This is a genomic window from Alkalicoccobacillus plakortidis (assembly GCF_023703085.1).
Classification (GTDB): domain Bacteria; phylum Bacillota; class Bacilli; order Bacillales; family Bacillaceae_D; genus Alkalicoccobacillus; species Alkalicoccobacillus plakortidis.
On sequence record NZ_JAMQJY010000002.1, the window covers coordinates 173,015 to 288,357 of the forward strand.

A 115,343-nucleotide genomic window follows, 5' to 3' on the forward strand; every position below is an offset into this window, starting at 1 on the left:
ATAATAAAGAGCTAGTTCAGCAGCTAAAAGACACGCTTGCACTGCGTCCTTATCACGAACAAAATCACCAATTAAATAGCCATAACTTTCTTCATAACCAAATAAGAAGGTATGTTCACCAGATTCTTCATATTCTTTTATTTTCTCACCGATAAACTTGAATCCTGTTAACGTATCAAGTGAGCTTAATCCAAATTGTTCTGCAATCTTGGCACCAATTTCAGAAGTAACAATTGTCTTTAATACAATACCGTTTTCAGGAAGTGTGCCATTTTCCTTATGTTGACTGAGCAAATAATCAAGCAGCAGGGCACCCGTTTGGTTACCTGTTAAAACTTGATAGTCACCCTCATGATTCTTAACAGCTAATCCAACACGATCAGCATCGGGGTCTGTAGCCAGCAAGATATCTGCTTCTTCTTTCTCCCCATATTTCATTGCAAGCTCAAAAGCTGCATGTTCTTCTGGGTTTGGAGACGATACAGTCGAAAAATTAGGGTCAGGAAGCTCCTGTTCAGGAACAATCGTTAAGTTAGTAAATCCAGAGTCTTCTAGAACACGACGAACAGGAATATTAGCTGTACCATGTAACGGTGTAAATACAATTTTCACTGTTAGCCCTTGATTTCGAACTAAATCAGGTTGAACCAAAATCGTTTGCAGCTGATCATTATAAGCATCATCTACATCTTGAGGTACAACTTGATAGGTAAGTTCACTTTTCAGTTCTGTTTCATCTCCAACTTCTATCAGCAACTCATTTTGAATAGCGTCCACATAGCTAACAAGCTCATCAGCCGGTCCAGGAGGCAATTGTCCACCATCAGGTCCATACACTTTAAAACCATTGTATTCAGGTGGATTATGACTTGCCGTTATGACGATGCCTGCATATGCATTTAAGTGGCGCACGGCAAATGACAACTCCGGTGTTGGGCGCAAATCATTAAACACATAAGCGGTAACTCCTTGTTTGCCTAAAGTTAATGCGGCTTCTCTAGCAAATTGAGGAGATTTGTGACGTGAATCAAACGCAATTACCACACCACGTTTTTTTGCTTCTTCTCCTTCGCTTTCAAGGTAATCCGCCAAACCTTTTGCGGCACGGCGAACTGTATATGTATTCATTCGATTTGGACCTGGGCCAATTTCTCCCCGCATACCGCCCGTTCCAAATTCAAGGTTTTTATAAAAACAATCCTCAAGCGCCGTCTCATTTCCTGAAAGGGCTTTTAGCTCTGTTTTCACATCTTCTTCAAGTGTTAAAAAGCTAGACCACTTCTCATAGCTCTGCTTCCAATCCAAAAAATCTCCTCCTTATTTAGCAACTAATTAACAAATTCACAATGTCTTTAGTTTACTACTTTTTTCCTATGCCTGCTAGTGTTCGTTTACTTTCCGATCAAGCTATTTTTCTTAATTTCTTTTTCCATTTCACTCTGCCAATACAAGCTTTCCTGTTCATCCCATTGGAAACGATCCTGCATATAACGAAAAACCGGATTCATCCATTTCTCCATTAAAACACGATTAAAGTAAAGGGCATGTGTTCTTCGCATTAAAAAATCAACAGGAGAGATTACCATCTCCTCATCTATTGCATACGTCAGCTGGGCAAATAGGATAGGAGGTAGTCCTGACTCTGCAGCTCGTCTTCTGCTTGTCCGTACTCTTGACCATATATTGGTGACATTTGACCCATAAAGGATAGTTAGCGCATACGCTTCTTCATACGCAAGACCAAGCGATTCTCCTTCAGTAGCCTTTGTTTTTAAGTAGCTCTCAAAACGATCTACTCCACCAACTTGTCCACCAGATAATGTGATTGAATCGGTTTGACTTCCTATAGATTGTCCATGTTCCTTCTCGATTGAATCAATGACTCGTTCTGCTAAAAGGCGGTACCCTGCCATGTAATGTCCGCACACAGACCTGAGACCAGAAGAAGAGACTACGAGCTCCTCTGTTTTGTTTGAGCGTTGATGAACATGGTTTCGTTCTTTATCAATCCACAACGATTCAACATGATCTTTAGTTAACTCAACTGACGGAAAAGTCTGATTTACCGAATCAAGTAATAGTTGAGCTGCGATGAGAAATTGATCTTCATCACTTAGTAAACCTACATCGGTTGAACCAATATAGATTTTTTGCCCAAAAGGAATAGCATAAAGCATTTCTCCTTTGCTACTCTCAAAATACATACCTTGATGAATCGGCAGAGACTTTCGGTCAACAACAATATGTAGCTTATTTGTATATGTATGTGGTGGTCCTTCTATTGAACGGTCTTGCTCACGCAAATGATCAATATTCGCCCCAGTTGCATTCACGATATATGTGGCAAATAGTTTATGAGCTTCACCCGTTAATTGGTCAACGGCCATAACACCAACAACTTTTCCTTGTTCGTATAAAAATGACTCTGCCTTAAGATAATTTGCTGCTAGGGCACCTCTTGCCGAAGCAACTTTTAACACTTCAATTGTTAATCTGGCGTCATTAATTTGATATTCAGTATAAAGGCCCCCACCTTTAAGATTATCCATTTTCAAAAGTGGCTCTTGTTTTTGAGTTTGTTTCTTATTTAACATATGCCGACGATCTTTTTTGTTCAACTCAACCCAACGATCATAGATACGTAAACTCAAGGATGCCTGAATTCGACCAAAAGCACCTTTTTTATATACAGGAAGCAACATACTAATCGGTGACACTAAATGTGGAGCGTTATCAAGAATGATAGCTCTTTCTCTTCCTAATTCTGCAAAAGCCTTAACATCTAGATGTTTAAGTTCACTTAATCCACCTTGAATTAGTTTATTTGATCGACTAGACGATCCACCTGAAAAATCATGTTGATCAATAATACCTGTCCTAAAACCCCTTACCTGAGCATCTAAGGCAATACCTGCACCTGTAATACCTCCACCAATAACTAATACTTCAAGTCCTTCTTGTTTCAGTGCTTCAATTTGGTCAAGTCTTCTCTCCCCTGAAAACGTTCCACTCATCGGGCCCACTCCCCCTTACATCCCTATCTACAAGTACTATACGGAATTCCCTAGGTAATTGTTTCAGATTGATTTCCTTTTCTTGTAGTATACATCAAACAAGCCTTTCATTCTATTTTCTATTTTCACTCGGATCCATTTTTGTGGCCCCAGGTTGAACCATTAACGAATACGTAAACTGTTGTTGACTTCGATTGTTAGAAACCTCTATCTGAACTTGCCACTCTCCAGATTCCGTAAATAAATAATCAGTCTCAAACAAACCTTGCTCTACATGATGCATCCATTGTTTTTCAGTAATTCCTGTCTCTACATGACTGACTTCAAACTGCACTTGCCCATTCTCCATAGGACGACCTTGCGTATCTTCAAGAAATAATTGAACCTTTTCAACTCGATATGGACGGTAACCCTCTGCTACATGTACTTCATGGATTTGCCATTGGTCTTCCTGAACCGTTAAAGACGGATAAAACAAGCCATAAAATAGAACAATCATCAGTACAATCATCACTGCTATAATTTGCCCGTATTCTTTTGTTTGTGTTTTTTCTAACATGTCCTATCCCCACTCTGTCTTTTTCCTTTAGTCTCGCCATTAAAGGAGGAATGCAAACAAAAAGAGAAGCACCTACTATAGGTACTTCTCGATTAGTCTTTATATGGTAGTCTATAGTCTCGCAAAAGGAAGCAACGTACATTTGCGTTCCTAAATTCGCTACCGGAACGGGCGGCACGCTTTCCTAGGAAGGGCGTGCCGCTCGTTCCGTCAGCTAAGTATGAGAAAAGCCGTAAGTTTGTCCTTCCTTACTTTATAAAGCTCAGGAAATAGATCTAAGAAACACTGAGAGATAAGGTAAAAGCAACATTATTAAAAAAACAGCAAATCCAAAAAAGGATTCGCTGTATACATAATACGCCTATTAAGGCTGTTTATAAGAAATGTGATACACGTCATGACGGCGATCACGTAACTGATTCACACTGCCTGATCGTCTGTGTCTGCGGAGGATCTCAAGATCGACATCTCCAACAACAACTGTTTCAATGTTAGGATTACACTCTCCAACAATACCATCACGAGGGAATGTAAAATCAGATGGACTGAAAATTCCTGACTGTGCGTATTGAATATCCATGTTTTCAACGTCAGGAAGATTACCAACAGTTCCTGAGATGACAGTATATATTTGATTCTCAATTGCCCGTGCTTGAGAGCAATATCTCACTCGTAGATACCCTTGACGGTCATCCGTACAGAACGGCGTAAAGATGATATTAGCGCCTTTATCAACAGCGATTCTTGCAAGCTCTGGGAACTCAATATCATAGCAAATTTGAATGGCAATTTTTCCACAATCCGTGTCAAACACCTTTACTTCATCTCCGCCAGAAATTCCCCAGAATAAACGCTCATTTGGTGTAACATGAATTTTATATTGCTTTTCAATCGTACCATCACGACGGAACAGATAAGCAATGTTAAAAATCTTGCCTTCTTCTTCCACAAAATGAGACCCACCAACAATGTTAATGTTGTAACGAACGGCAAGCGTAGTAAACAGCTCAATATAATCTTCCGTAAACTCTGTTAGCCTTCTTATCGCTCTACTTGGACTTTTTTCTGGTAGAAACGAGAGAAGCTGAAGGGTAAAAATTTCTGGAAAAATGGCAAAGTCCGAATTAAAACACCGCTACATCTGTGTAATATTCACACTGTACAGCAAATTCTTCAAAAGACGAAATCTTCTTCATTTCATATTGAATTGTAGTAATACGAACCGGGAAAGACGTTTTAAACTTACGCTTTGGAATCGTTGGTCTATAATCGATATTGTTCCATTCCATAAGAGTCGCATAACGCATAGATGCCTTATCATCATCCAGATAGTTAGAATTCACACGTTTTAATGTAAATCCATTTACAACTTGGAAGGTAAGCACAGGATCATACAAATTATGCATGGTCACTTCTTCAACGTATTGTCGTGGAGTTAACTCAGCTGCATGCTTTGAGTAATTGGGAATTCGTCCTCCAATGATAATACTTTTTAGATTCATTTCTCGAGCTAGGTCTTTACGCGCTTCATACAATCTGCGTCCAATTTTCATTCTTCTAAAGTTCGGGTGAACCATTACTTCGATTCCATATAAATTATAGCCTTCAGGATCGTGGTTTGTGATATACCCTTCATCTGTAATCTCGTCCCATGTGTGCTGATCATCATACTCATCAAAGTTGATGATTAAGCTAGAACAGGAGCCAATTATTTCTCCATCATACTCAACACAAAACTGGCCCTCTGGAAAAATTTCAATATGACTACGTAGCTGATCATACTGCCACGGTTCCATATTTTTAAAACATACCTTAGACATTTCTATAATATCATCGAAGTCTTTTGCTTCGATGTTTCGAATAATCATTTTTTTCTCAAACTTTGAAACATCAATTTCTTTCAATGCCGTTCACTCCTTCCAAATCATACAGAGATTACGATAGGTAGTGTACCTCTTTTTAGATCGTTTGAATAGTATTTTCAATTGAATTTAAAAAATCCGCACATTTAGTACGGATTTCTCATTATAAAGTTTTGGAATAAGTGGAAGCACTTCGCTTAGGAGAATTCTCATCATCATCTAGTGTGAAGAATCTAGGTTGAGCTCTAGATATCAGGAATAAGAGTGGGATATCAGGAATAAGCGGCTTTTATCGGTAATTAGAACTCGTTATCAGCAATGAGCCTCACTTATCGGTAATTAGAACTCGTTATCGGCAATGAGCGGCACTTATCGGTATTTAGAACTCGTTATCGGCAATGAGCCTCACTTATCGGTATTTAGAACTCGTTATCGGCAATGGGCCTCACTTATCGGTATTTAGAACTCGTTATCAGCAATGGGCCTCACTTATCGGTTATTAGAACCCGTTATCGGCAATGAGCCTCACTTATCGGTTATTAGAACCCGTTATCGGCAATGAGCCTCACTTATCGGTTATTAGAACCCGTTATCGGCAATGAGCCGCACTTATCGGTTATTAGAACCCGTTATCGGCAATGAGCCGCACGTCCGTAAGACTTAGCGCCGAATCATTCCGCACTCACTGCCTCGACGTGCATTAAGAACCAAAACGACGAACGATCCTATCTTCAGAATCGTTCGTCGTTTTGGTTTGTCATTCATATATTTCTGTCATCCATGCTCTTTACACTTATTACGCTCGAATCGTTTCTTCTACAACCTGAAATGACAGATGAATGTCAATTTGGCCTAACGAGCTATCAAGAGACAACGTTAGATACTTTTCAGACGAGTGAAAGATAGAAGAGCCTTCATTTGTAACCGGAGGCGTCACATCAATTATACATTGTTCATTCGACAACTCTGTCGCCGTAGTACCCGCAATCCAGTTCCCAAATTCCTTCACCGCACTCCAAGCTCATTGCATCTAATTCAGTAACCGTCATACCGCCCATCATTGTACTAACAATATTTAAAGCAGTCTCTTTCTTAAAACTACAAATGATTTGACCAGCTAACTGACCTTTTACACCAAGGATTACAGAAATGTCATTACTCGTGACGCTTGCATCTCCAGCTTAGGAGTTAGTGAGTGTACCTCTGCCCCTAGATGATTCATTAAAATTCCTTTTGTTGCTCGCACAATTGCATTAACATATCTAGCTTCCATTAAATTCCCCTACCTTACTCATTTATATTCGATAATATTCGACATAATTCTTTATGATCATTGTTACCTATTTATCGACCGAGTCCAAGCAAAAATTAAAGGGTTTATAAACTGAACAAGTTGTTTTTTTATAAAGGTTCTTTATAGAGGAATAGAAAGCGGTTACACATTCATACGTATCAATACATATCCACCTAAAAAACATGGTATGAGAAAAAGGGGGAATTACGTGAGCTCTACGGTGAAATGTGTAGCTATGATTTTAGCAGGAGGTGCAGGTACAAGATTAGGAGCTTTAACAAGAGAAGAGTCGAAACCCGCAGTCTCCTTTGGAGGCAGCAATCGCATTATTGATTACACACTAAGCAATTGTATTCATTCTGGGATCAAGCATGTTGGAGTGTTAACTCAATATAAGCCTGAAACCCTGCATTCCCATCTGCAAAATAGTGAACCTAAGGGCTTAACCATTCAATGCCTGCCCTCTACTGATTCATCTTATGAGGGTACGGCAGATGCTGTAGGAAAAAACATAGATTATATTCAACAGCATGATCCAACCCATGTTCTTATTCTTTCAGGTGATCATATCTATCAGATGAATTATCAGGAATTAATTGATTTTCATAGACAAAAAGACGCAGACATGACAGTCGCCTCTATTCAAGTTTCTAAAAGTGAAGCAAGCCGCTTCGGAATTTTGAGTGTTGATCAAAATGGGGCTGTTACGGAATTTGAAGAAAAACCCACACATCCCAAGAGTCAGATCGCTTCAATGGGCATCTATTTATTTAATTGGTCCTTCTTAAAAAAATGTCTTCTGGCTGATGCAAACAATCCAACTTCTAGTCACGACTTTGGCAAAGATATCTTACCAACAATGCTTGCTACTCATTCGAGATTGTTTGCCTATAATTATGACCAATACTGGAGAGATGTTGGGACCATTCAAACCTACTGGGAAACTCAAATGGATTTAAACCGTAGCAAATCACCATTCAAATATAGTCAAAATGAATGGCCGCTATTCACTTCCTATCCTGCTGCTTTTGTTCCGATTTCAATTCAAACTGTTTCTGAGTCAAAAAAACGAAAAATATCTGAATCAGTCATATCCCCTAGTGCATATATTTCAGATGGTGCTGCTATTTATCAATCAATTATTCTTCCAGGTTCATCTGTTGGAAAAAATGTCTATCTCCACAAAGTAATCGTTGCTGAAAACACTCATATACCTGACAATCTTTCATTTGCCTCAAACGACGAAGTGATGTTGATTACTCAAGCAGTTGTGCACCGTTATCTCTCTAAAACAAAAAGCAACGATACAGAGCATTCAGCAACAAATCAACTGTTAAAGAAAATCAAGTAAAAAGGAGCTTTATTGATGACTGACAATTGGACGGATATCTGTCATGTAGCGACAGAGTGCACCCCTTTTTATAAGACGGGAGGATTAGCAGATGTCATAGGATCTCTTCCTCAGGCTCTAGATATGCCCCGCGGTACTGTAACCGTGATTTTACCCAAGCATCAAACACTCTCTGATAAGTGGGGCAGCCAATTAAACTGGATCTATACTCTCTCCGTTTGGGTGAAATGGAGGAAGCAGTCCTGCCAAGTTTACGAGCTGTATCATCAGGAGATTCGGTACTTATTTTTTGAAAATGATTATTACTTTAATCGCCCTGTTCTTTACGGTTGCCACGATGACGGTGAGCGATATGCGTTTTTTTGTCATGCGGTCATTGAATGGATTGATCAGCAAAAGGAGAAACCTTCTATCCTACATTGTCATGACTGGCAGACTGGATTGTTGCCAGCTTATATACGCGCTAGGAATTGGCAAGAGCAAATAAAAACCGTGTTAACGATTCACAATCTTGCTTATCAAGGTCAATTCCCCTCCTCTGTGTTTAAGGAATTACTTCATTTTGATGATTCGGCTTATCCTATTTTAGAGATGGATGATCATGTAAATTATTTGAAAGCAGGCATTGCAGAAGCTGACAAGATCACAACAGTAAGTCCTTCTTATGCGCTAGAAATTCAAGAACCTTCATTCGGGTATAAACTTGATGGACTACTCAGACAACGATCTGATGACCTAGTTGGCATTGTGAATGGAATTGATTTAAAGGATTATAATCCAGCAGAAGATAAAGAGCTTGTAGCACCCTATACAAAACGTTCAAGTGCGTCTGAGATTAATAAACGTAGTTTGCAAGTGGAAGCTGGCTTGTCTATGTCTATTTCTACTCCTTTATTTGCCGTTGTATCAAGACTTGTGCCTGAAAAAGGAATTGGCCTCTTACTTGAGACCTTAAATCAGATGCTCCCTCATGAACGCATTCAAGTTATTGTTCTCGGAAGTGGTTCCCCCGAGCTTGAACACGAGCTACATGTGATGCAAAGCCGATTTCCTAAGAAGCTTTGTTTTTTCCATGGGTTTGATGAAGGTAAAGCTCGAAGAATCTATGCAGGCGCAGACATGCTTTTAATGCCTTCTTTGTATGAACCATGTGGGTTAAGTCAATTAATTGCCCTGCGTTACGGCTGTGTACCTATTGTTAGAGAAACAGGTGGATTAAAGGATACGATACAATCCTATCAACCCCACACCGGTACAGGAAATGGATTCACCTTTTTAAATAGAACATCTGGTGATTTACGTTTGACGATGAATCGAGCCCTATCTATCTTTCATCATAAACATCAGTGGAATAAATTGCTCGCGAGCTTTGCATCCTCTGACCTTAGCTGGCTGGCATCGGCTTCACTTTATCATCTTGTTTATGATGGCCTTCGTGATCGAAAAGGAGTGTTAAATCAACATGCTGATCAACAAGAGAACATTCAAGGAAACGTTATCGAAGCAATTAGTTGATGCTGGCCCTCTACCTTCTAGTCATGTTCTACTAATGATCGCATCAATCATTAAAGAGTTGCTTTCAGACAAGGCAGCATCTGCTCTTGATTTTAAGCAAAAACAAGTGTATTACTTCTCAATGGAATTTCTACCCGGCCGTTTTATTGAGACCAATCTTTTAAACCTGGATCTGCTAGATTCCTGTAAAGAAATTCTTTGCTCCAATCAGTATGATCCAGATCTCATTTTTCAAAGTGAATTAGATGCGGCGCTTGGCAACGGTGGATTAGGTAGACTAGCTGCTTGTTTTTTAGATTCATTGGCTGCCCTAAACTTCGTTGGTCATGGCATGGGGCTTCGTTATCAATATGGTCTGTTTGAACAAAAAATCTCAGAGCAGAAACAGGTCGAACTACCTGATCAATGGTTTAATGGTTCCGGTTATGTTTGGGAAAAGGTTCAAGCAGACAAGGCTTTAATTGTTCATTTTGGTGGGGCAATTCAATCAAGTGTTCAAAATAACCGACTAACTTTCCACGTAAATGATGCTGAAGAAGTAAAAGCAATCCCATATACTATACCGATTTTCGGCTATCAAAATGAACAAGTTAATCAGCTAACCGTTTGGAAAGCCGAAACGATGCCAGCGAGTCCCCATGTTGAGTTTGAAGCGTATGCCAAAGGAAAAAGAAAAGCTGAAGAAATCACTGAATTTCTCTATCCCGATGATTCACACTACGATGGAAAAGTTTTGAGATTACGCCAACAATATTTTTTGGTTTCTGCAGGTTTACAATCGATTTTATCAAGTTTTCTTCATTCTGAAGGTGTCATCGAGAACCTAGCAAAGAAGCTAGCAATCCAAATCAACGACACACATCCAAGCCCTCATTATTCCAGAGTTTATGAGATTATTGATTGATGAACATGAGCTTTCATGGGATGTTGCATGGGGTATTGTTCGTGCAACCGTCTCCTATACAAACCATACATTGATGGATGAAGCCTTAGAAAAATGGCCTGTTTTTTTAGTAAAAGAACAGCTTCCTAGAGTGTATTTGCTAATTGAAGAAATTAATCGCAGGCACTGTCTTGAGGTTGAATATGAGGGATTACACGAATGGGAAAAAATCGAGGATATATCGATTATTACAAACAATGAAATCCATATGGCAAGACTTGCAGTGATAGGTAGCCATTCTGTAAATGGCGTGGCGAAGCTTCATTCAAGCATTTTAAAGAATCGATTAATGAAATCGTTTTCTAGTCGCTTTCCTTCTCGATTTACAAATAAAACAAATGGGATTAGTCATAGACAATGGTTATTAAATGCAAATCCACTGCTGGCAACATTTATTACCGAATTGATTGGAGACGAATGGAAAAGCAATCCGCAATCATTAGAAAAATTACTAGCTTTTACAGAAGACTCTGCCGTTCTATCTGAACTCGCATCGATTAAGTACACCAACAAACAAAGGCTCTCGCAAAAAATCTATGCCAAAACCGGTCAACACATTATGGTTGAATCATTATTTGACGTTCACATCAAGCGACTACATGGCTATAAGCGACAACTGTTAAACCTTCTGCATATTTTGTATCTTTGGGATGTATGTCATGAAAAACCTGAATTAATAAAAGTTCCTCGTACGTTCATTTTTGGGGCAAAAGCAGCGCCAGGTTATCTATATGCCAAGCGTGTCATTTCATTAATTACGTCTGTTTCAGAACAACTTAATCAGGACCCAATAACAAAAGGAAAGCTTCAGGTACTATTTTTACCTAATTACAATGTGACTCAAGCGGAATTGATTATTCCTGCAGCAGACCTCAGTGAACAGATTTCTACCGCCTCTAAAGAAGCATCAGGCACAGGTAATATGAAAATGATGATGAATGGCGCCTTAACAATTGGCACAATGGATGGGGCAAATATTGAAATGACAGATTTAATCTCAACTGAACATTTTTTTGAATTTGGCATTGGTGCGGAGGAAGTGCTTGCGTATGAACAAAACGGACGATATTCGCCTCGTGAAGTATATAACCAGGACCAACGTCTACAAAAAGTATTGAAAAAACTAGTGGATGGCACAATTAAAGGGGATCAGGTTGCTTTTAAAGATATCTATTATTCTCTCTTGTATAACGGCGATGAATATTTCCTATTGAAAGACTTTGGCAGCTATGTACACGCACAAAACCAGGTACAGAATCAGTATCTCGATTCACATACCTGGCAAAAAAAATGCTTAATTAATATTGCCCATTCAGGCTATTTTTCAAGCGATCGAACCATCTCTGAATATGCAACTGATATTTGGGGCTTAGGAACCTAATCTCCTTTTATCGCGCACATCTAGAGCCAAATCAGGGTAATCCGTGAAGATCCCTTCACTGCCCCATGCATAAAATTGGTTCATTCGATCAACCGTGTTTACTGTGTATGGACGAATTCGATAGCCTTGCTCTTGTAGCTCTTGAGCCTCATGCATAAGCAAAGTAGATGATTTAAAATGAATACCCTCTACCTTTAACATCTGCAGATACTCACCAGGATCCACCATTGCCTGATGAACAAGAGCAGCCGCCTCAATATGCGGCTTTTCTTGTTTCGCCAGATAAAGCGCCTTGTGATCAAAGGAAGACAGGATTGTCCGCTCTTCAACACCATATGTCTCAAGCAATGGTAGAATTAGCTCTTTAATTTGAGAACGGTCAGATAATTCTGTTTTCAATTCAACATTTAGCCTTAATGAATGATTTTGAGTCCAATCAAGAAATTCCTCAAAGGTAGGAATTCGCTCGTCTTCATCTGTAATCATCCTAAGCTTCTGAATCTCTTCTAAAGTAAATGAGCAAACAGATCCCTTGCCATTTGTCACTCGATTTACTGTGCGATCGTGAATGATAACGGGAATGGCGTCCTTAGTCAGTTGAACATCCAATTCTAAACCATCTGCACCTGCTTTGGCAGCCTGCTTAAAGGCTGTCATTGTGTTTTCTGGATATCTCCCTGAAAACCCTCTATGTGCAAAAATCTGAGTATGTGACATGATTCCTCCTCAGTTATTCTGTAAATGAAACGTAAAAGCTTCCCTTTTCTTCTTCTCCCCAATGTAGCGTAAAGTGATCACCTTCTGCAATTGGACCTACGCCCTCAGGAGTACCTGTAAAAATAATATCTCCCTCAGATAATCCAAATGCCTGCTCGCATTCATCTAGTACCTGTTGAAAATCAAATAACATCTCCGTGCTGTTTCCAGACTGAATGATTTCTCCATTTTTTTGAAGAGAGAACGTTGTTTGTTTGATTTCATCCACATTAGTTAATGGCCAAAATGGCGTTAAAATAGCTGAATTACGAAAGCCTTTAGCTCGCTCCCAAGGATGGCCCTTCTTTTTTAGCTTTGATTGAAGGTCACGTAACGTTAAGTCAATTCCAAGAGCAATTTCAACAACACGATCGTTCACTGATTGAGAGTTCGATTTCTTTCCCACTTTCAGCACAATTTCAAGCTCGTGATGGATCTCTCCTTGTCCACTTGGGTAGCTAAGAGTTTGTCCGTTTGCAAAGGCCAAAGCACCTGTAGGTTTTGTGAACAGCAAAGGTGTATCAGGTACCTCATTTCCTAATTCTTTTGCATGCTGAGCGTAATTACGTCCAATACAGAATATATTTTGAATGTCTTGTAAAGTCATGTTCTCTTCTCCCCTTTATCATATGTATTGACTACATAGTTAGTCCCCTAAAATAAGTCCAACTCTGCAATCCTTTGAACTGCTTCTTTAAGTTCATCCTCTTCACACAACAAGCCAAGTCGAACAAATCCTTCTCCGTATGTACCAAATCCGTTTCCAGGTGCCACAACCACTCTAGCCTTATACAATAATAAATCCGCAAATTCCTCAGAAGTGTAGCCTTCAGGAACAGGAAACCATGCAAAAAAGGAGCCTGATGGAGCTGATACCTTCCATCCTATACGCGCCGCTTCTTTAACTAAAACATTTCTTCTTGCCTCATATGTAGCCACCAATTCTGTTACACACGATTGATCAGCTGTCAGCGCATAGGCTGCTGCCTCCTGAATTCCACCAAATAGGCTGCAGTAATAATGATCCTGAATTAGGTTGATCGCTTCAATGATCTGTGCGTTTCCAACAGCAAAACCAACTCGCAGCAAGCCATATTGTAGGTTTTGGAGAGGGTCATCATTTCAATCCCTACATCCTTTGCTCCGGGTACCTCCAGGAAACTAAGCGGTCTCTTGCCATCAAACCCAATCGCACCGTATGCATAATCATGTATGATTGCGATGTTATTTTTCTTCCCAAGTTCTATCGCCTTTTCAAATAGATCATGATCAGCCACAGCACCCGTAGGATTATTAGGATAATTAAGAAACATCATTTTTGCCTGATCTAATACTTCATCTGAAATGATGGAAAAATCCGGTTGGAAATTATTCTTAGATTGAAGAGACATTGTCTCCATTTTTGCACCAAGCCAACGCAATTCCTGACCAATAATCAGGATAACCAGGGTCAGGAACCAAGGCTGTGTCTCCCGGATTCAACAAACATTGACTCACTTCAACAAGTCCTGTTTTTGTACCGGATAGAATGGCTACTTCCGTTTCTGGATTAATCTCGACACCACACTCTCGTTTATAATACTCAGCAACGGCTTCTTTTAAAAATCCATAGCCAGTAAACGGAGAATATTTGTGATAAAGCGGATTAGAAGACGCTTCTTTTAATTTCTCAACGATATGTTCTGGTGTTGGCTGATCAGGGTTTCCCTGCCCTAAATTAATCACATCATCGTGTGTCTTTTTTACTTCGATAGTTTTACGCACTAGCTCTGCAAAAAACTGCTCTGGTAACCGATTAATAGCCTCACTTTTTTCGATGTTCACAGCGTTCCCTCTTCTCTCACCAAGCTTAATCTCTTTACCTTTATTTCAAATCGGTTAAAAAACCTTGCTTCCTCAAAAACTCATTTATATGCGGACGGTTTGGTTTACCCATATAACTAGCCATTTGTTCAGACCACGTCTGTTGCTTTGCATTGGTTTGACGTGTTCCATAATAAGTTAGCATCGTCTCATTATACTCATCAAGTGATTTTGGAATAGAGGTTCTTTGATAGGACTCATAAAAAACAGAAGCATCTTTTGGAAGTCTAGGTTTCTGTGCAATATCCTGATTTGGATAACCTAAACATAACCCCATAACAGGGAACGTACTTGGTGGCAGGTCTAGAAGATTTGTGACTTCTTCTGGTTGATTTCTTATTCCACCAATCATCACTCCACCGAGTCCCATTGACTCAGCAGCCAATAAAAGATTCTGAGCAACAAGTGCTGCATCTACAGCTCCAACAAGAAGCTGTTCCGCGCCTCCTATTTCAAGGGACTGATTATGTCGCTTGCTCGCCTCTTCAATACGATGATAATCTGCACAAATAACAAGAAATACTGGACACTCTTCTACCCAACGCTGTCCGCCTGTTAATGAAGATAGTGTTTCTTTTTTTTCATTGTTTCGAATAACAATAATACTATACGCTTGAACATGATGTGAGCTCGGTGCCCATCTAGCAGCGTCCGTTATTAGACTAATTTGTTCATCGCTTATATCTTGATCTGTAAATTTCCGAATGGAGCGGTGAGCGCTCATTGTTTGAATTAATTCATTTGTCATTGGTTTGAACACCTCATTCATTAAAAATACTATTTCTTACCCTTGCAGATTGTCACCAACACAAATGGATGAAATTGGTGTAAACTGATTTATGAAAGTTTTCTATCTTCTACTTTATCACGACAAAGCCAAGATCGAAACCTTTCCACATCAGAACTACATAATGAAGGAGTTGAATGCATGAATAACCGATCCACCCCAACACTTGAACAGGATCGAATCATCAGTTTGGATATGTTGCGAGGTTTTGCCTTACTAGGTATCATTTTAGCGAATAGTCTGCATTTCCAATTCGGTTTACTGTACGACACAAGTATCACAACACCCTATGCAAATGGGGGGATCGATCGTTTGACTGAAAGCTTCATCTTTATCTTTGTGCAAGCGAGTTTCTACCCGTTGTTTTCATTTCTTTTTGGATATGGAATGGCTTTGCAAAAAGAAAGACTATTAGATAAAGGATTAAACTTTAATGCAGTGTTTTGGCGCCGCACCGCCATCCTTGGCCTTGTTGGTTATTTGCATGCGATGTATCTATGGAATGGTGATATTCTCTTTACGTATGCATGGGCTTCTGTTTTATTGTTCTTTTGTCTAATGATGCCAGCTCGTGGTCTTATTATTACAGGTCTCATTCTGGTTGGTCTACTCGGTTCGTGCTCTTTAGTTCCAGATTCTTTCTATGAGTTTGGTATGAGCGACCAAGAAATGAATCCTACTGATGAATTTAGTGAAAAAGAAGTAGTGGTATTATCAGAGGGCTCTTACGCTGATGTTGTCGAGTTTAGACAAACTGAGAACCCTATTTTTCCTGGGATATTTGGCGACATCGTTTTTATTGCAACTCAAGTTATTGGCGTTATTGGATTGATTTTACTCGGTGCCTATGTGATGCGAAAAGGTTGGATCAAGGACCCCATCACCCATAAGAAAAAATGGAAAATCATCATGTGGGTTGGTCTTGGCGTCGCACTTTTAACAAAATCACCGTTAACTCTTGCTCCTGACAGTATTCAGTTAGCCACTTTACAATCTTATGTTGGAGGACCTTTCCTAACCGCATTTTTTGTTTCTGCGTTTGTTTTAGCGGTCACAACCGAACGAGGAAAAAAAATACTTCAGCCTCTTGCTTACGCAGGAAGAATGGCTTTTACAAATTATTTATTCCAATCACTCATTATGACAACTATTTTCTATCATTATGGCTTCGGCTTATTTAATTCAGTTGGTGTATTTGCAGGTGCCATGATCGCCGTTGCTGTTTTTATTATTCAACTTATTTTAAGTAAGGTTTGGCTGTCTTATTTTAGAATGGGACCACTTGAATGGATTTGGCGTGCAGGGACTTATCTGCAACTACCTCCGTTAAAAAAAGAATCGAAATAAGTTAAAAACAGGATCTCTTTATGTAGAGGTCCTGTTTTTTTATTATGGAGTATGAGAGACAATCAGTGTTGCTCCTCCGGCAATTGAATATGTACCAATTGTAGCTGGATAATAAAGTGTGACCCTTTTTCAAAGCGATAGGAAATCCCATCTACTACTATCTCTCCACTACCATCTAATACACTTGCTAAAAGGTAGTGATTTGGCGCAGTGCGCTCCACCGTACCGCACAGTTTCCATTCATACACACTAAAAAATTCTTCCGCCACTAGCTGTGTATTTTTTAACCCTTCCTGTTCCTGACAAACTCGATTTGTAGGATGGTCAACATGCGGAACGGTTGTAACATTTATTGAAGACTCCACATGCAACTCACGCTTGTTACCGTTATCATCTAGGCGATCAAAATCATACACACGATACGTAGTATCAGAGCTTTGCTGTGTTTCAAGAATTAAGGTCCCTTTACCTAAGGCATGGATAGTCCCACTTGGCACGTAGAAAAAATCTCCTTTTTGAACAGGGACGCGCTTAAGTAATGAATCCCATTTGCCTTGCTCAATTGCCTCTGCTAGCTCTTCCTTGGTAGAAGCATTGTGCCCAAATATAAGTTCAGCACCAGGTTCACAGTCAATCACATACCAACACTCTGTTTTTCCTAGTTCTCCATTTTCATGCTCATTTGCATAGGTATCATCAGGATGAACCTGTACAGACAAATCTGTATCCGCATCTAATATCTTAATAAGTAGAGGGAAACGATCCTCTTTTGCATCACCAAACAGTTCCCGATGATTCTCCCACGCTTCAATCAGTGTCTTCCCCTCAAGTGGACCGTTACGAATGATAGATGGACCATTTGGATGTGCGGAAATACCCAAGCATTCTCCCGTTTGTGGAGAAGGAATGTCATATGCAAAAACATCTCTAAGTTTCGTTCCACCCCAAATTCTCTCTTTAAAAACAGGCTCTAAAAATATCGGTTGATTGTACATGCTTGTTCCTCCAATCCTTAATCGTATGCTCGTCACTTTAATCATTCATTAAATACGATCAGAGTGCAAGAACTATTTGCTTTTAACAGATAAAAGCCTTTGTCTCATAAGTTAGAGACAAAGGCTACACATGACGATATTTTACGTATGGACAAAATCTCCACCATTAACGTGGATGGTTTGTCCTGTCATATACGATGAATCGTTTGAAGCTAGCAAGACGTATGCTCCGACATGTTCAACAGGTTGACCTGGTCGTCCCATTGGATTGTCCTGTCCAAACTCGGCTACCTTCTCCTCTGAGAAAGAAGCTGGAATTAACGGTGTCCAAATTGGGCCTGGTGCGACTCCATTCACACGAATACCTTCTTTAACTAACGATTGTGACATTGAGCGTGTAAAGGCATTAATTGCCCCTTTAGTACTCGTGTAATCAATTAAAGAAGGATTTCCACGATACGGGTTAATTGAAGACGTGTTAATGATTGAACTACCAGGCTTCAAATAGTCAAGTGCTGCTTTTGTAAAATACACATACGAATAAAAATTCGTCGCAAAGGTACGATGCAGCTGCTCTGCCGTAATGTCTTTTAAGCTATCAACCGGGTGTTGCTCTGCAGCATTATTTACAAGAATGTCTAGTCCATTTAGCTCGGTTACAGTTCGCTCAACGGCTTCAATACAAAACGTTTCATCTGCAACATCCCCAGAGATCGTAATACAACTGACTCCTTCTTGCTCTACACGTTGTTTGGTTGCCTCTGCGTCCTCATGTTCATCCAAATAAACAATCGCCACATGAGCTCCTTCTTTTGCATATCCAACCGCTACAGCTCGTCCTATTCCAGAATCTCCACCAGTTATAAGGGCAACTTTCCCCTCTAACTTACCAGACCCTTTATAGTTATCATCCTCAAAAATGGGTAGAGGATTCATGACATGCTCATCACCAGGTTGTTTATCTTGTTTTTGTTTTGGAATTCCATTTGTTAACTGTTCATGTAGCTCCACTTTCATCCGCCTCCAAATATGTGTCTCTACTTAATGGATACCCACATAAAATCTCTTCTTAAACATAAAAAAAGCAGAAGAGGAATTCCTCTTCTACCAGCTTGCTTTTTTAACTCCAGGTATTTGCCCTTTATGGGCCATTTCACGAAACTTAATTCGTGATAATTTAAACTTGCGTAAGACCCCACGCGGTCTACCCGTTACCTCGCAGCGGATCGTTAATCTTGTAGGAGACGAGTCACGAGGTAATTTTCTAAGTGCGGCGTAATCCCCTTTTTCTTTTAATTCTTTCCGTAGCTCTGCGTATTTTGCAACAAGCTCTTGTTTCTTGCGTTCTTTGGCGATTTTTGATTTTTTAGCCATCTATAATTCCCTCCATATCATTACGTTATTTGTTCTGCCCGTGTCACTTGCCACGGGTATGGGTCTTTAAATTGACTCCAATCTGCGTCCATTTCTTCATCTGTCAAAAGACAAAAATCAAGCTCACGACTGATCATCTCTTGATCTAAACCAATGCCAATAAAGACAACCTCCGTTTTCCGATCTCCCCATGTATCATGCCATTCTGTAAGTGCATCTGGATTCATCTGCTTATAATAAACTTGCTCAGCCTTTGGTAGAGACGCAACCCAATAAGCAACAGGTTCAAGTGTGGCAGATGGACCCGCTTGAGATAACATTAAAACTAGATCATTTCTTGTGGCACACCAAACCGTTCCTTTTGCACGAACCACTTCTTTCGGAAAGTAATCGGACCATTTTTCAAATCGTTCTGAGTGAAAAGGACGTCTTCTTTTATACACAAAAGAGTTAATGCCATACTCTTCCGTTTCTGGCGTATGCTCCTCTGCCTCAAGTTCCTTTATCCAACCCGCTTCCGTACTTGCTGACTCAAAATTAAATAATCCCGTATTTATAATCTCTTTTGGATCAACAACACTATGATTTGTTTCAATTAAACGTGCCTGTGGCTGAAGTTTTTTTAGTACTCCTTTTAATAGCTTGAGGTGTTGGTCTTCAAGCATGTCGACCTTATTTAAAATAAGCACATCACAAAACTCAATTTGATCAATCAGAAGATCCACAATATCACGATCATCCGCATCACTTAGTGCCTGCTTCCGATCAAGCAACGTCTCCCCAGAATTAAAATCATGCCAAAACCGATTTGCATCAACAACCGTTACCATCGTATCGAGATGGCAAAACTCACCTAGATTAATACCAGTTTCCTCATCAATATATGAGAAGGTCTGAGCTACAGGCACAGGCTCCGATATTCCCGTTGATTCAATCAAGATATAATCGATATTCCCCTGCTTAGCCAACCTCTCAACCTCTATTAAAAGATCCTCCCTCAACGTGCAGCAAATGCAGCCATTAGACATCTCCACCAGCTTTTCTTCCGTGCGATTAAAGCCTCCCTGCTCGATAAGATCCGCATCCACATTAATCTCACTCATGTCATTTACAATGACTGCAACTCGCAACCCCTGCCTATTAGACAAAACATGATTAAGCAGCGTTGTTTTCCCCGCACCCAAATACCCACTTAATACCGTAACCGGAATCGTCGACACATGTATTTCCTCCTCAAAAGTTCCTAAATCGTAATCATTACGAATTATACATATAGATAGATGAATTGTAAAGCGTAATGATTCTTATTTGTGAGATGAAAGGGTGGTGGTAGCTATTTAGGTGGGGGATTGATTGGTGTACGATAATGGTTTCAGGTGCTTATTATTGTTTGGTTTCTCTTTACTGATATGTGGGGCTCTTTACTGATATCCCGCTCTCTTTACTGATATCTGCTCCTCTTTTTCGATATCTGCTCCTCTTTACTGATATCTCGCTCTCTTTGCTGATATCCTGCTCTCTTTACCGATTTCTGCTCCTCTTTACCGATTTCCGCTCCTCTTTACCGATTTCCGCTCCTCTTTACCGATTTCCGCTCCTCTTTACCGATTTCTGCTCCTCTTTACCGATTTCCGCTCCTCTTTACCGATTTCCGCTCCTCTTTACCGATTTCTGCTCCTCTTTACCGATTTCTGCTCCTCTTTACCGATTCCACCCTCTCATCCTCGATTCCACCCTCTCATCCTCGATTCCACCCACACATTCCGATCCCCTTCCTCCAATCTATTAATCTATAAAAAACAAAATAAAGCGCTTACAAATTTCTCTTACAGGGTATACAATAAAAGGGATTCAAATAATTTACGTTGGAGGGATTTTTCATGGTTTATCAACAGCCTGGAACGACCGACTCTGTGGTTACTTTTAAGCAACGCTATGACAATTTTATTGGTGGTAAATGGACAGCCCCTGTGAATGGACGTTATTTTGAAAATGTATCTCCTGTAACTGGAGATGTATTTTGTGAAATAGCTCGCTCCTCTTCTGAAGACATTGAACTAGCGCTAGATGCAGCACACGATGCGAAAACCAACTTGGGAAAAACCACTCCAACCGAGCGAGCTATTCTGCTCAACAAAATTGCTGATCGAATTGAAGAGAATACAGAAAAATTAGCTGTTGCAGAAACATGGGATAATGGGAAGGCGGTAAGAGAAACATTAAATGCTGACATTCCGTTAGCAGTAGATCATTTCCGCTACTTTGCGGGGATTATACGTGCTCAGGAAGGTTCACTCAGTCAAATCGATGAGCAAACCGTCGCTTATCATTTTCATGAACCGCTTGGTGTAGTTGGGCAAATTATTCCGTGGAACTTCCCAATCCTTATGGCTGTATGGAAACTGGCCCCTGCTCTTGCAGCAGGAAACTGCGTTGTCTTAAAGCCAAGCCGAACAAACACCAGCATCTATCCTTGTTTTGACCGAATTAATTGAAGACTTGCTTCCTGCAGGAGTCATTAACATCGTGAATGGATTTGGTGAAGAGGCAGGCAAACCACTTGCTTCTAATAAACGAATTGCAAAAATTGCTTTTACTGGTGAAACGACTACTGGACGATTGATTATGCAATACGCCTCAGAAAACTTAATTCCTGTCACACTAGAGTTAGGTGGAAAATCACCAAACATCTTTTTTAAAGACGTCATGGACCAAGATGATGCTTTCCTCGATAAAGCCATTGAAGGTTTTGTCATGTTTGCACTAAATCAAGGTGAGGTGTGTACATGCCCATCTCGGACACTGATTCATGAATCGATCTATGATAAATTTATGGAACGTGCGTTAAAACGAGTGAAGGAAATTACATCAGGTAATCCATTAGATCCTAATACAATGATTGGGGCTCAGGCCTCTCAAGAGCAGCTCGAGAAAATTTCATCCTATCTTGAGATCGGAAAAAATGAAGGGGCAGAGTGCTTGATTGGCGGGGGGACTCGTAAAGTAGACGGGATGGAAAATGGTTATTATATTGAACCTACGATTTTTAAAGGCAACAATGATATGAGAATTTTCCAAGAAGAGATCTTTGGACCAGTTCTTTCGGTTACTACCTTTAAAGATGATGAGGAAGCGTTAGCTATTGCAAACGACACCTTATATGGTCTTGGGGCAGGCATTTGGTCTCGAAATATCAATACCGCCTACAAATTCGGACGTGAGATCCAAGCCGGACGTGTATGGACAAACTGCTATCATGTGTATCCGGCCCACGCGGCATTTGGTGGATATAAGCAATCAGGAATTGGTCGAGAGAATCATAAAATGATGCTCGATCACTATCAACAGACAAAGAACCTTCTTGTTAGTTATAGTGAAGATGCTCAAGGATTTTTCTAAGCCATACTTAACAAGACAACCTCTGCGCTTGCAGAAGTTGTCTTGTTTCATTACGCGAGATTTCCCAGACTTCAGTATGGTGGTATATCATTCGCAAGCATATTGCGGAATGTAAATCCAATCGCTGAGAGTAGCAGCAAGGCTGCTGATAACATTTTTTATTTTTCATTCTTTCTCAGACTCCCTATAGCATCGGCTCTACCACACTGCCCATAAATAAAATCGTTTCTGTTTTCTCATCAATAATAGCGAATAGAAACGGACGATCTGCGATAAAATCTTCTTCAATAATTGTCGCAGACTCAACTAATTCCACAGCAGTTACAGCAGCGGCCTCTGTACCTTCTTCATCAACATTTATATAGGTTTTATGAATTACATCGTCTATTCCAAAAATAGAATTTGGTCCAAACAATGGTGAGAAATCAAGCCCTCTATTAAAAAATGGTTCAAGGCCAATCTCTTAAAGTGACGGTATTAATGTATAGTCTGCAGAAAAGGTGAAGCTTGGTAAACGAAGATCTAGTTCTGTTTTTGACCAGTTATCAGTCCAAAAAACAGACGTGTCTAGAGAACCTGCGACTTCATTAAACTCACCTTCTTCCGGTAAAATAACCGCCATCGATATTCCATCATCTTCATAAGGGATTTTTAGAGCTCGAAAAGTTTGTTCCTCCAATAATTCGAAGCCTCCAATTTGGTTCATCATCGGATGCTGAACCGACTCGCCATTTAATAAATAAAATGGTTCAGGCTTTGTCAGATCCTCTTCAAATGGATACTTCCAATTAGCATCAAAATAAACGGCATTAATTAAGTATGCAACGACATTACCTGGTACTTGTTTAATTAATTCATCGATATAACCGTCCGTTTTTTCCTCTACCCATTTATTAATCGCTATTTCTGGCTTGTTTTCTGCAAACGGCTGAACCTCTCCATCAAAATAGGTGTGCAGTAATTCTTGATATTCCTCTTCTACACTTAGATCCCCTCTATGCCAAACTGAATGAGCTGTTTTTAGTTCTGCATAAGGAAGTGTATCAAACGACTCGGTTAGATTTTGTATCTCTTGGTTGATCTCGTTTAAAATCAGTTCCGTCTAAATTCAAGGCTTCAAGCAGTAGATCCCGATCTGCTTCTGCAAGTCCATTTGCTGTCATCAATAAAGCTAGTTGAACACTATAAGGAGAAACCATCACATTTTGGTCTTGATTTTCCTTAAACACCTCTTTACATAGTTCTTCACCCAATGTTGATTGTGCAGATGAAAAATGAGAATCAACATCTACCTGAGGTCGAGGTTTAGATTGTGGTTCTGAATCTCCATTACTTTGTGTGTTAGTCTGATCATATGTTCCGCAACCAGCAAGGATTACGGAAAGCCCTAAAATCATACACTTAAGCCTCATCACAGATCTCCTTGTCTACTCGTTTATAACAGGTTCGATCACACTACCCATAAATAAAATCGTTTCTGTTTTCTCATCAATAATGGCAAAATAATATGGACGATTAACATGAAACAGCTCAGGAACAACCGCTGATATTGTCATTTCCACAGCTGTAGCCGCAGCGGCTTCTGTCCCCTCTTCATCAATTTGAACATACGTTTTGTGGATCACATCCGTAACATCGGCCTGTATACCCTCTCCAAATAACGGCGAGAAATCATACCCTTTTTGAAAAGCACCTAAGTCCTGCAAGCTCTCTAGCAAGGAGTATTCACTACTAAATGTTAGCTTAGGCAAAATGAGGTCCACAGTTGTTTCGTTCCAGTTATCACTAAAAAAGAGCTCTTTATTTAAAGATTGTGCTACCACCTCAAACTCCCCTTCATCTGGAAGAACAATGATCATGGAAAGTCCATCATCTTCATAAGGTAATTTTAATCCTTGCATATTTTCTCCTATTAGAATTTCAAACTCTTCTTGTACTTTCATCATCTCATGATTATGAGTCTCTTCATTTAACAGATGGAAAGCATGTTTTTGCGTATCATTTTCATTAAATTCATGTTTCCAATTTGCATTAAAATAAACTGCATTTAGAATGTATGCAAGTGCAGTTTGGGGAATTTCATCCATCATTTTATTGATATGACCCTCTGTCTTATCTGTCACCCATTGATTCATTGTGTCTGCACCATCTTGCTCATCAAATTCCTCGATGTCTCCATTATAATAGGTATCTAGTATACTTTCGTAAAGATCCTCAACCTCTAGACCTGAACGATGCCAGACTGAATTTGCCGTATTTAGCTGTGCATGCTCCAATGCATCTAATGATTGTAGCTGCTTTTCCACCTGTTCATTTAGTACTTCTATATCGGCTGCTTCCATGTGAAGACTATCAAGTAATTCCTGCCGGCCACTCTCTTCTATTCCATTAGCTGTCATTAGAAGAGCAAGAATTATACTGTAAGGTGAAATGAACATATTTTCATTCATACCTTTTTCCTCAAATATTTGTTGGAATAATTCACTTGCAAATAGTGACTGACCAGACATATATTTTTGATCTAGTTCAACATCGTCTCGAGACTGAGCTTGTTGACTATCTGAATATCCACAGCTATTAACAACTAAAAAAACAAACAAAATAAAGGCATAATCGTTTCACTCCACTCAACCTCCTTACCCACACTTCGACAACCAGAATAGAAAATCCTACATTCTTTACCTTTTCTTTAGAAATGCTTGATAAGATAGACATATAGCCATTGATTGGAGGATGAAGTTATGGATACACAGACTTATCATAAAATAAAAAAACAGTACCTTCTCACATGGAATCTATCCTTTTTACTAATCGGCTGCTTCTATTTGTATTTTGTTACAAGGTATCAAATTGAGCTCGTTTTATTATATGTTGGTTTTTTGGTCATTCTTTCAGGGATTTACGAACTATTAACCTATAAAAAACCATTTTATCTTTTCCCGTGGACTCGTCAATTAGTGGAATTCGCAAGAGAGAAGCTCGGGAAAGAATGGAGAAAACAGAGGCTAGGTGGAGGATTACTTTCTATAGGACTTGGTCTATTCTTTGTGTGGAACAGCAGATCAGTATTCGACGGTCTCGAACCTGCCCGAGAAACTACCGGTACTTTTGTTGTGACTTTAATCATGTTTATCATTTTAATCATTATTTTGAATGCAACTCAGCTGCACTCTCTCAGGCAAATAGAGAAAAAAAGTACAGAAGAATTACAAGGATCATTTTTACGCAGATCTTTGGTTGGTATCGTTATTGGTTTAGTCATTGGATGGGTCATGTTTATTGGTATCATTATTTTTGTTATGTATTTAAGTACAGGAGGGTAATTAAAGCGAACCGTTCACTTAAAAAATGGCTGATCGAGATCATCGTGTTTCTTATTTGTTTTTACATTTTATTTAGAGTGACAAGTTTTTTATGGAATGCCTTTTTGCCAATGAATTTGGGAAGCAATGTATTAAATATGTTAAATATATTAGTCATGATGATATTACTTGTTGTGGCGCTAGTGATTTCCAGAAAAATTGTAGAGCAGTTTAAAATATAAGATTAGATCGTATTTTTTTGACTTTCCAGAATTTCTTTCATAAGTTTGATCTTCTTTCTTTCAGTACGTCTAGCTAATTGATTATGATCTTCCATTCTTTTATTAATCTCAACAAAGATTCTAATATTTTTATAATGAGAAGGAATTCTAATTACGCTTATTAGTATTAGAATAACTAATATGATAAACACCAAAAACTTAAGTAATCCAACAATACCCACTTCCAAAATTAGGACTCCTTTTATACCTTACTTTTTAATTTTTTGATCTCTTCTGCCAGTTCATTTTGTTTTAACAACAATTCTTCCAACAGTTCAACTTGCTTTTGCCGATTTTTTTGCGCTTCTTTTACCATCATTTCATTCTGTTCATTTGTTTTTCTATGTCTACTTGAGTTAGAAAGAAGAAAAAATATAACAGTCACACCAACTGCAAGAGTGACTAAAACCATCGTATCCAAAATATTATATACCTCCAAAATTATGATAAATCCTAAGAAAACGATAACACAATTTATTTTTTGTTTCAAAGGTAAGGAAGGGACTAGAATATGAGAAAAGAAGGTTTAAGGAGGCTCTTCAATTTGGATAATTACATATATCAAGACTTTATAAAGGATTTACAGCTCGGTTACGAGTTTGAGTTCACAATAGATGATCAAACTTATCATATATCTACTCACTCAAATGGTTTATTTCTTACTCATAATGGAGTCAGTCAGTCTTATAGTTCCTACTCTTCTCTTACTAAAAAAGCTCAGATTCATCATAAGACGTTACAAGAACTTTTTGAAACAAATGAAATAACAATTGTGCAAATTTATTAAGTTAAACACTTATGCCCCTTTTAAAAACACAAAAAAACCCGGCATCCACCGGGTCCCTCTCTTACAGGATTGCTTCTTCTTATTTTTTCAAGCAATTAAAACCAAATTCCTATCTAATTTCCATTCACTTAGACCGAGTTAAGAAATGTACACTAAGACCAGGGTTTGGGCTTGTTAACAATGAATATCAAATGCGACCCTTCTCTTTTCTTGATGATTGGTAAAACCGTTTCGCTTTTTCTCTGTTTCCACAAATCTTCATCGTGCACCATTGCTTGCTTTTATTTTTTGTGTGATCAATAAAAAACCATTCACATCGATCACTATTACATTGCTTTACCTTCTGAAATAAATCTGACATTATCAATTCACTAAAAGAAAGTACAACCGTAAAAGCTACTTTTGTTAACCCATCTGACATTGTTAATTGTTTTGAAAACACTCCGTCTTGTCTTAGCAAAATTTCTACTTGCTCCTGTGCCTTCTTTATCCATTTGTTTAATACCCGCATATCTTCTTTATCCGCTATTGTTTGGTTAACTGCATGAAAAGTAATTCTATACATCGCTTCTCTTAATTGGATAAGTTCAGTCAAACTTAGAGTTGAACGGGTGTTGCTCTCTACAGAAAGACCTATAAAATTAGCCCATTCTATGACATCTAGTTCACTCTGAAGCCATTCTTGGTGATTTACATGACCATGAAAGTTTGCTGTATTGATAAAATCTAAACTAATATGACCACTACTATTACTTAGTTCAAAAGGTTTATCTTTGTACATTTGTAATCACCTCTTTATTATAACTTGCTAAACCCATTTTAAAAGGTTAACATATAACTGTCAAAAATACTTTAAGGGGTTATGATATGATTCCCTATTTTCACCTGTTCCTTGCAATCTTGATTGAAGTATTTGCTTCAATTCAATTAAAACGCTCTGAAGGCCTTAAAAATATCGTTCCAAGCCTGTTAACTTTTACTGGTTATGGGCTTACCTTTTATTTTTTAGCAAAATCTCTTGTTTATTTGCCTATGTCTCTCGTTTTTGCAACATGGTCTGGGTTAGGAATTGCTTCCACCGTCCTTTTTGCGATTTTTTTCCTAAAAGAACAAACTAATAAACAAACAATTGTCGCTTTAACTATTTTACTCACAGGTGTTTTCTTATTAAATATTAGCCATTAATTTGATTGAAGGTGAATTGGTTTGAAAAAAGAATATATTTATTTAATCATCGCGATCATATTTGGATTATGCGGACAGGTTTTGCTTCAGTATTCGAACGGTTTTACAAACTTATTCTACACAATTAGTTGTCTTTGTTCTTATTTTTTTGGATTTAGTTTTCTAGCCTTAGCTATCGAGAAACTCCCTTTGTCGATTTCATATGCCATTTGGGGAGGACTTGGTACAGCGATGTCCGTTGTTTTCGGAGTGCTCCTTTTTGGTGAAAGGCTCTCAATCATAAAGATAACGGGGATATTATTAATCATCCTTGGTATTGTTTTGCTTCAATTGAGAAAAAAAGAATTAGTGTCTCACATTGAATAGTTCCTTTTGAATTACCAATTTAGAGGAATAAGATTTTTACCATTCTACAATCTATCCGGAACCTCTGGCATAATCAGCTTGGATTCAAAATCACACAAAAAAACCCGGCATCCACCGGGTCCCTCTCTTACACGATTGCTTCTTCATATTCCTTTTTAAAGAATTCTTTCATGGCATGATAGACGTCTCCCTGCTCCTTCAGAATATAGTGACGGAAGCGTGGGTCATCGATGTTTTTGTAGGCACTCATAAGTGTGGAGTGTCTAGAGTATTGGTTAACTTCACCATAACCAAACATGCTTGATACGCTCATTAGTTGATTAACTAGTTTTACGCAGCGAGCATTGTCGCTTGTGAGGTTATCGCCGTCTGAGAAATGAAATGGATAGATATTATAGCGGCTTGGTTCGTATTTCTCGTCGATGATTTCTAAGGCTTTTCGATAAGCTGACGAACAAATTGTGCCTCCGCTTTCTCCTTTTGAGAAGAAGTCTTCTTCTGTTACTTGTTTGGCTTCTGTGTGATGTGCAATAAATTCGATATCAACGGTCTCATATTTTGTTCTAAGAAAACGTGACATCCAAAAGAAAAAGCTTCGTGCCATGTATTTTTCAAAACGCCCCATTGAACCACTGGTATCCATCATTGCAATAACAACTGCTTTTGATTCGGGTCTAGTGATTTCATTCCATGTTTTGAAACGTAAGTCATCATTAGAAATAGGATTAATGCCTGGTTTTCCTGTTAACGCATTTCGTTTAATTGCAGAAAGGATGGTTCGGCGTTTATCAACGTTCCCCATCAAACCTTTTTTGCGAATATCATTAAATGAGATATCTTCAATGATAATTTCGTCTTCTTCTTTCTTTTGTAGGTTTGGAAGCTCAAGCTCTGAGAAGAGTAGGTCCTGCAATTCAGCAATGGACACTTCTGCTTCATAATAATCTTCGCCAGCCTTGTCACCAGCTCCTTGACCTTTTCCTGGTCCAAGCTTGCTGCTGCCCGTTTGGATCTTTTGCTACGACATCACCAATTTTTGTGTCGCCTTGTCCTTGCCCAACATGTTTGTTTTTGTCATAGTTATAGCGAATTTTATATTCATCTAATGAACGGATCGGAATACGAATGACGTCTTTACCATTGGACATGACGATACTTTCTTCACTGACCAAATCAGGCAAGTTCCTTTTAATTGCCTCCTGAACCTTCTCTTGATGACGTCGTTGATCCTGATAGCCTTTTCGGTGGAGGGACCAATTCTCCTGAGACACAGCGAATCCTTGATAATCGTCTTTTTTCACATGTTTCCCTCCCTGATTATATATGTGTAAACAGACTGCCTGGATATGCACATCTTCAGGCTTTTTTGCATATAGTATGGTGGAGTTGGTTCACTAATATGAAGTGGACTATTTTTAGTGATTACCTTATCTTATGCAGACAAGTGAAAGAGTTGCCAAAAAATTCAGATTGAATGAATCATCTTTCAATAGTGTCTGTTTTTATAGTAGGAATGGACAAGCTTTTGAAGACCAAATAAAAAAAAGCAGACATGATTTATGTCCACTTCTTAAAGTATAAAATTAATACCCTTTCCCAAGTCGTCGCTCAAGCTCTTCAACTAATCCGACTATCTCAGCTGTTCTGGCTTCTTTCTCAGCAAGATCGTTTGCTTTTTGAATTCGTTCCAACGTTTTGTCATCTAGATTAGATAAGCGTTCCTCTTCCATACGTTTATTTTCTGCAAAATCAGCTAGAGCTTCTGCTCCATCACCTATGATCTCAGCTGGACAATTGCCTTCTAAAAGAATGGTTGCTTCATTATCTGTGAATGTACAACCTTCTATATATGGACCTGCCTCCCGGATTTGAATGGCACAATGACCACCCTCCATTATTGTGGTTTGTGCAATCACAGGCTTACTTCCATCTGTAATTTCAAGCTGCGCTAAACCATGGCTCACAAAATGACACTGTTCAATCCGTCCTCTCGCTTCTTCTAAAAACCAGATCGCATTCGATGGACTTTCCGATACGGTACAGTTTTTGAATACTGGATCCGCTGCCCCACGAACAATAATCTGTGGGTAGTCTTCACCATGACGATAGATCTCACAATGCGTTAACTGACCTTTACTTTCCTCTAAAAAGTGAAGTCCATTTTCATAGCCTTCATAAATAGAAGAGGTATCCATTTCTAGAAAGCTTTGTTCTGCCACAACCACTTGAATTTGTTGATGACTATAGATATTCGATTGAAAAATAGCTGCGGATGATTGTTCTGTTAACCACACACCATAATGATCCCCATGGTGAATAGAAGAACGCTCAATAATCGTATTCCCTTGTTCAGATACACAAATCTGAGGAAGGAAGTGTCCCGCAATTTCACTATCAGATATAACCGCTTCGCCACTTGCCGCAATTAAGACTCCATTACCTTTTCCACTTAAAATAGAACATTGTTTAGCCTTCAACTGTCCTCCTTGCACATTAATTTGAGCTTGAAGGTGAGCAACTAAGCGAGTTTGTTCAAGACGCAAATTTGTTCCGTCCAAAACGTGGCATCCAATGTCACCACTATGTATATAAGACTGACTAATAACTGATGTACTATCGCTTAACCTAATCTGATGGCCATTGTTCCGATATAATTCTGAATCCCTCATTAATAAACGGCCACCATTTACTTCTATTCCACCATATTTCCCTTCATATAAACGACTGGAGATCAAAGAAAGTTTCGCGGATGATTGCACGCTAATTTGAGATTTCAAACCAGTATGTCCGTAAACCGAACAATCCTCCAATACCATTTGGCTAGCTCCCTCTAAAATGACAGCCTCCTGCATACCTTGAAAAATGTGAGAATGCTTTAATTTCATCTGGGCACCTTGATGTAGGATTATTTGAACGGCTTTTTGTTTAGACAACGCGCAGTATAAAAGAGACGCTTTCCCTTGTGAAACAATCGCATGTTGATTATTTTGCATAATGACGTCACGTAAAACAGCCTTGCTGTCTTTTTTAATGGTTAAAGCCGACTCGCTCATTCTATTTATGTCACAGTTATCGAGCTCAGCTGAACCATCAGAAACAAATATGCCTGTTTCTCCGTCCTGAATCGTTACATTCTTCAGACGAAAAGTGGCGTGATTCTTTATTTCAAATGAACCCTCAATGATAATGGCATCTTTCTCACCATTTCCACTAATGGTTATCGATTTATCTATAATGTATGTTCCTTTATATGTACCCTCTTCTAACTGGATAGATCCGCCCTCTTCAACAACATCTAATGCCCGCTGAAGCTGTTTATATTTTGATAGAATTTTTTGTGACACGGTAATGACTTTCACACGATCCACCTCACTTAGCTTCATTATAATTCAAATTACATTTTCCTGTCCAAATCGAATGGCCAAAGGTAGTAATAACCAATTAAAAATTCTCGTTGAATAAGAACAAGAGTTCGCATATACTATAAAAAAGGGGGCATTGATATGAACACATCTCTATTGGTTAGAAGCTGCCTAAACAAGGATTTAATTGAACTGATTTATCTTTCAAAAACAAATAATATATCGCATAGAATTATCACTGCAGAGACAATCTCCAATGGAATCTTAACTGGTTATTGTCATCAAAAAAAGCAAGTAAGACGTTTTTTAATTGAGCAAATTCTCTCCGTCTCGCCAGTGCAGCAAAAACAAGCATAGATTTGATTAATCTCTCTTAAAGCTGGCTATGCTTTTATAGCTGGCTTTAATACTAACTTGCGTGTTGCACAAATAAGCGGTATGTTATAATTTTATATAGTAAGTAATGAAAACAAGTTAGGCAGGTAATTGACACATGAAGAAGAATAGATGGTTGATTGTGGCGATCAGCTCGCTTGTATTAAGTAGTTGTTCACAATATAACCAAGAGCCGGCAAATGACGGTCAACAAGAGCAGGAAGAACCATCAGACAACGAGACATCAGCACCAAGTGATTCTTCGCCATCAAATGATGAGCAGGATGAACAAGAGGATCAAGAACCTTCCGAAGACGATGAATTACCTGAAGACGAAACAGAAGATCAAAACGAAGAGGACACGATGTCCCTTCCATCTGAATATTTTAACGAGATTGAGGAAGTTGATGGACAACCTGTCATTCAAAATCCTAATAACATTTTAACATTTGTGAATCACGATTATCACCTTCCAAGTGATTATGTACCAGAAGATCTTGTCATACCTGATGTGAAATTTTCATATGGACACCAGGACATCCCTAAAAGTTATATGCGCGAAGAAGCTGCCGGCGCTCTTGAAGCTTTATTTGCTGGAGCAAAAGAGGAAAACATTGAGTTAGCTGCTGTATCAGGCTATCGTTCGTATGATCGACAACAAGAATTATATGATCAAGCCGTTGCAAGATCAGGAGCAGACCAAGAATTTGTGGCAAATCCGGGCAGCAGCGAACACCAATCAGGACTAGCAATGGATGTTTCGAGTGCTAGTGTCAATTATGGATTGGTTCAAGAATATGAAGATACTGAAGAAGGACAATGGCTTGCAGATAATGCCCATCATTTTGGTTTTATCATTCGCTATCAAAAGGAAAAAGAAGATATCACCGGATATGGTTATGAGCCGTGGCACTTGCGTTATGTTGGGGAAGCTGCAATTGAGATTTATGAAAATCAATTAGCACTTGAAGAATTTTTTGATTTAGTTAAAGAAATTTAATCATTTGAATGGCTCGCTTAATGCGGGCTTTCTTTTTTAGAAATGTTTTAGGAGGGTGGTTGCTCTGAAGATTCTGATCTTAGCTTTTATTCGGTTCTATCAACGTTTTATCTCACGCTACACCCCTCGAACCTGCCGTTTTTATCCAACCTGCTCTCAATATGGAGCAACGGTTATTGGCAGGTTTGGTGCAGCAAAAGGGACGTGGCTCCTTATCAAACGTATGGCTAAATGTCATCCCTTTCATCCAGGTGGAATTGATATGCCACCTGGAGAGGAAGATGAGTCCTCTCATACAAGTTGCAGCCATCCACATTAAAAAAGTCGGAACCGAACATTGGTTCCGACTTTTGCTTATTTACTTCCCATAAAGGTGAATTCAGATAATGGCCAGAAACGTAAGTCTACCTTACCGACAATTTGATCTTCACTGATAAAACCGATCCGGCGACTATCAAGACTACTAGGACGATTATCCCCCATCACAAACACATGCCCTTCTGGAACAAAAACCTCATCAAAATCCTCAGTATATTTACCAGGACCTGGTTTTACGTCATCTAGATAAGGTTCCTCTACTGGTTCGTCATTAATATAGAGCACATCACTCTCAACTCTAATAGTATCGCCCGGCAACCCTATAACTCGCTTAATATAATCTTCGCTCTGTGTAGCATGAAATACAATCAAGTCATCATGGTTTGGTTCACCAAATTGATAGTTTAACTTATTAATAATAAACAGCTCTCCTTCATGAGCTGTTGGTAGCATTGATTCTCCACGCACTTCGTAACTCGTAAAAAGGAAGGTGCGAATAATCACTGCCAGTAAAATTGCAATAACAATTGCTTTTACCCAAGCCAAATAGTTCACTTTTCGCTTTACTCACAATGTTCCTCCGCCATTCTTTTCTTTTCAATTTACCACTTTTAAACAAAGAGAACAACCTAACGCGTACGAATTCACGATGAGAAAAATCTACTGAAAGCCAGATTACCCTTTTTGAACCACGTTCTTCTTATGCTTATGTAAAATTATCGTTTTTTAACAATTACTTTTAAGGAGCATGAGACAGAAGTATACAAAGGCGAACAATTAATCGCTCAATCCAATTACAAATCACGCAGTAGGACATACACGTAGTCTCAAGCACCTATTTCAAGGGTGATTTTACTTGCAGGTGCTGGTGTGGCTGCCCTAATCTCTTATTTTTGATAAAAAAACCGAACCATTATGTGAGTAACATCATAATGATTCGGTGTGCATGATAGTAATATATTTCTTCATGACCTATCGATTTAGCAGACTTCCTACATAACGCAGCAATTCATTGGCTGAGGTTGAGTTATAGCCGTGTTCGTCGATTAGTCGGGCAATGACTTCATTTACTTTCTTAAGCTGAGACTCATCTGGTGTTTTAACTGATGTGGTGATTTTCACAATATCCTTTAGATCAGCAAACAACTTTTTCTGAATGGCCTCTCTTAATCTTTCATGAGAATTGTAATCAAACTTCTTACCTTTTCGGGCATAGGCAGAAATTCGGATCAAAATCTCTTCTCTAAACGCCTTTTTTGCATTTTCTGAGATCCCGATTTGTTCTTCAATGGAACGCATGAGTTTCTCATCAGGTGTCATTTCTTCTCCTGTCAGTGGGTCCCGCAATTTGTTTTTATTGCAATAGGCCTCGACATTATCTAAGTAGTTATCCATAAGTGTTTTTGCCGACTCATCATAGGAATACACAAACGCCTTTTGTACTTCTTTTTTCGCAATATTATCGTATTCCTTACGCGCAACAGAGATGAAGTCCATAAACCGCTCGCGTTCTTCTTTGGAGATTGATGCGTGTTGATCTAAGCCCTCTTTAATGGAACGAAGCACATCAAGTGCATTAATCGATGTTAACTGCTTCCGAATGATCGCTGAGGAGATTCGGTTAATTACATAACGTGGGTCAATCCCGCTCATACCTTCATCCGTATGCTCATTTTTTAATTCTACGAGGTCTTGAGAGTTAAAGCCTTCAACACTCTCTCCATCATAGAGCCGTAACTTCTTAATAATATCTATGCCCGATTTTGTCGTATCCTTTAATCTTGTTAAGATCGTAAAAATAGCGGCTACTCTAAGGGCATGAGGGGCAATATGGACGTGAGACAAATCACTATCATCAATCATCTTTTTATAGATTCTCTCTTCTTCACTCACTTTTAGATTATATGGAATCTTCATCACAATAATCCTTGAATGCAGAGCTTCGTTTTTCTTATTAGAAATAAAAGTTTTGTATTCTGACTCATTGGTATGAGCTACAATGAGTTCGTCTGCTGAAATTAAAGCAAATCGGCCAGCTTTAAAGTTTCCTTCTTGAGTTAGTGAAAGCAAATGCCACAGAAACTTCTCATCACATTTTAACATCTCCTGAAACTCCATCATGCCTCGATTCGCTTTATTTAATTCTCCGTCAAAGCGATAGGCACGTGGATCAGATTCAGAGCCATATTCCGCAATCGTTGAAAAGTCTATGCTTCCTGTTAAGTCAGCAATGTCTTGTGACTTCGGATCAGATGGACTAAATGTACCGATTCCAGTTCGCTTATCCTCTGAGAAGAAAATACGCTCTACCAATACATCTTCAATCCTGCCTCCATACTCTTCTTGCAACCGCATCATATTTAATGGAGAGAGATGGCCCTCAATTTTGACTCCATATTCCTCTTGAAAATCAGAGCGTAGATGTTGAGGAATAAGATGTAGAGGATCTTCATGCATTGGGCATCCTTTTATGGCATACACCGCCCCACGATCTGTGCGTGAGTACTGCTCTAATCCTCTTTTTAGCATGGTTACAAGAGTTGATTTACCGCCACTAACCGGTCCCATTAAGAGCAGAATACGTTTTCTAACGTCTAATCTCTTGGCAGCGGAATGAAAATATTCTTCCACAAGCTGTTCAATTGATTCTTCTAAACCATAAATTTGTTCCTTAAAAAAAGAGAATGTCTTCTTGCCATCCTTCTCCTCCACTCCAGCATCATGAATCATATTAAACACTCTGGAATGAGCGGTTTGTGTCACATAAGGTTTTTCCTTAATTAATTCTAAATAATCCTCAAATGTTCCTTCCCACTTCAACCGTTCTTCTTCTTCCCGAAAGCGTTCAATCTTTTTAAGTATGCTCACAATACCCCTCCATCCTCGTCGATACGAGATTAATATATTCTATGCACTAATAAAGTTGAACATGCCCTTTTTTGTTGACCAAACATCATTGTTAATCCCATATAAAGTCGCAGTTAATTTAGCTCGTCAACTGTAAATTCCAGCTATTCAATGGTATACTTTAGGAAAAGTAGTTTTAAAGAAAGTGAGATTAGTATGAGACAAAGTACAGGCTGGCTAATCATCGTTATGTTATGTGCGTCATTTGTCCTGCTGTTAACTCGTGTAGGAGCAGAAGTTAATGATGTCGAAACATTATCGGAGGCGTTTGATGCGAATATTGAATTAGGTGAGTTGTTTCTCTCATCTAACAGCTATATTCTTGATTCAGAAGGACGATTAGTCTCCGAAATATACAAGGATTCCAACAGAATCTATAAATCCTATGACCAAATTCCCAAGCTGTTTATCGATTCATTTGTTTCGACAGAGGATCGTCGTTTTTATGAGCATGAAGGGTATGATACAGCTGGTATTGCACGAGCATTTGTTGCCAATTCTTCAAGCAGTGAAACTGAACAAGGTGGTAGTACGATTACACAGCAGTTGGTTCGTAATATTTACTTAAGCCATGAGCAAACGTACCAAAGAAAGCTAAGTGAAATTCTGTATTCACGTGAGCTTGAAAAACGTTATACGAAAGATGATATTCTTGAACTCTACTTAAATTCCATTTTTTTTGGTCACCAAGCATACGGAATTGAATCAGCAAGCCAATATTATTTTAGTAAAAGTAGTAATGATCTTTCGATTGCTCAAGTAGCCTTTTTAACAGCTATCCCGAATAATCCAAGTTTTTTTGATCCAATTAATCATCAAGAGCGTACCGAGGATCGTAAGGGCTGGGTTCTTAAAAAGATGCTCGATGAAGAGAAAATTACGGAAGAGGAATATGTTGAAGCGACTGAAGAAACGATTGAACTCGCTGTCCAAAAACGTACAGATATGTTTCCAGATTACGTTACGTACATACGAGATGAGTTCAGGGATCTTGTAGCAGAAGAGGATGGCTTTAACAGCCTATTAGACAAGGCGACAACACCCGAACAAACAGATGAAATCAACAAGGAATTAGATGAACGCATTCAAAGATTGTATGATGAAGGCATTGCGATCAACACAGCATTAAAACCATTAATGCAAAAACAAGCCGTTCAATCAGTAATTAATCATATTCCAAACGAATCTATTCAAGGATCGCTCGCTGTTATTGATAATGAATCAAATAATCTTGTGGCGATAACTGGCGGTAAAGGTTACGAAAAGTTTAACTTTAACCGAGGTTATCAGGATTTTAGACAACCAGGCTCGGCAATAAAACCACTACTTGCATATGCACCATACATTGATGTTACTGGTGTTGGTCCATCAGCTAGAATCGACTCTAAGAACAAATGTTATCCTAACGGTCCCGAAGACTATTGTCCAAAAAACTATGATGGTAAAGAGATTGGTTCGGTAACATTAAGCCAAGGTTTAGCAAGTTCATATAATACAACAGCCGTCGCCTTATTAGATAAAACAGGTCTTGAAACGTCCTATTCGTACCTTGATAAATTTCATTTCGAAAAAGTTGAAGATAGCGACAGAAATTACTTACCTACAGCTTTAGGTGGTTTTAGGAAAGGGGTCTCTCCACTTGAAATGACAAGAGCTTATACAACCTTTGCCCATGACGGAGCATACACTCCAGCACATGGTATTACAGAAGTGAAGGATGGAGCTTGGAACGTATTGTACAGCTGGGATGAACCAGAAACCCAGGTTTGGAGTAAAGCAACCAATGATAAGATGCGACAGATGCTTGCAGGTGTTGTGAAAAATGGTACCGGACGCTCGATTAATGTCTCTGCACCTTACGTTGGTGGAAAAACAGGTACGTCAAACAACTATCAAGAAATCTGGTTTGTTGGTTTAACTGACCAGTATACAACTGGCATTTTAATCGGACGTGATCAAGATTTAGAAGGACCAAAAAGTATTGAAAGTTTTGCTAAGTCAAATCCTCATCAAAAGATTTTTAATGATATTATGAAATAAAAAAAGGGTCCCTATGTGGGATCCTTTTTTTGCTTATTTCTTATGAGGATTGCTGTCGTATCCTGCCGCAAAGATGGCTACTAAAAAGACTGCACATACACCTAAAATTAACGCTGTTCCCATAAATCATTGCCTCCTTAACGGAAAACCATTTTAATTACTTTTATTATACTGAAATTCTCGTCAATTGAAAAGGCTTACTAAAATTAACACCGTTCTCTGCCTAGTTCATATGAAAGAAGCGCTTGCCTATTCTTGCCAATATCTGTACAATTAATACTATACATTACGCACGTTTAAACGTTTAGAACAGGAGTTTATCACTAATGTCAAACCGTTATTTAACAGGGCACTTTGCTTTAATTTCTATTATACTATTTAGCTTATCTCTTTCCTTTTATGCACAATCATTTATCCTTGGACAGTTAGAAAATCTAGGTGTCTATGATGGCATGCTTGAGTTTTTTACGGAAAGCGGCATTAAATTAGCCATCCTTTTTGTCTTTTTACTGATCTTTTTTATGGTCTTCTCCGCGTTAAAACTAATCTCAGATACAACCATCCAATTATCGATGTTGTTCTTTTCAAAGGATGAGGATGGAACAGAGTTAAACAAAGTTCGCGCAGGCTCTTGGATTTTCCTTGGAGCAAGTTTACTTTCACTTTTACTCATGCAGGAAATCTTTTTTATCGGGGTCGTTTTTATTGCAGCATGTATCATTTACTTTATGTTCTTTATCTATAAAATCTATGACTCTCTCAGCATTCTTAGTCTAATCGGGTTCGTTTTTTTCCACGTAGTCTTTTGGGGCGCATTTATATTAGCAGTCGGCTACACAACCTTACGCCTATATAATAGCTTCATCCAGAGTATACCTTTCTAAATGAATATAACGCAAAAAGCCTCTCGGAAACTTATTCTGAGAGGCTTTTTGTGATCTGTATAAATAGGGAAATTATTTAACCCTCAAATAGAGCGGACTGGATGGTAGGCCGTCTCCCGGTAGCATGAAAGAGGGCAAGGTTGCCGGAGCAAGTAATATCGACATACTACTTATTGCTCTCTAAATTCCTTGAAATCCTTGCTGTCTAATCGCCTCATACACAACAATTGCAGCTGTATTCGACAGATTCAAAGAACGAACTTTATCCGTTTGTGGAATACGCAAGCAGTTCTCCTTATATGACTCAATAATGTCATCAGGTAAACCTGTTGTCTCCCGTCCAAACACAAAAAAGATCTCCTCATTTACATCAGAGTAATCAAAATCACAATAGGTTTTTGTTCCAACCGTCTCAATTAAATACACAGATGCCTCTGGAAACTGATCTGTTAATTCTTTAAATGAATCATAATAGTGAATTTTGACATTTGGCCAATAATCACAGCCTGCACGTTTTAACATCCGGTCTTCCGTAGAAAAACCAAGAGGTCTAATTAAATGCAGAGATGTGTTCGTACCGGCACATGTTCTTGCAATATTACCTGTATTTGCAGGGATTTCTGGTTGATATAATACAATATTTAAGCCCAATTGGTACACCTCGTTCTAAAGATAAACGTACAAAAAGTAGTATACCACGAATGAGGTCTAATCTTATATCACAACAATACGAAAAAATTTATACTTAATCTCAGGTGTCCACGCGGTAGAATCCTCGTACGACCAGTACCTCATCCTACTATTCACTGTCTGTGCATTCACAAGTGGCTCATTGTTCTCATCCTTAGCCACAACCATCGTGGTATGCTGCCACCTTCCATCCCCTGTAAAGTCATAACAAATAACATCACCTGGCTGTAATTCCTGCGCAGTTGCTTTTTCTTCTCCCCTAAGTCCAGACGTTGATCCACTTAAATACCACCTTAATGAATGAGCAACCGTCCAGCTTAAACTCCAGCTTGCCCCTTCCGTCCACCACCCCTTGCTTTTCTGACCAGTTCGATTCATTGGAGCTCCACCAGCATGAAGGCATTGTGAAATAAAGTTCGTACAATTATCGGTAAATTTATTGTAAATGGGATTATAGTCATTCCACCAAGCGTTCCGCATAACGAACGGCTTCCCTGCGATTGTATCGGTTTTTTGATCGATATTCATTTTTCTCTTCTAGATGATCTAATGGCAAAGGGGCTTTTGGATCTAACTCAAGTGAGTGACGAATGATTTCATTATCTGTAGTAAGCAGTCTATTCTCAAACGAAGCACGTCTAAATTCCTGCCTCTCCTCCACGTATAACTGTTCGCGTTGTTTAAAAAGCCACTCATAATAGATGGTATAATCAACAATCGTTTGGTTTTCGATTTTTTGCATTCTAGTAATTTCACCTGCTGCCCTAGAATGCACAAGTGATACATGACGACGTTGCTGCGAGGATCTACTCCGCATAAGCCCTGCCATATCCTGTGGCGATGCATCTACAAATAATTGATTACGTTTTTCTGCCAATTGATGAATGGCTTTTACAATCGATTGATCCATAAGCCTTCCTCCTTATATCCCTTATACAGGCTATTCCTTGGCAGCTTGACTCATTCGAATAGATTAATGTATAATAATACATACGATATTATAAATATACAATTACTAGCGGGTGATACCTTGACATATTCCATTCGTTTGGCGAATACGACCGATATTCCTGACATGTGTCATTTAATGCACGAAGCTTTTTCTATCTATTCAGACCCACCATCAAGTGCACTTGATGAAACCATCTCTTCAATCACTAATAACCGTCAGCAAGGTGAACAAGCCGCACTACTCTTTGACAACACCAACACTCTACTTGCGATGATTCGATTTGTGCAAACGGACAAAACCATTAGTTTCCATCGGTTTGCCGTTAAGCCTTCTATTCAAGGCAAGGGGCTAGGAAGTTTGTTGCTAACGTGGTTAGAAGACTATGCTGTTCATCAAGATGTGCTGACATTAACGTGTAAAGTACGAAAGAATCTTTCTCAAAATATATCATTCTACGAAAAAAACGGTTATCAACAGGACAATAATTGGACCCCTTCCATTCAACACTCAACTCCTGTGTTAGCTTTCACCAAATCCATTACGACTACAAACAAAAAAAAGACACGCATAGCCTCTTACTGAAGAGGTGATGCTGTCTTATTTTAATTTAATGAGTTAGTATTTGTTCTCTTGCCCCTTCATGGACAAGAAGCATTTCTTTTTTATCGAGTCCGCCTCCATAACCTACCATGGAACCGTTGCTACCAATGACACGATGACAAGGAATAATGATTGGAACGGGATTACGATTGTTTGCACCACCTATTGCACGTACGGCTTTAGGTGCGCCAATTTCTTCTGCAATCTGTTTGTAGGAGCGTGTTTGACCAAAATCAATTTCCTTTAGGGCTTCCCACACTCGCTTTTGAAAAAGCGTTCCCGTTAGATCAACTGGGACGTCAAATGTTTGGCGCTTTCCAGAAAAGTATTCGCCAAGCTGTTCTTTAGCTACGGAAAGCGTTTCTGAACATTGCTGCCATTCTCCACTCATACCGAGTTTTAAAAGTTTGGCTCTAAGTGTTGAATGAATACTTTCAATCGTTCCAAAATGGAGGTGACACACTCCTTGCTCTGATGCAACAATGGTTAATGGTCCTATTGGGCTGTTCATTTCGTCCACAAAACAAGCGGAGCGATTGTTCATTCCATACTCCCCCTCTCACTATACTCAGGTCTCTATTATTCTACCTCAGGTTATTCAGACAAGCTAGTTCCTTGTTACGTTTGTTTCCAACAAATCCAGACCTTTCTTGATTTCTGCTAGCACTTGCTCATCTTTTTCGTTTAATTTCGCATTTTCAAGCACATTTTCTTCTTCCATCGTCCGACCTATTTTGCCAATCGCCCATGCCGCCGTACCTCTAATCACTGGTCGCGGATCATCCTTAAGCAATGATTTTAAAACAGGTAGTGCGCTCTCTTCTTTAAAATGAGCTAGGGCAATAATTGCATTTCTTTGGATCGGCTTTTTCCCACGCCAAGAACCAGAAATCTCTCCAAACTTCTCTTTAAATTCACGATTGCTCATGGTGAGTAATGGAATCAGACGAGGCTTAGCAATCTCAGGATCTGGCTCCATTTCTGGATGGTTATGCACGTCAATTCCTTTATTTTTAGGGCAAACCTGTTGACAAGTGTCACAGCCATAAATCCGGTTCCCAATTTTTTTACGATACTCATCAGGCAAAAATCCTTTTGTTTGTGTTAAAAAGGCAATACATTTATGCGAATCGAGCTGTCCACCTTGAATGAGCGCTCCAGTCGGACAGGCATCTACACATTTATTACAGCTGCCACATTGATCAGTAATTGGCGTATCTGGCTCAAACGGTAAAGTAGTAAGCAAGTCACCTAAATAGACATAGCTCCCAAATTCCGGAGTGATTATGGCGCAGTTTTTTGCGCTCCACCCTATTCCAGCGCGTTCTGCTACGGCGCGATCAGATAGTGCACCAGTGTCAACCATTGAAACTGTTCTTGCTTCCGGAATTCGTTCATTTAAATAAGTCTCCAATTTCTTCAGGCGATCTCGTAAAATATCGTGATAATCCTTGCCCCAAGAAGCACGACAGAACATACCGCGACGATCACCCTTTGTACCTTTTGGAGGATTTTTCATTTTAGATGGATAGGCAAGGGCAATCGAAATAATCGATCTTGCTTTGGGCAGGCTAAGCTCTGGATTAACTCGCTTCTCAATATCCGGTTCTTCAAATCCAGATTGATAGCCAAGCTCTTGCTGCACCAAGCAATCGGTCCTTTAATGTCAAAAAAGAATCCGCTGAAGCAAACCCAATTTTATCGATCCCGATTGTTTTACTGTATGCAATCAAATCTTGTTTCAACTGGGCGTATGTCATGCCCTTCTCACCTTTCTCCACACTTTTTTCATAAAAAGCGTTTTGGTTAATTTCATTTATCTTTCGTGCTATGCTTATTTAAAAAGGAGGCTTGTCCCGTGTTAGAAGCTACTATTGATCAATCGTTACATAACAAAGTACCATCACTCAAATTTGGCATGATATCTTACCATCATATCGCGATTGGTGCTTCACCACAAATGATACAAGGTCGAATCAGGTATTTTCAAGAGGTACTTGCTGTTTCCCTAGAAGAAAAAGAGTTCACCGATTTTGAGGGAATTGCAGCTTGGAGAGATGTTTTTAAAAAACTTGGCATCTCTGCTTCCAGGTATCGTCCTTCTCATGAGGCCTTATACCGCCGAATCAAAAAGGGGGATTTTCTAGAAGCACCACATTCAGCGATTGATTTGAATAATTTCTTTTCACTTGAGTATCAGATTCCTGTAGGCATTTATGATACTACACATATCGATGGACCGATTCAATTTAAAATGGGTGATGCGGGCGAAAGCTATGATGGGCTAAATGGTCGTACATTTTCAGCAGAAGCAAAGCTTGTGAGTGCAGATAATAACGGACCGTTCGGAAGCCCGATTGTAGATTCAACTCGGACATCAGTTAGTGCAGACACTACGGAAGCTATACAAATTTTTTATCTGAATCCAAATCTGAGTTTGGAAGAAGCAAGCCAACTTTTAGAGCGAGCGGCTCAGATGTTTACACAAGTACATGGCGGAGTTGCCAGTTGGAAGCTAATCGACGTTTAAATCCATTTATTTTTGGGAAACTATTAGTGAGTAATCATAATAGGAGGCCATTATCATGACACAAGAAAAAATTTCTCACATTTTAAACAACCAAGTATCCAACTGGAGTGTGCTTTTTACAAAGCTCCACAACTATCATTGGTATGTAAAAGGACCTCAGTTCTTTACACTACATGAAAAATTTGAAGAATTATATAACGAAGCATCTGGATATATTGATGAACTAGCTGAACGCTTATTGGCACTTAAAGGTAATCCACTTGCAACAATGAAGGAGCACCTTGAAACAGCCTCAGTTAAAGAAGCTGAAAATGGTTTATCTGCGGAATCCATGGTCGAGGACATTGTTGGTGATTTTAGTATATTGATTGAGGAATTAAAAGAAGGTATGGAAGCCGCTGAAAATCTCGGCGATCAAACAACTGCAGATATGCTTCTAGCCATTCATCAATCACTTGAAAAACACAACTGGATGCTACGTTCATTTTTACGCTAATCGTTAATATGAAAAAGCTGACCCAAATGGGCAAGCTTTTTTTATATGACTAATGTAGATTGAACATAATGATAGAGAAGTGTTCCTGTATGATCTAGCGAATCACGGTGTGTACGCTCGTATGCATGAGACGAATCAATTCCCGGACCAACCAATCCATGAACGATATCATGACCGGAGCGGATCGCAGCCGAAGCATCTGAACCATAATAAGGATAAATATCTAACTTGTAATCGACCTGATGTTTTTCCGCTAAACTGACCAGATGTTTACGAAGCAAATAATGATATGGGCCACTCGCATCCTTTACACAGATCGAGGCTGAATATTCATCCGTAGATTGCCCGTCCCCCATAGCTCCCATATCAACCGCTAGATATTCAACTGTTTCCGGGGAAATACTCGCATTGCCTCCGTAGCCAATCTCTTCATTATTCGAGATAAGAAAATGAGTGGTGTAAGGTAAAGATAGCTTTTCTTCCTTTATACGCTTAATGAGTTGAAGAAGCAACGCCACACTAGCCTTATCATCCAAATGTCTCGATTTTATGTAACCACTTGATGTTTCTTCTACCCGTGGGTCAAATGAGATAAAATCTCCTACCTCAATACCTAACTCGCGAACCTCATCAGCAGAATGAACTCGTTCATCTAAACGAATCTCCATATTCGTCTGATTCCGTTCAGCCGTTCCCGCTTCCTTATACACATGAACCGAAGTCTGATGCATTAAAATCGTACCCGTATATGTTTTCCCAGACGACGTTTCAATTTGACAGTACTCCCCTTCGATCGCATTGTAGCGAAAACCACCAATCAAATCCATACGCAGTCTCCCACTCGATTTGATCTCCTTCACAATCGCCCCAAGCGTATCCACATGAGCAGTCAGCATCCGGTGCTGCGACGTGTCCTCACCAGGAATTGTAGCCAGCAGTCCGCCCTTTCGATTTAAGCGATTTTCAATCCCTAAATTATTTAGAAAATCCTGTACAAATTGAATAACCTCAAATGTATTACCAGTTGGACTTGGAATGCTCACAAGTTTTTTTATAATATCTACTGTTTCCGATACCCGATCTACCGTCATCATAATTCCTCCCTATATGTACTCCATTTATACGATACCGTTTTGATGTGGAAGTTTCAACTATAGGGCAGTGGCGTGGATGGAGAAAGTTTCAGGTTTACGCTCTTTTTACCGATATCCGCTTCTCTTTACCGATATCTGCTCCTCTTTACTGATATCCCGCTCTCTTTGCTGATATCTGGTTCTCTTTACTGATATCCGCTTCTCTTTACTGATATCCTGCTCTCTTTGCCGATATCCCGCTCTCTTTACTGATATCCTGCTCCTCTTTACTGATATCCCGCTCTCATCCCCGATATCCCGCTCTCATCCCCGATTCCGCTCCCTCATCCTCGATTCCTCACTCTCTTCCTCGATTCCTCACTCTCTTCCTCGATTCCTCACTCTCATCCCCGATTCCTCACTCCAACGCTGCCTTCCTCCCCCACACAAAAAACTCCAAAGCCACCCAGGCTTTGGAGTTTCGATCCTACTTTTTACGTGAGTTTCACTGAAATATATTTGGTCTCTAGGTATTCTTCAATTCCGTGATGGCCGCCTTCTCTTCCTAGTCCGCTTTCTTTCAGCCTCCAAATGGTGCTTGTGCTGCGGATGGTCCACCGTCGTTTACTCCAACGATTCCGTAATCGAGCTTTTCAGCAAGCTTGATTGCTCTGGTGAGGTCTTGAGTAAATAGATATGCGGCTAAACCAAATGGGGTTGCATTGGCACGTTCAATGGCTTCGTCCTCTGTCTTAAATGTAGAGACAGGGGCAAGCGGGCCAAAGGTTTCTTCGATCATACAAACCATATTATCTGTTACACCGGAAATAATCGTGGGTTCCACAAATTGACCATGTTTACGGTTTCCACCATATACAAGACGAGCTCCTTTTTCTTTTGCGTCTTTTATATGCTCAAGGACTTTATCTACAGCATCATCATCAATAAGTGGGCCGATGTCCGTGTCTTCATTTAGTCCTTCGCCGACAACCAACTTCGAAACAGCGTCAGCAAATTTTTCTAAAAAGACTTCTTCAACTTCCTCAGCAACAAAAATACGATTGGCACAAACGCAAGTCTGACCTCCATTCCTGAATTTTGATGCTACTGCTTGTTCAACAGCATTATCCAAATCCGCATCACTTGTGACGATTAACGGTGCGTGTCCACCTAATTCAAGTGAGAGTTTTTTCATCGTCTCGGAAGCGCCAGTCATAAGCTGTTTCCCAACTTCTGTTGATCCGGTAAATGTCAGTTTGCGCACACGGCTGTCTTTTTGCCATGCTTCTGAGATTTCACTTGAGCTACCTGTCACAATATTGATGACTCCTTTAGGAATACCAGCTTGCTCTGCTAATTTGACTAGCTTAAAGGCAGTGAGTGGAGTTTGGCTAGATGGCTTCAGAACGGTTGTACAACCTACCGCGAGAGCAGGAGCTAGTTTTCGTGTGATCATAGCTGCAGGAAAATTCCACGGCGTAATTGCAGCCACAACTCCAACAGGCTGCTTAATAACAAATAGACGCTTGTCCGCGGCGGAAGCAGGGATCGTCTCCCCATATACTCTCTTTCCTTCCTCGGCATACCACTTGATAAACGCATTCGCATAACCAATCTCGCCAGAAGCTTCTTTTAAAGGTTTACCTTGCTCTTCAGTCATCGTTTTTGCAAGGTCTTCTTGATTCTCCTCAATTAAAGCATGCCATTTTTCTAGAAGAGCACTTCGTTCATATGCAGTCTTCGCTGACCATTCGGGAAAAGCGCCGTGCGCAGCATCCACTGCGGCCTTCGCCTCCTTCTCTCCTCCTTTTGGAACTTGATCTACTGTTTCTCCATTTGCAGGGTTCACAATGTCGATTTTTTCTAGCTGTTCACCAATCCATTCGCCATTTATATATAAATTCATAATCATTTTTCCTCCTTGATTGCATCTTTCATATACTCTTCCTGTTTTCGAATCAATTTAAACCAACTAATAGATCATTTCACCAAGAGGCCCATCATCACGAATGATTGACTGAATCCCATATACGGAAATGGGGAAGTAGGTAAATCCATATACATACGCCTGTAATTCATACAAATCAAAAAACAGGACCAACGATTTATCTGCGATGTACCATTTTTGGTCAGCTGTAATGCCTGTAAATGGGTTCAATAAATCAAGCTGTCTTGCTTTAATTTGTGCCTCGATGATCTTATTTAATGGTTGTGTGTAATTAACACCACCCTTAAACAAGTCACCTAAGCTGTAGATTTTTCCGTTAGCTGTATTCATGGTTAGTGTTTCTTGTACCGTCATTCCGTGAGCGCCGCCGCTATAATAATATAATCGGTTCATCAGGCTAAGAATATTCCGTTGATTGTTTTTGATTTCGTAGCCTCCTGTTAATGTTGTATCTTGAGGCGGCTCGTAATAACCAGAATCCTTAATCATTTTATGAACTTGCTGATTAATCGCTTGGTTTAATTCATGCTGAATATGTGGGGTTGGTAAACCCGTTAGTTCAGGGTAAAAAATATCAAGCCTTGGAGATAACATATGACGAGTGACAATTTGAGTAGGCAAGATCGAGGTGTTCATGCATACACTTCCTTTTTTAGTTTTTATAGAAGTCTATGCAAAAGAACCCACTGATAGCAGCGGGTTCTTAAAATGATCTTATTCAGGTGAAGTAACAAGTTGCTTTCGTGCTTGTTTTGCAGCATCAACCATGACTTGTAGAGCTTCTACTGTTTCTTTTTCCTTACGAGTCTTCAAACCGCAGTCAGGGTTAATCCAGAATAATTTTGGATCAAGTACTGATAGTGCGCGACTAATATTACGATCGATCTCTTCTTGTGCTGGCACACGTGGACTATGAATATCATAGACACCAAGACCAATGCCTTTATTATAGGTAAAGTCTTCAAACGCTGAAATCAGCTCACCATGACTTCTGGACGTTTCAATTGAAATAACGTCTGCGTCCAAAGCATCAATGGATTCAATGATCGCTTGAAAGTCTGAGTAGCACATATGAGTGTGAATTTGTGTTTCTGGTTGCACAGTAATCGTTGATAAACGGAAAGCATCAACTGATTGTGTGAGATAGGCTTGAGATTTACTTTCTTTTAGCGGAAGCCCCTCACGAATGGTTGGTTCATCCACTTGGATAAGATTAATTCCTTCTTTCTCTAGCTCCTCTACTTCCTTACGCAAAGCAAGCGCAATTTGGTTGACAACTTGACCTTCAGGAATATCAGTACGTGGGAATGACCAATTAAAAATTGTAACCGGTCCTGTTAGCATACCCTTAACCGGACGTTTTGTTTGTCTTTGTGCATAAGCCGTTTCCTTTACGGTCATCGGCTCAACAAATGCAACATCACCATAAATAACAGGTGGTTTTACACAACGTGAACCATAGGATTGGACCCAACCGAACTTTGTAAATTGGAAGCCTGCAAGTTTTTCACCAAAAAACTCAACCATATCCGTACGTTCAAACTCCCCGTGAACTAGTACATCAATATCAAGATCTTCTTGGATCTTAATCCATTTATCAATTTCGTCACGAATAAATTGCTCGTACTCAGCTGATTCAAGCTCGCCTTTTCTCCACTTCAAGCGTTGTTGACGGACTTCCTTGGTTTGTGGAAAACTACCGATTGTTGTAGTTGGTAGAAGTGGTAGCTGATACTTTTCTTGTTGTAGACGAAGACGTTCTGGTGCATCAATTGAACGTGTTGGCACTGACTCTCCAACTTCAGCAAGTAGCGCACGAACCTCTTCATTATTTCGACTAGACGAATCATTTAATGCTTTAACTGCTGCAGCGCTTGCTTCTAAAATCTGCTCGTCGCTTGTATCATTGGCTACATTCGTTAAAGCCACTAGCTCTTCAAGTTTCTCATCAGCAAACGAAATTCCTGATTTGAGTATTTCAGGTAATTCCTCTTCAAGCTTCACAGTAACTGGGACATGTAGTAAGCTACATGATGGTTGGAGTATCAATTGGCCCTCTCCAACGACTACAGAAAGCTGATCAACTATTTCTTTAACTTCCTTTAAATCAGCTCTCCAAATATTACGCCCATCAATGATTCCCGCAGCTAAAATTTTACCAGTTGGCAATCCGAATTTAATTACTTGTTTAAGAGATTCGCCAGCATCATGGACAAAATCTAAACCTATTCCTTGTACAGGTAGGTTGACAATAGCCTCGTAATCATCCACTGCTTCAAAGTACGTTTGTAGTAAAATGTTTAGCCTTGGAGCAGCGACGTCAAGCTGTGCATATACCTCTTGTAACAAGTCTAATTCAGAAGATGTTACTTGCCCATTTAAAAATGGCTCATCAATTTGTACCCACGCAGCATCCGCAGCTTCTAGTTCTTGTAGTAGCTGTGCATACAACGGAATAAACGAACGAATCAGTTCCTGCTCTGATAGGTCTGTTTGATTTTTTGAAAGCTTCACAAAGCTAACTGGTCCAAGTACAACTGGTTTTGTATCAATATCTAACTCAGTTTTCGCCTCTTTATATAAATCCAACACACGATTATGTACGAGTGATGTTGGTGCTGAAGTAATTTCAGGTACGATATAGTGATAGTTAGTGTTGTACCACTTTGTCATTTCAGATGCGACTGCTGAATCGGTACCACGTGCGATAGCAAAATACGTATCTACATCTACTTCGCCGCCGTTGTATTCAAAACGATCTGGTACTAGTCCAAATGAAACGGCTGTGTCTAATACATGATCATATAGACTAAAGTCACCTACTGGAATTAAGTCAATCCCTGCCTCTTTTTGTTTCTTGATGTTAGAAAGTCGAATGTCTTTAAGAGAATCAAGTAGCTCAGTTTCAGAGATGTTTTTCGCCCAATAGTTCTCTAAGCTTTTTTTCCACTCTCTTTTTTCACCAATTCTTGGATATCCAATGTTTGAACTTCTTACCTTTGGCATGTTCTCACTCACTCCTCATATAGTCTCTCAACTTAACAAACTCTAATCACAAACCACCTAAGCAGATCACTCCAAGGGAATAGAAAATGCCTCCTTCTATTAAAAGAAAGAGGCATTGAACAATCTCAATAAACGTTCCCCTTATCTTTCAAAGTGTTTCCACCTTGCTTGGATTTAGCACCTTTTCATTTTCTGAATGGTTGCTGAAGCTTCATCGGGCCAGTCCCTCCGCCTCTCGTTATAAGAGCATTTCACTATGTTATGTTGAATTGAATCTACTTTAGCATGAGATAATCCTCTATGTCAAAACAATTTTGAAAGTTTGCTCTTATTCGTCATTATTTGCATTCATCCTATAACTTGTGGGAAAATCAAATAGCTTTACTATTAATCTATGAAAGGTGTGAACCTATGAGCGAGGAACAAACTACTCAGCCTACTTATAACACAAGGGCTAAAGTAGGACTCATTTTAGGACCATTGCTATTTCCTGGCATACTTTTTAATCCCGTCCAGTCAATTAGAGCATGCACCTAGATTTGTACTTGCTATTACTCTTTTAATAGCTACATTCTGGGTTACTGAAGCCATACCAATGGCTGTTACATCATTAATTCCACTAATTGTTATTCCATTAGTTGGAGCTGCGGACATTGATACTATTGCCGCATCTTACAGTAGTCCGACAATATTCATGTATGGTGGAGGCTTTGTTATTGCGATTGCGTTGCAAAAATGGAACCTACATAGAAGAATTGCCTTAAACATAATTGATATGATTGGAACCGAGAGTCAACGGATTATTCTAGGGATTATTATATCAACAGCATTTTTATCATTATTTGTATCAAACGCTGCAACCGCTTTAATGATGCTTCCAGTTGCTCTCGCGTTGATCTCAGAGGTAAAAGAAAAAGAAATTCTAACTGGTAAAAGCTTAAGTCATTTCTCAAAAAGTATATTACTAGCTGTTGCCTATGCCGCAACAATTGGGGGGCTTGCTACTTTAGTAGCGGCTGTACCAAATGCCATTTTTGCTGAAATTGCGAGAACGCAGCTTGATCGTACTGTTGCTTTTTATGAGTGGTTACTCTTTGCAGGACCAGTTGCGTTGCTTATTCTGATTTTTCTATACTTCTATCTGACAAAAATGAAATTTAAAGTTGATTCAGGTAGTCAGAATCAAACGATTGATTTCATTAAGGAAGATAAAAAGAGTCTTGGGAAGATGTCTAGGGATGAAATTTGGGTTGCGATAATTTTCGGGATAACTGTGTTTTTATGGGTTTTCAAATCACTTGTATTCCCAGAAAACATCGCTGCTAATATGCATGATGGAGCCATCTCTATTTTTGGCGCCGTATCCCTTTTCTTTATACCCAGCACTAAAAAAGGTGAAAGAATATTAGAATGGCGCGACCTAAAAGAGCTACCGTGGAATGTGTTAATCCTTTTTGGTGGTGGACTAGCCCTTGCATCTAGCTTTGGAGCTTCCGGTTTAAACGACTGGATTGGCGACACGCTACAATTGCTTGAAAATTTCACCCCATTCATTATTATTTTGTTATTAGTCGTTATTGTATTATCTATTACAGAAATATTGTCTAATACTGCCGTAGCCAATCTTGTGCTTCCGCTTTGTGTAGGTTTAGGAATCGCTGTTGGTATGGATCCATTAGTTCTTATGGCAGCCGCTGCCCTATCTGCCGGTTCATGTTACATGCTACCTGTTGCAACACCTCCTAATACAGCCGTTTTTAGTGCGGGTGTACTAGATGTTGCCGATATGGCCAAAGCTGGCGTCTGGTTGAACATATTCTCGGTAATTGTGATTACCCTTGCCGTATACTTCTGGATGCCAATTGTATTTGGACTGTAATTAATTTTAGCTATATGAAGAGCCGAACCAGAAAATGGTTCGGCTTTTTTTTAGTGCCTCTACTGGTTAATCTTCTTCAAGTACTGGTATTTCATTTTGCTGATGCAGCTTGGCAAAATAAAGCAAGTGATGGACCATCTTTTTCACTTGTGTCATCGTGAACTCATGCTTATGTCCTTCTGCTTCAATAAATGAAGGTCCAGGACCAGCTTCTCCTAGCCAATAGGTTGCAGTCTCTGGAGGCATGGTAAAGCCAATATGAGATAGACCAAACACCACAGAGGCGATTGCATGTTTTGCACCATCCTCGTTGCCTGTTACAACCACACCACCAACTTTATTATAGAAAAAAGGTTGCCCCTTTTCATTTGTCATACCATTGCTGCCATATAAGCGTTCCATCACCTTAGTAGCAATACTAGATTTCTCTCCGATCCAAAGTGGCGTTCCAATGACAACAATGTCAGCCGCTTTTAGTTTTTCGATAATTTGTGGCCACTCATCACCTTCACCCGCATCGTCAACAATTCCATAAGCAACGTTATAATCAGCGACACGAATACTTTCTGTCGTGACATCGTGCTGCTCAAGACGAGATGATACCTCATTCATCAACGCTTCGGTATTTGATTGACCTTCTGAGCTCTTTTTTAGAGAGCAATTTAAAAATAGTGCATGAATAGACATATACATTTCTCCTTTATGTTAGCTACTCTTTCTATTACCTTTTAAAAAGTTGCTAAAACCATAAAAAAAGACAGGGAAATTGTTTCCTCCCTGTCTTTAATAAAGCTTGCCTATTTACCAGGCTGCTACTTCACCGTCTGTTCGATGCTCAGTTCCACCTGCTAACACACCTGTTTTTGGATCGCGCCAAATGATTTGACCTCGTCCGAATCCACCTTCATCCACGGCGATTTCTATTTGATGTCCCTTAGCTACTAGTGCTCTTGTAATCTCAATTGGGAAACTAGCCTCAACCTGTACCTTTTTCCCGTTTGTCCAAAGCCACCTTGGAGCATCAAGAGCTGCTTGAGGATTCAAACCAAAATCAATCGTGTTCATGATTACCTGTACATGGCCCTGAGGCTGCATGAATCCACCCATTACTCCAAATGGACCTACTGCTTCATTTCCTTTTGTCAAAAATCCCGGAATAATTGTATGATAGGTTCTGCGTCCTGGCTTCAGATAGTTGTGATGCTTTTCATCTAGTGAGAAATTATGACCTCTGTTCTGCATCGCAATGCCAGTACCAGGAACAACTATGCCAGAGCCAAAGCCCATATAGTTACTTTGGATAAAAGATACCATATTTCCATCCCCATCAGCTGCGGCCAAATAAACCGTCCCCCCAGAAGGTGGTGTTCCTGGCTCAGGTGTAATCGCTTCTTCCCCAATTAATGCTCGTCTCTCTGCAGCATATTCATCAGAAAGCAACACATCCTTAGAAACCTTCATTTCTCTTGAATCCGTGATAAAAGCCATACCGTCCACAAATGCTAGCTTCATAGCTTCAATTTGTTTGTGATAGGTATCAACAGAATCTTTCCCTTGAAAATCAAAACCTTTAAGGATATTTAATGCTTCAAGCGCAATTAAACCCTGCCCATTAGGTGGAATTTCCCACACATCGTAGCCTTTATATTCAGATTTTATTGGCTCAACCCATTCAGGCTTATATGCAGCCAGATCTTCTTTTGTTAGATGGCCTTTGTGTTCAGCAAAAAAAGCATCAATTTCATCAGCAATTTCACCTGTATAAAAAGCCTCTGCGTTTGTTTCAGCAATTAAGCGTAATGTTTTGGCGTGACCTGGTGATTTCCAAATCTCTCCTTCTTTTGGTGCTTGCCCATTTGGTGTAAAGGTCTCAAACCAATGCTTAAACTCATCGCCAGTAAGTTTTGTACGGAAGCTTTTTGCTGCCTTTGCCCAATACTTAGCAAGAGTTGGTGAAACCGGATATCCATTCTCTGCATAATCAATAGCTGGTTTTAAGACTTCTTTTAAAGAAAGCTTGCCAAACTTATCTGAAAGCTCTGCCCATCCACGTGGTGTTCCTGGAACTGTAACTGGCAGTACGCCATACGTTGGAAGTTCATCTGTATAACCCGCTTTTTTTACGGCCTCTGGAGTTAATCCCATTGGCGCCTGTCCACTTGCATTTAAACCATGCAACTTACCATCAGTCCATACTAAGGCAAACGCATCTGAACCAATTCCGTTAGAGGTCGGTTCTACTACGGTTAAACATGCAGCCGTTGCAATAGCGGCGTCAATTGCATTTCCACCAAGCTTTTAAAATATCTAGCCCAGCTTGTGCAGCCAAGGGCTGAGAGGTTGCCACCATTCCTTTTTTTCCATACACGACATTTCGTTTTGATGCATAAGGATACGCTAAATCTGTCACTGTCTTCACTCCAATAGATTAATTGTTTCTAACATATGTATGATTAAAGTATAGAGGGTTCAATCGAATTTGTCCAAATTGCGAAACAGTTCTAACAAAATGAAAGAGCTAGTGAAGAAAATAAAAACGAATAAAAACGACGACCAATCTCATATTAGGATTGATCGTCGTTCTTCTCAAGATATGTTGTAACAACAGAGGTATCTCCAAATCTCTTCATCCAAATCTAAAAATTCTTCATTGCTCCGGGAAGAATTCGATTAACTGCTAATAAACGACTGCTGCTAAGAGCAAGAAGTAATGAGCAAACAAGTAAAACAAGATCTAATTCAAATCCACCTAGAAATCCTGAGTCTAGTTTCACTTGGATAATAGCTGTAGCCATAATGATAGCGAAAATGATGCTGACTAATCGAGTAAATAATCCAATAATTAAAGCGAGTCCTCCAAGTATTTCAGCAAATGTAACTAGATAAGCAAGAAATCCAGGAAAGCCCATCCCCTCGAACATACCTACTGTTTGTTCAATACCACCATTAAACTTGTCTAATCCGTGAACCAGGAACGTAATTCCCAACACAATCCGTAACAAAAGTAATCCAATTTCAGTTTTCATTTTTTAACAATTCCTTTCTAACAATAATATCTGCTAGTTTCCTATAGCTGTTTAGAAAATAAAAGTACGCACCTTTATGTAACATAGTTTCTTTTTTATACTAATTGATTTATAAGCCTTCGGATACACAGTCAGAAATCTTTACATTATTTTTATAGATTCTTTGTAGAAATTACTCATTTTTTTGATACCATTTAGATAGAGACAGTTAGTTAATCTACTTGTCTACTATAATAAAAACCAATGGAGGTAGTTTATGGATAGCTTGTTAACTTGGCGATCGTCGAAGGTTCTTTCGGTTTTCGCAGCATTGTTTTTGATCTTCTCATTCACTAATCAAGCCCAAGCAAATGAGGAGCTTGGATCTTACCATTTTACATACAAACGATATTCATGCAACGTTTGATGAGTATGCAAAAGTATCTGCTTATGTAAAGCAACAACGCGAGGCATCCGATCATTTCCTATATCTTGATGCCGGAGATGCAGTAAGTGGAAACCCAGTAGTTGACCTAAATAAAGGGAAACCAATTTATGAAGTATTTAATTTAGCTGGTGTGGATGCTTTTACCATCGGAAACCACGAGTTTGATTTTGGCCAAGAAGCATTTTCAGAAAATATGGCACTATCTGAATTTCCGTGGTTAGCTGCAAATATGGATGTTGGTGATACAGATGTAGAGCAAACAAAGCCATATGAGATATTTGACGTTAATGGACTTTCAGTGGCCATTTTCTCAATCACTCAAGCACCACCTGCAACAGCTCCAGCAAATACTGTTGGCCTAGAGTTTGACGGAAATTATGCAGAAGTTGCAAAGAGCTATCAAACTGAACTAGAAGAGCAAGCAGATGTAATTGTTGCTTTGACTCACGTTGGATTTGATTATGACAGACGACTAGCTGAACAAGTTGATTACTTTGATGTAATTATTGGCGGACATTCACACACAACTCTTAATGCTCCAAATGTGGTCAATGGCACTCCAATCGTTCAGACTGGATCAAACTTGAACAATGTTGGAAAAGTAACACTTACGTATGATCAAGCAACAGATAGTATTACAAATACATCCGGTAGCCTTGTATCCGTTTCTTCGTTAACAGATATTGATGAAGACGTACAAGCTGTGATTGATGGGTACAACGAAGATATGGAAGACCTTCTTGGTGAAGTTGTAGGAACCTCTACTAACGGATTAACTAGAGATGGTCGTTTTAATGGCGATGCTCCTCTTGGAAACTTCTGGACAGATGCAATGCGTGATATGGCAAACAGCGATATTGCCTTTACAAACAACGGTGGAATCCGTGCTAGCATTGATGCTGGTGAAGTGACATTAGGAAATATTTATCAAATTGAGCCTTTTGCCAATGAAGTGATGGTATATGAGATGACAGGTCAAGCAATCAAAGATGTGCTTGCTTACTCCTACTCTCGTGATAACCGAAATGAAATTGATTTACAAGTTTCAGGCTTAAACTACAACATTTTGACTGGACCTACAGGAAGTTATCAAGATGTTACCTTAACAATTAATAATGAACCCCTTAACTTAGATGAAACATATACTGTAGCCGTTGCTAACTACATTGGAACTGGTGGTTCTGGCTATAATTTTGAAGGTACCGTTATTTCAGAAACCGTTGGTCTAATGACGGAAGCAATGAAAAATTATGCATTAAAACTTACAGCTGAGGGCAAGACACTTGATTTTCCTAGAGAAGGCCGCATTAAGCTTTCTGTTGACCCGACTGCTCCAGTACCAGGTGAGATTATTGGTTCAACTGAAACTGGACTCTTCTCATCTAATAAAAACAGAAACGACGTAGGACTTGGAAATCTATACACTGATTCCATCCGTGCAAAAGCAGGAACAGATATTGGGCTATTAAACGGATCTTCTGTTACTGGTGAAATCCTACCTGGTCCAATTACTGACCAGCAGATTGAATCACTAGACGGGTTTGGCAATGTTATCGTTTCAGTGGAAGCAACAGGTTCTAGAATCAAAGATGTTATTCTAGAACAAGCAAAATACCGTCGTGGCGTTGACGTTCAAGTTTCAGGAATTGAATATAATTTAATTACTGGTGACAATGGTGCCATAACAGATGTTGAGATTTCACTTGAAAATGGTGAGACATTTGACCCTAGTGCAACCTATACAGTTGCGTATAATGACTACATGCACGGAGCCAATTTTTATAATTTAAATTCAGATACGATTGAGTCCGACTTAGGACCTGTTTGGACCTCTATAGTGGACTATGTCACAGCTCAAGAGGCACCAATTAATCATGAAGAAGGAAGCCGTATTACAATTGATGGTGAAGGCTCTGGAGAAGATCCAACTGGTTCAAAATCAGTTGCAGATGCACTTGCCAATAATAGTGGAACAGCTAAAGTAAAAGGCTATATCGTAGGTTCAATAGTCAATTCATCACCTGTAATTGGTGAAGGCACACACGCTCCTTCTAACCTATTACTTGCTGACTCAGCGGACGAGACAGATCGTTCAAAAATGCTACCAGTTCAACTTGTAAATGGAACAGCTGTCCGTAACGGATTAAACCTGCCTTCACACCCTGAAAACCTTGGCAAATTAATCACAGTTACAGGTTCACTTGAAGCATACTTCTCTACACCAGGAATGAGAGCTCCGACTACCTTCACATTTGAACAGGAAGAAGAGGAACCAGAAATTCCTGAAGAGCCTGAAGTACCAGAAGAACCTGAAGCGCCAATTTGCGAATTTGAAGCATGGGATGCTGCTAAAACGTATGTAGCAGGAGACAAAATTGCGCACGAAGGTAATTTCTACGAGGCACAATGGTGGACTCAAAACCAAAATCCTAATGACCACTCTGGTAACTGGGACGTTTGGCAAAAAGTTGCCGACTGCTACGAAGTACCTGAAGGACCACAAGAATGGAACGAGAAAACGATCTACGACACTGGAGATCAAGTGACAGTAGACGGTCAAGTTTATGAAGCCAAGTGGTGGACGCAAGGTCAAAATCCACAAAACAACTCAGGAACATGGGAAGTCTGGAAAAAGATCAATGAATCTGAACCAGAAGGACCACAAGAGTGGGATACATCAGCTATCTACACAGCCGGTGACCGCGCACTACTTGACGACAAATTATATGAAGCCAAATGGTGGAGCCAAGGCCAGAGCCCTAAGGATAACTCTGGTGAGTGGGACGTTTGGAAGGAAATAAAGGAATAACGAAAGATGAAAGCCAGTACGTACCTATATTGTGGGTGCGTGCTGGTTTTTTTATATGTGGGGGATGAATTTACCAAATTTCATTACTTTCTATTAGTAACTCCTATATACTAAGATCGTAATACTTTTATGTAAAAGGAGAACTTATGTTATTTTTTTATATAATTATGTGCTATTTCATTGGTAATCTCTTGATCGGTCTTTTTATTAGTAATTATAAACATTTGAATGTAAGAGAAAGTGGTTCAGGAAATCCCGGAGCTCGTAATATGGCAAGGGTTGCTGGAAAAGAGCTGCTATCTTCACATTTTTTGGCGATGCTTTAAAAGGTACACTATCTGTGTTTTTAGGTTACTGGTTTTTCTCTAATTTATCTCTTAGTTTGATAGGACTCTTTGCAGTTGTACTGGGTCACATCTATCCTATCATTTTCCGTTTTAAGGGTGGCAAAGGTATCTCTACGTTTATTGGTGGCATCCTTTTTATTGAACCCTTATCTGCAATCATGATTCTAGCTATGTTCTCCTTGTTTTATTTGATAAAACAAAGCTTCACACTTGCTGGATTATTCTCTTTATGGAGTCTTCCGTTTTTTCTTTATTTCTTTAATGGACTATCTTTAATAGAGCTGATTACACTTTGTCTGATTCTCTTTTTAATCACCTGTGCCCATCTTAAGGATTTAAAAAAGGAGCTAAGATAATGAGTTATATTTTCAAACAAGCTACTCTTAATCACGAATATAAACAAATACATAAGCTAAACTACGAAACGTTTGTGGAAGAAATTCCTCAACATGAAGCGAATGATCATTTTGAATTAATTGATACATATCATAACAATAATACCTATTTACTTGCTTTAAAAGATGGAGACTTAGTAGGCATGCTTGCTATTAATGAAAATCGTCCGTTCTCACTCGACAAGAAAATCGGTCCTGTTGAGCACTGCCTTCCTTGCCCCGCAGAGTATATATGTGAAATACGTTTACTTTCTGTTAAGAAAAAATATCGTAATGGTCGAGTCTTTTTTGGGTTAGCTCAATTACTCGCTCAATATTGCCTTACCCATCAATATGATACAGGCATAATTTCGGGAACCATTCATCAGTTGAAATTATATAAGCAGATTGGTTTTACTCCTTTTGCTAATCTAGTAGGAACTGAGGAAGCACAGTATCAGCCAATGTATATGACTCGAGATAGTTTTTTAGCTTCTGCCGTTGGACGATTTGCAAAGCCTACTATTAGCTTTCTACCTGGTCCTGTTCAAAATCAATCTGAACTAAATGAAGCGATTTCTCGTCCTACTGTGTCTCATAGACATCCTTCTTTCCTAAAAAGGTTCTCAAAAGCAAAGAAGGCGCTATCTGAGCTTACTAGATCTAAATACACGCAAATCTTATTAGGAACTGGAACTTTAGCCAATGACGTGATTGCTGCACAATTAAAAATCCTTGATGGTAAGGGTCTCATTTTAATAAATGGGGAATTCGGAGAAAGGTTGGTTAATCATGCTACAAGAGCTGGACTCCATTTCAAAACCATTCATCAAAAATATGGTGAACCGTTTTGCTATAGTAAGTTAAAAGAAGATATTTCAGAATTTGATTGGATATGGGCTGTGCATACAGAAACGTCTACAGGAATGATTAATGACATGGACTCATTAAAGATCCTTGCTCAACACCACAGTGCTAAGCTTTGCCTAGACTGTATTAGCTCAATTGGAGCTATTCCATTAAACTTAGAGGATATCTATTTCGCTGCTGGACAAGTGGAAAAGCATTAGGTTCACTTTCTGGTCTTTCCTTTGTTTTTCATAATCATCAGGCTAAGCCTAATCAAAAAATACCTTCTTATTTAGATTTAGGAATGTACGATCAGCATTCTACTCCATTCTCACATTCTTCATCTCTAATCGAAGGCCTGCTACATGTTTTAGAAGTACCAAGTCATATAAGAGAGAATAAGCTACTAACTAATTATAATGAGTTAATCAGGTGCGCAAAACAAAACCAATTAGATGTCCTTTGTCCAGATTCAAGTCGCTCCTCTTTTATCATTACGATTCCATTTCCTGAATCTGCAAATTCTTTTCATATTGGCTTATGCATGGAGAACCATGGATACTTGATTCATTATGCAAGTGATTATTTACAAAAAAATAATTGGATTCAACTCTCCACTCTGAACATTCATAATGTCTCTTGCATAGAGCCAATGATGGACTACCTTAAGAAATTTATTGATTATGAAATAAAGTGGTCAGATACAGTTACTACAAATACCTGAAAGAAAACTAAAAAGCCACATTCAAAGTGGCTTTTTTTATGTTCTATAAATTAATTGGTCTGTTCATCAATTGAGTTAGCCTGTATCCATTCCTCAAGCATCTCATTAAATGAAGCAGGTTCAGCAAGCGAAAAACCATGCTTCACATTAGGTATAACCTCTATCCTCGCATCAGGAACAGCTCGTTTAAGCTTCTCTACGGACCTTTTCAGAAGCTTCTCCTCTTTCTCTCCTATCGTTATCAACATTTCACCTGTGAAACGTTCTAACCCCTCAGGTAAATCAAATTCTAAATTCTCTTTCATAACTAGCCGAAGTTCAACATTTGTTACCCTTTTTGCTCCCTCGTAATATCTCTCAAAGTATTGCTCGCCAATATAAAGCTCCTTCGCTTGTTTCATCGAAAATGATCTACTTTTAGGAAGGATATTAAAAATGGGCAAAAGCGGAACAACCATTTTTTGAAGAATTGGTTTTGGATCAACTAAGCCACTATTAACCATTACATGACTAAATGACTCCGGCTCACTCGCACACATCTCAACAGAAATTTGTGCCCCCATAGAAAACCCAACAAGAATCACCTGCTTACCTTCTGTCTTGTGCTTAAGCAGCTCTTGAAGAAACGTATCCGCCCAGTATCGTATTAATTGTTGCTCGCTAAACTGATAGGTTGGAACAATACAATAATAAGACTGCTTAAAATACTCAACCTGCTTATCCCACATCCAAGCCCCCTACTCCAAGCTCCATGTATAAACATCAAAATTGGTTTCGAAGGATCTCCGTAATATGTATAGCTCATGCTCCACCTCTTGATTAAGTTAATACTTAAATTATATCCTACCAACAGTTCGGATCGTGGTATAATTTTGAAAATAAATATTTGATTGAGGTGCAGGATGAGAAGAATGTTTCCCTGCTTTATCTTGACTCTTTTTTTATGCGGCTGCAATTTAGACATGACAACTTTTAACTCAGACAACCAACACGAAACAGACTATCAGCCATACCTCAACATAAATGATACGACATATATCTCTCTGTACTCGAATGATGAATCAGTTTTTACAAAAGATCTATTAATTGCTGAGGTCTTAAGGAACGTACCTATCGAGGTAAATACGGATGACGATTTTAGTTCGAATTATCTAGAGGAAGGAACTGATATCTAATCTGTAAAAGAAAGCCTAAACGTGTATCTTGTGGAGAATGCGACTAATGACCAGATTAGTATTTACCATACGTCAGAAGATATGGAGAGGGTGGAAGAGTTTTTAGGTGTTGAAGGGGATGAATAGCCTGTACTCAGTGGAAAAGCTCATAAAGACTTTCAGAAGATGTTAAAGACAATATTCATATGAAAGTTAGTGGAACTTAAAGAAAGGATGTAGTTTTGTCTTGCTAAACATGGCTTTTATCTTGTTAATTGTTTAAAATCTCTTGGTCACCAGCAGAGGATTTTAGTAAATATTGATTCGGTCTGACTAATTCCTGAATACCTCTTAATCACTCCTGCTTCCTATTGCTAATGCAACTAGTAATCGTGATGTAACATAAATCATTCTTGATAAGAGTCTACTTCAACTAAAAATCTCAGATGAATTTTGATTTAATTTAATAGGACAACCCCATTTATGGAGAAACTAAAAATAAGAACCAAAAATCCATATAGAGAGGAGCAAACTTCATGAAGTTCTACATTAAAAAGGAGGATGGTAATACCAACCGTACAAAAGAAACAATAGTCGAAATCCCAGCGCATTTCATAATCGCCTTAGCAGCAGCTGCTACAAGTGTTGTGTCTTTAATAGTTAATCTTTAAAGTAGAATATTTAAATATCAAAAAAACGTTTCTCACTTAGTGAGAAACGTTTCATTTTATCCTATAATACCGGTGGCCGGGGTCGAACCGGCACTCCAGAGGAACACGATTTTGAGTCGTGCGCGTCTGCCAATTCCGCCACACCGGCAAATAATGGCGCGCCCGAGAGGAGTCGAACCTCTAACCGCTTGATTCGTAGTCAAGTACTCTATCCAGTTGAGCTACGGGCGCAAATATGAAGATGATGCCGAGGGCCGGACTTGAACCGGCACGGTAATCACTTACCGCAGGATTTTAAGTCCTGTGTGTCTGCCCATTCCACCACCCCGGCAGGCAGAAAAAATTATAACAAAAGGCGGTACCCGGATTTGAACCGGGGATAAGGGTTTTGCAGACCCGTGCCTTACCACTTGGCTATACCGCCGTAAAAAGAAGAAAAGCGGAAGACGAGATTCGAACTCGCGACCCCCACCTTGGCAAGGTGATGTTCTACCACTGAACTACTTCCGCAAATAATGGTTGGGCTACCTGGGATCGAACCAGGGAATGACGGAATCAAAATCCGTTGCCTTACCGCTTGGCTATAGCCCAAAAAGGGCGACTGATGGGAATTGAACCCACGAATGCCGGAATCACAATCCGGTGCGTTAACCACTTCGCCACAATCGCCATATTTTTTATATCGTTTAAATTTTAATTGGCAGGGGCAGTAGGAATTGAACCCACACCGGAGGTTTTGGAGACCTCTGTTCTACCTTTAAACTATGCCCCTAAATGGTGGAGGGGGGCAGATTCGAACTGCCGAACCCGTAGGGAGCGGATTTACAGTCCGCCGCGTTTAGCCACTTCGCTACCCCTCCAAAGCTAAAGCAATAACAATGATACACAAATTCATTCCGTTAGTCAACAGCCACTTGATAAAGAATAGTGGTGCCGGCCAGAGGACTTGAACCCCCAACCTACTGATTACAAGTCAGTTGCTCTACCAATTGAGCTAGGCCGGCAAATGGTGGCTCAGGACAGAATCGAACTGCCGACACACGGATTTTCAGTCCGTTGCTCTACCAACTGAGCTACTAAGCCACATTTGTTATAAAAATAAATGGCGGTCTGGACGGGACTCGAACCCGCGACCTCCTGCGTGACAGGCAGGCATTCTAACCAACTGAACTACCAGACCAATGGTAATTGCGGGGGGAGGATTTGAACCTCCGACCTTCGGGTTATGAGCCCGACGAGCTACCAGACTGCTCCACCCCGCGTCGTTATATAGTCACTAAATGATTCTTTTTAAAAATGGTGGAGGATGACGGGCTCGAACCGCCGACCCTCTGCTTGTAAGGCAGATGCTCTCCAAGCTGAGCTAATCCTCCTGGGTAATAGTTATGTATGAAATATTGGTGACCCGTACGGGAATCGAACCCGTGATACCGCCGTGAAAGGGCGGTGTCTTAACCGCTTGACCAACGGGCCACATTTATTATATTAAGAGATTAGCTGGCGGAGAGCGAGGGATTCGAACCCTCGAGACGGTTCTACACCGCCTACACGATTTCCAATCGTGCTCCTTCGGCCAAACTCGGACAGCTCTCCAAAATGGCTCCACAGGTAGGACTCGAACCTACGACCGATCGGTTAACAGCCGATTGCTCTACCACTGAGCTACTGTGGAATAATATCAGCCCGGCAACGTTCTACTCTCGCAGGGGGAAGCCCCCAACTACCATTGACGCAGAAGAGCTTAACGGCCGTGTTCGGCATGGGAACGGGTGTGACCTCTTCGCTATTGCTACCGGACTATGCTGGACGGCCAATCATCGGCGCGCTTCTTCGTCCACTTCGTCTTGTCACTCTGTCACGTATGAAGATACGCTCCTTCGTTCCAATCCTTGTGTCCTCGAATCACTTGATGCTTGTTGTCCATCTTGAGAAAAGATTCTCTCAAAACCAAATCGTGCCCACAGGAGGAGGAACTCACCGAAGTGACTTCTTCTTCCTGTTTCTATGCTACTCACACTGTCTTTCACCATGTTGGATAAGTCCTCGACCGATTAGTATCTGTCCGCTCCACGTGTTGCCACGCTTCCACTCCAGACCTATCAACCTCATCATCTCTAAGGGGTCTTACTGGCTTACGCCATGGGAAATCTCATCTTGAGGGGGGCTTCATGCTTAGATGCTTTCAGCACTTATCCCGTCCACACGTAGCTACCCAGCGATGCTCCTGGCGGAACAACTGGTACACCAGCGGTGTGTCCATCCCGGTCCTCTCGTACTAAGGACAGCTCCTCTCAAATTTCCTGCGCCCGCGACGGATAGGGACCGAACTGTCTCACGACGTTCTGAACCCAGCTCGCGTGCCGCTTTAATGGGCGAACAGCCCAACCCTTGGGACCTACTTCAGCCCCAGGATGCGACGAGCCGACATCGAGGTGCCAAACCTCCCCGTCGATATGGACTCTTGGGGGAGATAAGCCTGTTATCCCCAGGGTAGCTTTTATCCGTTGAGCGACGGCCCTTCCATTCGGCACCGCCGGATCACTAAGCCCGACTTTCGTCCCTGCTCGACTTGTAGGTCTCGCAGTCAAGCTCCCTTATGCCTTTGCACTCTTCGAATGATTTCCAACCATTCTGAGGGAACCTTTGGGCGCCTCCGTTACTGTTTAGGAGGCGACCGCCCCAGTCAAACTGCCCACCTGACAATGTCCCTGACCCGGATCACGGGTCGAGGTTAGAATGTCAGCACCGTCAGGGTAGTATCCCACCAATGCCTCCACCGAAGCTGGCGCTCCGGTTTCAAAGGCTCCTACCTATCCTGTACAAACGATACCAACATCCACTATCAGGCTACAGTAAAGCTCCATGGGGTCTTTCCGTCCTGTCGCGGGTAACCTGCATCTTCACAGGTACTATAATTTCACCGGGTCTCTCGTTGAGACAGTATCCAAATCGTTACACCATTCGTGCGGGTCGGAACTTACCCGACAAGGAATTTCGCTACCTTAGGACCGTTATAGTTACGGCCGCCGTTTACTGGGGCTTCAATTCAGAGCTTCTCCCGAAGGATAACCCCTCCTCTTAACCTTCAGCACCGGGCAGGTGTCAGCCCCTATACTTCGCCTTGCGGCTTCGCAGAGACCTGTGTTTTTGCTAAACAGTCGCTTGGATCTTTTCACTGCGGCTCTCTCGGGCTTGCACCCTAATAGAGCACCCCTTCTCCCGAAGTTACGGGGTCATTTTGCCGAGTTCCTTAACGAGAGTTCTCCCGCGCGTCTTAGAATTCTCTTCTCGCCTACCTGTGTCGGTTTGCGGTACGGGCACCTTCCACCTCGCTAGAGGCTTTTCTAGGCAGCGGAGGATCAGGGACTTCGGTACTAAATTTCCCTCGCTATCACTGCTCAGCCGAACGGAAAGCGGATTTGCCTACTTTCCAGCCTAACAGCTTAGACGCGCATATCCATCAGCGCGCTCACCCTACCTTTCTGCGTCCCCCCATTACTCAAACGGTGGAGAGGTGGTACAGGAATATCAACCTGTTGTCCATCGCCTACGCTTTTCAGCCTCGGCTTAGGTCCCGACTGACCCTGAGCGGACGAGCCTTCCTCAGGAAACCTTGGGCTTTCGACGGAGGGGATTCTCACCCCTCTTTTCGCTACTCATACCGGCATTCTCACTTCCAAGCACTCCACTAGTCCTCACGATCTAGCTTCGCTGTCCTTGGAACGCTCCCCTACCACGAACACCTAAGGTGTTCATCCATAGCTTCGGTGATACGTTTAGCCCCGTTACATTTTCGGCGCAGAGTCACTCGACCAGTGAGCTATTACGCACTCTTTAAATGGTGGCTGCTTCTAAGCCAACATCCTGGTTGTCTGGGCAACTCCACATCCTTTGCCACTTAACGTATACTTTGGGACCTTAGCTGATGGTCTGGGCTGTTTCCCTCTTGACTACGGATCTTAGCACTCGCAGTCTGACTCCCGAGGATAAGTACTTGGCATTCGGAGTTTGACTGAATTCGGTAATCCTGTGGGGACCCCTCGTCCAATCAGTGCTCTACCTCCAAGACTCTTCCCTCGAGGCTAGCCCTAAAGCTATTTCGGGGAGAACCAGCTATTTCCGAGTTCGATTGGCATTTCACCCCTACCCACACCTCATCCCCGCATTTTTCAACATGCGTGGGTTCGGGCCTCCATTCAGTGTTACCTGAACTTCACCCTGGACATGGGTAGATCACTCGGTTTCGGGTCTACGACGGCGTACTCAAATCGCCCTATTCAGACTCGCTTTCGCTACGGCTCCGCCTCATCAGCTTAACCTTGCACGACATCGTAACTCGCCGGTTCATTCTACAAAAGGCACGCCATCACCCGTTAATGGGCTCTGACTAGTTGTAGGCACACGGTTTCAGGATCTCTTTCACTCCCCTTCCGGGGTGCTTTTCACCTTTCCCTCACGGTACTGGTTCACTATCGGTCACTAGGTAGTATTTAGCCTTGGGAGATGGTCCTCCCGGATTCCGACGGGGTTTCACGTGTCCCGCCGTACTCAGGATACACTCCGGAGGAAACGAAGTTTCGGCTACGGGGTTGTTACCCTCTTTGACGCATCTTTCCAGATGCTTCACCTACTCCGTTTCTTTATGACTCCAATGGAATGTCCTACAACCCCTGAAGGCAAGCCTTCAGGTTTGGGCTCTTTCCGTTTCGCTCGCCGCTACTCAGGAAATCGATTTTTCTTTCTCTTCCTCCGGGTACTTAGATGTTTCAGTTCCCCGGGTCTGCCTCCTCGTATCCTATGTATTCAGATACGGGTACCATTCGATTAAAAATGGTGGGTTCCCCCATTCGGATATCCTCGGATCAAAGCTCACTTACAGCTCCCCGAGGCGTTTCGCCGTTCGTCGCGTCCTTCTTCGGCTCCTAGTGCCAAGGCATTCACCGTGCGCCCTTTCTAACTTAACCAATTTGATTTCAGGTCATCTGACGATGCCATTCATCAAGTATGGTGTATATAAAGACTCGCTCACATCTATAGAGATGATTGCGTTGTGTGTGTGTTTTGCATTGCACGATTTAGTTTTCAAAGAACCATACCGACAGGATGTGGGTACCAGGCGTTGCCACAGGACGTGGCGAACTTAGCGTGGATCCTTGCATTCCTAACGGTCTATAAAGAATGAACGAAGTTCATTCAAAACCGAACAAAAGCCAAAGCGTATTCACATCAGGCGAACCTGTGTGATCGACTAGAAGTATTACTCCCTAGAAAGGAGGTGATCCAGCCGCACCTTCCGATACGGCTACCTTGTTACGACTTCACCCCAATCATCTGTCCCACCTTCGGCGGCTGGCTCCAAAAGGTTACCTCACCGACTTCGGGTGTTACAAACTCTCGTGGTGTGACGGGCGGTGTGTACAAGGCCCGGGAACGTATTCACCGCGGCATGCTGATCCGCGATTACTAGCAATTCCAGCTTCATGCAGGCGAGTTGCAGCCTACAATCCGAACTGAGAATGGCTTTATGGGATTGGCTTCACCTCGCGGCTTCGCAACCCTTTGTACCATCCATTGTAGCACGTGTGTAGCCCAGGTCATAAGGGGCATGATGATTTGACGTCATCCCCACCTTCCTCCGGTTTGTCACCGGCAGTCACCTTAGAGTGCCCAACTAAATGCTGGCAACTAAGGTCAAGGGTTGCGCTCGTTGCGGGACTTAACCCAACATCTCACGACACGAGCTGACGACAACCATGCACCACCTGTCACTTTGCCCCCGAAGGGGAAGCTCTGTCTCCAGAGTGGTCAAAGGATGTCAAGACCTGGTAAGGTTCTTCGCGTTGCTTCGAATTAAACCACATGCTCCACTGCTTGTGCGGGCCCCCGTCAATTCCTTTGAGTTTCAGCCTTGCGGCCGTACTCCCCAGGCGGAGTGCTTAATGTGTTAACTTCGGCACTACGGGCATCGAAACCCCTAACACCTAGCACTCATCGTTTACGGCGTGGACTACCAGGGTATCTAATCCTGTTTGCTCCCCACGCTTTCGCGCCTCAGCGTCAGTTACAGACCAGAGAGTCGCCTTCGCCACTGGTGTTCCTCCACATATCTACGCATTTCACCGCTACACGTGGAATTCCACTCTCCTCTTCTGTACTCAAGCCTCCCAGTTTCCAATGACCGCTTGCGGTTGAGCCGCAAGATTTCACATCAGACTTAAAAGGCCGCCTGCGCGCGCTTTACGCCCAATAATTCCGGACAACGCTTGCCACCTACGTATTACCGCGGCTGCTGGCACGTAGTTAGCCGTGGCTTTCTGATGAGGTACCGTCAAGGTACCGCCCTATTCGAACGGTACGTGTTCTTCCCTCATAACAGAGCTTTACGAGCCGAAACCCTTCATCACTCACGCGGCGTTGCTCCGTCAGACTTTCGTCCATTGCGGAAGATTCCCTACTGCTGCCTCCCGTAGGAGTCTGGGCCGTGTCTCAGTCCCAGTGTGGCCGATCACCCTCTCAGGTCGGCTACGCATCGTCGCCTTGGGGAGCCATTACCTCTCCAACTAGCTAATGCGCCGCGGGCCCATCTCACCGTGAGAGCCCGAAGGCCCTCTTTTAATCTTGCACCAGGAGGTGCTAGATATTATCCGGTATTAGCCCCGGTTTCCCGGAGTTATCCCAGTCGATAAGGCAGGTTGCCCACGTGTTACTCACCCGTCCGCCGCTAACGTTTTTGAAGCAAGCTTCAAAAACGTCCGCTCGACTTGCATGTATTAGGCACGCCGCCAGCGTTCGTCCTGAGCCAGGATCAAACTCTCCATAAAAGTGGTGAGTTGATTGCTCAACTGCTGGCGTTGATGTCTCCATCAACTTTCCAATTGCGCAGTGTTACCTGCGACTTTTTTGTTACTAATGAGATATCATGTATCTCTTCGTACGCTTGGCTTTTGTTCAGTTTTCAAAGAACTTTTTTGTCGTTATCAGCGACTTTTAAATAATAACACTTCGTTGTTGCTGAAGTCAATTACTTTTTTTAAAAAGTTTTTCTTGTCCGCTGCAAGATTCCTCCGCAGCGACAAGTAATAATTTAACACGCCACAACAAATGAGTCAACAACTTTCTCAAATAAAATCGATAATTTTATATTTTGTTTGAAAAATAGACTTTGCCGGCGTTTCTCTCTGTACGATCGAAACAAAACCTTTTTCAATTAACACATTTAAAACGAGCTCTAAATCAATTCGATACTCTTGAACTTCTGGGATCGCTAATAATTCTGCAATTGATGCTTCTCCTTCTATAGAACGAAGCAACTCAAGGAAATGAGAAGTGCCCAATTCTAATTTAGAAATGATCGAAACCTCTAGAGCTAAGATTAATAACTCAATTCTCTTATCTAAAGCTTCTTCACTATTTAATGCTTCCTGATAAAGCTTATGAATTTCAGGCTCAATCTTTTTCACTTGCTCCCAGACTGTAACTTCTGGGTAAAATCCATCTTTGATAACAGCAATCCTCGCTAGATGATGCAAAGCATGAAATAGGTTACTAAAACCATCAAGGACATATCCTTGATTAAATAACGTTTTTCCTTCTTCAAATCTACGAAGAAGCTTAGCAAATTGAATCGTTAATTTTTTTGAGCGATCCCCTGGAGGAAAACTATCAATACGTACCTTCACATCTTGCATAAATTCATTTCGGTCATATACAATCTTGCCATTTACAAGCCAATCAATCAACCGTCTTTGATTTCCTGTTATTAATGAATGGTGCATCATGCCCTGGCTCATTGTATGAAAAGCAATTCGTTTGCCCATTGCCTCATAGTGCTTACTATACCAATCAGTCACATCATCAGAAATCAATAATATGATTGCATCAAATCCATCCGTACTTAAAAATGACGAATCGTCCTTCTTTAATACCAATATGGCACATGTATGTTCTTTACTTGCTTGATCTTGGTAGAGCTGTCTTAATAACATATCCATGATGTACCCTCCCTGTAGAAACCTCTTACCATAAAAAGCTATCTCACATTCAATTCAACAAAAATTGCTAACTTCCTTCTTTACACTTCCTTGACTTAAAAACGAATGTTTGTATACGCTTTCTGTGTTATACTTTTGTCGAGGAGGCGGAGAATGGCTATTAAATATTCAAATAAGATAAATAAAATTAGAACCTTTGCACTTTCCTTAGTGTTCATTGGTATTCTCATTATGTATATAGGAATCTTCTTTAAAGGTAATGCCATTATCATGACCATCGCCATGTTAGTCGGATTTTTAGCCGTTATTTCAAGTACAGTTGTTTACTTTTTCATTGGAATGCTATCGACCAGAGCTGTGCCGGTTCAATGTCCAAGCTGTAACCAACATACAAAAGTACTTGGACGAGTTGATGCTTGTATGCATTGCAACCAACCTTTAACCGTGGACAAAACTCTTGAAGGTCTCGACTTTGATGAAAATTATAATCGAAAAACAACTAAAACGTAAAGCAAAGCAAAAAAAAAAACAAAGCCCATCAGCCTAAGCTGATGGGCTTTGTATTCTATTCATTAATGTTCAACTTTGCTGCCTTTACAGTCTGCACAAGTACCATGAATCTCCATTCTATGGCCACTGACATCAAAACCTGTCACATGTTCAGCCAAAGACTCCACTTCATTTAAACCTGGATAATGGAAATCAACTATTTTACCACATTCATTACAAATTGCATGATAGTGATCTGTTGTCACACTGTCGAATCGACTAGAGGAATCTCCGTAGGTCAATTCTTTTACAATACCCACTTCTTTAAAAACTCGTAGATTATTGTATACAGTAGCAACACTCATATTAGGAAATCTTCCTTCAAGCGCTTTATAAATATCATCTGCAGTAGGATGAATCAATGATTCATATAGATACTCCAAAATGGCGTGGCGTTGAGGAGTCATTCTGACACGAGTGCTTTTAAGAGCCTCAACTGCTTCATGCAGGCGATGATTTGTTGACATCGTCACGCACCTCGCTTTCGAAACCAATTCTTACTTTATAATAATTATAAGTCAAGAGGAAACTCCCTGTCAATTAGCCGAATTTAGCTATTAGCTAATAAATGAGATAAATCACCTGATTTTATTAAAAATGACGTATATCTGTGCGTTTTTTTATCTTTTCGTTGCTTATTCTTTTCCACGTTTAAGCAGGCTTCTTTGAGAGAATCACGTAATGTTGGTAAATCATCTTCGTTTGCGCCGAATAAAAAGGTTGTACTGCCTTTTCTGAGGAAGCCTCCTGAACTTGCCAACTCTGTCATTCGATAGCCCTTTTCTCTAAGCTCTTTTTCAACCTGATCCTTATAAAAATCATCCAAAATACATACAAGTAATTTCATCAGGGCCTCCATTTCTACAAGCATTTACGCTTTGTTCAGTTCTTTTAAAAAGCTGAGCACTTCATCTGCGTGCTCGTTAACCTTTACTTTACGCCATTCTTTCACTAAATTAAAGTCTTTATCAATGACAAATGTCGACCGAACAATACCCATATATTCTTTTCCAAAATTTTTCTTAAGCTGCCACACTCCGTATGCTTCAGAAGCTTCTGCCTGTTCATCTGCAAATAACGGAAAAGGGAGAGTGTATTTCTCGGTAAAATTTTGATGCTTCTTAATGGAATCGGGACTTACACCCAACACTATGGCACCCTGTTCTTTTAAAGGTCCCGTCAGATCACGAAAATCACAAGCTTCTGTTGTGCACCCCGGTGTATTGTCCTTTGGGTAAAAGTAAAGAACGATGTTCTGTCCTTTATAATCGGATAGGGATTTTGTTTCTCCCGAAGTAATCGGTAACGTAAAGTCTGGTGCCGTCTTCCCTAGTTCTGCAGTCATCATAACCATTCCTTCTATTTATAGATTTTAATTAAATCGTATCTGATTCTTCCCTCTTTATCAATGACAATGAACGATTAATCAGTGTGTACCCTAAATCAAAAGCATATAAGCATTAGCCTCCCTAAAAAACTTGCTGTTCATCTAAGCATATGGTTGAATGGCTAAGAGAGACTTAGATTGCTGGAGGGAAACACCCATGAAAAGAGAACAATCCGAACAATTATTTACAGAAGCCAAAGAGCATATATTAGGAGGGGTCAACAGCCCATCCCGTGCATTTAAAGGAGTAGGTGGTGGAACACCTGTTTTTATGAAACGAGGTTCTGGTGCATACTTTTGGGATGAGGATGATAATCAGTACATTGATTATTTAGGTGCGTATGGTCCTATCATTGCTGGGCATGCTCACCCTACAATTACAAAAGCCATTCAAACAGCTGCTGAAAATGGTGTATTATTTGGAACACCTACTAAGCTTGAAAATGAATTTGCATCCAAGCTAAAGGAAGCAATTCCTTCATTAGAAAAGGTTCGCTTTGTTAATTCCGGTACCGAAGCTGTTATGACAACGATCCGTGTAGCTCGTGCTTATACAGGACGTGATAAGATTATTAAATTTGCAGGGTGCTATCATGGTCATTCAGATTTAGTACTGGTTGCTGCAGGTTCTGGACCAAGCAACACTTGGAACGCCTGATTCTCCTGGAGTAACTAAAAATATTGCTAAAGAGGTTATTACAGTTCCTTTTAATGATATAGATGCTTATCGTGAAACACTTGAGCGTTGGGGAGACGAAATTGCTGCCGTTTTAGTGGAACCTATTGTGGGTAACTTCGGCATGGTTGAGCCCGCTCCAGGATTTTTGCAACAGGTGAATGAGCTGACGCATCAGTATGGTGGCTTAGTTATCTACGATGAAGTTATTACGGCATTTCGTTTTATGTATGGGGGCGCACAGGATTATTTAGGGGTTTACCCCGACATGACTGCACTTGGAAAAATCATCGGTGGTGGTCTGCCAATTGGTGCGTATGGTGGCCGAATGGATATTATGGAGAAAGTTGCACCACTTGGACCAGCTTATCAAGCAGGAACGATGGTTGGTAATCCAGCCTCTATGTCTTCAGGTATTGCTTGTTTAGATGTATTAGCAGAAGAAGGCGTATACGAGCATTTGGATCGTTTGGGCGAAAAACTAGAGAATGGTCTCTTACAACTTGCACGTAAACACCATGTTCAGTGTACCGTTAATCGGATAAAAGGAGCCTTAACTCTTTATTTTGGTTCTGAGACAATTACAAATTATGATCAGGCTAACGCTACAAATAGTGAGCAGTTCTCAATCTTTTTCAAAAGCATGCTAGATCAGGGTATCAATTTAGCCCCTTCTAAATTTGAAGCATGGTTTCTAACCATCGCCCATACTGAGGAAGATATCACAAAAACATTAGAAGCAGCAGATCTTGCTTTAGCTGAGGTGGCTGCAACATTTTGATACCTTATGACATTCTACTAATGTGGAAAGGATTCATCCAAGATGAAACTAGGAGCTAGAATATTTAAAACCGGGCTTGGCGATAATTCTTGCTTTGTATTTAGCTGAATGGTTAGGCTTTGAACCACCAACCTTTGCGGCAATAGCAGCTGCATTCGCCATTCAGCCTTCCATTTACCGGACATTTAAAACACTTCTTGATCAAACGCAAGCGAATGCAATTGGAGCGTTACTTGGGGTCATTTTTGTTATTACATTTGGCAATGAACCATTTGTTGTAGGTGTAGTTGTAGCATTATCAATTGCTATTATTCTAAAGCTAAACTTACAATCAGCAACAATACCGATTTCAATTGTTACGATCATTATTATTATGGAGACACCTAGTGAAAACTTTCTGCAATTCGCAGCTGGACGGTTTTTCTTAATCATATTAGGTATTCTTGCCGCTTTTATTGTCAATTTGATCTTTATCCCACCACGTTATGAATTGAAGTTATACGAGAGAATGACCAAAGCCGTTGACGAAACCATCCAGTGGTTAATGTTGTTTGTGCATAAGGATGCCGACCTCAAAATGCTTAAGCAAGATATTGAACGGCTGTATTCAGAGATGGAGAAGCTTGATACACTGTTTGATTTGTTTAAGGAAGAACGCACGTATTTCCTAAAAAGAAGCTTCGGAAAAGCCAGACGTGTTGTTGTTTTTAGGCAGATGGTACACGCATCTAAAAAAGCGCTTGATGTGCTTAGTAGCTTCGATAAGCGGCTGCATGAGTTAGATGAACTGCCGCCTCGGGTCCGAGACATTATTCAGACCCAGCTTGAGCACTTAACTACCTATCACAGTCGCATTATGATGAGATATGCTGGTAAAGTAAATAAACATCCTTCAGAGGAATTGATTAGCGATATTGATAAAGGTCAGGCAAAATTGACGGATTTATTTGTCACGTTATATGAAGAACCAGAATTTGATTTGGCCCAATGGCACCATTTTCTACCCGCAATCTCAGAGGTCATTGAATACCAAGAAGAACTTGAATATCTTGATCAACTAGTTGAGAACTTGACCTCGCATAATGAATCAGCTTCATAAAAAAAGCGTGAACCTCTATAACAGAGTTCACGCTTTTTTATTTAACTTAGTTGTTGAACATGAAATAACTTATGGTAGCTTCCTTCTTTATTGATCAGTTCTTCGTGTGATCCTACTTCGCTGATTTGTCCATTTTCAATAACAACAATTCGATCGGCTGTTGTAATGGTTGATAAACGGTGAGCAACGATAAAAGTTGTACGATCTTTGGCGAGTGTTCCAAGCGCCTCTTGAATATAATGTTCACTTTCTAGATCAAGAGCTGAGGTGGCTTCGTCAAAGATTAAGATTGGTGGATTCTTTAAGAAAACACGGGCAATTGCAATTCGCTGTTTTTGACCACCTGATAGCTTAACCCCACGTTCTCCAACTTGAGTATCATAGCCCTGAGCAAGCTCTTTGATAAATCCATGGGCATTCGCAGCTTTTGCTGCACGGAGAATTTCCTCATCCGTAGCATCTGGATTCCCCATTTTAATATTTGTTTTAATCGTATCACTAAACAAAATGTTATCTTGGAGCACCATCCCGATTTTGTCTCTTAATGTGCGGACCTTTAAGGCACGAATATCCTTGCCATCAACCATAATCCTACCTTCACTTACATCATAGAACCTTGGGATCAAGCTAATTAACGTACTCTTTCCTCCCCCACTCATACCTACAAAAGCAATCGTTTCTCCACTTTTTACGTCTAGATTAATATCCATTAACACAGGTTTATCATCTACTTCATATGAAAAGGAAACATGCTGAAATGTTACGTCACCTTTAACTTGATTCAGCTCTGACGCCTCATTCGTGTCCTTAATATCATACTTTTCATCAATGAATTCAAACACCCTGTCCATCGAGGCGATTGATTGCGTTAATGTTGTAGAGGAGTTAATCAATCTACGTAACGGACTATACAGCCTCTCCATATAAAGTACAAATGCAGTCATGGCACCAACTTCAAGTGACCCGGTAATGACAAAATAACCTGAAACAACAAGGACTAACAGTGGCGCAAAATCCGTAATGGTATTTACAACCGCGAATGTTTTTGCGTTCCATCTTGTATGATCAATCGCCTTATCAAGAAAATGATTATTACGTTTTGAGAAAGCCTTCTGCTCATGATCTTCTAACGCAAAGCTGCGTATAATATTCATCCCTTGTACTCGTTCATGAAGATGTCCCTGTACTTCAGCTAGTGCTTGTGATCTGTCTCTTGTCAGACTACGAAGCCTCGCATAAAAGTATTTGATGGACAAACCATAAAGCGGGAACATGGAAATAGCAACAATTGTCAGCCAAAAATGAAGGTTCATCATAATGACAATCGCAATAACAATTGTAAAAAGGTCGAGCCATATATTCATTAAACCTGTAATCACAAAGTTTTTTGTTTGCTCTACATCATGGATAACTCTTGAAATAATTTCTCCGACCTTACGATTGGAATAAAATTTCAAACTGAGCTTTTGAATATGATGAAAGAGATTATCCCTAATATCAAAAAGCACCTTATTACCAATCCATTGCGCAAAATATTGCCTGTAATATTCTACAGGCGGCCGAATCACTACAAAAAGAAAAAACATTCCTCCCATTATCCAAAATAGAGTGGAAAGCTTATCGGCTTGACTTAATGCATCATTTAAAATTAAGTCGTCTATTATATACATCATCACTAGTGGCAGAAGCAACGGGATACCAAATTTAAGAATACCAATTAAAATAGTTGCTGCTATCTGCTTCCAGTATGGTTTAACAAACGCCATATACCTACGGATACTACCCAAATTTCTTACACCTTCTTCTAAAGAAAGAAAGCCTGGAATCCAGGCCTCTTACTCATCGATATTGCAGATAACGCTCGTACCAAGCTCTCTACAAATTGTGGAGCGAATGGTCCTTTTCTCTGGTGAATCCATGAGATTAGTTCATCTACACTTCTTCTTAAGATACCATCAAGCTCCGGAGGATAATTCATCGCTTTGCTATGAAGTTCGTATTCATCTTCATCTAAAAGCTTAAAGGTCATGTCCGGAAACACTTTAATGTCGAGATCGTAATCAATATACTTTACTGCCTCGTCATCCCACGTAAACGGGGTGCCGAGATTACAATAATAGTAAATGCCGTCAGAACGAATCATACCAATCGTGTTAAACCACGTTTCTGAATCAAAATAACAAATTGCGGGCTCTCTTGTCCGCCAATTTCGTCCATCTGACTCTTTTACGATAATTCGATCATTCCCACCAATTACGACTTTTGACGTCCCTTTAAGCACAATTGTGTCTTCCCAAATGCGATGAAGTGATCCATTATGTTTATAGCTATGGATTTGAATGTTGCTTCCTACTTTGGGAAAATTCATAAATGGCTCCTTTCTCTTTGCTGCGGACGCCATAAACAGAAAAAATCCTGTTTACTGCAAAATTACATACCAACCATCCTTTTATCCACTTTCATTATACAGTTTTCCATATCGTTTTGAAACGGTAAGAGCCTGAATTCATAAAACAAGCTAATATATTAAGTTTCTATGTAGTAAAAACGCCCTCTAAACCGATTGGTCAGAGGGCGTTTACTCTGCTAATTAAACCAGAGTGTTATTGTTGTGTTTTTTTAGACTGAGACTGTTGGTTTTGTTTTTTCACTTCTTGTACATCTGTTTCAGATGCAAATTCAGTGTTGTAGTTGCCTTGTTTAGAAGCTTGGTTTTGCTTCTTTACAGTCTTAGCATTTGTATTTGTTTTGTTTTCCATGGTTTATCACCTCCACAAACATTAAGATGTCCGGAAGGTGATTGTCTTATACAACATTTTTTTAAGCTAAAAGTGAAATGCCACCATCCACAATTAATGTTTGACCACGAACCATATTCGCTTCATCAGATAATAAGAAGATAGCTGCATTAGCTAAGTCTGCGGGCTCGACTACTCGCCCGGTTGGTGTACGCTTTGCGGCATCAGATAATAGTTCTTCACGATTAGGAAAATGTGTGAGCGCATCCGTGTCAACTGCCCCACCAGATACTGCGTTCACCGCAATATTCATCGGTGCAAGTTCAACAGCCAGATAACGAGTTAATGACTCAACCGCTGCTTTTGAAACACCTACAGTTGTGTAATTAGGTAAATAACGAATCGATCCAAGTGAGCTTAAGCTAACAATGCGACCACCGCCATTTTTCTCCATCATTTTTGCAGCTTCTTGAGCGCCAAATAGAAGTGCTTTTGCATTAATATCCATAGTCCAATCCCAATGATTTTCTTCTAGCTCCATTAATGGTCTAAGAACTCCAGATGCTGCATTGTTTACAAATACATCCAAACGACCATATTCCTCATCCACCGCTCGAAATAACTCTTTGATTTTTTCTGGTTTTCCAACGTTTGCTTTCACAACGATTGCTTTTTGTCCTAATGCTTCAATTTCAGCTGCTGTATCTAATGCTGGTTGCTTACTTCTTGCGTAATTAATGACTAAATCATATCCACGTTCAGCTAACCGTAAAGCAATTTGTTTTCCAATGCCTCGGCTACTTCCTGTAACAAGTGCTACCTTTTGACTCAATTCTTTCTCCTCCAATCAAATATGCCCATTTATTATAGCGCATAGCTATCAAGCATGAAAGACACACTACATCATATAAAAGGTAAAAAGGAGACTACTTATGTATGTAGGACGCGACATGACAGAACTATCTATGATGGAAAAAGAAAAATGGACGGATAAAGAGCTTGCTTTTTTTCACCATAGTTTGGGTCAGATTACTCCGTACTTAAATCAAGAAGGTGCCGCCATCCATATCCAAATTATTAAAGAGATTGAATCTAGAGGGGGATTGCATCAGAGTGCAACCTATACTCAGGGAACGGAGGTTCATTATGACTAATGAGGAAGAAAAGCAGCTTTATTATGTGAATTTGAACCCTATCAGTATGGATACGATTAGTCCTGTTCGAGTAAATGACGGTCAGCTTATAGAATATGAAATTGCCGCCACTCTTAGTGAAAGAGAAGATCTTGAGCATTTATTACATGAGGTTACGGCCCATGACGTTGAGTTAGGCAATTTAATAAGCTTTCGTCATTTTGATGACACGGAAGGTGATGCTGATAAAAATGAATACCAACGTGGCTTAAATGACATCTTTGATGAGCTATATAGGCTTGGAACGGAAGAAACCAAAGCGAAGATTAAAGAGATTCATCTGATTAATGATGAGACATAATTTTAGGTGAGAAGAAGGATTCTAAACAGAGTCCTTCTTCTTTTGATTTCGATCCGGAAAATTCTCCATTTGAAGTGTGATTAATTTTTAATCATTTTTATTTAAAAATTCGACCTAGATTGCCCGCCGTCCACATTTAATGTGGCTCCGACGACCCAAGCTCGCTTTTTCTGATGCAAGGAATACGACTGTGTTTGCCACTTCGTCTGCAGTTCCAAAACGTCCGGCAGGTATTTCAGCCTCCACAAATGCTTTCATTTTTTCAGGGTTCTCATCTATGCGTTTTTGCCAATTACCTGTGGGATGCAAAATAGATCCAGGTGCTATTCCATTTACCCGCACACCATCTTTAATTGCTTCATCTGCAAGAGATTTAGTAAAACTAATCAAAGCAGCTTTTGCACCATTATACGTAGGCTTTCCTCCTGCTTCACGACCAAAAATAGATGAGATATTAACAATTGCTCCTGATTGTTGTGCCTTCATATCCAAAAGAGCTAGCTTACTAAAATGAACCGCAGAGAAATAATTCAAGTTAAATGCGTCCTCAAATGTCTGCATATTTGTTGCTTCAATGGTAGAACCATTACTGCCTCCAACATTGTTAATCAGGATATCAATTGACCCGAGTGTACGTTTCACCTCTGCAAAAGCTCGCACTCGCTCACTTTCTACTGCTAGGTCTGCCTGAACGGTTATGATATCTAGTTCTTTTTTACAGTCTTCAAGTTCTTTTTCCCCACGTGCAGCAATTGCAACCTTTGCTCCTTCTATTACAAATAGTTCAGCAATTGCTCTGCCAATGCCTTTGGAGCCACCAGTAATAAATACGACTTTATCTTGTAGGTTTAAATTCATTTTGCTTCACCTCGAATAGTGTGAGTAATGATCTTTTGGTGTGATACAGGAAACGCATATTTCTCCAAGCCACTCTTAGAGACCCATTTAAGAACGGTTCCTTTGGAACTTTCAACATGCTCTGCTTCAGCCACGTAAACAGAAATATTCCAAATGATATGGGAGAACACATGCTCAATTTGCTGAACAGGTTCTACATGTTTATAGGTGTTGATGCCATATTCATTTACTAATCCTTGTTTCAGCTCGTCCAAGTTACCTTGGCTTACCACTTCGAAATTTGGAAACTGCCAAAGTCCAGCAAGTAATCCTTTTTCTGATCGTTTTTCGATTAAGTAATCTCCATCTTTATTCTTAATCAAAAATGCAGCCATGTTTTTTGGAATGGCTTTTTTCTTTTTGGTTTTTACCGGCAACTCATTCTGCAAACCTTGTTCGTAAGCTCCACATTGATTTTGCACTGGACATAAGAGACAGCCGGGAGATGTTGGGGCACAAACCAATGCACCAAGTTCCATTAAACCTTGGTTAAAAGCAGATGGATCTTCTGGATCAATTATTTCATAAAGCTCATTTTCAAAGGTTTTTCGTGTTTTTGCCTTAGCAATATCTTCATCAATGACTAACACTCTAGACATTACCCTCATAACATTGCCGTCTACAGCAGGCTCCGCTTTATTATAGGCAATACTTAGGATCGCTCCAGCTGTATATGGACCAACACCTTTTAAAGTGGATATTGCTTCTCTTGAATTTGGAACAACACCACCATATTCTGAAACAACTTCGCGAACGGCGGTTTGCAAATTTCGAACACGGGAATAATAACCGAGACCTTCCCAGGCTTTTAAAATTTCATCCTCTGAAGCTTCCGCAAAATTTTCTAATGTCGGAAATTGACGCATGAAATTCAAAAAATATGGGATAACGGTATCGACTCTTGTTTGTTGAAGCATAATCTCAGACACCCATACTCTATAGGGATCTCGATTTTCTCTCCAAGGTAAATCACGCTTGGTTTTGATAAAACCAGTCGACTAATTGAGAGCGAAATGCTTTTATATCAATTTGTTCTGTACAGCGTACTGCCAACAGTATTCACTCCTTACGTCTTTTTAACAAAGGCCCAGCAATGAAATTTAGCTAAGCCACCTTCAATGTAATTGTCTAATTCTGAAAATATAGGATGGTTTTTGGTTTGACGTAGCTCTTTTAAACGCTGATAATGGGAGAACGTTGTCGCCTCAAACATTTCAACATATAATAGAGGTTGGTCATAAGCTTCAAACCATTCAATATTGTAGGCTCCTTCTTGTGATAGAGCGTCCAATAAAATTGACATTTGTTTTTCATATAATTGTTTTGCGTCTTCACTAATCTTATACTCAATAAAAACACGAATTGATTGATCCATTAGTATCCCGTCCTTACCTAATATTAGATCGAACCACTAAAGGAGGCTCCCCTGTTTCATGGATACAAGTACACACATCGTCATGGGAATAAGCCTTGGTGGACTTGCTACAATTGACCCGGCTGTTGCATCAAACCCTGTAATGCCTGGGGCTGTAATGGCCGCTGCTATCATTGGTTCACAGGCACCTGACTTTGATACAATATTAAAATTGCGAAATAACGCTGTATATATTCGAAACCATCGTGGTCTAACTCATTCTATTCCTGCCGTCATCATATGGTCGTTATTGATTTCCGGCAGTCTGACAATGTTTGTTAATGGAGCAGACTGGCTTACCTTGCTGCTTTGGTCGTTTATTGCTGTTTTTTTACATGTTTTTGTTGATATTTTTAATGCATACGGGACACAAGCATTGCGTCCAATTTCGAATAGGTGGATAGCACTAGGTATCATCAATATCTTTGATCCATTTATTTTCTCAGCACATGTAGTGGCCATTCTCTTATGGTGGAGCGGTATGGCACCGGCCGGACCCGTTTTTCTAGGCTTATATGGCCTATTAATTCTTTATTATGTTTGGCGTATCGTTGAAAAACGACGAGTCGTTCAGAATGCAAAGGAACTACATCCTGATGCCTCACATATCTTTGTTTCACCATCAATTCGTTGGAACCAATGGCATTTAGTCATTAGAACACCAAGCATGCTACATGTTGCGGAATCTAAGCAAAAAGAGATTAATTTTTTTGAACGTTATCAGTTTGTGCCAATTCCTGAGACAACGATTATCAATGCTGCAAGAAAAGATCCTAACCTTTCCGCCTTTCTTTCCTTCTCTCCAACTTATAGATGGGAAGTGGATGAAAGCAGTGAAGGTATGCAAGAGGTCCGGTTCTATGATTTAAGATATCGAAGCAAAGGACATTATCCTTTTGTTGCGATTGTTCAAATGGATGAAGATTTCTCAATTGTCTCTTCATATACAGGTTGGGTATTTAGTGAAGAAACGTTACAAAAAAAATTAAAAGTTATCACGTAACCGGTAAAAGGAGGTTGACCAATTGGTCTCCTCCTTTTTTTATAAATGTGCTTACTCATTTAGATGGCTGAATTTTTTTTGACCAGGTTGATAGCGGTGCAAATATGGACCATATTGTTCAATCCACTTAATGACAATAGCTTCCGTTGTTTCTGGTCCGCGATATGGTCTTCCTGCTTTCGCGCGGGTTGCCTCAAAATCCTCCCACAAGCTCTCTACCCACGTTCTTGCCTGATCATGTGTAAGCTCATCATTACGTGCAAGTAGTCTTTCCGCTAACTGTTCAAACTGACTTTCCATTTATATTTCCCCTTTACAATAATTACGTCTTATAGTTCTTTGTTTAACGCGCAAAATACAATTAGGCCACCAGGAGAGGAGGCTGCAGCATGAGGAACAAAGCATCTCATTTTCCGGGACGGATCTCTTTATCAGGAGAGCCAAAAGCAAAACCGGAATTCTCTTCAAAACGTGCTGATGGCACGATTGCGGATCGTCCACAGGAGCGTATGTTTAGCTCCAATACCAATCATTCAGACAAGTAATGACGGAGGTGGCAAGTGTCATGAGTAAAAAACAGACTTTTACTTCGCACTACAAAGATCCCTTTCAATCGCCTCGGGCTAATGCCAAAAAATCCTTTAATCAGGTGAATGGCGAGACTGAGCAAAGCCAGCATAACATTATTTTAGAGAAACAGATGAGAACCCGTACGTAAGCATCAAATCCACCTGGAGCAGGGAATTTACTTCCCTGCTTTTTATTGCTTTATTGCTCAATCAACGAAATTGGAATTCCTTCTAGTTTGGACTCGTTGTTTCTATAGCCCCATGCAAATTGCCCGTTCATATATGAAATTGAAAAAGTGGTTTGTCCATCTTTTAACTGATACGTTTTACCAGGCTTGAAGTCATCTGGATTAATCAAATATGCTTTTGCCAGCAATACTCGGCGTTCATATACGGCAAATTCATTTAACATACCCATTTGTTCAGCTTTTTTTGCTTTTTCATTTAACGCTGTAATTTCCTGTCTTAACTCAGGTTTTGTCATTTCACTAAATCGCTTTTCGTTCATTACTCTACATCCTCTCTATCGTGCTCGTCCAAGTAAAACTCAATTGACTGAATGGAAAACCCTTTTTGATATAATGCCTGTTTCATTTTAATCCTATATTCTTTTCCTGTATACTTACTTGCATATTTTCGTTCTAATTTGGCGGCTTGATAACTCAATGCTTGCTGCTCATCCGTTTCTTCTTGAGGCTCCATTTTTTCTAATACTTCTTGTATTAGACTTGAAGAGAATCCCTTTCCTCTCAATTGCTGAAACAGCTTTTGTTTTTGTGCACTCATTGATTCACGAGCGGTTTTTTTGGTTTGCTTATCTACCCATTTTTGAATAAGGGCAATCTCATCTTCTTCTTTAAATTGATCAATCGCCTCTTCTGTAACGATCTTGTTAACCCCTTTTTGCGTTAGCTCTTGCTTCAACTTCAGCGGTCCTTTAATTTGTGTAGCAGATTTTGATCGTACATAGGTCGATGCAAATGAGCTATCATCCAAATAACCGAGCTCCTTAAATTTTTCAATAGCAGCTTTGATATGCTCTGGTTGTCGTTCCTTTTTCTCCAGATAATCAGTCATTTCCTTAACAGTCCGCATCCGATATGAGAGATAATGAAGACCTAAATTGATCGTCTTTTTCTTCTCATCTTCCTCCACAAGCTCTTTTATTTGTTGCTCATCAATTTCCAAGCCCTTACTTAAGTTATATTTAACAAATACATCTTGATCTACTGCAAAACCAAAGGATTCCTTACCTCCACTACTTACATATATGTTGAGGCGGTCTTTGTTACGTTTTTGCATTGTAATACGACTAATTACAGCCAAATTGACTACCTCCTATTTCTTTTCGAAAAAAGTCTTGATATCAATGATATTCGGGTATACTCACTGTATCATCATACACTTTAGGAGGCTAAATATGAAGATCGCAATTACAGGTGGTAGTGGATTTATTGGACAGAAATTAACGGCGCAGTTAACATCAGCCGGCCACGATGTTCTCATTCTCACACGAAGCTTAGAAGGTAAAAAACAAACAGACAACGTCTCCTATGTAAAATGGATGAGCGATGATTCCAGTCCAGAAGTGGAGCTTGAAGGTATAGATGGAATAGTCAATTTAGCAGGCGAGTCTATAATGGGCCGCTGGACAGAGAAAAAGAAGCAACGAATTTTATCTAGTCGCATCAAAGCAACTCAAGCTGTATTATCGATTATTAAAAAGCTGAAGCAAAAACCAAAAGTTTTACTGAATGCTTCTGCAATTGGCTATTATGGTGTGTCAGAGACAATAGATTTTGTTGAAGGATCAGAACCTGTTGAAACTAACTTCCTATCTGAAGTAACAGATAGATGGGAAACAGAAGCTGCTAAAGCCAAAGACTTTGGACTTCGAGTGGTATTCGGTCGCATAGGAATTGTTCTTGATAAACAAGAAGGGGCTCTGCCAAAAATGGTTTTGCCATATAAATTATATGCTGGAGGAACACTTGGAACCGGAAAACAATGGATGTCATGGATTCATATTCATGATCTCGCTTCGTTGTATCAATTTGCATTAGAGAATGAACACATCTCAGGACCACTTAATATCACTGCTCCAAACCCAATGCAAATGATAGAATTCGGAAAAACCATTTCGCAAGTGATTGGCAAACCACACTGGTTTCCAAGCTCCAAAAATAGCGATTACAACGATTTTGGGAGAAATGAGTACCTTGTTAGTTGATGGCCAAAAAGTATTCCCGAGAAAAGCGACGGATAATGGATTTATATATACCTATAGTGAGCTAAAACCCGCTCTTCGCGATTTAATTGGATAAATAAGCGAATAGCACAACATGAGAGAAATTCTTACATTTGTGGTTTGAACATTTGCTTATGGGGTACCTATATACAGGAAACAAAAAGAAATAAGGGGGTTACCTCTGCTCATATGCAGTGAACAAGTTTAATACGGTTTAATGCCGTTTTAGCTTGTTTGCCTCTAAATCTGCTTAACGTTACCATTATGAGTGGAGTTTCTTTCCAAAAGAAAAAACGTATTAAAAATACAGTAGGTTAAAAGGGGTGAAGACAATGAGCAAACAAACAGCAACCATCATTCCAGTTACATTCGAAAAGCCTAAAAAGGAAGACAGTTCGGCTATGTGGAATCTTGTGAACAATTCTACACTCGATCAAAATTCACCATACAAGTATATGATGATGGCTGATTTCTTTACCGACACATGTATTGTAGCTAAACAAGATGAAGAACTAGTTGGTTTTGTCACAGCATTTATTCAACCTGAACGTCCAGATACTCTATTTATTTGGCAAGTTGGTGTAGACCCTTCACAAAGAGGTAAAGGATTAGCATCAAAAATGATTGCGGAACTCGTTCAATGGAACGCTGATAACGTAAATTATTTAGAAGCTACTGTAACACCATCTAACGAAGCATCAAGAGCCTTATTTAAAAAGCTCGGTAGAGAATCAAAAACTGAATGTATAATCTCTGATCATTTTTCAGCATCACTATTTCCAGACGACAGCCATGAGAAAGAACAACTATTTAGAATAGGTCCATTTAAATCTTAAATTAACGGTTTATCATTTAAAGGAGGAGTACTTTAAAACATGACTCAGAAAACGGATATGAACATTTTTGCACAGATGGAATCAGAGGTTCGCAGTTATTGCCGTAGCTTTCCAACCGTTTTTACTAAAGCTAAAGGCCACAAGATGTGGGATGAGGAAGGCAAAGAATATATCGATTTCTTTTCTGGTGCTGGTGCACTGAACTATGGTCATAACGATCCTTTGATGAAAGAGAAGCTAGTTGAATATATTCTGAGTGATGGTATTACCCATTCACTAGACATGGCAACTACACCAAAGGCTGTTTTTCTAGAAGAATTTAATAACACCATCTTAAAGCCGCGTGACTTGAATTATAAGGTCATGTTCCCTGGTCCTACTGGAACAAATACGGTAGAAAGTGCGTTAAAGCTTGCGAGAAAAGTAACAGGGCGCACAGATATCATTAGTTTTACTAATGGTTTTCATGGAATGACGATTGGTGCTTTATCAGTTACAGGTAATTCATTCAAACGTAAAGGTGCTGGTATTCCACTTACTAATACTGTAACAATGCCCTATGACAATTTTGTCAGCGATGAACTCGACACTCTGGAGTATCTCGAGCGCTTCCTAGACGATGGAGGCAGCGGTGTTGCCATTCCGGCAGCCATTATTCTCGAGACAGTCCAAGGTGAAGGCGGGATTAATGCCGCACGATTCGAGTGGCTTAAAAAAGTGGAAGCTATCTGCAAACGTTGGGATATCCTTCTGATTGTGGATGACGTGCAAGCTGGTATCGGTAGAACTGGAACGTTCTTCAGCTTTGAACAAGCAGGTATAAAACCAGATATCGTATGTCTTTCAAAATCCATCAGTGGTTATGGTCTGCCACTGGCATTAACATTAATTAAACCAGAGTACGACATCTGGGAGCCCGGCGAACATAACGGTACATTCCGTGGAAATAACCATGCCTTTATTACGGCAACAGCTGCCCTATCCTACTGGAAGGATGACAGCTTTGAAAACAAAATCGCTGAACAATCAAAACGAATCTATTCTTTCTTAGAGGATATCGTTGCCAAATATCCACAACTAGAAGGTGAAGTACGCGGACGTGGATTTATGGTTGGCGTGTGCTCAGCTAAAGAAGGTCTAGCAGGTAAAGTAGCAGCAGAAGCATTTTCTCGTGGACTGATTATGGAAACGGCTGGACCGAATGATGAGGTATTCAAATTATTCCCTGCCCTAACCATAACGGATGAAGGTCTAGAGCAAGGGTTCCGCATTATTGAAGAATCAGTTGAATCAGCAGTCAATCCAAAAGAACTTGTAACAAACGCATAAACGTTAACTGGAGGGGTCATAAGGATGAAAGTAGTATCATTAAAAGATGTAATCGGATCAGAAAATGAAGTAGAAGCTGAAAACGGAAACTGGGTTAGTCGTCGTCTATTATTTAAAAAAGACGGAATGGGCTATTCAGTGAACGACACCATCATTCGAGCAGGTACTGAAACACACATCTGGTATCAGAATCATCTTGAAGCCGTTTATTGCATCGAAGGCTCTGGTGAAGTTGAAACGATTAAAGATGGCAAGTATGGCCAATCAAAGCCGGAGATATCTATGCATTAGATGAGCATGACGAGCATCTCCTACGCGCTCACGAAGGTGGAGACATGCGTATGGTATGTGTCTTTAATCCTCCACTAACAGGTCGAGAGCACCATGACGAGAACGGTGTTTACCCTGTAGATGAAGATTAAAAGTAAATAAAAAAGGGACGGCAGCTGATTTGAATCACTGTTATACCAAAAAAAGCAGAGCCGGTTTAAACCGACTCTGCTTTTTAATGTACCAACACTTGTTCAAATTCAATTTCCTTTGGATCTAATCCTATTTTCCCTAAAAACTCTGCTACCTCATCCATAGTATCTAAAGGGTATTGCGTATGACATAGGTGGCTGGTTCGCTTTAAGCTGGCTTGAAAGGATTCACTTAAAGCAAGCTCACTCTTAACTGAATAAATCGCTTGAAGGACTTTTTCGTCACGTTCAAAGCTAACAAACCCATCACTCTGATTAAAATAAACAATGAGCGGCACATTTGTGTGCGGATGGATGATATGTGCTTTAAATAAGTTCACTGCTTCCCCCTCCCTCTATAGCTCTCCTCCTGAGGACTATAAAAATTCACTGTATACTAATAGGTACTCTACGTTTCCCTCTTGCTATTTGTGTTAAACGTTTTTCAAAACAATGCCATGAGAAATGTTGAATGTAGTAGAATTCAGTATATTAATAAAGAATGCTTTTTTAACACTCTAATCCTATGAACCGAAATTGCATATTGCTACTATAATCTTGACTCAATTTAAAGTAAAGCAAATGGCTATAGCTGTTAGGACATTTTTTAGAGAATGTATCGAAAAAGTAGATGAGAGAATTGGATCTTTAAACAAAAGGAGTCCCTGTTTCATTTCAGGTGACTCCTTTTGACATGCAAGTTTCTTATTTTTTTAAGCTTAACTCGGTCACACTCTCAACCTGAGCAGTCCACGGGAACATATCAACCGGTTGAATGTTATTCACTTTATAACCTGCCAAGCGAAGTTGTTCAACATCTTTTGCCAGTGTGGATGGGTTACAGGAAACATAAACAATTCGTTGTGGCTTTGTTTGTTTGAGAGTTGTTAATAATTTTTGATCACAGCCAGTTCTTGGCGGATCGACAACAACAACATCTGGTGACCAGCCCTGCCTTACCCACTTTGGTAACCACTCTTCAGCTTTTCCAACTTCATATTGGTAAGAGCGAACTCCATTTTTCCGGGCATTATGACGTGCGTCAACAATTGACTCTTCTATGACATCCATGCCTCTAACTTCAGCCACTTGATCAGAAAGCCATAAACCAATCGTTCCTACCCCACAATAAGCATCAACTAGCTTTTCAGTTCCAGTTAATTTTGCCGCCTTTTTGGCTTCATTATATAAAACAACTGTCTGCTCAGGATTTAATTGAAAAAAAGCTCTTGCTGACAGCGAAAATGAAACATCGCCCAGAGTTTCATGAATCGTCTCTTCCCCAGAAACCAAGGTCGTTCTGTCACCAAAAATCAATGATGTTTTCTGATCATTTATATTTTGCATAAAAGAAGTAACCTCAGGCAACCGTTTTTTTACTTCTTCTATTACTTGCTTACGTTTTGGAATGGTTTCTTCCGCTGTGACAAGCACAAGCTGAACATCTCCAGTTTTAAAACTGACACGTGTCACAATGGTGCGAATCGCCCCACGATGTTTTCGTTCATTATAAATCGAAATATCCAGATCTTGAAGAATCTCTTTCATCACCTGCGTCACATGATTAGATGATTTGTGTTGAACCATACAGGCAGAAAGATCAATAAGCTTATGAGAGTTTTGCGCATACAGCCCCGCTTCAACTACTCCTTTGCTCTTCTTCACCTGAAGCTGACTCTTATTCCGATAGTACCAAGGATTATCCATTCCACGTGTCTTCTGTATAGGGAGTTTCTCGTTCGAAAAGTTTGTATACCTCTCAAAAGCCTGCCTTACAAGGTCTGCTTTCTCGCGTAAAGAAGCCTCATACTCCATATGCTGCAGCTGACAACCTCCACATTGATCATAAATCGGACAGGGCGGATCAATTCTCTCAGTGGATTTTTTACGAATCTTTTTGATCGCTGCCTCTGAAAACCTCTCTCCTGGCTTGGTTACCGTTGCAACCACTTCTTCTCCCGGCAAAGCACCTGGGACAAATACAACGTGGCGTTTATAGTATCCAACCCCTTCTCCATTAATACCTAATCGTTTTATTGTAAGAGGAAATTGTTGTCCAACTTCAACTGTTGTCGTATTAGTCTTACCTGCACTTGCTTGATTTGATGATTTCATATTCGACACTCCAATGTTTACAACTTCATATATGAAGTATAGCACGTTCATAGATCTTCCTAAACTTACTAAACACTTTGGGCATTTTCTCTGATAGAATAGTAAAAGTAATGGCTAGTGGAGGAGTGAATAAAAATTGTCTATACCTACGGATGTAGCGTCTTTGCAGATTATGGCGCATGTCTACAAACGTAAAAGCGCTCAGTCTACATTTGAAAAGACGGTAGAAAGCCTGGTAAGTTCCGTTCCTTATATAGATTGGGTTGGGATCTACCTTTACGAAAAATTAAACCATAAACTCGTTGCCGCCTCATGCTTTGAGGACGACTTACAATGGACATGTAATGGTGAATTGAAGTTTCCAATTACTGACTCATCTGAGCAAGAAATCGGTATAATGATTGTACGCAGTAAACAATCAATCGCCTTTGATGTAACAGATGTTTCTACTTTAAAAACAATCGCATCAGCAATTGGTCAAGAAACACTTGTTAATTAACTTATACCACTAAAAAACCTCAGCTGAGTGCCGAGGTTTTTTAGTGGTTTAGTGAAGTTTGTGCGAGGAAATAAATAAGACCGAGCTTGCTTGTGTAGGTAGGTGCTAATCAAGAATCGAAGCTCTGTTAGCAAGAGCATTATACTCCCTAGCAAGAGCTCTGGCTCCTTATCAAGAACGTTTGGCTCTCTTCCAAGAACTCAGACTCCTTACCAAGTGCGTTCGCCTCTCTTCCAAGAGCTCCAAGCTCCTTACCAAGACCTTTTGGCTCTCTTCAAAGAGCTCAGGCTCCTCACCAAGAGCCCAAGCCTCTTACTAAGACGAATCTGCTACACCAAGAACCCTAACTCCTCTCCCCACCAAACTAAGGAATCATTTTCTGAGCCGTTAGATCGTCCAGGCTTTCAAATGTGTATCCTTGCTTTTTCGCTTCGTCTATCACTCTAGGCAAGGCCTCTGCGTTATCGCTTGATACGGAGTGAAGCAGCATAATGGCGCCGGGGTGAATGCGGTCCATGATTTTGTTATAAGCATAATCCGCGCCTTTTTGTTTGTTTACATCCCAGTCTGCATAGGCAAGGGACCAGAATACATTGATGTAGCCTTCTGCTTCTGATAGTTCTAGGCTACGTTCACTGAATTCGCCACGCGGGGGACGTAGGTAGTTCATATATTCAATACCTGTTAGCTCGGCAAATCGTTTTTTTACTTTAAGTAATTCTCTTGATAATCGTTCGCCATCAACGGCTGGCAGACTCGGATGATGCCAGGAATGGTTTCCCACAATATGTCCTTCATTCACCATTCGTTTAACGAGGTCAGGCGCAGAATCTAGATAGTGGCCTGTTACAAAAAATGTTGCAGGGACTTTTTTCTCTCTTAATACATCTAGAACTTTTTCTGTATAGCCATTTTCATATCCATTATCGAATGTTAAGTATAGAACTTTTCGTTCTGTATCACCGATAAAGTAACCTCCTGCTTCATCAAGCAGTTTTATAAATTCTGGTTCAGTTGTTACGGGTTCATGATTCTTCGTTGGTTTAAAACTCCAGTGAAGAACGTCATTATCATAAGCCTGTACTTGCTCGTTTGTTCCTACTGCAATGACTCCAATTATAATAATTAACATGATGATCCACTTTGCTTTCATTTTCTCACCTCTACACAGCTGTTTATAAATAGCATGCATCGACCATGAGATTTTACTTACTCCATATTTTGGACAAATTTAAACCGACCCACAAAATGGATCGGTTCGTGTTCTACTCTACAATTAAGGTTGTAACCATTTCAGCATGCCCTGCTCCACACGGGATCGTACAACGGATCGTGTATTCACCTGGTTCCAAATTGGTATTAACAGAACCCTCACCATTGATAGCAACATCCGTACCATCAACTTCAATTCCATGATGACCTTCAACATTCTCAAGTGAGATGTTTATGTCTCCTGCTGGAACGGTATATGATTCCTGATCAAAGTCCCAATTAGTTGCTTTCAGAACAACTTGTTCACCAATCACTTCTACTGGTTCACTTTCATTTGCTTCGTCATTACCAGCTGCTCCACATGCTGTGATGGCAACAAGAAGAAAGAGGGCAACTAATATAAAAAGCATTTGCTTTAATTTCATACAAAGATTCCTCCAAACTTGTCCATTTTCCCCTTAACAGTATACGCCCAAATACTCTCATCGTATATCCTATTTCAATATTTTTTTTGACTGTTTCGTTAACAATCGTCATACTGTAGTGTCTTGCCCTTTTATTTATTGTATGTTTTGATTAGAAAGGGCATATGAATTGCAAATGATGGAGGTATAAATCGTTGATTGAATATAAAAATATATTTAGAGGAATTGCCATGGGCATAACTGATCTTGTACCTGGCATAAGTGGAAGTACAATATTAATGGTGCTTGGTGTATATGAGCGTTTTATTGCTGCATTACATGGATTAACAACAAAGGATTGGAAAAAAAGCCTTGGATTTTTGATCCCACTTGCTATTGGTGTGGGTAGTGCTCTACTTATATTTAGTAAGATCATAAAATGGCTTCTACTAAATCATCAACCTGTCACCATGTTTTTATTCTTAGGTTTGATTATAGGTATTGTACCCCTTTTAATTAAAGAAGCTGATGTCAGAAACTCATTTAAACCCATTCATTATATCTTATTAGTTGTTGCGTTTATTTTAATCGCTTTAACTTCATTGATACCGAATGAAACAGGTCTTATGACCAATCTAAGTGCTTGGAGATTATATTCTTTTATTTGTTTCAGGATGGTTGGCTAGTGCGGCCTTAATTCTCCCTGGTATTAGTGGTTCATTAGTTTTTCTTTTATTAGGAGTTTATGCGACGGTAACTACTGCAATCGCAAATATCCAGATTCCGATCATTTTAGTTGTAGGTTCAGGAATTGCTGTTGGTATGCTTCTTACAAGTAAGCTTGTACGTTATTTGTTTGCAAACTTCACGATTTATACATACGCAGTGATGATTGGTCTTGTAGCGGGTTCTGTTATTGTTGTCTATTCAGAAATCGAGCCAGGTGGATCATTAATTGGCTGTGGAATCACCTTTATTGCAGGACTAGTCATCGCTTATTTGTTAGGTAGTATTCGAAAGTAAACTAAATTATCTTATAGGCAGTGGACAATTTTGTCTACTGTTTTTTTATATTAAGTATACGTAAACGTTGACGGCATGATTGACTTAAAATAAAATATATATACATTAACTAGGTAAAGGGGTGATTCGATGGGGCAGTGAATAGAAAATACAAACTTGCGGCACGACTTAATGTAGTAGAGCAATTCAAGAAACTAGCTTTTGCCACACAGTTTCTGTTTCAAACACAGCGCAACCGAGTCACATTTAGCCTTAACAGGACGATCTATACTTATTTTTAACGATATTTAATTTTCTTTACAAAATAGGAGGTGACCCCTCTATTATAGAGGGATCTTTTGGACAATATATACTTAAATTTGTTTTTTGTGGCTTTATTAGTTGCTCTCACTGCTTTTTTTGTGGCTTCAGAGTTTGCGATTGTCAAAATCAGGAGTACAAAGATTGACCAACTTGTACAGGAGGGTCATAAGAGTGCGGTTCTAGCGAAAAAAGTAACCACGAACCTTGATGAGTATTTATCTGCGTGTCAGCTTGGGATAACCATAACGGCACTAGGTATCGGTCGATTAGGTGAACCAACGTTTGAGGTGATGCTACACCCAATTATTGAGACATTACCCATTAACAGTAGCACACTCATCACAACGGTAAGTATTGTTGTATCCTTTGCGATCATGACATTTTTGCATGTTGTAGTAGGTGAACTTGCTCCAAAAACGTTGGCTATTCAAAAAGCAGAAAGAATTACGCTTCTGGTTTCAAGACCATTGCGTGCATTCTATCTACTTATGTACCCACTTATCTGGTTCTTAAATGGCGCTGCTAGACTTTTGACTCGTTCTGTTGGTTTAAAATCAATGTCTGAGCATGATGTGACTCATTCAGAAGAAGAGTTACGCTTAATTCTTTCAGACAGCTACAAAGGTGGAGAAATTAATCAGTCTGAATTCAAATATGTAAGTAAAATATTTGATTTTGATAACCGCGTGGCAAAAGAGATTATGGTTCCTCGAACAGAAATTTCTGCTATCTCGGTAGATGATCCTATTAGTAAAAACCTTGAATTTATGCGAAAAGAACGATTTACTCGTTTTCCTGTTGTAAATGGGGACAAAGATAATATTCTTGGTGTGATTAACGTTAGAGAAGTTCTGACTGATATCGTCTCACCAGATGTTACAAAAGATGTTGTCTTAAATGACTATATTCGCCCCGTTATATCAGTTATTGAATCAATTCCAGTAAATGATTTACTTGTAGAAATGCAGAAACAACAAATTCACATGGCGATCCTTTTTGACGAATATGGTGGGACGGTTGGTCTTATCACAGCAGAAGATATCATTGAAGAAATAGTCGGAGAAATTAATGATGAGTTTGATGTCGAAGAAGATCCACAAGTACGGAAGATCAATGATGATCACTATATTATTGATGGAAAAACATTGATTAGCGATGTAAACAAGCTATTAAATGTCGAACTCGACGAAACCGATGTAGATACAATTGCTGGTTGGTTGCTCACTGAAAAGTATGATATTGAAGTGAATGAAGCCATGAACTACGCGAATTTCACCTTCACAGTGAGAGAATTTGATAGTCATCAAATTAAACAAGTTGAGATCATCAAAATGGAAAAAGATCAGCAGCTAGCCCAACAGCTTGCTTCTACGTAAGTAAAAAGGAAAGTGCCATTACCGGCACTTTCCTTTTTTATAAGACACCTTTTTTAGCGTGCTGCTCTGCCTCTAAAGAATCCAAGTGAGCCGTTCGATTTGTATAATGTAAATATGGTAAATCAGCATCATTTGGCCATTCTAAAAGTGTGACACTCGTGTTGCCTATCACAAATGGACGATGGAAGTCAGACCATTTGTCGCCTACTAAAATATACATTAACAAAATGCTGATAAAACCTCCGTGAGAAACAATTGCTACAGATTCATTCATATGCTCTTGCTTCAGTTCTTGCAATACAAGACGACAGCGTTCTGTTAGTTCTTCTTTTGTTTCCGTCCCCTCGATACCTGATGTTATAATCGACTTTTTAACTGTAATAGGATATTTTTCTTTAATTTCATCTCTTGTTAAGCCTTGCAAAGGTCCTAAGTAAACCTCACGTATTTTATCCCATGTCTGAACAGAACGTTTTGTGGTTTCACCAATCTTCTTTGCTGTATCATACGCTCTAGTAAGATCACTACTATAGATGTAGTCTAGTTTCATTTCTTTACAGTACGCACTAATGAGGTCGACTTGTTTTGTGCCAAGTTCAGATAACGGAAAATCCATTGCTCCTTGTATTTTCCCTTGAAGATTGCCCATCGATTCTCCATGCCTAATTAAATAAAGTTTCAATTTCCCTCTCCTTCTCGTTCCCATTCCTTCTTAAATTGGACCGCCTTTATTTCTATTTGATTTATCATTTGTAAAAATCGCTCCAAATCGGCAGGCTCAGCTGTTTCTGAATCCATCGAATCAAGTGAAGTGATCAATAATTGAAGTCTATTTTTTAAGTAAGACAAATGTTGCTCTTTATCGTGAATGGCTCCACCCACTGTTCTTCACTCCTTTTCCTTGATACTCTCTTTATCTAGTTACTTCTAAGAAGCTTAACAGAATCATACACATAGCTCAAATCAATTAGAGATCTTTTAACTTCCTTTTAATTGCGTTATGATATAACATGATATCTTGTTACAAGCCGTATTCTAAAGGCTAATAAAGGAGACTTCTTAGTGTTAAAGACCTCAAATCTACCAATTACCCCTGAAAATGATCCATGGGAAGCTTATTTAGATATAAAAGAATTTGGCCACTTGGCCTTAACGAATGTTGAATTCACGACTACAACTCTCTGTAACATGCGTTGTGAGCATTGTGCAGTCGGCTATACATTAAGTCACAAAGATCCTGATCCATTGCCATTAGATCTATTTATTAAACGCCTAGATGAACTACCCAACTTACGTGCACTTAGTATCACAGGTGGGGAACCAATGTTATCGGCTAAGTCTGTAAAGGAGTATGTTGTTCCTCTATTACAATACGCTCATAGCCGTGGTATACGTACACAAATTAATTCTAATCTAACAATGAAGTTAGAGCGTTATGAGGCTATTCTTCCATACCTTGACGTTCTGCATATCTCTCATAATTATGGTAGTGTTGAAGATTTTACAGAGATTGGTTTTGCAATGATGGAGAAGAAACCAAGCCTAAAACAACGTGAGGCTTATTTCTATCGTATGGTTGAGAATGCACGCGAGCTTACTCGTCGTGGAGTCCTTGTTTCAGCAGAGACAATGATTAATAAGCGTACGATTCCTCACCTAAAAGAAATCCATGAACAAATTGTGGAAATGGGCTGTCAAAGGCACGAGGTGCACCCTATGTACCCTGCAGATTTCGCAAGCGCCCTAGAAGCAGCATCACTTAAAGACATTCGCAAAGGGATACACACATTGCTCGACTCAAGAAATCCCGATGTTTGGATGCTTTTTGGTACCCTACCTTTTTATCCATGTAGTGATAATTCTGAAGACCTTGCACTACAAGAGAAGCTGTTTCAAGCAAAAAACGTCACGGTTCGTAATGATCCGGACGGTCGATCAAGATTAAATATTAACATTTTTGATGGTTCCATTATTGTGACAGACTTTGGTGACACACCTGAGCTAGGAAATGTCCAGGATACACCACTACAGCAGGCATATGACACGTGGATGCGCTCTGATATTGGTCGCTCTGTACAATGTCATTGTCCCGCTGTTCAATGCCTTGGACCAAATATATTAGTGAAAGATGCGTATTATCCAGAGGTGGATTTCTTAAAACGCAGTTCAAATTTATCCTTGTAACTCAAGAGTTAATTTTTAGCCATGTATGTGAACGAAAGGTAATCCTGCACAGGAATCCAAGCACCAATGCCTTGCTGGGTAATGTTCTTCACTTCAAGTCTTTTTTTACCACCTTTAACAACCACATATACTTCGCCATAGGTTACGTTTCCTTTCTCGTGAATGGCTGGAACGTAGCTATGCAAATAACCGACCTGCTGTGTGGATACATTGTAGGTCTGATTTTTGCGTGTGCCTTGTCCGATCACCGTATCAAATGATAAAGGCAAACCGGTGGTCTCGCCAGCATGAATCATCATCATTTTGCGAACTGCCTCTGCGTTTGGAATAGCAGCCGTTAACCCTCCTGTTACCTTTTTCTGCTGATCTTGTGAATAGGTCATTTGTGCAGGAGATTGCGCACCGCGGTTGTCTAGATAATTTGTGTTGACCTTTTGATATTGCCAGTTCACCTCTGTACCAGCTGTTTCATATGCGAGTGGCCATTCACCAAGATAAACAGAAACCCTCAGCCCGATCCCAAGCAGCGGGTTGCCTATGTGAGATTCATTTAATAAACGAATGAGGTCAGGGTTTGTGATTTTTTCATCCGTTGAATTAAGAAATTCTTGTGCCAACTCACTGGGGTGTAAATAAGGCAAATCCTGTGTCCCATTTGAATACGTATTTTCTTTTGAAATAGACAGTGCTGAATCAGGAATTTTGTATGGATTTTCTGCCTTATCTTCAGCATTGGCATATGGTTGAAAAGTGAGAATTAATGCTGTCATCAATAAAGTCATGAATACACGTCGTTTCATTCAATCTCTACCTCCTGTTTTTTATGGAGATAGTTTATACCAAGTGTCAAAAAAATATGTAATCCTGCTCGTTCTTACTGTTTTTGTGGAGGTTCAAGGAAATGAAAGAAAATCGTCCCGGCTATCGCTTTACCATGCTTATTGTGATGGTAGCCATTGCTGGTTTTGCTCAAGGTATGTTATTGCCCTTATTATCCATAATGCTTGAAGAAGCCGGAGTTTCCTCTTCATTAAATGGGTTAAACGCTACCGCCTTATATATTGGCGTTCTGCTTGCTTCCCCATTTATTGAACGGCCTGTTCGTACTTTTGGTTACAAACCTGTTATTACAATAGGGTTGATTGTGATGACCATTAGCTTGTTACTTCTGCCCTTGTGGACCTTCTTTTGGTTCTGGTTTGTGGTACGTATGGTCATTGGCATTGCTGATAATATGGTTCACTTTGCCACTCAGGTATGGATTACTTCTACAAGTACGGCTCGTAATCGTGGTCGTAATATTTCGATCTATGGTCTTGCATTTGGACTTGGTTTTGGATCTGGTCCATTAATGATTAATTTACTTATGATTGCTGAATGGCTACCCTTTGTTATCTCTGCAGCCTTAACTTTTATAACATGGATATTCGTTTCTAGACTCGTGAATGAATTTCCCTCGGAAGAATTGGATACACGTGGACCAAAAACAACGTGGGGAAGATATCGTTCTGTTGTTAAATTAGCTTGGTTTTCATTGCTACCTGGTTTCGCTTATGGATATTTAGAAGCATCTCTTCATGGTAATTATCCAGTGTACGCCTTACGGTCAGGTTTAAGTATTGATCAGGTCTCGCTGCTTCTGCCAGCGTTTGTTGTTGGCGGTTTGATCACTCAGATTCCATTAGGCTTAGCTAGTGATAAATTTGGCCGGAAAATCATTTTGCTTTCCATTGCCTCCTTAGGAAGTGTCTGTTTTTTTCTAATGATTGCTGTTGAGCATTCACCTTCAATCTTGTTCATCTTATTTATAGCAGGTGGAGGCTGTGTGGGCTCGCTTTATTCGTTGGGTGTGGCGTATATGGCTGATTTGGTCCCTACTCACCTTTTGCCTACAGCAAATGTGATGATGGCTGTTAGCTTTGGACTCGGTAGTATAACTGGACCTTTAATTGGTGGTTGGTCTATCGAATTATTTGAACATGGAAGCATCTATTATTCAATTGGAGGAATGCTGATTTTACTTGTAGGAGCAGGGTTTCTTTTCCGCCATCAACATGAAGCACAAACAATATAAAAGCAAAAAAAACGGCAGCGATTAGCTGCCGTTTTTGTTCCTGTTCACGAAAAAAGAGGATTTATTCAAATAACAATTTGGGGTCGAATCGATTATTGTCCTTCACAGGGACACCTCACTTCTCCATTGTTTGTTAAAAACAATTTTGAAATTCATCATCACTGTACATTCGTATCACCTCATAAGAAGTATACTAACAAAACGCTTCTATCCTATTGCTTGTTGAACATCAACTTAATCGAGTCAGGACCCGGAAGCAGATAAACTGCGTTCCGTAAACCTAGTATGTGCGTGTTTTTATTGCTTATTCGTCATTTTGATGATTTTTTAAGTATTTTACTTCTATCGCAGCTTCCTTTGCCGATTCAATGGCTTCCTTAGAGCTGATTCGAATATGATTCGCCGTATCAGATAGCTTTCTAAAATCAGCTGATAAATCAGATATAATGGTTGAAACTTCAGTAGCTGTTTCCTTTACTTGATCGATGATATCCTCTCGATTGTCACGAATAAAAACAAAGGTATCCGTTGTAGCTTCTTTAAGATTTTTAGCTTCCTGACAAACCTGATCACGCCACTTTTTCTTGGATAAGATGGTCGCAACTCCAATAACCGCTACCCCACCAATAATGAGTGACGTACATACTCCAGATGAACATGATTTTTTCTTCAACTATGATTCCTCCTTTGAACCTTGATTGTTCTAATCATATCAATAACGAGCCACAAAATAAAAGGCAAGTCCCTTTTAACCATAAAAAAAGCAACCACTCTACTCAGCAGTTGCTTTTACGATTAATTATATGCCTCTACAAGTAACTCATCCGTTTCCAATAATTCAAATTCATTATGAGGTTTCTTTTTTAATTCCTTTAATTCTGTTCTCATCTGTTCAATTTGTTTCTCCATTAATTCGATACGTTTCTTCTCTGACATTGTCATTTGATCTCCCCCATATCTCATCTGACTGAACAGTCGCTCAGATTAACCTTTTAAAAAAAGTCCGTTCCCATTAGTTATTAGAATCATAGTAACAATTTTCGCGCAATTTGTAAAGCCTCTTTCATTCTTTTATATTCGCCTTTTTTCGACTTTGTGTGTTAATTTTAAAAATTGTCATAATTTTATGTTTGAAAGATAATCTAACGTGCTATACTGTAGCTATATCCTAAACTAATGGTAAGGTGATACCTATGAGAAAACAATTTGTGCGATTTGAAGATCTTATGGATCAAAATCGATCAGAACTATTAAATGATGAGGACGCGCTTGACCGCCTCGACGATCGTTTGGATGCAAGAAATGCAGAGAAAGAACTGCGCAAACTAAAAAAAGCTGAACAGAACTAACGAACCTGCTTTTAACATGCTTTGAGCCCTCTAGCTCAGAGCATGTTTTTTTATGCTGCCATTCTTCAAAAAACTTCCTTTGCATGTGCATATTTCCCCTTCTTTTACACAAGGTAGAACTAACTACGCTTGAGAGGGTTGAAGTCATTGGATAGTGTACTACTGTCAAGAATGCTTTTTGGGTCATCAATGGCCTTCCATATTATATTCGCTACATTAACGGTTGGTATCACCTTAATGATCTTACTTGCAGAAATTATGAGGTTAATTAAGAAGGACGATGATTATGCGTTACTCGCCAAACGTTGGACTAAAGGTGCGGCTGTTCTTCTTGGTGTTGCAATCCCCTCTGGAACAATCGTTGCGGTTATGCTTTCACTTCTCTGGCCACATTTTATGGCAATTGTTGGTGAAGTAATTGCTTTGCCTTTTCAAATTGAGATCTTTGCCTTTTTCTTAGAGGCGTTGTTTCTTTCAATCTATGTGTACGCCGCTGACCGCTTAGGACCAGTTACACGATTGATTGCTGTCTTTTTTGTTGCTTTTGGGGCTTCAGCCTCTGCTATTCTTATCACAAATGCACACGCTTGGATGAACACACCTCGTGGATTTGATCTAGTTGACGGTCAGGTTGTAAATGTTGACCCTCTTGCTGCGATTAAAGCTCCAAGTTTTTTAGTAACAGCAAACCATGTGGTAGGCACTGCATTTATGACTGGTGCATTTGTTCTTGTAGCAGTTGCTGCGTATAAATTGTTACATAATCAGCTGTCAAAAAGAGAAATCACTTATCACCGAAAGGGATTATTATTGTCTTTAATCGTTGCTTTCATCATGTCTTCATATACAGCTTTGTCTGGTCATGAAACAGCTGTCATGTTATATGAGGAATTACCTATCAAACTTGCCGCATCTGAAGGTTTATTTAATACAACCGACAACGCAGCTCTCACTGTATTTGGCACGCCAAGTATTGAAGCAGAAGGTGTAATTGGCGGAATCGAAATACCCGGCATGCTGAGTTGGATTGCGACAGGCTCTACTGACGGAGTGATCCAGGGTTTAAATGAATTTCCACAGGATGAATGGCCACCATTGTTTATCCACACACTCTTTAACGTAATGGTAGCGATTGGCTTCACCTTACTTGGCTTAGCGGCTCTTGGCCTGGTAATTTGGTTCCTTCGTCGAAAACAAGAAGGTGTGATTTTTCCAAAATGGTTGCTTGTTGCCTTTGTTGCCTGTGGCCCACTTGCGGTTATCGGTATTGAAACAGGCTGGATTTACAGTTGTACAGGTAGACAGCCTTGGACAATCTACGGTATCCAACGAACTGTAGATGCTGCAACGAACTCAGGTAATTTAGGCATTTTATTCTTCTTGTTTTCTGTCCTTTACATTTTTCTGTTAGTACTCACTGCTTTAGTGATGTACTTCTATTTCAAACGAAACCCAGTATCAGATGAATTTCATTCTTCATCTGAACAGCTAAATAGCTAAAAAAGGAGCGACTAAAATGGACTCCATGTATATTGCCCTTCTCATCATCTGGGCGTTTCTGTTTATTTATTCCATTGCTGGCTCAATCGATTTCGGAGCCGGATTTTGGGCTATGTATTATCAAAACAGGACTGACACCGAATCATCTAGCATTGCAAATCGTTACCTTTCTCCTTCTTGGGAAGTCACAAATGTATTTCTTGTTTTGTTAGTTGTCGCTTTTGTAGGATTTTTCCCTGGAGGAGCCTCCTCTCTTGGAACTCTAATGATTGTACCTTTTTGTCTTGTGTTGATCCTGCTTACCATACGAAGTGCCTTTATGGTGTATTCACATAGTGTGCAACGATACACGCGGTTATTTACAATTTTCTCTGGAGTAACTGGTCTGTTAATTCCTGCACTATTAATCACCATTCTACCTGCTGCAATTGGCGGTTATGTAATGGATGATGGTGTAAACCAATACATTCTAGTTGATCGATTATTCTCAAGCTCGACCTTTTACACGCATATTGGGTTTGGACTTGCAACTGAATTGTTTCTGTCCTCGCTATTATTAAGCGACTATGCGCGTGAGGCCAATTCGATGGAAACCTATCATACGTATAGAAGAAACGCGATGACTCTCGGACCCATCACCTTGGCGTTTGCAGCAGCGGCAATCTACACACTTATTCCTCACGCCCCATGGATGTTTGAGAACATTACCGAAAGTTGGCGTTTAGCTCTACTTGGTTTCTCCTTACTTGCCTTCTTAATTGGTTATAGTGCACTCTGGTGGCCTGCCAAAACGAAGAGAAAAATTGGACAACCGCGTTATGCCGTCGTTTTTATTATTATTCAATTTGGACTCGCAAGCTTTGCCTACAGCTCTGCTCAGCTTCCGTACTTGCTCTATCCAGATGTAACCGTCCAAGAAGCCTTTACAAACGAAACAATGTTTAGACTCCTACTCATTGGATACGCATGTGGCATGGCTGTATTAATACCAGTGTTTATTTGGTTTTGGAGATTGTTTATGAAAGATAAGAGGTATTTGTTAAAGTAAAAGAAAAGAAGCTCCCATCTCAAATGGGAAGCTTCTTTTTTTATTCTGCTCGTATTGATGGCTCCATGTTTGGAAGGTCTTTTCTCATTCTTTTTGATACAATTTTTCCAAATAAAGCAGCTAAAATTTGCTGAAATAAAGTCCCCATAATAACCGGAAGTGTCACAGCAGGAGGAAAGTATACAACGGCGATCGCTGCTCCAACACCAATATTTCTCATTCCACAATTAAACATGATACTGATTGAGGTTTCAGATGAAAAGCGTAACCATTTTGAAGCTACTAAAGCACTAAGATAGCCTAGGATAGCAAGGGTAAGGACAACAAAAAAGATACTAACAACCTTTGAATTAATTGACGTTAAATACGGTGCTGCAACCGATCCATTTAACATAATCACGGTTAAAAGACTCACCTTCGCAAAAGGCGCCAAACCTTTGCTCATCTTAATGATCTTACCTTTTCTAAGGGAATTCACAAAGATTCCTAACGCTGATGGAAGAATAACCATCATAATTAAACCACTCATTACTCCCCACGTATCTAGTGAAATCCGTCCGCCGATAAATAGTGTAAGCGTAAGCGGGACAATAAAAGGCGAAATGATCGTATTAATTAAAATAATAGCAAGCGTTAAAGAACGACTACCTTGATAAATCGCTACCCACATAAGTGTCACCACACCTGTCGGGATAGCAAAGGCAAGCAGTATGCCAGTAGTGGTCTCAATATCCCCTGGAAAAATAAGATGCCCAATTCCAAACGCTACAAGCGGCATAAACACCTGTAAAATAATTAAACTCACGATAATCGGAATCGGATAATGAACAACATTTCGAACATCCTTAGGACTAATCGCCACACTGCTAGCAAAAGTAATAAAAGCAAATATAAATGGAACCAAAAAAACATAACTTGCAAAAAACGTACTTAACAATACACCCGTCGCAACCGCAATAGGCGTCAAAAATGGCAGCGCCCGCTCAAGCGAACGATTTAGCGTTTCTAACATGGTATCTCTCCTACCATCGATTCTCTTTTATCTTAGTTTATCATACGAGGGAAGCAAGCTGGGAACCTGCGGCGGAGGTGTTGCTGGGTCTAGATGGGGAGCGTATGGCGATTTTCGCGCAATGGCGCTGGTTGGCGCGCATTTTTTGGATTTCCGCGCACGGGACCGTCGTTTCCGCGCATTTTTCACATTTCCGCGCACCGACCATCGGTTTCCGTGCATTTTTCACATTTCCGCGCACCAACCACCGGTTTCCGCGCATTCTCCACTTTCCCGCGCACCGACCACCAGTTTCCGCGCATTTTCCACTTTCCCGCGCACCGACCATCGGTTTCCGCGCATTTTTCACATTCCCGCGCACCTGCCCAAATCCCCCTCATCACAAACAAAAGAAACGCAGCAAATACTGCGTTTCTCTCCTTTTATACCTCTTCACTTAATCGGATAAATTCTTCTACATCCTTCAGTACTACGTCAATGGCTTGTTGCCAGAAGTCTGAGTCAGTAAGGTCTGCTTGAAGGTGTTTCTGCGCCAGATCTTCAACTGTCATGCTAGCAGTGTCTTCAAGCAATGAGATGTAAGCTTGCTCAAAAGATCCTCCGACGTCAGTTGCTTGTTTGTAGATGCCCAAGCTGAATAGGTACCCAAATGTATAAGGGAAGTTATAAAATGGCACATGTGTAATATGGAAATGAAGCTTTGAAGCCCAGAAGCTTGGTGAATACTCAGAGAGCTGATTCCCGTAGGCTTCTCGTTGTGCTTCTTCCATTAGTGCGTTTAATTCTTCAGCTGATAAACTTTTCTTTTTACGAGCTTCATAGAATCGTGTTTCAAATAAGAAACGAGCGTGAATGTTCATAAAGAATGCTAGAGCACGAGAAATTTTGTTCTCTAGTAAAGAAAGCTTTAATTGTTTATCCTCTGCTTCTGCCACTAATGCGTCTGCAACAATCGTTTCAGCAAAAGTAGATGCTGTTTCTGCCACGTTCATTGCATATTGACGAGCAAAAGGCTGTTTTTCTTTTAGACAATAACTATGGTAGGCATGTCCTAATTCGTGCGCAAGTGTCGCAACATTAGCCATTGACCCATCATAAGTCATAAAGATTCGTGATTGCTTTTTCAAAGGAAAACCTGTGCAGAATCCTCCTGGTCTTTTACCTGGACGATCTTCTGCTTCTATCCAACCATCACGCAAAGCTCCTTCTGTAAAATCAGCAAGTTCAGGGCTAAATGTACGGAAGTGCTTAATGATTAAATCACATGCTTCTTGATAGCTGATTTTTTTATCATTTTCAACTGGAAGCGGTGCTGTTACGTCGTGGAAGGAAAGTGTATCAACACCAAGTAGCTCAGCTTTTTTAGACATAAATGTATAAAATGCTGGCTTGTTTGCTGTAATCGTATCCCACATAGCATTCAGCGTTTTTTCTTGCATACGGTTATAAGAAAGTGGTTCTTTTAATACGTTTTCCCAGCCTCTTGCTTCATATAATTTTAGGCGGAAGCCAGCAAGATGGTTAATCGTTTGTGAGAATACATCCGATTCCTTTTGCCATGCAGCTTCATTTGCTTTGAATGCTTTTTCACGAACAGAGCGATCACTGCTATTCATTCGATTTTGAAGCTGACCAGCAGACAACTGTTTTGTCTCACCGTCTTCTTCAAATGGAATTTCTAGTCTTCCTACCGCTTGATTGTAGAAATTCCCCCATGCGTGGTAGCCATCAATCGCCAGACCTGCTGCGAGCTTTTCTTCTGCTGGAGAGAGCTTATCTTTTGCCTTTTGGCGTTTTTCTTCAAGGTTAAATGTTACTTCATTCAGTTCAGTACGTTCAGTTATCTCTTTAAAAGCAGCTTCATCTAGTTCGGCTAGCTTTTGTTCTAAACCTGCTAATAAATTTTGCTGCTGAGCACTAATCTCTAGTAGCTGTCCCTGCAACAGTAAGGATTGTTTATCCTTCACATTTTGTGCTGTTAGACAACTAACAAAACCACCTGCATGTTGATTTCTTAGTCCAACCTCTTGAATACGTACGAGGCCATTAACTAGCTCGTCCTGAGTCAGTTCACCATCAAGTTCAGTTTCTAAATGGCTAAGCTGTGTTTTTGTTTCTTCAAGAAATGCTTGAAATTCTGCTGAATCACTTCCACCTTCAAAAAATGTTTCTAGGTCCCAATTTTCTGGATAATGCATATGTATCTCCTCCTAAGTATTTCGGATTGCGTAATACTTAGTTTATCAAATTTTTCAGAAGATAGCATCTTTTAATTATCCGAGAAAAATAGCGCCATAGAGAAGTGAGCCTAAAATGACAAACGTTGGATGGACTTTAAACTTTTCTAATAGCAACAAACTAGCTACGATTAAAATGATAGTCTGAATCGCTCCAAGCTCCATCCCAAGAAGTTGCAAAGAAATCATAAGCAAGTAAACCAAGTAGAATCGCAATCGTTGGTTTAATCAACTTTGTAAGTAATTTGATCTTAGGTGAATCCTTAAATTTCAATAAAATTTTCAACAGAATAATCATTAAAAATACGGTTGGTGCTACCGTTGCAAATAACGCAATGGCTGCCCCAGGAATTCCAGCAACCTCATAGCCAATTTGACCAGCAAGCTTTGTTGCTATTGGACCTGGAAGAGCGTTTGCTAACGCCACTAGTTCACCAAAATCCTGTGTAGTCATCCAAGCCATACCGGTTAACAACCTCGTTTTGAATAAGTGGAATAGATGGAGGTCCTCCTCCGTACCCAACAATTCCAGGAATAAAAAATGCAATAAATAATTGAATTAAAACCATTAGGTCCTCCTCCTAGCCCGTTTGCTGTTCTTTTTCTTTCTTAGTTGGTTTAAATAGTGCATAGGCAATTAAAACAACAATAATAATAGCAGGATGAATCCCCAAAAACTGCATGCCTATTAAACTAACAACTGCCAAAACAATCGTCCCAATCCAACCAAGACTTTTCCCCGACTGTTTTGTAAATGTATACGTCATAACAAGAAGCATCACACCAACTACAGGTGTAACAGCCTGTGTCATTCCTTGTACGATTGGTGACTCACTGAATGATGTTAGAATGCTTATTAGAACAATAAGCATAACAACGGTTGGGATGATCGTAGCTAACAAGGCATTTAGCATACCTACCCATCCTCCAAGTCGATAGCCAATATAACCAGACATTTTTGTTGCTATTGGTCCTGGAAGAGTATTCCCAATCGCTAGAATATCAGCAAACTCTTCATCGTCCATCCACTTGTAACGCTTCACAACTTCATCGTGTACAAGAGGGATCGTAGATGGTCCCCCACCGTAGCCAAGCAATGTTGATCTAAAAAACGCAATAAAAAGATCCTTCTGTAGCTTCCAATTCATAAACCTTCCTCCTACCTATCAAACATAATCCTCTCTAATACTAATCGAATTATGAGCATCTGACAAACAAAAAAACGTTTCTTCCTAACAAAAGGTAAGAAACGTTCTAAATTCAATTACTTAAAGAAATTTATTGATTTTCGGGAAGACTCTAGTTGCGGTGTGATAAAAAAAGTCCTCATGAAATGATTCTGGGATCATATCTGCAAGCCATTCCATATATGGTTTCACTTGCACAAGTGGCCAATCGGTGCCAAACAGTAAGCGATCATAGCTGTCGCAATAAACTAACGCTTGGCGTAAGTGATCAAAATAACGATTGTCTCGATCAAAGTGTCTACCAACTCTTTCACCAGTTCCCACAATGAGTCCAGAAAGGTCTGCAAAGACATTCCGATTTTTATAGATCAATTCAGCAGCTGTTAAGCACCACGGGTCCCCAAAGTGCGCCATCATAAAGCGAACATCTCGATGCTCAACTGCTACTTCGTCAATGGACAAAGGATGAGAATACTTTAACAACCCTTTCTCAGCATATGTATCTCCCGTGTGATAAACAACAGGAATATCATATTGCTTAGCAAGCCTATATACAGGTTGATACACTTCATCATAAGCATAATAAGGGTAGTAACCGAGATATATTTTTATACCCACAACCCAATCCTTTTGCAGCTCTTCTTCTAATTCAACTAGCGATTTTTCTGTAAAAAGAAACGGATTGATGCCAATACAACACATAATCTGTTTCGGCCTCGTTTCTAGATCAAGACCCATTAAAGCTTGTGCGGACCGATCTGGAAACTCACCTGGAGAGGTCTCCACCACTCCCATTCCAATACCTAATACAACATTGGCATCCTTGTATTCCTTTAATAATCCCTCAGCGTTGTAAGAAATATCGGCTAAGTCTTTTGCCGTGTCCTTAAAAGATTGGATATTTGAAAAATGCAGGTGCGCATCAATGACTTTCATGATTACCCTCCATGAATCTAAGTTGTTTCAGCCACTCCCATCCAGATGTAGAGTGAAGTTCATCCGTAACACAATAGTAAGTAGGATTGGAACGAACCGATGCTGTATCTGGTGTAGCTGTATGTGTTTGACTCGTTTCATAAACCAACGCTTCTGCATTTGAGTAAATATCTGCGTCACCATTTGTCGGAATAATTGTTAGACCTTCAGTAGCCTTCTCATCCCATACTCGTAATATAGGACTTAACTGACTTCCCGATAATTCAATGCCTTCCTGCCCGGAAAATTTCCATTGCGTGTCTGATTCGTACGGAAAATACTTCAACAAAGCATTTTGTTTATCCAAAAACGAAACCGATCTAAATTCATCTGCTGTAAGCAATTGATTTGGATGACTAATTTCATAATAAGTCGCTACAATTGGACTTTGTGGTAACGTTAAATAAAACTGTCTAAGTTTCATTCCCATCCAATCCGGATGGTCGATGAAGTCTATATCAAGTTGAATACCTTTCCATTTATGGCCCCATTGATCTAATTGAGTAACAAATGAAGCGCTACGTGTTTGTTTTAATAAGGTATAGAGGTTGACGTTACCAGGTAGCGTATGAACGCCTCCACCCCATGGGTTCCACCAGGACTTCGGACCAGGCTTTGGAAACGAATGATCAAGCCACTCCTTTGTGTGTGTTGTAAGTGAATACATAGATGGGAAATATTCTGGTGCTACTTTAAAGGTTAACATACCATTTTTAAGTGTCCAAACCTTCTGTCCTTGCTCGTGATTGATTTCTTTTTGGATTTCTGATTGTTGCATCGGTATTGCTTTAACTGAGTACGTAGACTTACCCGCATCAGTTAAAATGGTTGTCTCTAGATTTGTGATCGTATTAGTAGATAGTTTTTGCTTAAAAGCTTGGCTCGATATGCCTTCAAGGTTCACCTTTTCTTCCAATTGATCATTCACTTTCACTTTTCCAGTTGTCACCTGCTTTGATGATGGCTTAGCTCAATCTCAATCTCATGACCAGGCGTAAAGAAGCCATGGTGTTTTGAAAAACTTAGATCAATTAGTTTACGAGTTGGCTGTTGTTTTAGATCCTGCTGAAATACTTGCCAATTAGCATACACATCTATATCAATCTTTAGCGGTTCAAACTCGTGCGTTACTCCAGGTTCTACTTCTTCTGCCTGCTGCTCCAATACTGCCTGCAAGCTAGGTGTATACAGGTTCGCGTTCTTTGGCCACTGCACGCCAAATGTATGGGAATCACCTTCAATAAAAAGCCATGGCTCACTTAATTGGTTGAGTGGCAATAACTCGAGTCCAACCGATTCATCAGCTTCAAGAATAGTCCCTTCTATTGGAAAGATCACTTTTTCTTCATTTAAATAAAATAACTGTCCCGTATCCAATTTGGTTAGAGCTGATTCGCCAGTATTCGTTACGTTTAAGGCAGCGGTTAACTGTCCATCATTTGACCAAGTTATGACTCGAGTAATTCTGCAATGTGGTTTTTCGAGTTGGTAGTTTAGCTTAAGGGTAACACCTTCTATATGTCGTTCCCACGTATAGCTGTCCCATGTTTTCTTCGCTAGATAATGCGAGGATGGTTTGCCAATAATGGGATGCAGAAAAACAAGCGGAATTCGCTCTGAGGTAAGGGCATTCTCAAGGACTGCCTGATGGTCTTCCTTACTCCACTTCATTACATTTTCCCCATGATAAAGCAAGAGATGAGTAGCCGATTCCATCACAAACGACTTATTTCTAGCCGGAATGGCCATACTAAGCTGTTCTTTATAGCTTGAATCTAGCCATTCGAGTGTCGACGTTATAGATACGTCCACCTTCATCTCACCAGTATTCAGCACAGTAAAAGGTATAGTCAAAACCTGTTTTTCCAATGACTTAAGCTCTAATACAAAAGGTTGATCTATTCCGTTCACCTTTATTTGAACAATTTGACGCTCCTCTAGTTGATTTTCCACTCGTACATAATACTCTGCTCGCTCACCTGAATGAAGCTGCTTTTTCTGCAACAAAAACGGCTCTAATTTTACTGGCTTTTTGATGGCTGTTCCAAGCTCTAACACGACTTCTTCTCCATCAATTTCGAGCTCCAACGTCAATTTCGGGTGCGTTTTCCACTTTGATTGTTCAAGTTCAGGCGCTTTAACAATAGAAAAAGGAATGGTAAATGTTTTAGTACCTTTCACTTTTTCATTTATAATAAAGGTGCTTTCAATATAAGGATGGTCAACAATTGTTCCTTTTACCCTTATTGAACCCTGTTGTTTCGTTTGAATATGTAAAGTGCCTTCATAATTACCTGATAACAATAGTTTATGGGTAGGTAAGGTAAAATCAACTTCATAACGCTCCGTTGAAAAGCCAGAAATCCCTCGGCCACTTTGTTCAATTTTAGCTTGAACCTCACCATTTTCGGTATCAAATTGATACGTATAATACGTGAATCCATTATTCTTTTCTCCGTCTGGTTTAATTTCAATTTCTCTTTTTAATGTCTCATACCAGTTAGAAGAATCGATATAATGACTTAACACAGGATGCGTAATTAATTTTGGAATAAAGTTTAATAAGTGTACACGATCATCCCGTTCTTCCCAAAAGAAGCCACAACGTTTGTATAACGGAACCGCTTTTGTATTACCTGGCCATGTATACAAATCAAGGCGCGGCCAGCCTAATTCTGTTGTACGCTTTAATGCCTCGAGTACTAATTTTTTACCTATACCCTTACCGTGATGGTCTGGATGAACATTTAATAATGGAATATAAAGGGCTCCTTCATCCCCTTTGTATTCAGAAAAACCACAATATCCAATAACGCTATCTCCATCAAAAGCAAGAAGGGTGAGGATATTTCCATTGGTTGCTTCGGCTGTGCGACGCTCTTCCTCTGTTTCAACTTCTTGATCGCCTCCCCAGCCTTCACGGCTTTCGTTCCACATTTTTGCGACTGCGGCTGCTAGATCTTCTTTGTATTCAATGATTTCGTATGTTAACACTGTGGAGATCATCCCCTTCTATCTATATCTAGTATAATTGTATGAATATTTCCTCCATTTGTAAATATCAAGAAACAAAAAAGCCTTCCTTTTTAAGGAAAGCTTCAAAGATACAGATTTACATTTGTTCAAGTTTTTCAAGATAAGGAGTTAAATCGACTCCCATTTCAGCTGCCAAACGTTTTCCAAGATCGGCGTCTGCACGATAAAAGTTACATAACAAGAGAAGAACGGTTCTCTGTTCCACTCCTTGCCAATCATCTACTAAATTCTTAACTAATGAATCTTGCATTTCTTTACTATGACGACGCCATACCTGACCCGCTTGCCCAAAAAGATTTTTCTTTTCAATCGCTTGGCGCCCGCGAGTTTCTCCTTCATTTGGAGCCTTATAGTCCATGTGTAGCTCGTCTTCCTTGGGCTCTGTTTCATAGCGATTTGGTTCATAGTTCACAGGACTCTTTTGCTGCTTAAACGGCATTGCACCATCTCTTTGATAGTTGTTCACCTGTGCAAATGGACAGTTAACTGGAAGCTGTAGATAGTTTGGTCCAATACGATAACGTTGGGTATCAGAATAAGAGAATAGACGTCCTTGTAGTAGCTTATCCTCAGAAGGTTCGATACCAGGCACAACAACACCTGGATTAAAGCCAACAGACTCTGTTTCAGAGAAAATATCCTCTGGATTGCGGTTTAACGTCATAGTTCCAACATGATGATATGGAATGTCTTCTTCAAACCAATCTTTTGTTGCGTCGAGTGGGTCAAAATCGAAGTTGTCCATATCCGCAGGATCTAGAATTTGCACATAAAAATCCCATTCAGGATAATCTCCGTTTTCAATTGCCTCATATAAATCAACAGAAGCATGGTTAAAGTCTTTTCCTTGAATTTCAGTTGCCTCTTCAGCTGTTAGATTACGCTGCCCTATTTTTGGCACCCAACGGAACTTCACGTACACGGTATTACCATAAGCATTGATCCATTTAAATGCGTGTACACTTGATCCTCTCATCTCACGGTAGTTCGCGGGAATTCCTTCATCTGTGAATAGGTGCATCATCATATTTGTTGATTCAGGTGAAAGTGACATGAAATCCCAATAGCGATTAGGGTCTTGAACATTGGTACGTGGATCTGGCTTTAACGAGTGCACCATGTCAGGAAATTTAATAGCATCCCTAATAAAAAACACAGGTAAGTTATTTCCAACGAAATCCCAGTTTCCTTCTTCAGTATAAAACTTCACAGAGAACCCACGAGGATCTCGTAAGGTTTCTGGAGAACGGTTGGCCATGAATAACCGTTGAAAAGCGAACAAAAACTGGTGTTTCTGTGCCTTCATTTTGTAAAAATGCTGCTTTTGTATATCGTTTCATACTTTTTGCAAGTTTAAATACACCATGTGCTCCTGCTCCACGAGCGTGGACTACACGTTCGGGTACTCGCTCTCTATCAAAATGTGCTAGTTTTTCAATCAGTTGATAGTCTTCTAGTAACGTAGGACCGCGTTGACCTGCCGTCCGTGAATTTTGATTATCATAAATTGGTTGACCTTGATTGGTTGTCAGCTTCTTCATAAGGAAATCCCTCTCTTTTTTCAAAATGAATAATAATTATCTCTTAATAATTATTATTAATAAGTAAGTTCATTTTACCCATTACACCCTAGACTGTCAATCACCAACATCTACTATCATTTAAAGTGTTGAAACGTGTTCCCTCTACTAATCGGGTAGGTTTCTTTACCTGTTACGTAATTTATGATTCGCTGATTTCTTTGTACGGCTAGTGCAAGATTTGTAGCACCTGTCCCATGAGCATGGACAACATCTGACAAAGCAAAAATCTGAGCATCTCTAGGTTGTTTAAATTGCAGACGACCATCAAGTTCTACCCCAAATTCCTTCTCACTTTCCCAGACAATTTCATCCTTAAATTGTTCAAACCAATTAGGCAACTTTGGCTGATACCCCGTAGCTAAAATGATTTTCTCAGACTTATGTGAGAAATTAGACTCATCTTGCCATTGATTAAAATTTAGTTCATAGGTTTTTGCATCGATCTGTTTCACTTGATCCAGCTCAGACATCGCTTGAATATGTGCCGGTGAATGTTTGTTCCCGATTGAACGATGATACAGCAAATCATAGATATTTTTTAATGTTTTCACTTGAATTCCATTACGAATACTGCCTAGCAATGGTAAAGCTTCTTTTCTTTTTGAATACTCTAGCTCATGAAAATACTCAACATATTCAGGTGAGAACATCTCTAACCCTAATTTACCCTCTTCCATCTGAAAGAAACCTGCTGAACGTGTAAACAAGCTCAATTCATAGCCGAATCTATCCTGATCTGCAAGTAGATCATAAAAAATTTCTGCAGCACTTTGACCTGATCCTACAATTGTAATTGAGCCGGATTCTTTTAACTCTTGGGCATTTTGTATGTAATGACTGGAGTGCACAAAATCATCCGTTAACGATTTCTTAATGGATGCTTGGAACAAGTGGAGTGCTTCCTGTTCCGAGTACTATTTGATTACTAGTTACATAGTGTACAGCTTCCGTTTGTGTATCTATACATGTAACGATATAGTGCTGTTTGTTTGAGTCATACTCTACGTCATCTATCCGAGTTCCAAACTGACAATTAGAAAGCTTTTGTGCAACCCACTGCAGATACGCATTGTATTCTTTTCTTGGTATATCAAAACGGTTAAAAAAGTAAAAAGCATACAATCTTTCTTGTTCGTGCAGATAATTCAAAAACGTAAACGCGCTCTTAGGATTAGCGAATGTCACTAGGTCTGCCAAAAAAGGTACCTGTAAATCAGTCATATCTAACAGCATACCAGGGTGCCATTGCAAACTGGTATGCTGTTCATAAAATACACATGACAGGTCAGTACCTTCTTCAAGCAGAGCAGCCAAGCCCTAAGTTAAAAGGGCCGATGCCTACACCAAGAACATCAAAATGTTCTTTAATTTCCAAAGTGGTTCCCCCTATTTCATCAGGTTACGAATTAACTTATGTGTAACAGGTCCTTGTTTATAACGAATCGGCAAGTCAAAGGATGTGGTCTGTTTAACCATTCCCTTTCGATGTGAAAACGTCAGAAAACTATCATAACCGTGATAGGAGCCAATTCCACTTGGCCCCGCGCCACCAAATGGTAGATATGGATTTGCCACATGCATAATGGTGTCATTTACACAGCCACCACCAAATGAGAGCTCATCTACAAATTGAGATTCCACCTCTTTATTCTCAGTAAACACATATAAAGCAAGTGGATTTGGCAGTTCTCGAATTCTAGCTTGTGCTTCAGCAGTGGATGAATACGTGAGAATCGGTAAAATCGGACCGAATATTTCATCCTGCATCACTGGAGATTCCAAGCTTACTCCGGATAATACAGTTGGTGATAGAGCTAACTCTTCTCGTTTGTATTGCCCGCCAACTAAAACCGATTCACCCTCAATAAAGTCAACTAAGCGATCAAAGTGCTTTTCACTTACAATGCGTGGGTACTTGCCTTTTTTCCATGGTTTCTTGTACAAATCGTTAA

The 115,343-nt window shown here is 40.0% G+C and carries 98 protein-coding genes, 17 tRNA genes, 3 rRNA genes, 19 pseudogenes and 1 riboswitch (2 of these 138 running past the window's edge); of the genes and pseudogenes, 46 read left to right on the forward strand and 91 right to left on the reverse strand.

The features are described from left to right. From NDM98_RS15315 to NDM98_RS23585, 6 genes and pseudogenes are all read right to left on the reverse strand, one after another. A protein-coding gene (locus NDM98_RS15315) for a phospho-sugar mutase (protein ID WP_251609634.1) crosses the window boundary here: on the reverse strand, nt 1-1,305 show its 5' portion. 432 nt of this gene lie to the left of the window's left edge; only the first 1,305 of its 1,737 coding nucleotides appear in the window; the start codon lies at nt 1,303-1,305; its stop codon lies beyond the left edge, outside the window. Nucleotides 1,306-1,391: 86 nt separating this feature from the next. Next, entirely contained in the window at nt 1,392-3,014 is a 1,623-nt protein-coding gene (locus tag NDM98_RS15320; RefSeq protein ID WP_251609636.1) for a glycerol-3-phosphate dehydrogenase/oxidase, read from the reverse strand. Nucleotides 3,015-3,126: 112 nt separating this feature from the next. Next, nucleotides 3,127-3,573 carry a FixH family protein gene (locus tag NDM98_RS15325; protein WP_251609638.1) on the reverse strand — a complete coding sequence of 149 codons (447 nt, stop codon included), beginning with the start codon at nt 3,571-3,573 and terminating at the stop codon, nt 3,127-3,129. Between the two features lie 364 nt (nt 3,574-3,937). Then, nucleotides 3,938-5,441 (reverse strand): annotated as a pseudogene (locus NDM98_RS15330) (GNAT family N-acetyltransferase). A 790-nt stretch (nt 5,442-6,231) separates the two neighbouring features. Then, nucleotides 6,232-6,444: a chemotaxis protein CheC gene (locus NDM98_RS15335; RefSeq protein WP_251609640.1), complete on the reverse strand. Its 213-nt coding sequence runs from the start codon at nt 6,442-6,444 to the stop codon at nt 6,232-6,234. Nucleotides 6,445-6,576: 132 nt separating this feature from the next. After that, on the reverse strand, nt 6,577-6,708 hold the full coding sequence (locus tag NDM98_RS23585; protein WP_285804023.1) for a hypothetical protein: 132 nt from the start codon (nt 6,706-6,708) through the stop codon (nt 6,577-6,579). Nucleotides 6,709-6,937: 229 nt separating this feature from the next. Between NDM98_RS23585 and NDM98_RS15340 the strand changes: the two genes are divergently transcribed. The 3 genes and pseudogenes from NDM98_RS15340 (at nt 6,938) to NDM98_RS24850 (ending at nt 11,919) form a co-directional block, all read left to right on the forward strand. Continuing rightward, nucleotides 6,938-8,080 (forward strand): sugar phosphate nucleotidyltransferase, encoded by a 1,143-nt coding sequence (locus tag NDM98_RS15340; protein WP_251609642.1) that lies wholly within the window; start codon nt 6,938-6,940, stop codon nt 8,078-8,080. Nucleotides 8,081-8,095: 15 nt separating this feature from the next. After that, a complete protein-coding gene (locus tag NDM98_RS15345) occupies nt 8,096-9,595 on the forward strand; it encodes a glycogen synthase (protein WP_251609644.1) in 1,500 nt (499 codons plus the stop codon). After that, nucleotides 9,543-11,919: pseudogene (locus NDM98_RS24850) on the forward strand (glycogen/starch/alpha-glucan phosphorylase). Before NDM98_RS15345 ends, NDM98_RS24850 begins: the two are co-directional and overlap by 53 nt. On the opposite strand, the gene NDM98_RS15360 reads toward NDM98_RS24850, so the two are convergent. The 4 genes and pseudogenes from NDM98_RS15360 to nfsA form a co-directional block, all read right to left on the reverse strand. Continuing rightward, nucleotides 11,908-12,636 carry a glycerophosphodiester phosphodiesterase family protein gene (locus NDM98_RS15360; protein WP_251609647.1) on the reverse strand — a complete coding sequence of 243 codons (729 nt, stop codon included), beginning with the start codon at nt 12,634-12,636 and terminating at the stop codon, nt 11,908-11,910. The pseudogene NDM98_RS24850 and the gene NDM98_RS15360 sit on opposite strands and share 12 nt — an antisense overlap. Nucleotides 12,637-12,649: 13 nt before the next feature. Then, complete coding sequence (locus NDM98_RS15365; RefSeq protein ID WP_251609649.1) at nt 12,650-13,282, reverse strand: fumarylacetoacetate hydrolase family protein; 633 nt, start codon at nt 13,280-13,282, stop codon at nt 12,650-12,652. A 47-nt stretch (nt 13,283-13,329) separates the two neighbouring features. After that, a pseudogene (locus tag NDM98_RS15370) lies at nt 13,330-14,493 on the reverse strand (pyridoxal phosphate-dependent aminotransferase). Between the two features lie 46 nt (nt 14,494-14,539). Beyond that, nucleotides 14,540-15,286 carry an oxygen-insensitive NADPH nitroreductase gene (nfsA, locus tag NDM98_RS15375; protein WP_251609650.1) on the reverse strand — a complete coding sequence of 249 codons (747 nt, stop codon included), beginning with the start codon at nt 15,284-15,286 and terminating at the stop codon, nt 14,540-14,542. 180 nt (nt 15,287-15,466) lie between these two features. Here nfsA and NDM98_RS15380 point away from each other — a divergent pair, with 180 nt between their 5' ends. After that, nucleotides 15,467-16,672 carry a DUF418 domain-containing protein gene (locus NDM98_RS15380; protein ID WP_251609652.1) on the forward strand — a complete coding sequence of 402 codons (1,206 nt, stop codon included), beginning with the start codon at nt 15,467-15,469 and terminating at the stop codon, nt 16,670-16,672. 42 nt (nt 16,673-16,714) lie between these two features. Here NDM98_RS15380 and manA read toward each other — a convergent pair. The 4 genes and pseudogenes from manA to NDM98_RS15400 form a co-directional block, all read right to left on the reverse strand. Continuing rightward, a pseudogene (gene manA, locus NDM98_RS15385) lies at nt 16,715-17,667 on the reverse strand (mannose-6-phosphate isomerase, class I). 141 nt (nt 17,668-17,808) lie between these two features. Next, the gene (locus tag NDM98_RS15390; RefSeq protein WP_373370417.1) at nt 17,809-18,678 is read right to left on the reverse strand and encodes an SDR family oxidoreductase; all 870 of its coding nucleotides are present in this window, start codon (nt 18,676-18,678) and stop codon (nt 17,809-17,811) included. A gap of 93 nt (nt 18,679-18,771) precedes the next feature. After that, a complete protein-coding gene (rpsN, locus tag NDM98_RS15395; RefSeq protein WP_251609662.1) occupies nt 18,772-19,041 on the reverse strand; it encodes a 30S ribosomal protein S14 in 270 nt (89 codons plus the stop codon). Nucleotides 19,042-19,061: 20 nt separating this feature from the next. Next, nucleotides 19,062-20,261, reverse strand: a complete 1,200-nt coding sequence (locus NDM98_RS15400; protein WP_251609664.1) for a GTP-binding protein — start codon at nt 20,259-20,261, stop codon at nt 19,062-19,064. Nucleotides 20,262-20,921: 660 nt separating this feature from the next. On the opposite strand from NDM98_RS15400, the pseudogene adh reads away from it, so the two are divergent. Next, nucleotides 20,922-22,440, forward strand: a pseudogene (adh, locus tag NDM98_RS15405) (aldehyde dehydrogenase). Nucleotides 22,441-22,624: 184 nt separating this feature from the next. Here adh and NDM98_RS15410 read toward each other — a convergent pair. From NDM98_RS15410 to NDM98_RS15420, 3 genes and pseudogenes are all read right to left on the reverse strand, one after another. Continuing rightward, nucleotides 22,625-23,536: pseudogene (locus NDM98_RS15410) on the reverse strand (serpin family protein). After that, a complete protein-coding gene (locus tag NDM98_RS15415; protein WP_251609666.1) occupies nt 23,484-23,837 on the reverse strand; it encodes a serpin family protein in 354 nt (117 codons plus the stop codon). The pseudogene NDM98_RS15410 and the gene NDM98_RS15415 overlap by 53 nt, the downstream one beginning before the upstream one ends. A gap of 30 nt (nt 23,838-23,867) precedes the next feature. After that, nucleotides 23,868-25,040 (reverse strand): serpin family protein, encoded by a 1,173-nt coding sequence (locus NDM98_RS15420; RefSeq protein ID WP_251609668.1) that lies wholly within the window; start codon nt 25,038-25,040, stop codon nt 23,868-23,870. 141 nt (nt 25,041-25,181) lie between these two features. Between NDM98_RS15420 and NDM98_RS15425 the strand changes: the two genes are divergently transcribed. Continuing rightward, nucleotides 25,182-25,763 (forward strand): hypothetical protein, encoded by a 582-nt coding sequence (locus NDM98_RS15425; protein ID WP_251609670.1) that lies wholly within the window; start codon nt 25,182-25,184, stop codon nt 25,761-25,763. A gap of 223 nt (nt 25,764-25,986) precedes the next feature. On the opposite strand, the gene NDM98_RS15430 is transcribed toward NDM98_RS15425, so the two are convergent. Continuing rightward, a complete protein-coding gene (locus NDM98_RS15430; protein WP_251609679.1) occupies nt 25,987-26,211 on the reverse strand; it encodes a hypothetical protein in 225 nt (74 codons plus the stop codon). A 14-nt stretch (nt 26,212-26,225) separates the two neighbouring features. Beyond that, complete coding sequence (locus NDM98_RS15435; RefSeq protein WP_251609681.1) at nt 26,226-26,444, reverse strand: hypothetical protein; 219 nt, start codon at nt 26,442-26,444, stop codon at nt 26,226-26,228. A gap of 123 nt (nt 26,445-26,567) precedes the next feature. Here NDM98_RS15435 and NDM98_RS15440 point away from each other — a divergent pair, with 123 nt between their 5' ends. Then, nucleotides 26,568-26,810, forward strand: coding sequence for a hypothetical protein (locus NDM98_RS15440; protein ID WP_251609683.1), 243 nt, complete (start codon nt 26,568-26,570; stop codon nt 26,808-26,810). Nucleotides 26,811-26,997: 187 nt separating this feature from the next. On the opposite strand, the gene NDM98_RS15445 is transcribed toward NDM98_RS15440, so the two are convergent. Next, nucleotides 26,998-27,591 carry a CGNR zinc finger domain-containing protein gene (locus NDM98_RS15445; RefSeq protein ID WP_251609685.1) on the reverse strand — a complete coding sequence of 198 codons (594 nt, stop codon included), beginning with the start codon at nt 27,589-27,591 and terminating at the stop codon, nt 26,998-27,000. An 86-nt stretch (nt 27,592-27,677) separates the two neighbouring features. Between NDM98_RS15445 and NDM98_RS15450 the strand changes: the two genes are divergently transcribed. Together NDM98_RS15450 and NDM98_RS15455 are read left to right on the forward strand one after the other, a co-directional pair. Then, complete coding sequence (locus tag NDM98_RS15450) at nt 27,678-27,995, forward strand: DMT family transporter (protein ID WP_251609687.1); 318 nt, start codon at nt 27,678-27,680, stop codon at nt 27,993-27,995. Nucleotides 27,996-28,016: 21 nt separating this feature from the next. After that, the gene (locus NDM98_RS15455) at nt 28,017-28,361 is read left to right on the forward strand and encodes a DMT family transporter (RefSeq protein WP_251609689.1); all 345 of its coding nucleotides are present in this window, start codon (nt 28,017-28,019) and stop codon (nt 28,359-28,361) included. Between the two features lie 127 nt (nt 28,362-28,488). Here the strand turns inward: NDM98_RS15455 and yhbH are convergent. Together yhbH and NDM98_RS15465 are read right to left on the reverse strand one after the other, a co-directional pair. Next, a pseudogene (gene yhbH, locus NDM98_RS15460) lies at nt 28,489-29,662 on the reverse strand (sporulation protein YhbH). A 282-nt stretch (nt 29,663-29,944) separates the two neighbouring features. Next, nucleotides 29,945-31,720 (reverse strand): right-handed parallel beta-helix repeat-containing protein, encoded by a 1,776-nt coding sequence (locus tag NDM98_RS15465; protein ID WP_251609690.1) that lies wholly within the window; start codon nt 31,718-31,720, stop codon nt 29,945-29,947. A 144-nt stretch (nt 31,721-31,864) separates the two neighbouring features. Between NDM98_RS15465 and NDM98_RS15470 the strand changes: the two genes are divergently transcribed. The 3 genes from NDM98_RS15470 to yidD all read left to right on the forward strand — a co-directional run bounded on the left by NDM98_RS15470 (nt 31,865) and on the right by yidD (nt 33,417). Beyond that, nucleotides 31,865-32,080, forward strand: a complete 216-nt coding sequence (locus NDM98_RS15470) for a hypothetical protein (protein ID WP_251609692.1) — start codon at nt 31,865-31,867, stop codon at nt 32,078-32,080. A gap of 136 nt (nt 32,081-32,216) precedes the next feature. Then, nucleotides 32,217-33,098: a M15 family metallopeptidase gene (locus NDM98_RS15475; RefSeq protein WP_251609694.1), complete on the forward strand. Its 882-nt coding sequence runs from the start codon at nt 32,217-32,219 to the stop codon at nt 33,096-33,098. Nucleotides 33,099-33,162: 64 nt separating this feature from the next. After that, entirely contained in the window at nt 33,163-33,417 is a 255-nt protein-coding gene (yidD, locus tag NDM98_RS15480; RefSeq protein ID WP_251610395.1) for a membrane protein insertion efficiency factor YidD, read from the forward strand. 35 nt (nt 33,418-33,452) lie between these two features. Here yidD and lepB read toward each other — a convergent pair whose 3' ends face one another. After that, the gene (gene lepB / locus NDM98_RS15485; RefSeq protein WP_251609696.1) at nt 33,453-33,971 is read right to left on the reverse strand and encodes a signal peptidase I; all 519 of its coding nucleotides are present in this window, start codon (nt 33,969-33,971) and stop codon (nt 33,453-33,455) included. 417 nt (nt 33,972-34,388) lie between these two features. After that, a complete protein-coding gene (locus tag NDM98_RS15490) occupies nt 34,389-36,284 on the reverse strand; it encodes an ATP-dependent protease PrkA (protein WP_251609697.1) in 1,896 nt (631 codons plus the stop codon). Between the two features lie 195 nt (nt 36,285-36,479). Between NDM98_RS15490 and NDM98_RS15495 the strand changes: the two genes are divergently transcribed. Continuing rightward, nucleotides 36,480-38,363 (forward strand): transglycosylase domain-containing protein, encoded by a 1,884-nt coding sequence (locus NDM98_RS15495; RefSeq protein WP_251609699.1) that lies wholly within the window; start codon nt 36,480-36,482, stop codon nt 38,361-38,363. Nucleotides 38,364-38,689: 326 nt separating this feature from the next. After that, on the forward strand, nt 38,690-39,247 hold the full coding sequence (locus NDM98_RS15500) for a DUF5366 family protein (RefSeq protein WP_251609701.1): 558 nt from the start codon (nt 38,690-38,692) through the stop codon (nt 39,245-39,247). A gap of 180 nt (nt 39,248-39,427) precedes the next feature. On the opposite strand, the gene trmL is transcribed toward NDM98_RS15500, so the two are convergent. From trmL to NDM98_RS15515, 3 genes are all read right to left on the reverse strand, one after another. Further along, nucleotides 39,428-39,898: a tRNA (uridine(34)/cytosine(34)/5-carboxymethylaminomethyluridine(34)-2'-O)-methyltransferase TrmL gene (gene trmL / locus NDM98_RS15505; RefSeq protein WP_251609703.1), complete on the reverse strand. Its 471-nt coding sequence runs from the start codon at nt 39,896-39,898 to the stop codon at nt 39,428-39,430. 63 nt (nt 39,899-39,961) lie between these two features. Continuing rightward, complete coding sequence (locus NDM98_RS15510; protein WP_307728854.1) at nt 39,962-40,465, reverse strand: amidase domain-containing protein; 504 nt, start codon at nt 40,463-40,465, stop codon at nt 39,962-39,964. Further along, the gene (locus NDM98_RS15515) at nt 40,395-40,847 is read right to left on the reverse strand and encodes a hypothetical protein (protein ID WP_251609707.1); all 453 of its coding nucleotides are present in this window, start codon (nt 40,845-40,847) and stop codon (nt 40,395-40,397) included. The genes NDM98_RS15510 and NDM98_RS15515 overlap by 71 nt, the downstream gene beginning before the upstream one ends. Before the next feature lie 120 nt (nt 40,848-40,967). On the opposite strand from NDM98_RS15515, the gene NDM98_RS15520 reads away from it, so the two are divergent. Further along, nucleotides 40,968-41,471 carry a GNAT family N-acetyltransferase gene (locus NDM98_RS15520; RefSeq protein WP_251609709.1) on the forward strand — a complete coding sequence of 168 codons (504 nt, stop codon included), beginning with the start codon at nt 40,968-40,970 and terminating at the stop codon, nt 41,469-41,471. A gap of 25 nt (nt 41,472-41,496) precedes the next feature. Here NDM98_RS15520 and NDM98_RS15525 read toward each other — a convergent pair whose 3' ends face one another. Together NDM98_RS15525 and queG are read right to left on the reverse strand one after the other, a co-directional pair. Further along, complete coding sequence (locus NDM98_RS15525; RefSeq protein WP_251609711.1) at nt 41,497-42,033, reverse strand: methylated-DNA--[protein]-cysteine S-methyltransferase; 537 nt, start codon at nt 42,031-42,033, stop codon at nt 41,497-41,499. A 63-nt stretch (nt 42,034-42,096) separates the two neighbouring features. Beyond that, a pseudogene (queG, locus tag NDM98_RS15530) lies at nt 42,097-43,249 on the reverse strand (tRNA epoxyqueuosine(34) reductase QueG). A 98-nt stretch (nt 43,250-43,347) separates the two neighbouring features. Between queG and NDM98_RS15535 the strand changes: the two are divergent. Together NDM98_RS15535 and NDM98_RS15540 are read left to right on the forward strand one after the other, a co-directional pair. Further along, nucleotides 43,348-44,019 carry a B3/B4 domain-containing protein gene (locus NDM98_RS15535; RefSeq protein WP_251609713.1) on the forward strand — a complete coding sequence of 224 codons (672 nt, stop codon included), beginning with the start codon at nt 43,348-43,350 and terminating at the stop codon, nt 44,017-44,019. A gap of 55 nt (nt 44,020-44,074) precedes the next feature. After that, nucleotides 44,075-44,515: a Dps family protein gene (locus NDM98_RS15540; RefSeq protein ID WP_251609715.1), complete on the forward strand. Its 441-nt coding sequence runs from the start codon at nt 44,075-44,077 to the stop codon at nt 44,513-44,515. A 41-nt stretch (nt 44,516-44,556) separates the two neighbouring features. Here NDM98_RS15540 and NDM98_RS15545 read toward each other — a convergent pair whose 3' ends face one another. The 4 genes and pseudogenes from NDM98_RS15545 to metE form a co-directional block, all read right to left on the reverse strand. After that, on the reverse strand, nt 44,557-45,606 hold the full coding sequence (locus tag NDM98_RS15545; RefSeq protein WP_251610397.1) for a M42 family metallopeptidase: 1,050 nt from the start codon (nt 45,604-45,606) through the stop codon (nt 44,557-44,559). Between the two features lie 476 nt (nt 45,607-46,082). After that, nucleotides 46,083-47,494, reverse strand: a pseudogene (locus NDM98_RS15550) (NAD-dependent succinate-semialdehyde dehydrogenase). Between the two features lie 66 nt (nt 47,495-47,560). After that, nucleotides 47,561-48,172, reverse strand: coding sequence for a DUF3298 and DUF4163 domain-containing protein (locus NDM98_RS15555; RefSeq protein WP_251609717.1), 612 nt, complete (start codon nt 48,170-48,172; stop codon nt 47,561-47,563). 78 nt (nt 48,173-48,250) lie between these two features. Continuing rightward, a complete protein-coding gene (gene metE, locus NDM98_RS15560; RefSeq protein WP_251609719.1) occupies nt 48,251-50,542 on the reverse strand; it encodes a 5-methyltetrahydropteroyltriglutamate--homocysteine S-methyltransferase in 2,292 nt (763 codons plus the stop codon). A 138-nt stretch (nt 50,543-50,680) separates the two neighbouring features. Beyond that, a riboswitch (SAM riboswitch) is annotated at nt 50,681-50,789 on the reverse strand. A gap of 164 nt (nt 50,790-50,953) precedes the next feature. On the opposite strand from metE, the pseudogene NDM98_RS15565 reads away from it, so the two are divergent. Then, nucleotides 50,954-52,421 (forward strand): annotated as a pseudogene (locus NDM98_RS15565) (SLC13 family permease). 66 nt (nt 52,422-52,487) lie between these two features. Here the strand turns inward: NDM98_RS15565 and NDM98_RS15570 are convergent. From NDM98_RS15570 to NDM98_RS15580, 3 genes and pseudogenes are all read right to left on the reverse strand, one after another. After that, nucleotides 52,488-53,108 carry a flavodoxin family protein gene (locus tag NDM98_RS15570; protein WP_285804026.1) on the reverse strand — a complete coding sequence of 207 codons (621 nt, stop codon included), beginning with the start codon at nt 53,106-53,108 and terminating at the stop codon, nt 52,488-52,490. A 114-nt stretch (nt 53,109-53,222) separates the two neighbouring features. Continuing rightward, nucleotides 53,223-54,771, reverse strand: a pseudogene (ggt, locus tag NDM98_RS15575) (gamma-glutamyltransferase). A gap of 286 nt (nt 54,772-55,057) precedes the next feature. Beyond that, on the reverse strand, nt 55,058-55,447 hold the full coding sequence (locus NDM98_RS15580) for a DoxX family protein (RefSeq protein ID WP_251609721.1): 390 nt from the start codon (nt 55,445-55,447) through the stop codon (nt 55,058-55,060). A gap of 359 nt (nt 55,448-55,806) precedes the next feature. Here NDM98_RS15580 and NDM98_RS15585 point away from each other — a divergent pair, with 359 nt between their 5' ends. From NDM98_RS15585 to NDM98_RS15600, 4 genes and pseudogenes are all read left to right on the forward strand, one after another. After that, nucleotides 55,807-58,683: a 5'-nucleotidase C-terminal domain-containing protein gene (locus NDM98_RS15585; RefSeq protein ID WP_251609723.1), complete on the forward strand. Its 2,877-nt coding sequence runs from the start codon at nt 55,807-55,809 to the stop codon at nt 58,681-58,683. Between the two features lie 167 nt (nt 58,684-58,850). Further along, nucleotides 58,851-59,386: pseudogene (locus tag NDM98_RS15590) on the forward strand (glycerol-3-phosphate acyltransferase). Beyond that, entirely contained in the window at nt 59,386-60,474 is a 1,089-nt protein-coding gene (locus NDM98_RS15595) for a GNAT family N-acetyltransferase (RefSeq protein WP_251609725.1), read from the forward strand. Before NDM98_RS15590 ends, NDM98_RS15595 begins: the two are co-directional and overlap by 1 nt. 83 nt (nt 60,475-60,557) lie before the next feature. Further along, nucleotides 60,558-60,977 carry a hypothetical protein gene (locus tag NDM98_RS15600; RefSeq protein ID WP_251609727.1) on the forward strand — a complete coding sequence of 140 codons (420 nt, stop codon included), beginning with the start codon at nt 60,558-60,560 and terminating at the stop codon, nt 60,975-60,977. A 50-nt stretch (nt 60,978-61,027) separates the two neighbouring features. Here NDM98_RS15600 and NDM98_RS15605 read toward each other — a convergent pair whose 3' ends face one another. Next, nucleotides 61,028-61,705: an alpha/beta fold hydrolase gene (locus NDM98_RS15605; RefSeq protein WP_251609729.1), complete on the reverse strand. Its 678-nt coding sequence runs from the start codon at nt 61,703-61,705 to the stop codon at nt 61,028-61,030. 234 nt (nt 61,706-61,939) lie between these two features. On the opposite strand from NDM98_RS15605, the gene NDM98_RS15610 reads away from it, so the two are divergent. Continuing rightward, complete coding sequence (locus NDM98_RS15610; protein ID WP_251609731.1) at nt 61,940-62,152, forward strand: hypothetical protein; 213 nt, start codon at nt 61,940-61,942, stop codon at nt 62,150-62,152. Between the two features lie 717 nt (nt 62,153-62,869). On the opposite strand, the gene NDM98_RS15615 is transcribed toward NDM98_RS15610, so the two are convergent. From NDM98_RS15615 to NDM98_RS15715, 21 genes are all read right to left on the reverse strand, one after another. After that, nucleotides 62,870-62,950 (reverse strand) — tRNA-Leu (locus NDM98_RS15615). 6 nt (nt 62,951-62,956) lie between these two features. Beyond that, nucleotides 62,957-63,033, reverse strand: a tRNA-Arg gene (locus NDM98_RS15620). A gap of 14 nt (nt 63,034-63,047) precedes the next feature. After that, nucleotides 63,048-63,133 (reverse strand) — tRNA-Leu (locus NDM98_RS15625). Nucleotides 63,134-63,155: 22 nt separating this feature from the next. Then, nucleotides 63,156-63,226, reverse strand: a tRNA-Cys gene (locus tag NDM98_RS15630). A gap of 14 nt (nt 63,227-63,240) precedes the next feature. Further along, nucleotides 63,241-63,312 (reverse strand) — tRNA-Gly (locus NDM98_RS15635). A gap of 6 nt (nt 63,313-63,318) precedes the next feature. Continuing rightward, nucleotides 63,319-63,393: transfer RNA gene (locus tag NDM98_RS15640), tRNA-Gln, on the reverse strand. A gap of 5 nt (nt 63,394-63,398) precedes the next feature. Continuing rightward, nucleotides 63,399-63,471: transfer RNA gene (locus tag NDM98_RS15645), tRNA-His, on the reverse strand. Nucleotides 63,472-63,500: 29 nt separating this feature from the next. Continuing rightward, a tRNA-Trp gene (locus NDM98_RS15650) sits at nt 63,501-63,574 on the reverse strand. A gap of 3 nt (nt 63,575-63,577) precedes the next feature. After that, nucleotides 63,578-63,662, reverse strand: a tRNA-Tyr gene (locus NDM98_RS15655). A 68-nt stretch (nt 63,663-63,730) separates the two neighbouring features. Further along, a tRNA-Thr gene (locus NDM98_RS15660) sits at nt 63,731-63,806 on the reverse strand. A gap of 3 nt (nt 63,807-63,809) precedes the next feature. Further along, nucleotides 63,810-63,885, reverse strand: a tRNA-Phe gene (locus NDM98_RS15665). A 20-nt stretch (nt 63,886-63,905) separates the two neighbouring features. After that, nucleotides 63,906-63,982 (reverse strand) — tRNA-Asp (locus NDM98_RS15670). Nucleotides 63,983-63,990: 8 nt separating this feature from the next. Then, a tRNA-Met gene (locus NDM98_RS15675) sits at nt 63,991-64,064 on the reverse strand. A 35-nt stretch (nt 64,065-64,099) separates the two neighbouring features. Continuing rightward, nucleotides 64,100-64,175: transfer RNA gene (locus tag NDM98_RS15680), tRNA-Val, on the reverse strand. 25 nt (nt 64,176-64,200) lie between these two features. Further along, nucleotides 64,201-64,275: transfer RNA gene (locus NDM98_RS15685), tRNA-Glu, on the reverse strand. Between the two features lie 25 nt (nt 64,276-64,300). Continuing rightward, nucleotides 64,301-64,395 (reverse strand) — tRNA-Ser (locus NDM98_RS15690). A 4-nt stretch (nt 64,396-64,399) separates the two neighbouring features. Further along, a tRNA-Asn gene (locus NDM98_RS15695) sits at nt 64,400-64,474 on the reverse strand. Between the two features lie 9 nt (nt 64,475-64,483). Continuing rightward, a 5S ribosomal RNA gene (gene rrf / locus NDM98_RS15700) occupies nt 64,484-64,599 on the reverse strand. A gap of 234 nt (nt 64,600-64,833) precedes the next feature. Then, nucleotides 64,834-67,766 (reverse strand): 23S ribosomal RNA (locus NDM98_RS15705). A gap of 304 nt (nt 67,767-68,070) precedes the next feature. Beyond that, nucleotides 68,071-69,623 (reverse strand): 16S ribosomal RNA (locus NDM98_RS15710). Together the 16S, 23S and 5S rRNA genes with 17 tRNA genes alongside form the textbook arrangement of a ribosomal RNA operon. A gap of 297 nt (nt 69,624-69,920) precedes the next feature. After that, complete coding sequence (locus NDM98_RS15715; RefSeq protein WP_251609733.1) at nt 69,921-70,793, reverse strand: nucleotidyltransferase-like protein; 873 nt, start codon at nt 70,791-70,793, stop codon at nt 69,921-69,923. Nucleotides 70,794-70,946: 153 nt separating this feature from the next. On the opposite strand from NDM98_RS15715, the gene NDM98_RS15720 reads away from it, so the two are divergent. Further along, nucleotides 70,947-71,303 carry a YgzB family protein gene (locus NDM98_RS15720; protein WP_251609735.1) on the forward strand — a complete coding sequence of 119 codons (357 nt, stop codon included), beginning with the start codon at nt 70,947-70,949 and terminating at the stop codon, nt 71,301-71,303. 62 nt (nt 71,304-71,365) lie between these two features. On the opposite strand, the gene perR is transcribed toward NDM98_RS15720, so the two are convergent. The 3 genes from perR to bcp all read right to left on the reverse strand — a co-directional run bounded on the left by perR (nt 71,366) and on the right by bcp (nt 72,687). After that, a complete protein-coding gene (gene perR, locus NDM98_RS15725; RefSeq protein ID WP_251609737.1) occupies nt 71,366-71,809 on the reverse strand; it encodes a peroxide-responsive transcriptional repressor PerR in 444 nt (147 codons plus the stop codon). Nucleotides 71,810-71,892: 83 nt separating this feature from the next. Further along, a complete protein-coding gene (locus NDM98_RS15730) occupies nt 71,893-72,189 on the reverse strand; it encodes a cyclic-di-AMP receptor (protein WP_251609739.1) in 297 nt (98 codons plus the stop codon). Nucleotides 72,190-72,213: 24 nt separating this feature from the next. After that, entirely contained in the window at nt 72,214-72,687 is a 474-nt protein-coding gene (bcp, locus tag NDM98_RS15735) for a thioredoxin-dependent thiol peroxidase (protein WP_251610399.1), read from the reverse strand. A 199-nt stretch (nt 72,688-72,886) separates the two neighbouring features. Here bcp and NDM98_RS15740 point away from each other — a divergent pair. Continuing rightward, nucleotides 72,887-74,186: pseudogene (locus NDM98_RS15740) on the forward strand (glutamate-1-semialdehyde 2,1-aminomutase). A 76-nt stretch (nt 74,187-74,262) separates the two neighbouring features. Next, complete coding sequence (locus NDM98_RS15745; protein WP_251609742.1) at nt 74,263-75,285, forward strand: FUSC family protein; 1,023 nt, start codon at nt 74,263-74,265, stop codon at nt 75,283-75,285. A gap of 41 nt (nt 75,286-75,326) precedes the next feature. Here NDM98_RS15745 and NDM98_RS15750 read toward each other — a convergent pair whose 3' ends face one another. The 4 genes and pseudogenes from NDM98_RS15750 to fabL all read right to left on the reverse strand — a co-directional run bounded on the left by NDM98_RS15750 (nt 75,327) and on the right by fabL (nt 78,855). Beyond that, on the reverse strand, nt 75,327-77,072 hold the full coding sequence (locus NDM98_RS15750; RefSeq protein ID WP_285804027.1) for an ABC transporter ATP-binding protein: 1,746 nt from the start codon (nt 77,070-77,072) through the stop codon (nt 75,327-75,329). A 52-nt stretch (nt 77,073-77,124) separates the two neighbouring features. Continuing rightward, nucleotides 77,125-77,653: pseudogene (gene ntdP, locus NDM98_RS15755) on the reverse strand (nucleoside tri-diphosphate phosphatase). A gap of 235 nt (nt 77,654-77,888) precedes the next feature. Beyond that, nucleotides 77,889-78,044, reverse strand: a complete 156-nt coding sequence (locus NDM98_RS15760) for a gamma-type small acid-soluble spore protein (protein WP_251609744.1) — start codon at nt 78,042-78,044, stop codon at nt 77,889-77,891. 61 nt (nt 78,045-78,105) lie between these two features. Next, a complete protein-coding gene (fabL, locus tag NDM98_RS15765; protein WP_251609746.1) occupies nt 78,106-78,855 on the reverse strand; it encodes an enoyl-[acyl-carrier-protein] reductase FabL in 750 nt (249 codons plus the stop codon). A 100-nt stretch (nt 78,856-78,955) separates the two neighbouring features. On the opposite strand from fabL, the gene yfhS reads away from it, so the two are divergent. Further along, the gene (gene yfhS, locus NDM98_RS15770; RefSeq protein WP_251609748.1) at nt 78,956-79,177 is read left to right on the forward strand and encodes a mother cell protein YfhS; all 222 of its coding nucleotides are present in this window, start codon (nt 78,956-78,958) and stop codon (nt 79,175-79,177) included. Next, on the forward strand, nt 79,170-79,517 hold the full coding sequence (locus tag NDM98_RS15775) for a hypothetical protein (protein ID WP_251609754.1): 348 nt from the start codon (nt 79,170-79,172) through the stop codon (nt 79,515-79,517). Before yfhS ends, NDM98_RS15775 begins: the two co-directional genes overlap by 8 nt. A gap of 101 nt (nt 79,518-79,618) precedes the next feature. On the opposite strand, the pseudogene NDM98_RS15780 reads toward NDM98_RS15775, so the two are convergent. The 3 genes and pseudogenes from NDM98_RS15780 to NDM98_RS15790 all read right to left on the reverse strand — a co-directional run bounded on the left by NDM98_RS15780 (nt 79,619) and on the right by NDM98_RS15790 (nt 81,789). Beyond that, nucleotides 79,619-80,375 (reverse strand): annotated as a pseudogene (locus NDM98_RS15780) (SDR family NAD(P)-dependent oxidoreductase). Beyond that, nucleotides 80,372-81,470, reverse strand: a pseudogene (mutY, locus tag NDM98_RS15785) (A/G-specific adenine glycosylase). Before mutY ends, NDM98_RS15780 begins: the two co-directional pseudogenes overlap by 4 nt. Nucleotides 81,471-81,480: 10 nt before the next feature. After that, nucleotides 81,481-81,789, reverse strand: a complete 309-nt coding sequence (locus NDM98_RS15790; RefSeq protein WP_251609756.1) for an MFS transporter — start codon at nt 81,787-81,789, stop codon at nt 81,481-81,483. Between the two features lie 58 nt (nt 81,790-81,847). Here NDM98_RS15790 and NDM98_RS15795 point away from each other — a divergent pair, with 58 nt between their 5' ends. Continuing rightward, nucleotides 81,848-82,831 (forward strand): metal-dependent hydrolase, encoded by a 984-nt coding sequence (locus NDM98_RS15795; RefSeq protein ID WP_251609759.1) that lies wholly within the window; start codon nt 81,848-81,850, stop codon nt 82,829-82,831. Nucleotides 82,832-82,882: 51 nt separating this feature from the next. Here the strand turns inward: NDM98_RS15795 and NDM98_RS15800 are convergent, their stop codons facing one another. Then, on the reverse strand, nt 82,883-83,131 hold the full coding sequence (locus NDM98_RS15800; protein WP_251609761.1) for a YfhJ family protein: 249 nt from the start codon (nt 83,129-83,131) through the stop codon (nt 82,883-82,885). An 89-nt stretch (nt 83,132-83,220) separates the two neighbouring features. Between NDM98_RS15800 and sspK the strand changes: the two genes are divergently transcribed. Both sspK and NDM98_RS15810 read left to right on the forward strand, forming a co-directional pair. Beyond that, on the forward strand, nt 83,221-83,376 hold the full coding sequence (gene sspK, locus NDM98_RS15805) for a small, acid-soluble spore protein K (RefSeq protein ID WP_251609763.1): 156 nt from the start codon (nt 83,221-83,223) through the stop codon (nt 83,374-83,376). A 20-nt stretch (nt 83,377-83,396) separates the two neighbouring features. Continuing rightward, nucleotides 83,397-83,549 carry a YpzG family protein gene (locus NDM98_RS15810; RefSeq protein WP_251609765.1) on the forward strand — a complete coding sequence of 51 codons (153 nt, stop codon included), beginning with the start codon at nt 83,397-83,399 and terminating at the stop codon, nt 83,547-83,549. 50 nt (nt 83,550-83,599) lie between these two features. Here the strand turns inward: NDM98_RS15810 and NDM98_RS15815 are convergent, their stop codons facing one another. Beyond that, entirely contained in the window at nt 83,600-83,908 is a 309-nt protein-coding gene (locus tag NDM98_RS15815) for a YfhH family protein (protein ID WP_251609768.1), read from the reverse strand. After that, nucleotides 83,908-84,726 carry a recombination regulator RecX gene (recX, locus tag NDM98_RS15820; RefSeq protein WP_251609770.1) on the reverse strand — a complete coding sequence of 273 codons (819 nt, stop codon included), beginning with the start codon at nt 84,724-84,726 and terminating at the stop codon, nt 83,908-83,910. Before recX ends, NDM98_RS15815 begins: the two co-directional genes overlap by 1 nt. Nucleotides 84,727-84,820: 94 nt before the next feature. Between recX and NDM98_RS15825 the strand changes: the two genes are divergently transcribed. The 5 genes and pseudogenes from NDM98_RS15825 (at nt 84,821) to NDM98_RS15840 (ending at nt 88,235) form a co-directional block, all read left to right on the forward strand. Further along, entirely contained in the window at nt 84,821-85,630 is an 810-nt protein-coding gene (locus tag NDM98_RS15825) for a TIGR01777 family oxidoreductase (protein WP_307728855.1), read from the forward strand. Continuing rightward, nucleotides 85,611-85,724: a DUF1731 domain-containing protein gene (locus NDM98_RS24195; RefSeq protein WP_307728856.1), complete on the forward strand. Its 114-nt coding sequence runs from the start codon at nt 85,611-85,613 to the stop codon at nt 85,722-85,724. Before NDM98_RS15825 ends, NDM98_RS24195 begins: the two co-directional genes overlap by 20 nt. A 256-nt stretch (nt 85,725-85,980) precedes the next feature. Continuing rightward, nucleotides 85,981-86,484: a diaminobutyrate acetyltransferase gene (gene ectA / locus NDM98_RS15830; RefSeq protein WP_251609772.1), complete on the forward strand. Its 504-nt coding sequence runs from the start codon at nt 85,981-85,983 to the stop codon at nt 86,482-86,484. Between the two features lie 39 nt (nt 86,485-86,523). Next, on the forward strand, nt 86,524-87,813 hold the full coding sequence (ectB, locus tag NDM98_RS15835) for a diaminobutyrate--2-oxoglutarate transaminase (protein WP_251609773.1): 1,290 nt from the start codon (nt 86,524-86,526) through the stop codon (nt 87,811-87,813). Between the two features lie 24 nt (nt 87,814-87,837). Next, nucleotides 87,838-88,235: pseudogene (locus NDM98_RS15840) on the forward strand (ectoine synthase). Between the two features lie 83 nt (nt 88,236-88,318). Here the strand turns inward: NDM98_RS15840 and NDM98_RS15845 are convergent. Then, nucleotides 88,319-88,615: a hypothetical protein gene (locus tag NDM98_RS15845; RefSeq protein WP_251609776.1), complete on the reverse strand. Its 297-nt coding sequence runs from the start codon at nt 88,613-88,615 to the stop codon at nt 88,319-88,321. A gap of 364 nt (nt 88,616-88,979) precedes the next feature. Further along, nucleotides 88,980-90,389, reverse strand: a complete 1,410-nt coding sequence (rlmD, locus tag NDM98_RS15850; RefSeq protein WP_251609778.1) for a 23S rRNA (uracil(1939)-C(5))-methyltransferase RlmD — start codon at nt 90,387-90,389, stop codon at nt 88,980-88,982. Nucleotides 90,390-90,525: 136 nt separating this feature from the next. On the opposite strand from rlmD, the gene NDM98_RS15855 reads away from it, so the two are divergent. Beyond that, entirely contained in the window at nt 90,526-90,888 is a 363-nt protein-coding gene (locus NDM98_RS15855) for a GAF domain-containing protein (RefSeq protein ID WP_251609780.1), read from the forward strand. Between the two features lie 364 nt (nt 90,889-91,252). Here NDM98_RS15855 and pdaA read toward each other — a convergent pair whose 3' ends face one another. Together pdaA and NDM98_RS15865 are read right to left on the reverse strand one after the other, a co-directional pair. Then, nucleotides 91,253-92,041, reverse strand: a complete 789-nt coding sequence (gene pdaA / locus NDM98_RS15860) for a delta-lactam-biosynthetic de-N-acetylase (protein ID WP_251609782.1) — start codon at nt 92,039-92,041, stop codon at nt 91,253-91,255. Between the two features lie 112 nt (nt 92,042-92,153). Next, complete coding sequence (locus NDM98_RS15865) at nt 92,154-92,525, reverse strand: cupredoxin domain-containing protein (protein WP_251609784.1); 372 nt, start codon at nt 92,523-92,525, stop codon at nt 92,154-92,156. A 194-nt stretch (nt 92,526-92,719) separates the two neighbouring features. Between NDM98_RS15865 and NDM98_RS15870 the strand changes: the two genes are divergently transcribed. From NDM98_RS15870 to NDM98_RS15880, 3 genes are all read left to right on the forward strand, one after another. After that, nucleotides 92,720-93,190, forward strand: coding sequence for an undecaprenyl phosphate translocase family protein (locus NDM98_RS15870; RefSeq protein ID WP_251609786.1), 471 nt, complete (start codon nt 92,720-92,722; stop codon nt 93,188-93,190). Then, on the forward strand, nt 93,183-93,527 hold the full coding sequence (locus NDM98_RS15875; RefSeq protein WP_251609789.1) for an undecaprenyl phosphate translocase family protein: 345 nt from the start codon (nt 93,183-93,185) through the stop codon (nt 93,525-93,527). The genes NDM98_RS15870 and NDM98_RS15875 overlap by 8 nt, the downstream gene beginning before the upstream one ends. Nucleotides 93,528-93,865: 338 nt before the next feature. Further along, on the forward strand, nt 93,866-95,206 hold the full coding sequence (locus NDM98_RS15880) for a hemolysin family protein (RefSeq protein WP_251609791.1): 1,341 nt from the start codon (nt 93,866-93,868) through the stop codon (nt 95,204-95,206). Between the two features lie 37 nt (nt 95,207-95,243). Here the strand turns inward: NDM98_RS15880 and NDM98_RS15885 are convergent, their stop codons facing one another. Together NDM98_RS15885 and NDM98_RS15890 are read right to left on the reverse strand one after the other, a co-directional pair. Then, nucleotides 95,244-95,888 (reverse strand): histidine phosphatase family protein, encoded by a 645-nt coding sequence (locus NDM98_RS15885; RefSeq protein WP_251609793.1) that lies wholly within the window; start codon nt 95,886-95,888, stop codon nt 95,244-95,246. Then, the gene (locus NDM98_RS15890) at nt 95,885-96,088 is read right to left on the reverse strand and encodes an SE1561 family protein (protein WP_251609795.1); all 204 of its coding nucleotides are present in this window, start codon (nt 96,086-96,088) and stop codon (nt 95,885-95,887) included. Before NDM98_RS15890 ends, NDM98_RS15885 begins: the two co-directional genes overlap by 4 nt. A gap of 180 nt (nt 96,089-96,268) precedes the next feature. Between NDM98_RS15890 and yfkAB the strand changes: the two genes are divergently transcribed. After that, complete coding sequence (gene yfkAB / locus NDM98_RS15895) at nt 96,269-97,390, forward strand: radical SAM/CxCxxxxC motif protein YfkAB (protein ID WP_251609797.1); 1,122 nt, start codon at nt 96,269-96,271, stop codon at nt 97,388-97,390. Between the two features lie 8 nt (nt 97,391-97,398). Here the strand turns inward: yfkAB and NDM98_RS15900 are convergent, their stop codons facing one another. Beyond that, a complete protein-coding gene (locus tag NDM98_RS15900; protein ID WP_251609799.1) occupies nt 97,399-98,190 on the reverse strand; it encodes a YfkD famly protein in 792 nt (263 codons plus the stop codon). Nucleotides 98,191-98,291: 101 nt separating this feature from the next. Here NDM98_RS15900 and NDM98_RS15905 point away from each other — a divergent pair, with 101 nt between their 5' ends. After that, nucleotides 98,292-99,464 (forward strand): MFS transporter, encoded by a 1,173-nt coding sequence (locus NDM98_RS15905; protein ID WP_251609801.1) that lies wholly within the window; start codon nt 98,292-98,294, stop codon nt 99,462-99,464. A 304-nt stretch (nt 99,465-99,768) separates the two neighbouring features. Here the strand turns inward: NDM98_RS15905 and NDM98_RS15910 are convergent, their stop codons facing one another. Further along, nucleotides 99,769-100,137: a hypothetical protein gene (locus tag NDM98_RS15910; protein ID WP_251609803.1), complete on the reverse strand. Its 369-nt coding sequence runs from the start codon at nt 100,135-100,137 to the stop codon at nt 99,769-99,771. 122 nt (nt 100,138-100,259) lie between these two features. Beyond that, entirely contained in the window at nt 100,260-100,406 is a 147-nt protein-coding gene (locus NDM98_RS15915; protein ID WP_251609805.1) for a hypothetical protein, read from the reverse strand. 251 nt (nt 100,407-100,657) lie between these two features. On the opposite strand from NDM98_RS15915, the gene NDM98_RS15920 reads away from it, so the two are divergent. The 3 genes from NDM98_RS15920 to NDM98_RS15930 all read left to right on the forward strand — a co-directional run bounded on the left by NDM98_RS15920 (nt 100,658) and on the right by NDM98_RS15930 (nt 103,361). After that, the gene (locus NDM98_RS15920; protein WP_251609813.1) at nt 100,658-100,813 is read left to right on the forward strand and encodes an FbpB family small basic protein; all 156 of its coding nucleotides are present in this window, start codon (nt 100,658-100,660) and stop codon (nt 100,811-100,813) included. 147 nt (nt 100,814-100,960) lie between these two features. Next, complete coding sequence (locus tag NDM98_RS15925; RefSeq protein WP_251609815.1) at nt 100,961-102,313, forward strand: cytochrome ubiquinol oxidase subunit I; 1,353 nt, start codon at nt 100,961-100,963, stop codon at nt 102,311-102,313. A gap of 16 nt (nt 102,314-102,329) precedes the next feature. Then, nucleotides 102,330-103,361, forward strand: coding sequence for a cytochrome d ubiquinol oxidase subunit II (locus tag NDM98_RS15930; protein WP_251609824.1), 1,032 nt, complete (start codon nt 102,330-102,332; stop codon nt 103,359-103,361). 40 nt (nt 103,362-103,401) lie between these two features. On the opposite strand, the gene NDM98_RS15935 is transcribed toward NDM98_RS15930, so the two are convergent. Further along, nucleotides 103,402-104,373 (reverse strand): bile acid:sodium symporter family protein, encoded by a 972-nt coding sequence (locus NDM98_RS15935; RefSeq protein ID WP_251609826.1) that lies wholly within the window; start codon nt 104,371-104,373, stop codon nt 103,402-103,404. Nucleotides 104,374-104,477: 104 nt separating this feature from the next. Between NDM98_RS15935 and NDM98_RS15940 the strand changes: the two genes are divergently transcribed. Beyond that, entirely contained in the window at nt 104,478-104,813 is a 336-nt protein-coding gene (locus NDM98_RS15940) for a hypothetical protein (protein ID WP_251609828.1), read from the forward strand. On the opposite strand, the gene NDM98_RS15945 is transcribed toward NDM98_RS15940, so the two are convergent. The 10 genes and pseudogenes from NDM98_RS15945 to NDM98_RS15995 all read right to left on the reverse strand — a co-directional run. Beyond that, entirely contained in the window at nt 104,796-106,571 is a 1,776-nt protein-coding gene (locus NDM98_RS15945) for a M3 family oligoendopeptidase (RefSeq protein WP_251609830.1), read from the reverse strand. The genes NDM98_RS15940 and NDM98_RS15945 overlap by 18 nt on opposite strands. 75 nt (nt 106,572-106,646) lie before the next feature. After that, nucleotides 106,647-107,179: pseudogene (locus NDM98_RS15950) on the reverse strand (chromate transporter). 12 nt (nt 107,180-107,191) lie between these two features. Beyond that, nucleotides 107,192-107,758, reverse strand: coding sequence for a chromate transporter (locus NDM98_RS15955; RefSeq protein WP_251609832.1), 567 nt, complete (start codon nt 107,756-107,758; stop codon nt 107,192-107,194). A gap of 120 nt (nt 107,759-107,878) precedes the next feature. Continuing rightward, entirely contained in the window at nt 107,879-108,733 is an 855-nt protein-coding gene (locus NDM98_RS15960; RefSeq protein WP_251609834.1) for an amidohydrolase family protein, read from the reverse strand. Continuing rightward, complete coding sequence (locus NDM98_RS15965) at nt 108,720-109,700, reverse strand: hypothetical protein (RefSeq protein WP_251609836.1); 981 nt, start codon at nt 109,698-109,700, stop codon at nt 108,720-108,722. The genes NDM98_RS15960 and NDM98_RS15965 overlap by 14 nt, the downstream gene beginning before the upstream one ends. Before the next feature lie 17 nt (nt 109,701-109,717). Beyond that, a complete protein-coding gene (locus NDM98_RS15970) occupies nt 109,718-111,766 on the reverse strand; it encodes a GNAT family N-acetyltransferase (RefSeq protein WP_251609838.1) in 2,049 nt (682 codons plus the stop codon). Between the two features lie 118 nt (nt 111,767-111,884). Next, nucleotides 111,885-113,349 (reverse strand): annotated as a pseudogene (locus tag NDM98_RS15975) (catalase). A 116-nt stretch (nt 113,350-113,465) separates the two neighbouring features. Continuing rightward, nucleotides 113,466-114,281 carry a SidA/IucD/PvdA family monooxygenase gene (locus tag NDM98_RS15985; protein WP_251609844.1) on the reverse strand — a complete coding sequence of 272 codons (816 nt, stop codon included), beginning with the start codon at nt 114,279-114,281 and terminating at the stop codon, nt 113,466-113,468. Further along, the gene (locus NDM98_RS15990) at nt 114,262-114,705 is read right to left on the reverse strand and encodes a SidA/IucD/PvdA family monooxygenase (RefSeq protein WP_251609846.1); all 444 of its coding nucleotides are present in this window, start codon (nt 114,703-114,705) and stop codon (nt 114,262-114,264) included. Before NDM98_RS15990 ends, NDM98_RS15985 begins: the two co-directional genes overlap by 20 nt. A gap of 72 nt (nt 114,706-114,777) precedes the next feature. Continuing rightward, nucleotides 114,778-115,343, reverse strand: the final stretch of a protein-coding gene (locus NDM98_RS15995; protein ID WP_251609847.1) for an aldehyde dehydrogenase. Its footprint extends 796 nt past the window's final position; only the last 566 of its 1,362 coding nucleotides appear in the window; its start codon lies off the right edge, out of view; it ends in the stop codon at nt 114,778-114,780.

Bases quoted from the DNA above. Each gene is read 5' to 3' on its own strand.
- NDM98_RS15515 (WP_251609707.1), bottom strand. From the start codon at position 40,847: ATGGATCAATCGATTGTAAAAGCCATTCATCAATTGGCAGAAAAACGT.
- NDM98_RS15600 (WP_251609727.1), top strand. From the start codon at position 60,558: ATGTACGATCAGCATTCTACTCCATTCTCACATTCTTCATCTCTAATC.
- NDM98_RS15930 (WP_251609824.1), top strand. From the start codon at position 102,330: ATGGACTCCATGTATATTGCCCTTCTCATCATCTGGGCGTTTCTGTTT.
- NDM98_RS15730 (WP_251609739.1), bottom strand. From the start codon at position 72,189: ATGAAATTACTTGTATGTATTTTGGATGATTTTTATAAGGATCAGGTT.
- NDM98_RS15445 (WP_251609685.1), bottom strand. From the start codon at position 27,591: ATGTACAAAGATAAACCTTTTGAACTAAGTAATAGTAGTGGTCATATT.
- NDM98_RS15800 (WP_251609761.1), bottom strand. From the start codon at position 83,131: ATGGAAAGTCAGTTTGAACAGTTAGCGGAAAGACTACTTGCACGTAAT.
- NDM98_RS15365 (WP_251609649.1), bottom strand. From the start codon at position 13,282: ATGACTTTACAAGACATTCAAAATATATTCTGTATTGGACGTAATTAC.
- NDM98_RS15920 (WP_251609813.1), top strand. From the start codon at position 100,658: ATGAGAAAACAATTTGTGCGATTTGAAGATCTTATGGATCAAAATCGA.
- NDM98_RS15720 (WP_251609735.1), top strand. From the start codon at position 70,947: ATGGCTATTAAATATTCAAATAAGATAAATAAAATTAGAACCTTTGCA.
- NDM98_RS15915 (WP_251609805.1), bottom strand. From the start codon at position 100,406: ATGACAATGTCAGAGAAGAAACGTATCGAATTAATGGAGAAACAAATT.
- NDM98_RS15810 (WP_251609765.1), top strand. From the start codon at position 83,397: ATGAGTAAAAAACAGACTTTTACTTCGCACTACAAAGATCCCTTTCAA.
- NDM98_RS15945 (WP_251609830.1), bottom strand. From the start codon at position 106,571: ATGCATTATCCAGAAAATTGGGACCTAGAAACATTTTTTGAAGGTGGA.
- NDM98_RS15360 (WP_251609647.1), bottom strand. From the start codon at position 12,636: ATGTCACATACTCAGATTTTTGCACATAGAGGGTTTTCAGGGAGATAT.
- NDM98_RS15775 (WP_251609754.1), top strand. From the start codon at position 79,170: ATGACTAATGAGGAAGAAAAGCAGCTTTATTATGTGAATTTGAACCCT.
- NDM98_RS15415 (WP_251609666.1), bottom strand. From the start codon at position 23,837: ATGATTTTAGGGCTTTCCGTAATCCTTGCTGGTTGCGGAACATATGAT.
- NDM98_RS15610 (WP_251609731.1), top strand. From the start codon at position 61,940: ATGACAACTTTTAACTCAGACAACCAACACGAAACAGACTATCAGCCA.
- NDM98_RS15605 (WP_251609729.1), bottom strand. From the start codon at position 61,705: ATGTGGGATAAGCAGGTTGAGTATTTTAAGCAGTCTTATTATTGTATT.
- NDM98_RS15380 (WP_251609652.1), top strand. From the start codon at position 15,467: ATGAATAACCGATCCACCCCAACACTTGAACAGGATCGAATCATCAGT.
- bcp (WP_251610399.1), bottom strand. From the start codon at position 72,687: ATGACTGCAGAACTAGGGAAGACGGCACCAGACTTTACGTTACCGATT.
- NDM98_RS15815 (WP_251609768.1), bottom strand. From the start codon at position 83,908: ATGAACGAAAAGCGATTTAGTGAAATGACAAAACCTGAGTTAAGACAG.
- yfhS (WP_251609748.1), top strand. From the start codon at position 78,956: ATGTATGTAGGACGCGACATGACAGAACTATCTATGATGGAAAAAGAA.
- NDM98_RS15555 (WP_251609717.1), bottom strand. From the start codon at position 48,172: ATGAACACCTCGATCTTGCCTACTCAAATTGTCACTCGTCATATGTTA.
- NDM98_RS15790 (WP_251609756.1), bottom strand. From the start codon at position 81,789: ATGGATCAATCAATTCGTGTTTTTATTGAGTATAAGATTAGTGAAGAC.
- NDM98_RS24195 (WP_307728856.1), top strand. From the start codon at position 85,611: ATGAGTACCTTGTTAGTTGATGGCCAAAAAGTATTCCCGAGAAAAGCG.
- ectA (WP_251609772.1), top strand. From the start codon at position 85,981: ATGAGCAAACAAACAGCAACCATCATTCCAGTTACATTCGAAAAGCCT.
- metE (WP_251609719.1), bottom strand. From the start codon at position 50,542: ATGCCAAAGGTAAGAAGTTCAAACATTGGATATCCAAGAATTGGTGAA.
- NDM98_RS15325 (WP_251609638.1), bottom strand. From the start codon at position 3,573: ATGTTAGAAAAAACACAAACAAAAGAATACGGGCAAATTATAGCAGTG.
- perR (WP_251609737.1), bottom strand. From the start codon at position 71,809: ATGTCAACAAATCATCGCCTGCATGAAGCAGTTGAGGCTCTTAAAAGC.
- nfsA (WP_251609650.1), bottom strand. From the start codon at position 15,286: ATGACAAATGAATTAATTCAAACAATGAGCGCTCACCGCTCCATTCGG.
- pdaA (WP_251609782.1), bottom strand. From the start codon at position 92,041: ATGAAAGCAAAGTGGATCATCATGTTAATTATTATAATTGGAGTCATT.
- NDM98_RS15540 (WP_251609715.1), top strand. From the start codon at position 44,075: ATGACACAAGAAAAAATTTCTCACATTTTAAACAACCAAGTATCCAAC.
- NDM98_RS15900 (WP_251609799.1), bottom strand. From the start codon at position 98,190: ATGAAACGACGTGTATTCATGACTTTATTGATGACAGCATTAATTCTC.
- NDM98_RS15825 (WP_307728855.1), top strand. From the start codon at position 84,821: ATGAAGATCGCAATTACAGGTGGTAGTGGATTTATTGGACAGAAATTA.
- NDM98_RS15570 (WP_285804026.1), bottom strand. From the start codon at position 53,108: ATGTCTATTCATGCACTATTTTTAAATTGCTCTCTAAAAAAGAGCTCA.
- NDM98_RS15595 (WP_251609725.1), top strand. From the start codon at position 59,386: ATGAGTTATATTTTCAAACAAGCTACTCTTAATCACGAATATAAACAA.
- NDM98_RS15545 (WP_251610397.1), bottom strand. From the start codon at position 45,606: ATGACGGTAGATCGGGTATCGGAAACAGTAGATATTATAAAAAAACTT.
- NDM98_RS15500 (WP_251609701.1), top strand. From the start codon at position 38,690: ATGTCAAACCGTTATTTAACAGGGCACTTTGCTTTAATTTCTATTATA.
- rlmD (WP_251609778.1), bottom strand. From the start codon at position 90,389: ATGAAATCATCAAATCAAGCAAGTGCAGGTAAGACTAATACGACAACA.
- NDM98_RS15580 (WP_251609721.1), bottom strand. From the start codon at position 55,447: ATGAAAACTGAAATTGGATTACTTTTGTTACGGATTGTGTTGGGAATT.
- NDM98_RS23585 (WP_285804023.1), bottom strand. From the start codon at position 6,708: ATGGAAGCTAGATATGTTAATGCAATTGTGCGAGCAACAAAAGGAATT.
- ectB (WP_251609773.1), top strand. From the start codon at position 86,524: ATGACTCAGAAAACGGATATGAACATTTTTGCACAGATGGAATCAGAG.
- NDM98_RS15940 (WP_251609828.1), top strand. From the start codon at position 104,478: ATGGCGATTTTCGCGCAATGGCGCTGGTTGGCGCGCATTTTTTGGATT.
- NDM98_RS15960 (WP_251609834.1), bottom strand. From the start codon at position 108,733: ATGAAAGTCATTGATGCGCACCTGCATTTTTCAAATATCCAATCTTTT.
- sspK (WP_251609763.1), top strand. From the start codon at position 83,221: ATGAGGAACAAAGCATCTCATTTTCCGGGACGGATCTCTTTATCAGGA.
- NDM98_RS15475 (WP_251609694.1), top strand. From the start codon at position 32,217: ATGAAGAAGAATAGATGGTTGATTGTGGCGATCAGCTCGCTTGTATTA.
- NDM98_RS15935 (WP_251609826.1), bottom strand. From the start codon at position 104,373: ATGTTAGAAACGCTAAATCGTTCGCTTGAGCGGGCGCTGCCATTTTTG.
- NDM98_RS15715 (WP_251609733.1), bottom strand. From the start codon at position 70,793: ATGGATATGTTATTAAGACAGCTCTACCAAGATCAAGCAAGTAAAGAA.
- NDM98_RS15320 (WP_251609636.1), bottom strand. From the start codon at position 3,014: ATGAGTGGAACGTTTTCAGGGGAGAGAAGACTTGACCAAATTGAAGCA.
- NDM98_RS15865 (WP_251609784.1), bottom strand. From the start codon at position 92,525: ATGAAATTAAAGCAAATGCTTTTTATATTAGTTGCCCTCTTTCTTCTT.
- NDM98_RS15470 (WP_251609692.1), top strand. From the start codon at position 31,865: ATGAACACATCTCTATTGGTTAGAAGCTGCCTAAACAAGGATTTAATT.
- NDM98_RS15525 (WP_251609711.1), bottom strand. From the start codon at position 42,033: ATGAACAATCGCTCCGCTTGTTTTGTGGACGAAATGAACAGCCCAATA.
- NDM98_RS15905 (WP_251609801.1), top strand. From the start codon at position 98,292: ATGAAAGAAAATCGTCCCGGCTATCGCTTTACCATGCTTATTGTGATG.
- NDM98_RS15510 (WP_307728854.1), bottom strand. From the start codon at position 40,465: ATGAATATCGATCAAAAAACCGATACAATCGCAGGGAAGCCGTTCGTT.
- NDM98_RS15760 (WP_251609744.1), bottom strand. From the start codon at position 78,044: ATGGAAAACAAAACAAATACAAATGCTAAGACTGTAAAGAAGCAAAAC.
- NDM98_RS15955 (WP_251609832.1), bottom strand. From the start codon at position 107,758: ATGAATTGGAAGCTACAGAAGGATCTTTTTATTGCGTTTTTTAGATCA.
- NDM98_RS15450 (WP_251609687.1), top strand. From the start codon at position 27,678: ATGATTCCCTATTTTCACCTGTTCCTTGCAATCTTGATTGAAGTATTT.
- NDM98_RS15795 (WP_251609759.1), top strand. From the start codon at position 81,848: ATGGATACAAGTACACACATCGTCATGGGAATAAGCCTTGGTGGACTT.
- NDM98_RS15345 (WP_251609644.1), top strand. From the start codon at position 8,096: ATGACTGACAATTGGACGGATATCTGTCATGTAGCGACAGAGTGCACC.
- rpsN (WP_251609662.1), bottom strand. From the start codon at position 19,041: ATGGCTAAAAAATCAAAAATCGCCAAAGAACGCAAGAAACAAGAGCTT.
- NDM98_RS15495 (WP_251609699.1), top strand. From the start codon at position 36,480: ATGAGACAAAGTACAGGCTGGCTAATCATCGTTATGTTATGTGCGTCA.
- NDM98_RS15425 (WP_251609670.1), top strand. From the start codon at position 25,182: ATGGATACACAGACTTATCATAAAATAAAAAAACAGTACCTTCTCACA.